The following is a 110,541-nucleotide window of genomic DNA, read 5'->3' on the forward strand; positions in this document are numbered from 1 at the left end:
GCACCCGCCCTGCGCCCCCCACCCCCCCCCGGGGCCGTTGGGGCCCGCGGCACCGGGGGTGGGTGGGGACGCCGTCCCCCCCCCACGCCCGGCGTTCACCGCCGGGCGGCCAGCCAGGCGTCCTCCGCCGCGTAATCGAAGAAGTCCACCCCGTACTTGGCCAGACCGGGAAAGGCCTCCCGCCACTCCCGCCCCGCCAGGTGCCCGGTGAGCCACTCCACCGTCTCCGGCAGCGACCCGGCGTACGACACCACCGGCCGGTACCCCAACTCCCGCTCCGCCGCCGTCATGTCGTAGACCACCGGATGGGGCGACGTCCACGGGGTCAGCCCCACGATGCCCTCCGGTGGCGGCCCCTCGATCAGCACCGTCTCGCTCGCCGCTCCCATGACCCCGTCGATCGCCGCCCCGATCTCCGCCACCGTCGGCGCCTCCGGGTCGGCGCCGTTGAGCACCCGGCTGGCCGGATTAGACGCCGCGAGCCGGACGAGCTCCGCCAGGTTGTCCACGTGGACCGGATGGAACCGTGAGGCGCCGCCGTACGAGAGAAGGCGCACCGGCCGCCCGTCGAGCGCCCGCTTCACGAACCACAGCTCGCGCGGACCGGGGCAGTACGGCCCGTGGACGGCGCCCGCGCGCAGCAGCGTCGTCGGCAGCGCGTCACCGGCCGCGAGCAACTCCCGCTCCAGGGCCACCTTCCGCGTGCTGTACGAGGTGTCGCCCGGCGCGACCGTCGGCCAGTCCTCCGCCACCGGCACCGGATAGGCGGGAATGCCGTCCGGCTGGTCCTGGGTGTCGAAGCTGCGGCCCTTCTCGTCCTCGTAGACGGCGCCGCTCGACACCACCACCGCCGAGCCGATCCGGTCGGAGAGACCGGTCAGCTGCCCGCCGTGCCCGGCGTCGTACGCGACGATGTCGACGAGCACGTCACAGCCCTCGCCGAGCCCCGCCGCGAGCGCCCCCTCCTCGGTGCGGTCGAGCCGCACCGACCGGACCTCGCCGGGCCACCTCTCGTCCCTGACACCGCCCCGCGAGGCGGCCGTCACCTCCCAGCCGTCCGCGACGAGGGCCCGCACGGCCGCCCGTCCCACCTGTCCCGTCGCACCCAGCACGAACGCGTTTCCCTTGGTCATGGCAGGGACGCTACGGCCGCCCGGTGCCCGGGCCCAGGGCGTTGCGCCGTGCGCGGATCCGCCCTCAGCGTTCCGTCCGGGGGAACTTTCGCGGGGCCTCCCCGTCGTCCGTCCCCGCGGCCTTCACCGTCGCCGCGTACTCGTCCACGTACTCCTGACCCGACAGGCGGAGGACCTCGTACATGATCTCGTCGGTCACCGCGCGGACCACCGTCTTCTGGTCCGCCGACCCGGCGAACCGGGAGAAGTCCAGCGGCTCCCCGAACCGGATGGCGACCCGGCGGATCCTCGGCAGGACCTTCCCCGGCGGCTGGATCTCGAACGTGCCGACCATCGCGCAGGGCACCACCGGCACCCCGGCCGTCAGCGCCATCACCGCCACCCCCACCTTCCCCTTGTAGAGCCGCCCGTCGGGCGAGCGCGTCCCCTCCGGATAGATGCCGAGGAGCTCGCCGCGCTCCAGCACACCGAGCCCCTCACGGATCGCCGCCTTCCCGGCCTCCTTGCCCGACCGGTCGACCGGGATCTGACCGGCCGCCCGGAAGAACGCGGCCGTGAGCCGGCCCTTGATCCCCGGCCCGGTGAAGTACTCCTGCTTCGCGAGGAAGGTGATCCGCCGGTCGATCACCGCCGGCATCAGGAAGTGGTCGGAGAAGGAGAGGTGATTGCCCGCGACGATCGCCGCGCCCTCCTCAGGGATGTGTTCGAGCCCCTCGATCCGCGGCCTGAAGAGCAGCTTCAGGAGCGGTCCGAGCATTACGTACTTCATCAGGTGGTAGAACACCCGCAACCCCCGTTCGTCGTCCGTCACGCCACGTTGTATCCGTGTGCGGCCCCGTGGTCCACTGGTGGAGGAGCAGTCACCATGACGGGCGAGCGCGGGGCCAGACGCCCCGGCCGCGTCCTCACCGCGCTGGTGTGCGCGCTGACGGCGGCCGGGCTGTACGGCTGCTCCGACTCCGGCCCTCCCAAACCCACCCCGGTACCGACGCCTTCGCCGGCCACCACGGCGCCGGCGCCCACGACACCGGTACCCACGTCACCGGCGTCCAGCGGTCGGTCGCCGCTCACGGGGCTTCCCGCCCGGCCCGCACCCGTGCTCGCCGTCAAGATCGACAACGTGACAGCGGCCCGCCCCCACACCGGACTCGGCGCGGCCGACGTCGTCTACGTGGAACAGGTCGAGGGCGGGGTCACCCGGCTCCTCGCCGTCTACTCCTCCCGCCTCCCGGAGCTCGCGGGGCCCGTCCGCAGCGCCCGCGAATCCGACATCGAGCTGCTCGGCGCCTTCGGACGGCCGGTCCTCGCCTACTCGGGGGCGCAGTCCGCCCTGAACCCCCTGCTGCGGTCCGCGCCGCTCCACCCCGTCACCGAGGCCACCGCCCCCGGGGCCTTCCGGCGCTCCCCGGACCGGGCGGCCCCGCACAACCTCTACCTGCGGCCCGAACGGGCCCTCGCCACCGACCCCGGGGCCCGGGACGCCTCCGACATCGGCTTCCGCTTCGGGCCGGCCCCGGCCGGCGGTACCCGGGCCGACTCGGAGACCGTCCGCTTCCCCGCCGCCCGCTACACCTTCACCTGGTCCGCCGCCGACCGCGGCTGGCGGGTGGCGATGGACGGCCGCGCGGCCCGCGCCACGGACACCGGACCGCTGAACCCGTCGACGGTCGTCGTCCAGCGCGTCACCGTCCGGCCCTCCGACTTCCAGGACCGCACCGGCGCGGTGTCCCCGTACACCGAGACCGTCGGCAGAGGCACCGCGCTCGTCCTGCGCGACGGACGCGCCCACGAGGCCCGCTGGTCCCGTCCCTCGGCGTCGTCGGGCACCACCTACACCACCCCGGACGGAGCGCCACTGGCCTTCGCACCGGGGCAGACCTGGGTACTCCTGGCCCCCAAGGGCTAGGGACGCACGGGACCCGAGCCGGTCGCGGTGAGCCAGGGACGTACGACTCCCGAGCCGGTCGGTCGCGGTGACTCAGGGACGTACGGGACCCGAGCCGGTCGGCGGTCGGCGGCGGGGTCCTGACAGGCCCGCCGCGCCGTCCGACGCGGCCAGCCCGATCGTGACCATTCCCAGCACCAGCCAGCCGAACCACAGCCAGCCGCTGCTGCCGAGCGCCACGGTGTACGCCGTCGTCAGCACCAGCGCGGCGAAGGTGAGCACCGCCATCGTCTTCGTGGAACCGGACATCAGTCCGCCCTCCTCCCGACCGAGGTCACGGAAGCCGTCCCGACCATCGTGACCCCGGGAGCGGGGCGCGCGCTACTCCCCGGACGCCCCAGCGTGCGCCGAGCGCCTGGGCGGGGTCACCGCCCCCGGGTCTGGAGCGAGGCCAGATACGCGTTGTAGGCCTCCAGCTCCTTGTCCCCGTCCCGGTCGGCCTTGCGGTCCTGGCGTACCGCCTGCCGCTGCTCGGAGTGGTACCACTGGTAGACCAGCGCGATCAGCACGAGCACGGACGGGATCTCGCTGAACGCCCAGGCGATGCCGCCCGCCGCGTTCTGGTCGGCGAGCGCGTCGATCCCCAGCGAGGCCGGCGGACTCGCGTACGCCTGGACCATCGGCTCCGACGCCATCATCAGGGCGATGCCGAAGAAGGCGTGGAACGGCATGCCCGCGAACAGCTCCAGCATCCGCATCACGTAGCCCGGCCGGTGCGGGCCCGGGTCCACGCCCATGATCGGCCAGAAGAAGACCACGCCCACCATCAGGAAGTGGATCATCATCCCGATGTGGCCGGGCTTCGATCCCATCAGGAAGTCGAAGAGCGGCGTGAAGTACAGCCCGTACAGGCTCGCGATGAACATCGGGATCGTGAAGCCCGGGTGCGTGATCACCTTCATGTACCGGCTGTGCAGCAGCTTCAGGAGCAGCTCGCGCGGCCCCGTGGAACCTCGGCCCGCCACCGGCAGCGCCCGCAGCGCGAGTGTCACCGGCGCGCCGAGGAGCAGCAGGATGGGCGACAGCATGGAGATCACCATGTGCTGCACCATGTGCACGCTGAACATGACCATGCCGTAGTCGTTCAGCCTGGTGCACATGACGAGGGCGATGGTCAGCACGCCGACCGCGAAGAACACCGTCCGGCTCACCGGCCACGCGTCCCCGCGCCGCCGCAGCCGCGCCACGCCCCACCCGTACAGACCGAGCGCCGTGAGACAGCCGACCAGGAAGAAGAGGTCGGGAGAGAACTCCAGGCCCCGCCCCAGCGTGAACGGCGGCAGATCCGTGGTCATGCCGTGCCCGCTGTGATCCATCGTGTGCACTCCTGGAGCCCGATTCGTGCTTGTTGTCCGCACCAGACTAGAACCGCCCCCGGCCGCGACTGCGACCGGGGGCGGCTGTCACGCACGGGTGCCGGGTCAGAGCACGCACTCCGCCTCGGCGTAGCGGTCGGCCGGGACCGTCTTGAGCGTCTCCACGGCCTCGGCCAGCGGAACCATCGTGATGTCCGTGCCGCGCAGGGCGGTCAGCATGCCGAACTCGCCGCGGTGCGCCGCCTCGACCGCGTGCCAGCCGAAGCGGGTGGCGAGGACCCGGTCGTACGCGGTCGGGGTCCCGCCGCGCTGGACGTGCCCGAGGATCACCGGGCGGGCCTCCTTGCCCAGCCGCCGCTCCAGCTCGACGGAGAGCTGGTTGGCGACGCCGGTGAACCGCTCGTGGCCGTAGATGTCGGTGCCCGCGGTCTTGAACTCCATCGAGCCCTCGCGCGGCTTCGCGCCCTCCGCGACGACGACGATCGCGAAGCGCTTGCCGTCGGCGAAGCGGGCGCCGACCCGGGCGGTCAGCTCGTCCATGTCGAAGGGGCGCTCGGGGACGACGACGGCGTGGGCGCCGGCGGCCATGCCGGAGTGCAGCGCTATCCAGCCGGTGTGACGGCCCATGACCTCGACGACGAGGACGCGCTGGTGGGACTCGGCGGTGGTCTTCAGCCGGTCGAGAGCCTCGGTCGCGACGGTGACGGCCGTGTCGAAGCCGAAGGTCACGTCGGTGGAGGCGATGTCGTTGTCGATGGTCTTCGGGACGCCCACGATCGGGAGGCCCGCCTCGGAGAGCAGGTTCGCCGCCTTCAGGGTGCCCTCGCCGCCGATCGGGATGATCGCGTCGAGCCCCAGGTCGGCGACGTGGCCGCGGGCGCGCTCGACACCGTCGACCAGGTGCGCGGGCTGGACCCGGGAGGAGCCGAGGATGGTGCCGCCCCGGGCCAGGATGCCGCCCACCGCTTCGAGGTCGAGCTTGCGGTAGTCGGCCTCCAGAAGGCCCTTCCACCCGTCGAGGAAGCCGATGACCTCGTCACCGTGGTCGACGACGGCTCGGTGCACGACGGAACGGATGACAGCGTTCAGACCGGGGCAGTCTCCGCCGGAGGTGAGCACGCCAATGCGCATAGCCCATAAACCTTTGCAACGTGGGCCGACTCCCGGACCACGTCGTCCGGCTGGATCCCCGCCACCCTATAGCCGCAGGGTGACGGGGCCGAACCGGATGTCCGCACAGTGGACAACGTACGTTCGTACGAGGGACCGACGGAGGCCCGCGGGACGGCTCAGGCGGGCTGGGTGGCCGCCGCGATGCGCTCGCCGCGCAGCGCCTCGTACCAGCGGTCGTCGGTCGGCGGCAGCGCGTTCACATCGAGGGCCAGCTTCAGGAGCAGGTCCGCGATCTGCGGGTTGCGGGCCATGACGGGACCGTGCATGTACGTACCGAAGACGGTGTCGTTGTACGCGCCCTCGGTGCCGTCGCCGGTCCCGTTGCCCTTGCCGAGCACCGTCCGGGCGAACGGCCGGGCCGTCGGGCCGAGGTGGGTGATGCCCTGGTGGTTCTCGAAGCCCGTCAGCTGGGGGAGGCCGAGCCGCGGGTCGATGTCCGCGAGGACGTCGCCGACGCACCGCTCGCCCTCGCCGCGGGTCGAGATCACGTCGATGAGACCGAGACCGGTCTCCCGCTCGCCGATGTCGTTGATGAACTCGTGGCCCAGGATCTGGTAGCCGGCGCAGACCGAGAAGATGATCGCGCCGTTGGAGGCGGCCCGGCTCAGACCGCCGTCGCGCCGCAGCCGCTCGGCCGCGAGCCGCTGCGGACGGTCCTCGCCGCCGCCGATCAGGTAGATGTCGCCCGAGGTCGGCACCGGCTGGTCGCTGCGGACGTCGACGCGCTCGACGCTGAGACCGCGCTGCTCGGCGCGGCGCTGGACGACGAGGACGTTGCCCTGGTCGCCGTAGGTGCTGAGCAGGTCCGGGTAGACCCAGACCAGGCGCAGGCTGCTGTCAGTCATGCTGCATGTCCTCTACGGGTCAGTTGCCGACGCGGCGGCGGACGTCCTGGAAGGCGGTGTAGTTGGCGATCAGCTCGATCTGCCCGGGCGGGGCCATGGCGACGGCCTCGTCGAGCGTCTCGCAGACGCGGAAGTCGACGCCCGCGACCTCCAGCCGGACCGCGAGGTCCAGCTTCCGGTCGCCGATCACCATGATCGGGTGGCCGGCGAGCCGCCCGTAGTCCACGTCCCACAGCCAGGAGGTGTCCGTTCCGTCGGCGCCGCGGGCGTTGACGGAGAGGATCACCGGGGCGGGCGGCCCGTCGATGAGCGAGAACGTCTCCAGCCAGCCGGCCGGGTTCTTCGCGAGCAGCAGCCGCAGGTCGCGGCCCTGGAAGGAGACCACGTCGTAGCGTCCGGCGACGGCCTGCACCTGGTACATGCGCTCCAGGGCGACCTGAGGCGGCACCCCGAAGACGGCGGCGACGGCGGCCGAGCTGGTGGCGTTCGCCTTGTTGGCGCGGCCGGGCAGCTGGAGCCGGATCGGCCAGGCCGAACCGTGCGGGTCGAGCACGTGGTCGCCGCTGAGGGCCCAGCTCGGCGCGGGGCGGCGGAAGCCGCACTCGCCGCAGAACCAGTCGTCGCCCGGGCGCTGCATCACACCGCCGCAGGCGGGGCACGACCAGGCGTCGTCCTTCCACTCCTGGCCCGCGGCCACCCACACCACGTTCGGCGAGGAGGAGGCGGCCCACACGATGAGCGGGTCGTCGGCGTTGGCGACGACGACGGCCTTGGTGCCGTTGAGGCCCTCGCGCCACTTCTCGGCGAGCATCCGGGTCTCGGCGGCGCGGTCGAGCTGGTCGCGGGAGAGGTTGAGCAGCGCGATGACCTTCGGCGTGGTGTCGCGGGCGACCCCGGCGAGGTACTTCTCGTCGACCTCGATGACGCCGTACTTGGAGTCCGAGCCGCCGGCCAGCGCCGAGGTGATGCCGGCGGGCATGTTGGCGCCGAGGGCGTTGGAGACGACGGGGCCCGCGGCGCGCAGGGCCTCCGCGATCAGCCGGGTGGTCGTCGTCTTGCCGTTGGTCGCCGACACCAGGACGACGTCCAGATGCTGCGCGAGCCGGCCGAGCAGGTCGGGGTCGAGCTTCAGCGCCACCTTGCCGCCGATCACCGAACCGCTGCCGCGCCCCGCCGCCCGCGACACCGCGGCCGCGGCCCTGCCCGCCGTCACGGCCAGCTTGGCGCGCGGCGACAGCGGCTCTGGATTACCGGGGTGTCCTGACATCGTTCTTGTTCCTCCTTGCGTCGGTCCGGGCTCAGCCTATCGAGATCCGGCCAGCAGCCCGAACAGCGGCACCGCCGAGTGGCCGTGCGAAACAGCCAGGTCACGCGGACCGTACCCTTACCGGCATGCGAAACCGCCCCATCCCCGGCAGTTCCGGCCTCGTCCGGGCGATGACCCTGCTCGGCGAGCCCGTGCTGCACCGGCCCTGTGCGCCCGTCACCGACTTCGGACCCGAACTGGCCCGGCTCGTCGAGGACATGTTCGCCACGATGTACGCGGCGAACGGCGTGGGCCTGGCGGCGAACCAGGTGGGCGTGGGCCTGCGCGTCTTCGTGTACGACTGCCCCGACGACGAGGAGAACCGCCACCTGGGCCATGTGGTGAACCCGCGCCTGGTGGAGGCGGACGGCGAGGTGGTCCGGGGCCCGGAGGGCTGCCTCTCCCTGCCGGGCCTTGAAGCCCCGACGCCCCGTCACGACCGCGCGGTGGTCGAGGGCGTACGGGTGGACGGGACGCCGGTCCGTGTCGAGGGCACGGGCTTCTTCGCCCGCTGCCTCCAGCACGAGACGGACCACCTGGAGGGCGGGGTCTACGCGGACCGGGTCACCGGGTGGCGCAAGTCACGTCTCCTCCGCTCGATCCGCAAGGAGCCGTGGGGGAGCGGGGCGGGAGTGCTGGAGTCCCCGGGGTTCTCGGGGAGCTGAGGGGACTTCCTAGAACCCGGGTCCGTCCGGACGGTCGTCCGCCTGGGCGAGGCGGCCCCACAGGAGGTCGGCGAGGCTGCGGACGAGTTCGGCGCGGGAGCAGGGGCGTTCGCCGAGCCACCAGTCGCCGGCCGCGTGCATCATGCCGACGATGCCGTGGCCCCAGATCCGGGCCTGGACCTCGGCGCCGGGGCCGAGGTCGACGCGTTCGGCGATGACCTGGCCGAGCTCCTCGCCCATGCGACGGAGCAGCGGCGCGGAGTGGCGGCCGACGTCGAAGCCCTGCTCGGTCTGGTGCGACTCCTCCGCCGGGTGCATGAGGAAGCGGTAGACCTGGGGCATCGCCTCGATCGAGGCGAGATAGGTCTCCAGGGTGGCCTCGACCCGGCGGCGGCGGTCGGCGGGGGCGTCGAGCGCGGCCCGCAGGGCGGACAGGAGGGCGTCCGTGTGCCGGATGGCGAGGGCGCGGTACAGACCGCCCTTGTCGCCGAAGTGGCGGTAGAGGATCGGCTTGGTGATACCGGCCTCGGCCGCGATCGCGTTCATGGACGCCTTGGGGCCCTCCCGGAGCACCACCCGGTCCGCCGCCTCCAGCAGTTCGCGTCGCCGCTGCTCGGCGGGCGTCTGCTGGTCGGTGGTCCGGTGTGCGATGTCCATAGCGTGTCTCCCCGCCCGTGCGATTCCGTGAGGCTGTCGCAACGTAACACCCGCCCGGTGCCTGGTGCTGGCCGGGCCGAAGGGCTGCGCGGCTGGTTGACAGCCCATACCCGCCGGTAACAGACTGCTGTTACCGCAAGTAACATACAGCCGGGAGGGAACATGGGCGAGTTCACGCTCGAACTCAACGAGGACCAGAAGCAGGTCCGCGACTGGCTCCACGGCTTCGCCGCCGAGGTGATGCGCCCCGCGGCCGCCGAATGGGACGAGCGTGAGGAGACTCCCTGGCCGATCATCCAGGAAGCGGCCAAGATCGGCATCTACTCGCTCGACTTCTACGCCCAGCAGTTCTTCGACCCCACCGGCCTCGGCATCCCGATGGTGATGGAGGAGCTCTTCTGGGGCGACGCCGGTATCGCCCTCTCCATCGTCGGTACGGGCCTCGCCGCCGTCGGCGTCCTCGCCAACGGCACCGAGGAGCAGATCGGCACCTGGGTCCCGCAGATGTACGGCGACGCGAACGACATCAAGGTCGCCGCGTTCTGCTCCTCGGAGCCCGACGCCGGCTCGGACGTCGCCTCCATGCGGACGCGCGCCGTGTACGACGGGGCCAAGGACGAGTGGGTGCTCAACGGCACCAAGACCTGGGCGACGAACGGCGGCATCGCCAACGTCCACGTCGTCGTCGCCGTCGTCGACGCCGAGCTGGGCTCGAAGGGCCACGCCTCCTTCATCGTCCCGCCGAACACCCCCGGCCTCTCCCAGGGGCAGAAGTTCCAGAAGCACGGCATCCGCGCCTCCCACACCGCCGAGGTCGTCCTCGAGGACGTCCGCGTCCCCGGCCACTGCCTCCTCGGCGGCAAGGAGAAGCTGGACGAGCGCCTCGCCCGCGCCCGTGAGAAGGCGAAGGCGGGAGGCGGCGAGAGGGTGAAGAACGCCGCCATGGCCACCTTCGAGGCCTCCCGCCCGGCGGTCGGCGCCATGGCCGTCGGCACCGCCCGCGCCGCGTACGAGGTGGCCCTGGACTACGCGAAGACCCGGGTGCAGTTCGGCCGTCCGATCATCGAGAACCAGGGCGTCGCCTTCCAGCTCGCCGACATGGCCACCCGGATCGACGCGGCCCGCCTCCTCGTCTGGCGCGCCTCCTGGATGGCCACGGCGGGCAAGCCCTTCACGGCGGCCGAGGGCTCCATGTCGAAGCTCTACGCCAGCGAGGTCGCCAAGCAGGTCACCGCCCAGGCCATCCAGATCCTCGGCGGCAACGGCTACACCCGCGAGTACCCGGTGGAGCGGATGCACCGCGACGCCGCCATCTACACGATCTTCGAGGGCACGAGCGAGATCCAGCGCATGGTGATCAGCCGGGCCATCGCCAAGTAGCGGAGCAGACGAGGACGACATGCCGACGGCCCCGCACCGGCTCGGTGCGGGGCCGTCGGCATGCGCGCCGGAGGGCCGCCGCTCAGGCGGCGAGCTCCTGCCCCGTCTGTACCGCATCGGTCCAGGCGGCCACGAGCACCTGGTAGATCCGCTGCTCGTCCGCCGTCAGCGGGCGACGCTCCTCACCGGCGCGGACCCAGAGGGTGCGGATCGCGTCGTTCAGGGCGGTGGGGCCAGGGGCCCCCGTGTGCGGAGGGGTATCGGACATGACGTCCAGCGTAGGCGCTGGGTACGACAGACCTGGTCTCCGACAGACGTGGGATCCGCCACGCCCCCCGGCCGGAGTGCGGCCGGGGGGCGTGGCGAGCGACCTCACACCAGGCAGAACTCGTTGCCCTCCGGGTCCTGGAGGACCACCGCGTAGTAGTCCATGCCGTTCGGCTCGTCCATCGTGTAGAGGACGGACGCGCCGAGCGCTGTGAGCCGGGACACCTCCCCGTCCACCCGCTCCCGGCGCAGGGCGAGCGGGACGTCACGGCCGCCGCCGACCTTGAGGTCCAGATGGACCCGGTTCTTGACGGTCTTGGGCTCCGGGACCCGCTGGAACCAGACCCGGGGCCCGACGCCCCTCGGGTCGACGATGGACTCCGGCAGCTCCCCGGCGTCGTCGCCCAGCTCCTCCTCGGGCACGCCGATCGCCGCCCAGTACTCCCGCCAGGTGGCGTTCCCGGCGGGCGGCGGATCCGGGACGTACCGCAGGGCCTCCAGCCAGAAGGGCACCAGCCGCTGGGGGTCGGCGCAGTCGATCGTCAGTTGCAGGGTCAGCTCGGGTCGCTCCATGGGACGAGGCTCTCAGACGCCACTGACAACGGCGGAACGGCGGGAGCATGAGGATCGGAACAAGCCAACCGGCCAGATCCGGCCGGGTGTTCGGCTCCTGCTACCTGTGGGTTACTTCACGGGGGGACAATCGCCCCGCAGGCGACGATCGAGGGGGAACCGTCCATGACCATCACCACCGGTACCGAAGCACCCGAACTCGCGGGACTGCCGCTGCTCGGCTCCATGTTCGACCTCAAGAACGACTCCCTCGGCACCTTCCTGCGCGCCCGGCGCGAGCACGGCGACGTCGTGCGGATCACCGCGGGACCGCCCGGCATGCGATCCGTCGTCTACGGAGTCTTCTCCGCCGACGGCGCTCAGCAGGTCCTCGCCGGGGAATCGGCCAACTTCCGCAAGGACAACCACTTCTACCAGGAGGTCCGCGAGTCCTTCGGCAACGGGCTGCTCACCAGCCAGGACGAGGACTACCTCCGCCAGCGCCGGCTCGTCCAGCCGCTCTTCACCCGCCGCCGCGTCGACGGCTACGCCTCCGCCGTCGCCGCCGAGGTCACCACCCTCACCGGCGAGTGGAAGGACGGCGCCGGAACCGTCGACGTCCTCCAGGAGATGGCCCGCCTCGCCCTGCGCGCCGTCGCCCGCATCCTCTTCGGCACGGACGTCGACGCCGCCGTCGAGATCGTCGAGCGCAGCTTCCCCGAACTCGGCGCCTACGTGCTGCGCCGCGGCTACTCCCCGGTGAACGTGCCCCGTGACTGGCCCACTCCCGGCAACCGCAAGGCCGCCGCCGTCCACCAGGCCCTGTACGAGGTCTGCGACCGCATCATCGCCCAGCGCCGGGTCTCCGACCGGGGCCCCGGTGAGGGCGACGACCTCCTCACCCTCCTCGCCGAGGCCGAGAGCGCCGAGGACGGCAGCTTCGACGCGACCGAGCTGCGCGAACAGGTCCTCGTCTTCCTGCTCGCCGGCCACGAGACGACCGCCACCTCGCTCGGCTTCGCCCTGCACCTGCTCGCCCTCCACCCGGAGGCGCAGAAGCGGGCCCACGAGGAGGTGGACCGCGTCCTCGGCGGCCGCGATCCCGGCGCCGCCGACCTGGACGCTCTGCCCTACGTCACCCAGGTCCTCAAGGAGGCCATGCGGCTCTTCCCCGCAGCCCCCGTCATCGGGCGCCGCGCCGTCGCCGCCACCCGGATCGGCGGGGTCACCATCCCGGCGGGCGCGGACGTCATCGTCGCCCCCTGGGTCACCCACCGCCACCCGGACTACTGGGAGGACGCGGAGCGCTTCGACCCGGACCGCTTCACCCCCGAGGCGGAGGCGGCCCGCCCCCGGTACGCGTGGTTCCCCTTCGGCGGCGGCCCCCGCGCCTGCATCGGCCAGCACTTCTCGATGCTGGAGTCGGTGATCGCCCTCGCGATGATCCTCCAGCGGTACGGCTTCGAGGCCGTCGACACCGAGGTGCCCGTCGCCCCCGCGATCACCCTCCAGGCCACGGGCCCGGCCCGCTGCCGCCTCACGCCCAGGACGGCCTGACGTCCTTCGTCGGGGTCGGACCGTGAGCCCGGCATGCTCCGGACGTGATGCCCTAGCCGGCCCGTCCGTCGCCCTGCCGTCGGGTCGCGACGACGACCGTCGCCCACCCATCCTCCGAGGTGATCACCTCGGGGGCGAGCAGGCCGCCCGAGACCTCCGCGAGGGCCTCCACGGCCCCCTCCGCCTGCCGTTCGCCGGTCTCCACGAGGAGGTGTCCGCCGGGCGCCAGCCACTCCGGCGCCCCGGCGGCGACCCGGCGCAGCACGTCGAGACCGTCCCGGCCGCCGTCCAGCGTGACGAGCGGCTCGTGGTCCCGTGCCTCCGCGGGCAGGAGCCCGATCTCGTCGGTCGGTACGTACGGCACGTTGGCGACCAGGATCTCGACCCGGCCCCGCAGCTCCGCGGGCAGCGGAGCGAAGAGATCGCCCTCGTGCACCCGCCCGCCGCGCGGCTCGACGTTCCGCCGGGCGCAGCGCACCGCCGCGGGTTCGATGTCCGCGGCGTGCACCTCCGCGCCCCGGACCCGGTCGAGCAGCACCGCGCCCGCGGCGCCGGAGCCGCAGCACAGGTCGACGCAGACGGCGCCCGGCCGTGCCAGCTCCACCGCGCGCCCGACGAGGAACTCCGTACGCCGCCGGGGGACGAAGACCCCGCCGTCGACCTCGATCCGCAACCCGCCGAACGCGGCCCAGCCGACGACGTGCTCCAGCGGCAGCCCCGCGGCCCGCCGCTCGACCATCAGGTCGAGCTCGTCGGGCCCGGAGGCGGCCGCCAGCAGCATCTCCGCCTCCTCCTCGGCGAAGACACAGCCCGCGGCCCGCAGCCGGTCGACGACGCCCGTCTCAGGCAAGCTGGGCCTCGATCGCGGCGACGACCTCGGGCGCGTCCGGCTCGGTGCGCGGACGGAAGCGGGTGACGTGGCCGTCGCGGCCGATCAGGAACTTCTCGAAGTTCCACTGGACGTCGCCGGCCTCGCCCTCGGCGTCGGCGGTCTTGACCAGCTCCGCGTAGAGCGGGTGGCGGGCCTCACCGTTGACGTCGGTCTTCTCCAGGAGCGGGAAGGACACCCCGTACGTCGCCGAACAGAAGGTCTGGATCTCCTCGGCGCTGCCCGGCTCCTGGCCCGCGAACTGGTTGCAGGGCACCCCGAGCACGGTGAGACCGCGCTCCCCGTACTCCTTCTGCAGCCGCTCGAGACCGGCGTACTGCGGGGTCAGCCCGCACTTGGAGGCCACGTTCACCACCAGGACCGCGCGGTCCCGGTAGTCGGCGAGGGAGACCGGCTCGCCGGTCAGGGACGTCAGCGGAATATCGTACAGACTCATGGACTGCTCCTTGAGGGAAATGGGGTTTGATCTCAACATGGGAGACGAACCGCTGGCAATCGACTTCGATTCCGCGCCGGAGGAGGGGCCGCGCCGGGTGCGCTGCCGCCTCTGCGGCCGGCCCCTCACCGGCGCGGACTCGCGCCGCACCGGTCTCGGCCCGACCTGCGACGCGAAACTCCACCCCCCGGCCCCCGACATCCGCGCCCGCCGCCACGAGGTCGAGCAGGACGCCCTGCCGGGCATCGACCGCGCCCTGTAAGGCAGTCGGGCAGCCGGAACCCGGTGACGCTACCAGTCCGCAAACCGCTGGCCCAGCTGTTTCCCCGGCCAGCAGAGTGGGCGCCGATGAGAGCGAAACCCGAGCTACCGGAGTCCTGAGATGTCCACCCTGCGCGTCACCGCCGAAGTCCTCACCGTCCACCCCCATCCGAACGCCGACGCCCTGGAACTGGCCCAGGTCGGGCTCTACCGGGCCGTCGTCGCCAAGGGCGCCTACCGGACCGGCGACGTCGCCGTCTACATCCCGGAGCAGGCCGTGCTGCCCGCCGCGCTCGTCGACGAGCTCGGGCTCACCGGACGGCTCGCCGGGAAGCAGTCGGACCGGGTGAAGGCGGTGCGGCTGCGAGGGGAGCTCTCGCAGGGGATCGTGTGCAGGCCCGGGGCGCTCGGGGACGTCGACCTGGCACGGGCCGTGGCCGAGGGGACCGACTTCGCGCAGACGCTCGGCATCGTCAAGTGGGCGCCGCCGATACCGCCGACGATGAGCGGCGACGTCGAGGCCGCGCCCGACCTGCTGTCCTGGGTCGACATCGAGAACCTCCAGCGCTACCCCGGCATCTTCGAGCCCGGGGAGCCCGTCGTCCTGACGGAGAAGCTGCACGGCACGGCCTGCCTGCTGACCTACCACGCCGAGGAGGGGCGGGTCCAGGTCTCGTCGAAGGGTTTCGGGGCGAAGGGTCTGGCCCTCACGGAGGACCCGCGCAACCTGTACTGGCGCGCCGTCCACGGCCACGGCCTGCCCGCCGTCGCCGAGCGGCTGGCGAAACGTCTCGGCGCCCGCCGCGTCGGCCTCTTCGGTGAGGTGTACGGCTCCGGGGTTCAGGACCTCGCGTACGGCGCCGACGCCCGGTCCGCGACCGTCGGCTACGCGCTCTTCGACGTCTCGGCCGAGATCGACGGCAGGGTGCACTGGCTGGACCCCGCGGAGGTCCTGGAGGCCGGCGAGGTCCCGCTCGTCCCGCGGCTGTACTCCGGCCCGTACGACCTGGACACCGTCCTCGCCCACGCGACCGGCCGGGAGACCGTCTCCGGGCGGGCGGCGCACCTGCGGGAGGGCGTCGTCATCCGGCCCGCGACCGAGCGCTACAGCCCGGTCGTCGGCGGCCGGGCCATCGCCAAGGCGGTCAGCCCGGCCTACCTCACCCGCAAGGGCGGCACCGAGTACGAGTGAGACAGAGGGCTCAACCGAGCGCGCGGAACAGGCCCTCCTGCACCACCGACACCAGGAGCCGGCCCTCGCGGTCGTAGATCCGGCCCCGCGCGAGTCCCCGGCCGCCCGTGGCGATCGGGGACTCCTGGTCGTAGAGGAACCACTCGTCCGCGCGGAACGGGCGGTGGAACCACATCGCGTGGTCGAGCGAGGCCATGTCGAAGCCGCGCGGGCCCCAGAGCGGCTCGACCGGGATCCGGACCGCGTCCAGGAGCGTCATGTCCGAGGCGTACGTCAGGGCGCAGGTGTGGACCAGCGGGTCGTCGCCCAGCGGACCGACGGCCCGCATCCACACCGCGGAGCGCGGGTCCGCGCCCTTGACCTCCTCCGCGGTCCAGCGCAGCCGGTCCACGTACCGGATGTCGAAGGGCTGACGGCGGGCCATCCGCTCCAAAGCCTCCGGCAGCGCCCCGAGGTGCTCGCGGATCTCGTCCGCGAGGTTCGGCAGGCTGTCCGGGTCGGTCAGGTGCCGCGGCGGCAGCTGATGCTCGAAGGCACCCTCCTCCGGCTGGTGGAAGGAAGCCGTGAGATTGAAGATCGTCCGCCCCTCCTGCACGGCCGTGACCCGGCGGGTCGTGAAGGAGCGCCCGTCCCGCACCCGCTCCACCTGGTACACGATCGGCACCCCCGGCCGGCCCGGCCGCAGGAAGTAGGCGTGCAGCGAGTGCACCGGCCGGTCGCGCTCCGTGGTGCGTCCGGCCGCCACCAGGGCCTGCCCGGCGACCTGCCCGCCGAAGACCCGCTGCAGCGACTCCTCCGGGCTGCGCCCACGGAAGATGTTGACCTCGATCTGCTCCAGGTCGAGCAGGTCCACGAGCCTCTCGGCGGGATTCGTCACGGCTGAACTCCCCTTCTACAGCTGTCCGACGGACGTCACACGGACCACCGCGCGGCCCTCCTCGTCGGAGGCCGCGAGATCCACCTCCGCGCTGATGCCCCAGTCATGGTCGCCGTTCGGGTCGGCGAAGGTCTGCCGGACGCGCCACAGGCCGTGCGCCGCGTCCTCCTCGATGGCGAGCAGCTTCGGGCCGCGCGCGTCCGGGCCCGTACCGAGGTCGTCGTACTCGTCCCAGTACGCGTCCATCGCGTCGCCCCACGCGTCCGCGTCCCAGCCGGACTCGGCGTCCAGCTCCCCGAGCGCGGTCAGGTTGTCGAGGGCGGCCAACTCCACCCGGCGGAACATGGCGTTGCGCACCAGGACCCGGAAGGCGCGGGCGTTGGCCGTGACCGGCTTGACCTGGTCGGCCTTCTCCTGGGCCTCCTCGGCCGTCTGGACCTCCGGGTTGGCGAGCTGCTCCCACTCGTCGAGCAGCGAGGAGTCCACCTGGCGCACCATCTCGCCCAGCCAGGCGATCAGGTCCTCCAGGTCCTCGGTCTTCAGGTCGTCCGGGATGGTGTGGTCGAGCGCCTTGTACGCGCTCGCGAGGTAGCGCAGGACGATGCCCTCGGTCCGCGCCAGCTCGTACCAGGAGGTGAACTCGGTGAAGGTCATCGCCCGTTCGTACATGTCGCGGATCACCGACTTCGGCGACACCGGGTGGTCGCCGACCCACGGGTGCGACGTCCGGTAGACGTTGTACGCGTGCCAGAGCAACTCCTCCAGCGGCTTCGGGTACGAGATGTCCTGGAGCCGCTCCATCCGCTCCTCGTACTCGACGCCGTCCGCCTTCATCTGCCCGACGGCCTCGCCGCGCGCCTTGTTCTGCATGGCGGCGAGGATCTGGCGCGGGTCGTCGAGCGTCGACTCGAGGACGGAGACCATGTCCAGGGCGTACGAGGGGGACTTCGGGTCGAGCAGGTCGAAGGCGGCGAGCGCGAACGTCGACAGCGGCTGGTTGAGCGCGAAGTCCTGCTGGAGGTCGACCGTCAGCCGGATCCTGCGGCCCTCGGCGTCCGGGGTGGGCAGCTGTTCCACGACCCCGCCGTCGAGCAGCGAGCGGTAGATCGCGATGGCCCGGCGGATGTGCCGCAGCTGCGCCTTGCGCGGCTCGTGGTTGTCCTCGAGGAGCTTGCGCATCGCCTCGAAGGCGTCGCCCGGCCGGGCGATCACCGAGAGCAGCATGATGTTGGTGACCTTGAAGCGGGAGGTCAGCGGCTCCGGCTCGGCGCCGATGAGCCGCTCGAAGGTGGTGTCGCTCCAGGCGACGAAGCCCTCGGGGGCCTTCTTGCGGACCACCTTGCGGCGCTTCTTCGGGTCGTCGCCGGCCTTGGCGAGCGCCTTCTCGTTCTCGATGACGTGCTCGGGTGCCTGGGCGACCACGTACCCGGCGGTGTCGAAGCCGGCCCGGCCGGCCCGGCCCGCGATCTGGTGGAACTCACGGGCGCGCAGCGTGCGCACCCGGGTGCCGTCGTACTTGGTGAGGGCGGTGAAGAGCACCGTGCGGATCGGCACGTTCACGCCCACGCCGAGGGTGTCCGTGCCGCAGATCACCTTGAGCAGGCCCGCCTGGGCCAGCTTCTCGACGAGCCGCCGGTACTTCGGCAGCATGCCCGCGTGGTGCACGCCGATGCCGTGGCGGACGTAACGCGAGAGGTTCTGGCCGAACTTGGTGGTGAAGCGGAAGTTGCCGATCAGCTCGGCGATCCTGTCCTTCTCCTCGCGGGTGCACATGTTGATGCTCATCAGCGACTGCGCGCGCTCGACGGCCTGCGCCTGCGTGAAGTGCACGATGTAGACCGGTGCCTGGCGGGTCTCCAGGAGCTCCGTCAGGGTCTCCGTGATCGGGGTGAGCACGTACTCGTAGGAGAGGGGCACCGGGCGGGACGCGGAGCGGACCACGGAGGTCGGCCGGCCCGTGCGCCGGGTCAGGTCCTTCTCGAACATCGACACGTCGCCGAGCGTCGCCGACATGAGGACGAACTGCGCCTGGGGGAGTTCGAGGAGCGGGATCTGCCAGGCCCAGCCGCGGTCCTGCTCGGCGTAGAAGTGGAACTCGTCCATGACGACCTGGCCGATGTCGGCGTACCGGCCGTCCCGCAGCGCGATCGACGCCAGCACCTCGGCGGTGCAGCAGATGATCGGGGCGTCCGCGTTCACGGACGCGTCGCCGGTCAGCATGCCGACGTTCTCGGTGCCGAAGAGCTTGCACAGGTCGAAGAACTTCTCCGACACCAGCGCCTTGATCGGCGCCGTGTAGAACGTCACCTGGTCGTTCGCGAGCGCGGTGAAGTGCGCCGCCGCCGCGACCAGTGACTTTCCCGACCCGGTGGGCGTGGACAAGATCACGTTGGCCCCGGAGACGACCTCGATCAGCGCCTCTTCCTGGGCCGGGTAGAGCGTGATGCCCCGGTCCTCGGCCCAGGAGGAGAAGGCCTCGAAAAGGGCGTCGGGGTCGGCGGTCGGCGGCAGCTGATCGATAAGGGTCACGCCCCCATCTTGCCTGGATTCCGCTCGGATGAGGGAACCGGCCACAGGCAGCCAAGATCACGGACGATAGGCTCGTCCGTCGACCGGTCGTCAACTGAGCGCCGGCAGGGGAGAAACGGGGCGGACCGACCATGATGGGACCGGCGCATTCGCTGTCCGGAGCGGCGGCCTGGCTGGGCGTCGGAGCGCTGGCGGCGGCCTACGACCGGCCGATGCCCTGGCCGGTTCTCGTCGTCGGCGCGCTCATCTGCGCGGGGGCCGCCCTCGCCCCCGACCTCGACCACAAGTCCGCGACCATCTCCCGCGCCTTCGGGCCGGTCTCCAAGCTCCTCTGCGAGATCGTCGACAAGCTGTCGTACGCCGTCTACAAGGCGACCCGCTCCACCGCCGACCCCCGCCGGTCGGGCGGGCACCGGACCCTCACCCACACCTGGCTCTGGGCGGTCCTCATCGGCGGCGGGGCCTCCGCCGCGGCGGTCACCGGCGGCCGGTGGGCGGTGCTCGCCCTCCTCTTCGTCCATCTGGTGCTCGCGGTGGAGGGCCTGCTGTGGCGGGCCGCCCGGATGTCCAGCGACGTCCTGGTCTGGCTGCTCGGCGCGACCAGCGCCTGGATCCTCGCGGGCGTCCTCGACCAGCCCGGCAACGGCGCCGACTGGTTCTTCACCGGCCCCGGCCAGGAATACCTGTGGCTCGGCCTCCCGATCGTCCTCGGCGCCCTCGTCCACGACATCGGGGACGCCCTGACCGTCTCCGGCTGCCCCATCCTGTGGCCCATCCCGGTCGGCCGGAAACGCTGGTACCCGATCGGCCCGCCGAAGGCCATGCGCTTCCGGGCCGGCAGCTGGGTCGAGCTCAAGGTCCTGATGCCCGCCTTCATGCTCCTGGGCGGCGCGGGCGGCGCCTCCGCCCTCGGGTTCATCTGAGGGGTACGGAAGGGGTACGCGGACGGGGGCGTGCGCGACGAGGGGGCCCGCACCGGACGACCGGTGCGGGTCCCCTCCCGTCTCCGCCGGGACGGTCAGCCGTGCCAGGACCGCCACAGCGCCGCGTACGCCCCGTCCGCCTCGACCAGTTCCGCGTGGCTGCCGAGCTCGCTGATCCGCCCGGACTCGACCACCGCGATCAGGTCGGCGTCGTGCGCGGTGTGCAGCCGGTGCGCGATGGCGACGACCGTGCGCCCGTCCAGGACCCGGCCGAGCGAACGCTCCAGGTGCCGGGCCGCCCGCGGGTCGAGCAGCGAGGTCGCCTCGTCGAGGACCAGGGTGTGCGGGTCCGCGAGCACGAGGCGGGCCAGCGCGATCTGCTGGGCCTGCGCCGGGGTGAGGGACCTGCCGCCCGAGCCGACCTCGGTGTCCAGGCCCTCGTCGAGACCCCGGGCCCAGACCTCCGCGTCCACCGCCGTGAGCGCCGCCCACAGCTCGGTGTCGGACGCCCCGGTCCTCGCCAGGAGCAGATTGTCCCGGAGCGTGCCCACGAAGACGTGGTGCTCCTGGTTGACCAGGGCCACGTGCTCACGGACCCGCTCGGCGGGCATCCGCGCCAGTTCCGCGGCGCCGAGGGTGACCGAACCGGTCCGCGGGGCGTAGATGCCCGCGAGCAGCCGCCCGAGGGTGGACTTGCCCGCACCCGACGGGCCCACGAGCGCGAGCCGGGTGCCGGGCGCCACCTTGAGGGTCACCTCGTGCAGCACGTCGACGCCCTCGCGGTAGCCGAACCTGACCTCGTCGGCCCGGACGGCCCGGCCCTCCGGCCGCACCTCCGCGTCGCCCGCCTCCGGCTCGATGTCCCGGACGCCGACGAGCCGCGCCAGGGACACCTGCGCGACCTGGAGCTCGTCGTACCAGCGGAGCACGATCCCGATCGGTTCCACCAGCATCTGCGCCAGCAGGGCGCCCGTCGTCAGCTGGCCGACGTCGATCCAGCCCTGGAGCACGAACACCCCGCCGAACAGGAGCACGGAGCAGAGCACCGTCATATGGGTGAGGTTGACGACGGGGAAGAGCACCGAGCGCAGGAAGAGCGTGTACCTCTCCCACGCGACCCATTCGGAGATGCGCCGGTCCGACAGGGCGATCCGGCGGGCGCCGAGGCGGTGCGCCTCGACCGTGCGGCCCGCGTCGACCGTCTCGGCGAGCGCGGCGGCCACCGCCGCGTAGCCCGCCGACTCCGAGCGGTAGGCCGAGGGCGCCCGCTTGAAGTACCAGCGGCAGCCGACGACCAGCAGCGGCGCCGCGAGCAGCGCGACCAGCGCCAGGGGAGGCGCCGTCACCGCGAGGCCGCCGAGCAGCAGCCCCACCCACACGACGCCGATGGCCAGCTGGGGCACGGCCTCGCGCATCGCGTTGGACAGCCGGTCGACGTCCGTGGTGATCCGGGAGAGGAGATCGCCGGTACCGGCCCGTTCGAGGACGCCCGGCGGCAGACCGACCGCACGCACGAGGAAGTCCTCCCGCAGGTCGGCCAGCATCTCCTCGCCGAGCATCGCCCCGCGCAGCCGGACGAGACGCACGAAGAACGTCTGGACGACCAGGGCGACCGCGAACAGCGCGACCGTACGCTCCAGACGCAGCTCGCGCGCTCCCGAGGCCAGGTCGTCCACCACCGAGCCGAGCAGGTACGGGCCGGCCATCGAGGCGATCACGGCGACCGTGTTCACCCCGATGAGCACGGCGAACGCCCGGCGGTGGCGGTGCAGCAGCTCGCGGACGTAGTCGCGGACGGTCGCGGGGGCGGCGACGGGCAGCGTCGTCGCCGTCGTCGGGGCCGCCGGGTCGTAGTCGGGCGGCGCCAGGCCGATCATGCCGATTCCCCTTCCAGTGCTTCGATCCCGCCGGGGCGGGGGACCGCCGTGCCGAGTTCCTCGTCGGTCTCGCGGGTGACGACCGCGCGGTAGCGGGGCTCCCGCGCCAGCAGCTCCCGATGGGTGCCGACGGCGACCGCCTGGCCCTCGTGGACCAGCACGACCCGGTCGGCGCGGTCCAGGAGCAGCGGCGAGGAGGCGAGGACCACCGTGGTCCTGGCCTCGCGCAGCTCGCTGATGCCGGCGGCGACCCGGGCCTCGGTGTGGGCGTCGACCGCCGACGTGGGCTCGTCGAGGACGAGTACCCCCGGGTCGGTCACCAGGGACCGGGCGAGCGCGAGCCGCTGCCGCTGGCCGCCGGAGAGCGACCGGCCCCGCTCGGTGATCCGGGTGGTCATCGGATCGCCGTCGGTGTCCACGGAGGCCTGCGCCAGCGCGTCGAGGACGTCCTCGCACCGGGCGGCGGCCAGGGCCTGCCCGGGGAGCACCTCGCCGGAGCGGGGCACGTCGAGCAGCTCGTGGAGCGTGCCGGAGAGCAGGACCGGGTCCTTGTCCTGGACGAGGACGGCCGTACGGGCGCTCTCCAGCGGCAGTTCGTCGAGCGGGACCCCGCCGAGCAGGACCGATGTGTGGTCCGTGCCGGGTTCGGCGGGGTGGCCGCCGAGCCGGTCCGCGAGCCGCCCGGCGAGGTCCGGGTCGCCGCAGACGACCGCGGTGAAGCGGCCGGCCGGCGCGAGCAGCCCGGTCAGCGGGTCGTACAGGTCGCCGGTCACCTCGCGGTCCTCGCCGGCGGCGTCGGTGGTGGTGGACGTACGGGTCAGGGCGAGCACCCGGGCGGCGCGCTTGGCGGACGGCCGGGAGAAGGAGAAGGCCATCGCGATCTCCTCGAAGTTGCGCAGCGGGTACAGGGTCAGCGCCACGGTGCTGTAGACGGTGACCAGCTCACCGACCGAGATCCGCCCGTCGAGCGCGAGCCGCGCCCCGTACGCCACCACGACGATGAGCAGGACGCCGGGCAGCACCACCTGGGTCGCGGAGATCAGCGCCCACATGCGCGCGCTGCGCACCGCCGCCCTGCGGACCTCCTGGGAGGCGGCGCGGTAGCGGCCGAGGAACAGCTCCTCGCCGCCGATGCCGCGCAGGACGCGGAGTCCGGCGACGGTGTCGGAGGCCAGTTCGGTGGCCTTGCCCGCCTTCTCGCGCTGGACGTCCGCCCGGCGGGTGGCGCGGGGGAGGAGCGGCAGCACGGACAGGGCGAGGAAGGGGATGCCGATGGCCACGACGACGCCGAGGGACGGCTCGTAGAAGAGCAGGCCGACGCAGATGATGACCAGGACGAGGGCGCCCGCGGCGAACCGGGAGAGGGCCTCGACGAACCAGCCGATCTTCTCGACGTCGCCGGTGGAGACGGTGACGACCTCGCCCGCGGCGACCCGCCGGGTCAGCAGGGAGCCCAGCTCGGCGGTCTTGCGGGAGAGGAGCTGCTGGACGCGGGCGGACGCGGTGATCCAGTTGGTGACGGCGGTGCGGTGCAGCATCGCGTCACCGGCGGCGATCGCCGCGCCCATGACCACGAGCAGCACTCCGGCGAGCGCGAGCCGCCCGCCGTCGCGGTCGACGACGGACTGGACGGCGATGCCGGTGCCGATCGGCAGTCCGGCGATGCCCAGGTGGTGCAGGAGCCCCCAGAGCATGGCCTTCGTCTGCCCGGCGAGTTGGCGGCGGCCGAGCCAGACGAGGAGCCGGGTGCCCGAGCGGACATCGGGGACCCCTGGGTCGGCGTACGGAAGATCTCGAATCTGCATGGCGTCCCAGGGTCTCCGGGTGTGGTCTGGGGAAACGCGCGCCGGGGGTGTGCGACGGCGGGGAGCGGGGATGGAAACCGTGCAAGGTTCGCCTCTTCCCGGCCCGGCGGCAATCGAATTTCCCCCGACGGAACAGATCGCGCCATGCCGGGCAGGACCAGGCAGCGGGGTCGTCACCGGCGGCCCCGACCCGGCACGAGGAGACCGCCCCGCGCACCCCGGTCACCGAGGACGGGCCGGGCGCCGCCGAACACAGCGGTGCCCGGCCCCCGTACGCGGGGCCGGGCACCGTACTCTCAGGCGGGCTTCACCGAGTCCACGCCCGAGCGGGCCGCGGCCCACTCCCCGCGCGTGAAGTCGGGGATCTCCTGCGGCGCGCCCTTGGCCTTGATCGAGGCGTCGCTCAGCGGCAGCGGCGCCGTCCAGACGGCGGCGTCGTACACGTCGAAGTCCGGCGTGAGCCCGAGCCGCATGCACTGCATCAGCCGGTAGACCATCAGGTAGTCCATGCCGCCGTGGGCGCCCGGCGGGTTGGCGTGGTCCTTCCAGAGCCAGTGGTCGAACTCGGCCGCGTACGCCGAGAAGTCGCCCCACCGGTCGTCCTGGTGGTCCGGCTCGATGTAGACCCGGGCGGGGTAGTCCTCGAAGACGCCCCGCGTCCCGCCCAGACTGTTGACCCGGCTGTACGGGTGCGGGGTCGACACGTCGTGTTCGAGGCGGATCACCCGCCCCCTGGCCGTCTGGACCAGACTGATCGTCCGGTCGCTCCCGGTGTACGACTCCTTCCAACTGGGGTCGCCGGAGGCCACGTTCGCCTCGCGGTACTCGGCCAGACCCAGCGCCGGCGTGCCGAAGCTGCTGATGCTCACCGCCCGGTCGCCCCGGTTGACGTCCATGTAGGTGGCCACGGGACCGAAGCCGTGGTTGGGGTAGAGGTCCCCCCTCATCCGCGTGTGCCACAACCGGCGCCAGGGGCCCTCGTAGTACGTCGGGGAGAAGAGCAGACCGCGCAGGTCGTGGTTGTACGCCCCCGCGCCGTGCAGCAGCCGGCCGAACTTGCCGGCGTGCGCCATCCGCAGCACCCGCATCTCGTTCCGGCCGTAGCAGCAGTTCTCCAGCTGCATGCAGTGGCGGCGGGTCTGCTCCGACAGGTCGACCAGGTCCCACAGCTCGTCGAGCCGCATCGCGACCGGACACTCCACACCGACGTGCTTGCCGTTCAGCATCGCCGCGCGGGCGATCGCGAAATGACTGTCCCAGGGCGTGGCCACGTACACGAGGTCGACGTCCGAGCGGGCGCAGAGCTTCTCGTAGTCGTTCTCGCCGTTCGTGTACAGGGCGGGGGCGGGCTGCCCGGCGGCGGTGACCTTGGCGCTCGCCCGCGCCGCCTTGTCCCGTACGGGGTCGCAGACGGCGGTCACGCGGACCCCGGGGAGCGAGAGGAAGTGGCCGATCATGCTGCCGCCACGGTTGCCGAACCCCACGATGCCGACGCGGACCGTGGAGCGCCGCTCGAAGGGGACCCCGGCCATGGTGGCCCCCCGACGGCTCGGCGCGGCCACGGTCCCGGCAGGAGCCGAGGCGGGGGCGGGGACGGCCGCCTCGGCCGTCCCGGCGGACGGACCGCCGAGGGCGCCGGCGCCCAGGCCCGCGCCGACCGCCGCGGCGGCCCCGAGGGCCTGACGGCGGCTCGGGGCGTGGGGCGTCTGCTCGTTCATGGAACCTCCCGGACCGAGTGCACGGCCGTCCCGTCGGATGGTCGGACTGTACTGTTCCGAAGCGGGCGCCGAGCGTCACGGAACACCCACCGTCACCCGAACAGACGAAGGGCCCCTCACCGACGGGGGCGAGGGGCCGACGGGTGCCGTCCTGGCGGGCCGTCAGGGGCGCGTCGCACGCTCCAGGGCGAGGAGCACCGATCCGTAGTCGCGGCCCGTCGCCCGCTCCATCCCGATCTCGCACATCCGGTTGGCCGAGAGGTGCGCGTCGAAGCTCCGCGCCGTGACCTCGGCAGCCTCTCGGGCGGTCGCCGAGGCCGTCAGCTCCGGGTGCAGCATCCCCCGGTCGCCCGCGAAGGCGCAGCAGCCCGCGTCGGCGGGGACGACGACCTCCTCCGCACAGGCCTCGGCGAGCACCGTCAGCTTCTCCTCGTCGCCCAGGTGCCGCATGGAGCACGTGGGGTGCACCACGGCGGAGCCGACACGGCGCCGCACGTCGAGCCGCGGCAGGAGTTCGTCCGCCGCCCACACCAGCGAGTCCACCGCCGTCATCTCCGCGTGCAGCGCCCGGTTGTCCTCCGTCAGGTACGGCACCACCTCGTGCGCGATGCCGAGCGTGCACGAGGAGGCGTCGACCACCAGCGGCAGCGTCCCGCCCGCCGTCCACCCCCAGGCCGCCTCGACGATCCGGTTCGCCATCAGCTCGTTGCCCCGCCGGTACCCCTTGGAGTGCCAGATCGTCGCGCAGCACGTACCGGTCACGTCGTCCGGGATCCACACAGGTCTCCCCGCCCGCGCCGACACCGCCACCACCGCCTCGGGGAGCGAGGGCCCGCGGTCGCCGTCCGTGCCGCCGAAGATCCGGTTCACACAGGCCGGGTAGTAGACGGCGACCGCCGCCGGACGGTGGGTGCGGGGCAGCCGCCGGGCCGCCGCGCCGGGGATCTGCGGCAGCCACTCCGGCACGAGGTCCTTGCTGACCGCCCGGCGGGCCAGGCCCGTCACCGACTCCAGGACCCGGTCGCCGATCCGGTCCGCCGCCGCGACGGCGAGCCGCGCGGAGGTCTCCACGGCGCGGAAGTTCCTCGCCGCGAGGGCGGCCGTCCGCTCCTCGAGCGGCGAGTGCCGCTCGTGCCGGAACTCCTTCATCAGGGCCCCGGTGTCGATCCCCACCGGGCAGGCCAGCGCGCAGGTCGAGTCACCGGCGCAGGTGTCGACGGCGTCGTAGCCGTACGCCTCCAGGAGACGGGTCTCCACGGGGGAGCCCGCGCCCTGCCGCATCATCTCCCGGCGCAGCACGATCCGCTGGCGCGGAGTGGTCGTCACGTCCTGGCTGGGACAGGTCGGCTCGCAGAAGCCGCACTCGATGCAGGGGTCGGCGATCCGCTCCACGGACGGGATCGTCTTCAGACCGCGCAGATGGGCGAGCGGGTCGCGGTCCAGGACGATCCGGGGCGCCAGCACCCCCGCGGGGTCGAGGGCCTCCTTGACGCGCCACATCAGGTCGGTCGCCTTCGTCCCCCACTCCAGTTCGAGGAAGGGCGCGATGTTGCGGCCGGTGGCGTGCTCCGCCTTCAGCGAGCCGTCGAAACGCTCCACGGTCAGTTTGCAGAACTCGTCCATGAAGCGCGCGTACCGCTCGATGTCGGAGGGGTCGGCCGCGTCGAAGGCCAGCAGGAAGTGGAGGTTGCCGTGGGCGGCGTGACCGGCCACGGCCGCGTCGAAGCCGTGCCGGGACTGGAGGTCGAGCAGCTCCGCGCAGGCCTCCGCGAGCCGGGCCGGCGGCACGGCGAAGTCCTCGGTGATCAGGGTCGTGCCGGAGGGGCGGGAGCCGCCGACCGCCGTCACGAAGGCCTTGCGGGCCCTCCAGTACCCGGAGATCCGCCGCGGGTCGCGGGTGAACGCGTTCTCCACGGACGCCACGGGGGCCACCAGGTCGAGCCCGGCGAGCACGTCCCGCGCCGCCCGTTCGTACGCCTCGCGCGTCGCCGCGTCCGGCGCCCGGAACTCGACCAGGAGCGCCGCCGTCTCCCTGGGCAGATCCGCCCAGTCGGCGGGCACGCCCGCCACGCTCACGGACGCCCGCAGGGTGTTGCCGTCCATCAGCTCGACGGCCAGCGCCCCGGCTTCGGTGAAGAGGGGCACGGCGGCGGCCGCCGCCGGCAGGGAGGGGAAGAAGAGCAGCGCCGTGGACACCTCCCGGTCCAGGGGCAGCGTGTCGAAGACGACCTCCGAGATGAAGCCGAAGGTGCCCTCGGAGCCGACCATGAGGCCCCGCAGGATCCGCACCGGGGTGTCGCCGTCGAGGAAGGCGTCGAGCCGGTAGCCGTTGGTGTTCTTGATGGCGTACTTGGCACGGATCCGGGCGGTCAGCTCGGCGTCCGCCTCGATCTCCGCCTTGAGCGCCGTCAGCTCCGCGCACAGCCTCGGCTCGGCGCGCGCCAGCTCCTCGTCGGCGGCCGGGTCGGCCGTGTCGACGACGGTCCCGCTCGGCAGCACGACGGTGAGCGAGGACACGGTCCGGTACGAGTTGCGGGTCGTCCCGGCCGTCATGCCCGAGGCGTTGTTGGCGACGACCCCGCCGATCGTGCAGGCGACGGCGCTGGCCGGATCCGGACCCAGGACCCGCCCGTACGGGGCGAGCGCCGCGTTGGCCCGTACGACGGTGGTGCCGGGACGGATCCGGGCGCGCGCGCCGCCGTCCAGGACCTCGACGCCGACCCAGTGGCGGCGCACGTCGACCAGGATGTCCTCGCCCTGCGCCTGCCCGTTGAGACTGGTCCCGGCGGCCCGGAAGACCACCTCGCGGCTCTTGCCGTGCGCGTAGGACAGCACCGTGGAGATGTCGTCGATGTCCTCGGCGACCACGACGACCTGGGGCACGAAGCGGTACGGGCTGGCGTCCGAGGCGTACCGGACGAGGTCGGAGATCTTCGACAGGACCTTGTCCGCGCCGAGGAGCTCGGTGAGCTCCTCCCGCATCCGCCGTGGGGTACCGCCGGCCCGGAGCTCCGGGACGCGGTCCGGGGCCGGACTCCGCTTCGTGCCGGGGCGAAGGGACTGCGGGTTCGGCTCGAACAGCGGCATGTCAACGGCTTCCCTTCGGCGCGTCCCCGCACCCGAGGGGTCAGCAGCCGCCCTCCGGGCCGGGGTCGACCAGGGCGGTCAGCAGACCTCCGAGCACCTCGCGCTGTGCGGCGGTCAATGGAGCAAGGATGTCCTCTGCGGCCGCCCGGCGCGCGCTGCGCAGCTCCCGCAGCGTGGCGCGGCCCGCGTCGGTGAGCTCGATCCGCACGACCCGCCGGTTGCTCGGGTCGGGCACCCTGCGCACCCGGTCGACGGCCTCCAGGCCGTCGACGAGACTGGTCACCGCGCGGGGGACGACCTCCAGGCGGGTGGCGAGGTCGGCCATCCGCGGCGGCTCCCCGAAGTGCGCGACCGTGCGCAGCAGCCTGGACTGGGCGGGGGTGATGCCGACCGGCTCCAGGTGGCGCTTCTGGATGCGGTGCAGCCGCCGGGTCAGGCGGAGGAGCTGCTCGGCGAGGAGCCCGTCGGCATCGGTCCTGGTCAGCGGGTCGGCAGAGGTCGACGGGTCGGAGGCGGTCATGCGGGAACAATAACAGGACGAGGTTCATTGTGAGTATAGGTAACAATGAGCTAGGGTCCTCGTCGGCTTCCCCACCCACGGTCGACCCCGACACCCACGAAGGAGCCCATGCGCCCCCACGACCAGTCCGACTGGACGCCCCCGCCACGCGACTCCGCACGACCGAAGGAGCCCGCGCAGCTGCGGCGCATCCTGGGACTCTTCCGCCCCTACCGCGCACGCCTGGTCGTCGTCGGCCTCCTGGTCGGCGCCGCCTCGCTCGTCACGGTCGCCACGCCCTTCCTGCTCAAGGAGATCCTGGACACCGCGATCCCCCAGGGCCGCACCGGGCTGCTCAGCCTGCTCGCCCTCGGCATGATCGCCACCGCCGTGCTGACCAGCGTCTTCGGCGTGCTCCAGACCCTGATCTCCACCACGGTCGGCCAGCGCGTCATGCACGACCTGCGCACCGGGGTCTACGAGCAGCTCCAGCGGATGCCCCTCGCCTTCTTCACCCGCACGCGCACGGGCGAGGTCCAGTCCCGCATCGCCAACGACATCGGCGGTATGCAGGCGACCGTGACCTCGACGGCCACCTCCCTCGTCTCCAACCTCACCGCCGTCGTCGCGACCGTCGTCGCCATGCTCGTCCTCGACTGGCGCCTCACGCTGGTCTCGCTGCTCCTGCTGCCGGTCTTCGTCTGGATCAGCCGGCGGGTCGGCCGCGAGCGCAAGCGGATCACCACCCAGCGGCAGAAGCAGATGGCCTCCATGGCCGCCACCGTCACCGAGTCCCTCTCGGTCAGCGGCATCCTGCTCGGTCGCACCATGGGCCGCTCCGACTCCCTGACGAGGTCCTTCGCCGAGGAGTCCGAGCGCCTGGTCGACCTCGAAGTGCGCTCCTCCATGGCCGGACGCTGGCGGATGTCCACCATCGGCATCGTCATGGCCGCGATGCCCGCCCTCATCTACTGGGCCGCCGGGGTCGCGGTCGGCTCGGGCGGCACGGAGATCTCGATCGGCACGCTCGTCGCTTTCGTCTCGCTCCAGCAGGGCCTGTTCCGGCCCGCCGTCAGCCTGCTCTCCACCGGCGTCCAGATGCAGACGTCCCTCGCGCTCTTCCAGCGGATCTTCGAGTACCTCGACCTGCCCGTCGACATCACCGAACCCGCCGAGCCGGTCCGGCTCGCCGAGATCCGCGGGGAGGTCGCCTTCGAGAAGGTCGTGTTCCGCTACGACCCCGAGGGCGAGGGCCGCCCGACCCTGGACTCCATCGACCTGACCGTCCCGGCCGGGGGGACCCTGGCCGTCGTCGGCCCCACCGGCTCCGGGAAGTCGACCCTCAGTTATCTCGTGCCGAGGCTCTACGACGTCACCGGCGGCCGTGTCACCCTCGACGGGGTCGACGTGCGCGACCTGGACTTCGACACCCTCGCCCGCGCGGTCGGCGTCGTCTCCCAGGAGACGTACCTCTTCCACGCCTCCGTCGCCGACAACCTCCGCTTCGCCAAGCCGGACGCCACCGACGAGGAGATCGAGGCCGCCGCCCGCACCGCCCAGATCCACGAGCACATCGCCTCGCTCCCCGAGGGGTACGACACCCTGGTGGGCGAGCGCGGCTACCGCTTCTCGGGCGGCGAGAAGCAGCGCCTGGCCATCGCCCGCACGATCCTTCGCGACCCGCCCGTGCTGATCCTCGACGAGGCGACCAGCGCGCTGGACACCCGTACGGAGCACGCGGTGCAGCAGGCCGTCGACGCCCTCTCGGCGGGCCGCACCACGATCACCATCGCCCACCGGCTCTCCACCGTCCGTGACGCCGACCAGATCGTCGTCCTGGAGGCGGGAAGGATCGCGGAGCGCGGCACGCACGACGAACTGCTCGCGCGCGACGGGCGGTACGCGGCCCTGGTCCGCAGGGACGCCCGGGGCACCCTCGGCGCCGCCGCCGGAGCCGAACAGGCGAACGTGGGAGCGGTTGTTCCCCAGAACGTGTGATCGCGCCGGGAATCGTTGCCCCACTCCCGTGCGGCGCCGGATGATTGCGGTGCGCGATCGACGGGCTGCAGACCGTGACCGCGCACGTCCCATCCATGCGTAGTCCCACCGTTGTACCTGTACGAGGAGAAGCACCACCATGAACGTGATCACCTATCTGCTCGCCGGCGTCCTCCACTTCCTGGGATGGCTCGTCTGACGCTCGCAGTGCCCGGCGCCGTCGGTTCCCCGTCCCAGGGGGCCGGCGGCGCCGCCGCGTGCGCGGGTTCCCGGGATTCCGGTACGGGCCGGGTTAGCGTGCGGCCATGACGTACCGGCCGCCGTCCCCGTACGCACCCGCACGCCGACGCCCCCGACGCCTCTCCCTCCCCCGGCCGCCCCGGCCCGCCCGCCGCCCCCGCCTCACCCGGCGCGGCCGGCTGGCGCTCGTCCTCGGAGCGGTTCTCGTGGTGGCCACCGGGATCGCCGTCCCGCTGCTCCTGACCCGGGACGAACCAGCCGTCGAGCAGCCCCGGATGCTGCTCGTCCCCGAGGGCTGGCGGGCCGGTCAGGTCTACACGGCCGTCGACCGGGCGCTCGGGCTGCCCGAGGGGACCGCGCGGAAGACCGCGACAGCGCCCGCGACCGGCCTGCCACTGCCCCAGGCGGCCGGCGGCAACCCTGAGGGCTATCTCTTCCCCGCCACCTATCCGGTGCTCTCGGCCACCACCCCGGAGGGCCTGCTGCGCTTCATGGTGGACACCGCCGTCAAGCGTCACGGAGCCGGGCGGATCGTCCAGGGGGCGAAGGCGCACGGGCTGAGCGTGTACGAGACGGTCATCGCGGCCAGCATCGTGCAGGCCGAGGCGGACAACCCGGAGGACATGGCGAAGGTCGCCCGGGTCGTCCACAACCGGCTCGCCCGGGGCATGGCCCTGCAGATGGACTCGACCCTCAATTACGCGCTGTCCCGCAGCACCCTGGACACGACGCACGAGGACACGCGGACAAGGAGCCCGTACAACACCTACGAGCACAAGGGCCTGCCGCCGACACCCATCGGCAACCCGGGGGACCAGGCCCTGGACGCGGTGATCCGGCCGGCGGACGGCGACTGGCTCTACTTCGTCACGGTGGGCCCGGGAGACACCCGGTTCACAGCCGACTACGCGGCCCACCAGGTCAACGTGGCCGAGTTCAACGCGCTCCGGGGCGCCGAGAAGGGCTGAGCGCGGTTCACCCCGCCGGTGTGACGGCGGCCGTGGCAACCGGTGGGATGGCGCCGGTGACCCGCGCCGGGGTGGAGGCCGGCGGCGCGCCGCGCAGGAGCCGGCGGATGTCGGATACGGCCGCGCGGCCCGCCCGGTTGGCGCCGATCGTCGAGGCCGAGGGGCCGTAGCCGACGAGGTGGACGCGCTCGTCGCGTACCGCGCGCGTCCCGTCGATCCGGATGCCTCCGCCCGGTTCGCGCAGCCGCAGCGGGGTCAGGTGGTCGATCGCCGCCCGGAAGCCGGTCGCCCAGAGGATCACGTCCACGTCGACACTCCGGCCGTCGTCCCAGGCCACCCCGGTCGGCGTGATCCGGTCGAACATCGGGAGGCGGTCCAGGATCCCGCGCGCGCGTGCCGAGCGGATCGCGTCGCTCAGGGGCAGCCCCGTGACCGAGACGACGCTCTGCGGGGGCAGTCCGCGCCGCACGCGCTCCTCGACGAGTGCGACGGCCGCCCGGCCCTCCGCCTCCCCGAAGGGGCCCTCGCGGAAGACGGGCTCGCGCCGGGTGACCCAGAACGTCCCGGCGGCCACGTCCGCGATCTCCATGAGGTGCTGGGTGCCGGAGGCGCCGCCGCCGACGACGAGGACCCGCTTGCCGGTGAACTCCGCCGGGCCGGGGTATCCGGCGGTGTGCAGCTGGAGCCCCCGGAAGGTCTCCTGGCCGGGGTAGCGGGGCCAGAAGGGACGGTCCCAGGTGCCGGTGGCGTTGATCAGGGCGCGGGGGGCGTACCGGCCCTCGGAGGTCTCGACGAGGAGCCGCCCGTCGTCTCCCTCCCGGACGGCGGTGACGTCGACGGGTCGGTGGATCCGCAGGTCGAAGGTGCGCTCGTAGGTGTCGAAATAGGCGCCGATCACCTCGGACGAGGGTCGCGCGGGGTCGGCGCCGGTCAGCTCCATGCCGGGCAGCGCGTGCATCCCGTGGACCTTCCCGTAAGTGAGGGAGGGCCACCGGAACTGCCAGGCGCCGCCCGGCCCCGGGGCGTGGTCGAGGACGGCGAAGTCCCGGTCCGGTTCGAGCCCGGCGCGGCGCAGATGGAAGGCGGCCGAGAGCCCGGCCTGTCCGGCGCCGATGACGACCACGGCCAGGGGCGTGGGCCGCTGTTCCCGGCCCGTCCCGGCCGCTGCTTCTTCGACCACGAAATCGTTCACGGTTCTACCAACCAGGGCGGGGGCGGAGATCTTCCCGCGCGCCGGGACGGTGTCGTGGCGCAGGAGGGCGAAGTGAGGTGATGCCCGGGAGAGGAGCTTGGCCGGAATGCGCCTTGCGATGCCCGTCCAGGTCCCCCCTTTCGCTCCTTGGTAAGGGTAGGCTAACCTCTGCGACGTGCAAGCAGCTGAACAGACCGCCGCGACCCCCCGTCCCCCCGGTCACGAACTCTCGGCCACGGGCGTCACGGTGGCGTACGAAGGTGTCGACGTCGTCCACGACGCCGCCATGACGCTGCGCCCAGGCGAGGTGACCGTCCTCGTCGGACCCAACGGCAGCGGCAAGTCGACGCTGCTCCGCACGATCGCACGGCTCCAGCAGCCGCGGACCGCCACCCTCGTCCTCGACGGCGCCACCGACTGCCTCGCGCTGAGCCCCCGTCAGTTCTCGCGCCATGTCGCCCTGCTCACCCAGGGACGCCCCACACCCAGCGGACTGACCGTTCGGGACCTCGTCGAGTTCGGCCGCTACCCCCATCGCGGACGCTGGGGCAAGGCCGACCCGGGCGGCCGGGCCGCGGTGGACCGCGCCCTCGCCATGACCGGCGTCGCCGAACTCGCCGGACGCGGAGCAGAGCACCTCTCCGGCGGCCAGCTCCAGCGCGTCTGGCTCGCCGGCTGCCTCGCCCAGGAGACGGGCGTCCTGCTGCTCGACGAACCGACCACCTATCTCGACCTCCGCTACCAGGTCGAACTCCTCGACCTCATGCGTGACCTGGCGGACGACCACGGCATCGCCGTCGGCGCCGTCCTCCACGACCTCGACCAGGCCGCCGCCGTGGCCGACCGGATCGTCCTGCTCGACGCGGGGCGGGTCGTCGCCGACGGCGCCCCGGCGGACGTCCTGACGCCGGAACGCCTGACCGGCACGTACGGCATCCGCATCGAGGTCGACACCGACCCCCTCACCGGCCGGCTCCGCACCCGTGCGATGGGCCGCCACCACTCGCGAAGCGAAAGGCTCAGCACCACCTCATGAGACGCCTCCTCCTCACCGCGGCGGCCGCCACCACCGCGGCCCTCACCCTGACCGCCTGCGGCACCACCGAGCCCGCCGCGGACGACGCGAAGAAGACCACCGAGCGCATCACCCTCACCGACGCCTCGGGCGCCACGGTGGAGCTCGACGGCCCGGCCAAGAAGGTCGTCGGGACCGAGTGGAACGTCGTCGAGAGCCTCGTCTCGCTGGGCGTCGACCCGGTCGGCGTCGCCGACGTCAAGGGCTACAAGACCTGGGACACGGCCGTCCCGCTGAAGAACGAGCCCAAGGACATCGGCACCCGCGGCGAGCCCAGCACGGACACCGTCGCCGCGCTCGCCCCCGACCTCATCGTCGCGACCACCGACCTGCCGCCGGCCGCCGTGAAGCAGCTCCGCAAGATCGCCCCGGTCCTGGAGCTGCGCGCCGCCGACGCCACCGACCCCATCGGGCGGATGACCGAGAACCTCGACCTCATCGCCAAGGCCACCGGCACCACGGAGAAGTCCGCGGAGCTCAAGAAGCAGTTCCAGGCGAAGCTCGACGAGGGCAGCAAGGCACTGGCCGCCGCCGGCCTGGCCGGCGCGAAGTACGCCTTCGCCGACGGCTACGTCGTCTCCAACCAGGTCTCCGTCCGGCCGTTCACCGGCGGTTCGCTCATCGGCGCCGTCAACGAGAAGCTCGGCCTGAAGAACGCCTGGACGGTCAAGGGCGACCCGGCCTACGGCCTCGCCGCCACCGACGTCGAGGGCCTCACCAAGCTCGGCGACGTCCACTTCGCCTACGTCGGCAACGACGGCGACGCGGCCAGCACCCCCTTCACCGGCGTCCTCGCCGAGGACAAGGTCTGGACGTCCCTGCCGTTCGTCAAGAAGGGGAACGTCCACCGCCTGCCCGACGGCATCTGGATGTTCGGCGGCCCCGAGTCGATGAGCACCTACGTCGACTCCGTCGTCGCCGCCCTGACGAAGTAGCACCATGGCCGTCACCGCAACCACCCCCGCCACCCGTCCGCCGACGGCCACGTCCCGGACGGGCGCGGCCCCGGTGACGGCCGCACTCGTCCTCCTCGTCGTCGCCCTCGCGGGCGTGGACATCACCCAGGGCACGGCCGCCGTCGGCGCCCCCGAGGTCTGGAAGGCGCTCACCGGCCGGGCCGACCCGGCCGACGCGTCCGTCGTCATCGCCTCCCGGCTGCCCCGGATGACCGCCGGGCTGCTCGTCGGCGCCGTCCTCGGCATGGCCGGCGCCGCCCTCCAGGCCGTCAGCCGCAACGTCCTCGCCTCACCCGACACCCTCGCCGTCAACGCGGGCTCCTACTTCGCCCTCGGCCTCACCGCCGCCACCGGCGTCTCCCTGCCCCTGCTCGCCTCCTCCGGCGTCGCCTTCGCCGGCGGCCTCGCGGCTGCGGCGGTCGTCCTCGGCCTCTCCGGCCTCGGCACCGGCACCGTCCGGCTCGTCCTCGCGGGCAGCGCCCTCACCCTCGGCCTCACCGCCGTCACCGAAGGCCTGCTCCTGCTGTTCCCCCAGCAGACCGAGGGCATCTACCAGTGGAACCAGGGCAGCATCGCCCAGAACGGTTTCGACGGCGTCCTCCAGACGGCACCCATCGCCGCCGTCGGCGTCGTCGGACTGCTGCTCCTCGCCCGCCGCGTCGACGCCCTCGCCCTCGGCGACGACGCCGCCCGCGGCCTCGGCGTCCCCGTCCGCGCCACCCGCGTCACCGCCGTCGTGCTCGCCGCCCTCCTGTCCACGACCGCGGTCACCCTCGCCGGACCCATCGGCTTCGTCGGACTGTGCGCCCCCGCCCTCGTCCGCCCCCTCGCCCGCCGCTTCCGCGCCTTCACCCGCACCAGGGGCGCCCTGCCCGTCGCCGGGCTCACCGGAGCCGCCCTGGTCCTGGGCGCCGACGTCCTGCTCCGTGCCGTCGTACCGGCCGACGTGGCGGTCGGTGTGCCCACCGGAGTCGTCACCAGCGTCGTGGGCGCCGTCTTCCTGATCGTCATGGCCACCCGGGCCCGCGACACGGCCGGGGCCGCTGCCCCCGACCGGCTGCGCATCAGGAGCCGGTCCGTCTTCCTCGTCACCACCGGCGTCCTCCTCGTCCTCCTCGTCGGCGTCACCGTCGCCGCGGTCCTCCTCGGCGACACCAAGCTGCTGCTCGGCGACGTGCTGAACTGGATCCAGGGAAACGCCGGCCGGACCACCGCCTTCGTCCTCGACACCCGGGTGCCCCGCGTCCTCGCCGCCCTCCTCGCGGGCGCCGCCCTCGCCCTTGCCGGAACGCTCGTCCAGGCCGTGACCCGCAACCCCCTCGCCGAACCCAGCATTCTCGGCGTCTCCGGCGGAGCCGCCCTCGGCGCCGTCCTCCTCGTGACGACGGTGACCACCGCCGGGTCGTGGAGCGTGGCCGGCGCGGCCTTCGCGGGCGCCGCCCTCAGCGCCGTCCTCGTCTTCGGCCTCGCCGCGCGGGGCGGGTTCCAGCAGAACCGGCTCGTCCTCGTCGGATTCGGCGCCGCCACCGGTGCGGCGGCCCTCATCAGCCTCCTCATCATCCTCACCGACCCGTTCAACGCGACGAAGGCCCTCACCTGGCTGTCCGGTTCCACCTACGGACGGACCCTGCCCGACGTCCTGCCCCTCGCCGCGGTCCTCGCCGTGGGCGCGGTCCTCGCGGCCGTCCGTCGCACCGAACTCGACCTGGTCTCGCTCGACGAGGACACCCCGCGGCTGCTCGGACTGCGGCTGGGACGCGGCCGCCTCGGCTTCCTCGTCCTCGCCGTCCTGCTCACGGCCACCGCCGTCGCCGCCGCCGGCACGATCGGCTTCGTGGGACTCGTCGCGCCGCACGCCGCCCGTGCCCTGGTGGGCCGCCCCCACGCGCGCGTGGTGCCCGTCGCGGTGCTCCTCGGCGCGGTCCTCGTCTGCACCGCCGACCTGGTGGGGCGGACGGTGATCGCACCGGCGCAACTCGGGGCGGGCCTGATGACCGCCGTCATCGGCACCCCGTACTTCCTCCATCTCCTGGTCCGCAGCCGGGGCGGCCGTGGCTGACCCTTCGTGTGGGAACGGCGCGGCCTGCACAATACGAGGCGTGACCGATGACGATCCGTACCTGTGGCTGGAAGACATCTCGGGCGAGGCCGCCCTCGCGTGGGTGACCGAGCGGAACGCCGAGACCGCGCGAGCGGTCGCGGGGGACGCCGGGTTCGCGGCGCTGAGGACGCGCCTGCGGGAGGTCCTCGACGCCTCCGACCGGATCCCCTACACCGTGCGGCGCGGGGCGTACCTCTACAACTTCTGGCGGGACGCCGAGCACGTGCGCGGGGTGTGGCGGCGCACGACCCCGGAGCGGTACCGGGAGGAGTCACCCGAGTGGGAGATCCTCCTGGACGTCGACGCCCTGGCCGCCGCCGAGGGCGAGAAGTGGGTGTGGGACGGGGCGCGGGTCCGGCGCCCGGAGTACGACCGGGCTCTCGTACGACTCTCGCGGGACGGCGGGGACGCCGTCGTGGTGCGCGAGTTCGACCTCACGACCGGCGAGTTCGTCGAGGACGGCTTCCGGCTGCCGGAGGCCAAGACGCGCATCGGCTGGGTCGACGCCGACACCGTCCTCGTCGGTACGGACCTCGGACCGGGCTCGCTGACCGACTCCGGCTATCCGCGCACCGTCCGCCGATGGCGGCGCGGAACCCCCGTGGAGGCCGCCGAACTCGTCTACGAGGCCGAGCAGCGCGACGTGGCGGCCTGGGGGTACCGGGACACCACGCCCGGGTACGAGCGGGAGTTCGTCGGACGCTCGCAGGACTTCTTCCGCGGCGAGACGTACCTCCTGCGGCCCGACGGCACCCGCGTACGGATCGACGTGCCCGACGACGCCGACGCCTACGCCCACCGCCGCCACCTGATCGTCACCCTGAAGTCCGCGTGGCTGGGGCGGCCGACGGGCTCGCTCCTCGCGTTCGACTTCGACGCCTTCCTGGCCGGCGACCGCACCCACGAGGTGCTCTTCACGCCCGACCGGCGGACCGCGCTCGCCGGGCACAGCTGGACCCGCAACCACCTGATCCTGGAGACGATGCGGGACGTCAGCGCCCGCATCGAGGTCCTCACCCCCGGCGCCGACGGAACCTGGTCCCGCGAACCGCTCGTCGGCGTCCCGGAACTGTCCGCCGTCAGCGTCGTCGACACCGACCCCGACGTGTCCGACGAGTACGTCCTCGACGTCTCCGGGTTCCTCCAGCCCTCCACCCTTCACGGGGGCCGGATCGGAGCCGGCTCGGAGGTGCTCAAGCAGGCCCCGCACCGCTTCGACCCCACCGGGCTCACGGTCGCCCAGCACTTCGCGACCTCCCGGGACGGCACCCGCGTGCCGTACTTCGTCATCGGCCCCGACCGCACCACCAGCGGCCCCGGCCCCACCCTGCTCTACGGCTACGGCGGCTTCGAGGTCTCCCTCACGCCCTACTACGGCGCCGTGACGGGCCGGGCCTGGCTGGAGCGCGGCGGCACCCACGTCATCGCGAACATCCGCGGCGGCGGCGAGTACGGCCCCGACTGGCACCAGGCCGCACTCGGCGCCGAACGGCCCCGGGCCTTCGAGGACTTCGCGGCCGTCGCCGAGGACCTCGTCACGCGGGGGATCACCACCCCCGCCATGCTGGGCGCGTCGGGCGGCAGCAACGGCGGGCTGCTCATGGGCGCCATGCTCACCCGCCACCCCGAGCTGTTCGGCGCGATCGTCGCCCAGGTGCCGCTCCTCGACATGACCCGCTTCCACAAGCTCCTCGCGGGCGCGTCCTGGATCGCCGAGTACGGCGACCCCGACGACGAGGCCGACCTCCCCCACCTGCGGGCCATCTCCCCGTACCACCGGATCGCGGCGGACCGGGACTACCCCCCGGTCCTCCTGATGACCTCGACCCGCGACGACCGCGTCCACCCCGGCCACGCCCGCAAGACCGCGGCGCGGCTGAGGGAACTCGGCCACCGGGTCCTGTTCCACGAGAACACCGGCGGCGGCCACGCGGGGGCGGGCGACAACGAACAGGCCGCCCACAACAGCGCGCTCGTCCACACCTACCTGTGGCAGCAGCTGACCGGCACCGCGCCGGAGCCCACGGAGGCCCGCGTCGCGGGAACCCACGTCGCGGAGGTCCCGGTCCCGGCCGCCCCCGTCGACGGCGCGCCCGTCACAGCCATCCCGCGCGCTGCGCCTGCAACGCCATCTGGAACCGGCTCGTAGCACCGAGCCGCGCCATCAGGACCTGCACCCGGCGGAAGAGGGTGCGGCGGCTGACCCCGATCTCCCGGGCGATGACGTCGTCGGCCGCCCCGGCCGCGAGCAGCCGGAGCAGCCGGCGGTCCGCCGGCCGCAGACCCGCGGGACGCGGCGAACGGCCGTGGAACGGCAGCGCGTTCTGCCACGCCTGCTCGAACAGCGCCACGAGCGCCGAGAGGAGCCCGCACGGCTGCACGACCAGCATCGTGTTGTACACGTCCGTCTCCCTGATCGACAGGGAGACCAGCGCGTACGCGTCGTCGATGATCACCAGTTTGACCGGCACCGACGGCAGGACCCGCGCCTGTTCGCCCGCCTCGACACACGGCTCGATGGAGTTCTCCAGCTGCCCCGGATGCTCGAGGGACTCCCGCGAGTACACGACCCGCTGCGTCACCCCGCGGGCCAGCGTGGCCAGCGCGTCCTCGGTGGCGCCTTCGAGGGGGAAGTACGGCGGCGAGTCGAACTGCCGGATCTGCTCGCGGGCACTGGCCCAGGCCTGACGCATCCGGAGACCGATCGCGTCCCCGGTGACGACCTCCACGAGACGGTCGTCGTACGCGGCGAGACGCTGCCGCCGGAACGACTCGAACGCGCCGCCGACGGTGATCCGGGACTCGTCGATCTCCGCCGCCCGGTGCCGGCCGAGGATCTCCAGGCCCGCGGCCGGCGGGACCGGCGCCACCACGTCCGCGCCGTCGCCGGCCGCGCTCGCCAGACCCGAGTCGATCAGCTCCCCGTACGCCGCCGAGAACGCCCCGTCCTCCAGGCCGGCCGCCGACCTGATCGCGCCCAGCGGCGCCGGGCCCCGTTCCAGCAGCTCCAGATAGACCCGTACGGCCTCCTCACCGATCCCCAGGACCCGCAGGGCCCGCGTGAGCTTGTGGTTCGCCATGGACCGCATTATCGCCCCGCCCATCCACGGCCGGTGTCCGATCCGTGCCAGTGGCCGATCCGGGCACCCGGCGCGCGCCGGGCGCAGTACCTTCCGGGAGCCGCCGAGGCCGTCGGCGGACGGCGAACTCCGGAACACACCCGGAAAATCACACGGAAGAAGGTGCAGGACGTGGCGAAGGGTCGCAAGAACGGCCTCTACGGAGGCGTGTCCGAGGAACTCTCCGCGCTGATGAGGACGGGATGGGCGGACACCGAGCGGCACGGCCTCGAACCCGACGAGCAGGCCCCCTACGCGGCCCGCCGCCGCGCCGCCCTCTCCGCGCGCTTCCCCGGCGAACGCCTCGTGGTCCCCTCGGGCAACCTCAAGACCCGCTCCAACGACGACACCTACCCGTTCCGCCCGTACTCCGGCTACGTCCACATGACCGGGGACCAGACGCGCGACGGCGCCCTCGTCCTCGAACCCCGCGCCGACGGCGGCCACGACGCCTACTGCTACCAGCTTCCCCGCGACAGCAGGAACGACGACGAGTTCTGGACGGGCAACACGGCGGAGCTGTGGATGGGCAGGCGCCGGTCCCTCGCGGAGGCGGAGCGCGTCCTCGGGCTGCCCTGCCGGGACGTCCGCACCGCCGCCGAGGACCTCGCCGCCGGCTCCGGCGTGCCGACCCGGATCGTCCGCGGCCACGACCCGGCCCTCGAAGCCGCCGTCACCACGGACGAGCGGCGCGACGACGAACTGGAGGAGGCGCTCGGCGAACTCCGGCTCGTCAAGGACGTCTGGGAACTGGGCGAGATGCGCAAGGCCGTCGACTCGACCGTGCGCGGCTTCACCGACTGCGTCGGCGAACTGTCCCGGGCGATCGCCTCGTCCGAGCGGTGGATCGAGGGCACGTTCTTCCGCCGGGCACGCCTGGAGGGCAACGCCGTCGGCTACGGCACCATCTGCGCCGCCGGCGAGCACGCCACGATCATGCACTGGACGGACAACGACGGCCCGGTGCGGCCCGGTGAACTGCTCCTGCTCGACGCCGGCGTGGAGACCCGCTCCCTCTACACCGCCGACGTCACCCGCACCCTCCCCGTCAACGGCGTCTTCACCCCGGTCCAGCGCCGGGTGTACGACGCGGTGTACGAGGCCCAGGAGGCGGGCATGGCCGCGGTCAAGCCCGGCGCGCTCTTCCGCGACTTCCACGAGGCGGCCCAGCGCCACCTGACGGCGCGGCTCGTCGAGTGGGGTCTCATCGAGGGACCCGTCGACCGCGCGTACGACCTCGGCCTCCAGCGCCGCTTCACCATGGCCGGAACCGGGCACATGCTCGGCCTGGACGTCCACGACTGCGCCCACGCGCGCACCGGGGAGCACGTCGACGGCGTCCTCGAAGCGGGCATGGTGCTCACCGTCGAGCCGGGTCTGTACTTCCAGCCCGACGACCTGACCGTGCCGGAGGAGTGGCGTGGCATCGGCGTCCGGATCGAGGACGACCTCGTCGTGACCGACGACGGCCACGAGAACCTGTCTGCGGGCCTGCCCCGCTCCTCGGCCGAGGTCGAGGCGTGGATGGCGCGCGTCGCGGGCTGATCCGGGGGGTCCCGGACACCTCGGGCAGGCGGCCCCCGCGTCTCACCCGTCGCCGCCGAGGTCCCCGTACAGGGCGAAGAGGCGGGGGAGCGGCGGGCCGGAGTCCGGCGCGGGGCGGTGCGCGAGTGACGCCCAGGCGGTGGCGGTGAGTTCACGCGCCCGGCCGCCGGGCCACGGCCGGGGCAGCAGCTCGGGGGGCAGCAGCGGGTCGGGCCGCATGGCGTACGTGAAGGCTGCGGCGAGCTGGACCGCGAGCGTCAGCCGCTCGGCGTCCGTCGGGGCCTCCGGGCGGGCGAGCCGGTCCAGACAGGAGCGGGCGAAGGCGGCCAACTCCTCGTGCCGGGCGGCGATCTCGTCCAGGGGCCAGAGGGCGGCGGCCAGGTCCCGCGGCGCGGCGGCCTCCCCGACCCGCAGGTCCGTGCTGGTGAGGGACGTGACCTGGGCGGCGACGCCGAGGTGGCGGGCGTGCGCCTCGACGAGCGGCTCGATCGGGTTGGCGGCCACGTACAGACCGCCCTGGACGGGGGCCGCGCCGAGCCCGACCAGGGTGTCGCGGAGCGCGTCGCGGGCGGCCCGCGCGGACTCGGGGACGGCGAAGGCGAAGAGGTGCCAGACGCCGTCCCACGGGGCGAGGCCCCGGTCCTGGCGGTAGGCGAAGCGGACGTGGGCGGCGTCGGGGGCGAGGGAGCCGCTGGGGTCGGCGACCGCGCGGAGTACGGCCTTCCGCCCCCGCCCCTCGTGGGTGAAGCGCCCTTCCGCGACGAGCCGCTTGACGCAGAGCCGGACCTGCTGGTCGGTCATCGCGAGCAGCCCGGCGACGGCGTAGAGCTCTCCGGCGTCGACGGTGCCGTCCTCACGGACCAGGGCGTGGACGAGGGTTCGGGTGGGGATCGGGTTCCAAGGGGCAGCGGGGACCTCGGGGGAGTCGGCGGGCTTCACGGGGCCTCCTTGCCGGGACGGGGGTCGGAGCCGGCCGTCGTGGCCGGGCGGTGACCGGGCGTCGTGACGGGGTCGGAGCCGGCCCGTGTGTCGGGGTCGGAGCCGCCCGTCGTGGCGGGGGTGGCGCCGGACGGTGTGAGGGGCCTGTGCATCGTCGTGACGGCGCCGAAGCCCATCAGACCGCGCAGGTAAGGGGTGTGCTCGGTGCGGACGGCGGTGAAGCCGTGCCGCTCGTACAGGGCGCGGGCCCGCGGGTTGACGTCGATGACGTCGAGCCGGACGCGACGGCAGCCCGCCTCGGCGGCGACGGCCGCGACCTCGCCCAGCAGCCGGGCGCCGATGCCCGCCCCCCGGTGCTCGGCGGCGACGGCGATACCGTCCATCACGAGTTCCTCGGCCGCGGGGCGCCGCTCCAGGAGGGCCAGGACGGCGAGGCGGGGCAGCCCGCGCAGCACCCCGTACGCCGCGAGGAGATCCCCCGCACCGCCGCCGGTGAGCCCGCGTCCGCCGAGGTGGTAACCCGCCACTCCCGCCACCTCTCCGTCGACGAGTGCGGTGACGCCCCGGTCGTGGTGGAGGTGGGCCGCGAGGAAGGCCCGTGCCTTGTCGGGCGGGTTCAGGGCGGCGCCGAGCTTCCGCCCGAACGCCTCCCAGTACAGCGCGGCGACCCGCGCCTCGCTTCCCTCGGGCACGCCTCTGCGCACCACGGGCCGCTTGTCCATCGGCACCTCCTTCTCGTGACGGGCCCGCCGCCGTGGCCGGGAATGACACTTGCGCTATCGATACTAGTACGTTCATTCTCGGTACGAGCGTTGTGGTGGCGATAGTTTTTGGGGGGATGGGCATGAAGTACGTCATGAGGCAGGCCGTGCGGCAGGTCGGGAAGCCGCGGGCCGCAGGGGAGCAGGGCCCCCGCGGGCCGGGGGCGGCCCGCGCGGGGGAGCGACTCGCGCACGTCGACGCCCTGCGGGGATTCGCCCTCCTGGGCATCCTCGTCGTCAACATCGGTTTCATGGCGTCGACTTACCACGGCACGGGCCTGGAGGACCCGCGCTTCGACGCGCCCCTCGACGGGGCCGTCCGCTGGGCGGTCGCGGTGTTCTTCGAGGCCAAGTTCTTCCTGCTGTTCTCGTTCCTCTTCGGTTACAGCTTCACCCTCCAGCTCGCCTCCGCCGAGCGGAGCGGCTCCCGCTTCGTCCCGCGTTTCCTGCGGCGCCTCGCGGGCCTGTTCGTCCTCGGCCTCCTGCACGCGGTCCTGCTGTTCACCGGCGACATCCTCACCACGTACGCCGTCCTCGGTCTGGTCCTGCTCGCCGCGCGCCGGATCCGCTCCCGTACCGCCGTCCGTACCGCCGTGATCCTCTTCGCCGTGACCGCGGCCGCGTACCTCCTCCTCGCGGGGGGCGTGCACCTGACGGGCGGCGGGGCGGGAGGGGAACCGGGGGCGGCGGCCGGGGCCGAGCGGGCCGCGGCGGAGCTGCGCGGCGGCCCGGGTTCCGTGATCGGGGAGAACCTGGCACAGCTGCCCGACATGGCGTTCCTGCTCGTCTTCTTCCAGGCCCCGGCCGCCCTCGCCGCCTTCTTCCTGGGTCTCGCCGCGGGGCGGGGGCGGGCGCTCGCGGATCTCGCCCGGCACCGCACGGTCCTCGTCCGGCTCCAGTGGGCGGGCTTCTCGGTCGGGCTCCTCGGTGCCGTCGTGTACGCCCACGCGAACCTGGTGCACCCCGGAGGCTCGTACCAGCTCCTCGCCCTGGGGATCGACGTCGTCACGGCGCCGCTGCTCGCCGCCGCGTACGCCGCCACCGTGCTCCGGCTCGCCCAGGGCCGGTTCGGGCGGAGGACGGTGGCCGTGCTCGGGCCGGTGGGCAGCATGACCCTGACCGGCTACCTCGCCCAGTCCCTCGTCGGCGCCCTGCTGTTCACCGGGTACGGGGCGGCTCTCGTGGGCCGGATGTCGCCGCCGGCGGTCCTGGCCCTCGCGCTCGCGCTGTTCGCCGCCCAGGTGGTGGTGAGCCGGTGGTGGCTCCGGCGCCACCGGTACGGCCCGGCGGAGTGGCTGCTGCGGGCGTGGACGACGCTGACCCTGCCGCCCCTTCGGCGTCCGGCGACGCCCGAGGGGTGAGCGGCGGCGGGGGCGGGGGGCGTGCGCCGACGGACGGGTCGGCGGGTCACTGGACGCGGCGCGGGTGATGCTGTTAGCTGCCCCTGCACCTATTCAACGAGTTGCCTATGGAGCCGTCTCATGCATCCGTTCCGCAAGGCCGTCGAGTCCCGGGACCACGACGCCATCGAGGCGATGCTCGCCGAGGACGTCGTCTTCACCAGCCCGGTCGCCTTCCGGCCGTACCCCGGCAAGGCCATCACCGCCGCGATCCTGCGCGGGGTCCTCCGGGTCTTCACCGACTTCCAGTACGTCCGCGAGATCGCGAGCGCGGACGGCCGGGACCACGCCCTCGTCTTCGTCGCGAAGGTCGGCGACAAGGAGATCAACGGCTGCGACTTCCTCCACTTCGACGAGGAGGGCAGGATCGACGACTTCACCGTCATGGTCCGACCCCTCTCCGCGGCGCAGGCGCTTGCCGCCGCGATGGGCGCCCAGTTCGACCGCATCGAGGCCGAGGCGCGCGCGACGGCCGGGGGAGCGGAGGCCGGGGGAGCGTAGTCCGGAAAAACGGAGCCCGGGAGCGAGCCCGGCCGCGGGAGGTGAGCGTGCGGGTGCCCCGCTCGCCCTCCTGTACGCATCCCGGTCGTACGGGCGAGACCGGCCGGCCCGCGCTTTCACCGATTCAGGTGACAGAGGTCGAGGCGAAACGTCCCTCCCCGCGGCGGGGCGGCCACGCTCGAAGCGACACATGGAGCCACCCTGTGGAGCGCCCGATGCAGCTGATCCCCCGTCATGACCCGTACCTCGTCGTCCGCTCGGTCGGCGGCCGCACCGTCGCCGCCCTCCGGGGCGAGCTCGACCTCGTCCTGGTACGGCATCTCCGGCCCGAGCTCGACGCCCTCGTCCGGGAGTCCGACGCCCTGACCGTGGACATCCGGCGCCTCACCTTCTGCGACGCCACCGGCCTCGGTCTCCTCGCCCACTGCGCCCGGCGCGCAGGGGAGCGGGGCGCGCAGTGGAGGCTCGTCTGCGACCAGCCGAAGATCCTCCGGCTCATCCGCCTGACCGCGCTGGGCGACCTGCTGCGCCCGGAGCCGGGGCGGCCGGACGAGCCGGCCGACGCGTGGCCCGACGAGCCACTCCTCGACGACGTCGCTCCGTCGGCGCCGGCCGGCTTACGGCTGTCCGCATACACTCCCGTCCATGGCATGCCGCATCAGTGAACTGGTCATCGACTGCGCCGACGCCGAGCGGCTCGCCGCGTTCTGGAGCGAGGTCCTCGGCTATGTCGAACTCGGCAGGGAGGACGACGGCAGCATCGAGATCGGGCCGCCCGACGCCGGCTTCGGCGGCCCGCAGCCCACGCTCGTCCTCAGCCCCAGCAGCGACCCGCGGACCGGGAAGCTCCCCCTGCACCTGGACGTCAGTCCCACCGACCGCGACCAGGACGCCGAGCTGGAGCGTCTGCTCGCCCTCGGCGCACGGCCCGCCGACGTCGGCCAGAAGGGCACCGAGAGCTGGCACGTCCTGGCCGACCCCGAGGGCAACGAGTTCTGCCTCCTGCGCACCCGGCTCAAGCCCCTCTGACCGGACGGGGGCGCGTCGGCGGCGGAGCTCGCCGGGTCCGCCGCCCCGCCCGCTCCCTCCCGGGTGACGTAGGCCCGTCTCCACGCGCCGCCTTCCCCGGGCGAAATCCCGTCGCCGTGAGGGCGGTTGACGGTGATGATGGCGGGATGGACCAGCATCGTGGCACCGCCCCGCACGCGCACCCCGTCGACGCCCTCATCGTCGTGGACGTGCAGGCGGCCTTCGTCACCGGGGACGGCGCCGTACCCGGGGCCGCCCGGCTCGTCGACCGTACGGCCGACCTCATCGCGCGGGCCCGGCAGGGCGGAGCGCTCGTCGTCCACCTCCAGAACGACGGACCGCCCGGCGCGGAGGACGAACCCCACACGCCCGGCTGGGAGCTCCACCACCCCGTCCGGCACGGGCCGACGGAGAGGGTCATCCGCAAGCCGTACGACGACGGCTTCCGCGAGACCCCGCTCGGTGACGTGCTCGCCGACGCGGGGGTGCGGGCGGTCGCCGTCTGCGGCGTGATGTCCGAGATGTGCGTCCAGGCGACGGCCCGTACGGCCCTGGACCGCGGCTACCGCGTGGTCGTGCCGCACGACGCCCACGCGACCCAGGACGTCCCGGCCGCGCCCGGGATCTGCGGGGCCGTACCGGCCGCCACGGTCTCCCGGGTCGCGGCCTACGCCCTGGGGAGCGACGCGGAGGTGACGTCGGCGGCCGCCGACGTCAGCTTCACGGCGCCTGACCCGGCGGGCGACATCGCTCTCACGGCGCCTGACGTGGCCCCCGACGTCAGCTTCACGGCGCCCCGGGCGGCCCGCGCCCGCTGAGGCCCTGGCGGGGGGCGCCCGGGGAACACGGCACACCGGTGCGGCACACGTCAGGCGAGCGGCTGCTCATACGGGGTGCTCACCCGACTCCCGCAGCCCCGCCGCGGCCCACGCATCGGTACACATACGGAACATCGATCGGCCGCCATACGCAGCGCCCCCCGTCAGGTACTCGGCTAGGGTGATTCGACAGGGAATGCGCCCCCAGGGGCCGGGCCGATGCGTAGGTCGATGCGTTGGAGACTCACCAGTCGTCGAGCAGGGTTCCGCAGCCGCCCCGGGCGGCCGTCGGGGACGCCGGCGTGCTCCGGGAGCTGCTGCCGATCGCCCTCTGGCGCGAGGACGCCGACGGTCACATCGTCGAGTGGTCGCTCGCCGCGCAGGATCTCCTCGGCCACCGTCCCGAGCACGTCCTCGGACGGCTCGCCACCCCGCTTCTCGTCCCGGACGCCAACCGGGAACTCGCCGACCGGCTCACCCACCGCGTCCAGGCGGGGGAGACCATGGTCGGCACGCTTCCCGTCCGCCACCGCGACGGGCACACGGTCGCCATGGAGATGTGGATCGTGCCCGCGGCCGACCCGGCCGGCCGGGCGGGGGCGATGCTCATCGCGGTCGAGACGTCCGAGGTCCTGCGCATGCGGGAGAACCTGGCGGCGATGGAGAGCCTCTTCACCCAGTCGCCGATCGGTCTCGCCCTGCTCGGTCCCGACCTGCGGTTCCTCCGCGTCAACGACGCCCTCGCCCGGATGAACGGAGTGGCCGCGGCCGAGCACGTGGGCCGTCGCCTCACCGAGGTCGTGCCCGGCGTCAACGCCGACTCGCTGGAGTCCCTGATGCGCCAGGTCCTCCACAGCGGGAACGCCGTCGTCGACGCCCGCCGCGTCGGCCGTACGCCAGCCGACCCCGACCGGGACCACATCTGGTCCTGCTCGTACGCCCCGCTGATCGACCGCACCGACCGCCGGTCCCTGGGGCTGATCGCCTCCCTCGTCGACATCACCGAGCACCAGGAGGCCCACACCGAGGTCGAGCGGGCCCGGCACCGCTTCGCCCTGCTCGCGGAGGCGGGGGCCCGGATCGGCACCACTCTGGACCTCAAGCAGACGGCGGAGGAGGCGGTACGTTTCCTCGTGCCGCAGCTGGCCGACTCGGCGGACGTGCAGATGCTGGAGTCGGTCCTCGAACCGGACGACCCGGCGGCCTCCACGCGCGGGGTGCTGCGGCGGCTCGCGGCCCGCTTCCCCGACCCGACGGCCCCCACGGCGCTGCTCGCCCCGGGGCAGACCTTCCAGATCCCGCTGGACTCCGTGTACGAGCAGGTCGTCGCCCGTGGCCGGCCCACCAACCTCTACACGTCCGACATCCCGGCGCTGTTCACCGACCCGCGTACCGAGGCGCTCCGCACCTACCTCGGCGCCCGCATCGGTTCGGCGCGGCTGGTGCCCCTCGTGGCCAGGGGCCAGGTGCTCGGCGCGGTCACGGTCACCCGGCTGCGGACCCGCGAGCCCTTCGACGCGCAGGACTGCGTCCTCATCGACGAGGTCGTGGCCCGCGCCGCCCTCAACATCGACAACGCCCGTCTCTACACCACCCAGCGCGAGGCGGCCCTCACCCTCCAGCGGAGCCTCACCAACAGCGCGCTCCCCGACGTCACCGGGCTCGAACTCACCGGCCGCTACCTGCCCGCCAGCTCCCATGACGTCGGCGGCGACTGGTACGACGTCATCGCCCTGCCGGGCGGCCGGACGGGGCTGGTCATCGGTGACGTCATGGGGCACGGCATCCACGCGGCGGCCGTCATGGGCCAGTTGCGCACGGCGGTACGGACCCTGGCCCGCCACGACATCCCGCCGGCGCGGATGCTCAGCTCCCTCGACGCCGTCGTCGCCGACATCGGCGAGGACACCATGGCGACCTGTGTGTACGCCGTCCACGACCCGGCCACCGGCGGCTGGGTCATCGCCCGGGCCGGCCATCCGCCGCCGGCCGTGGCGACCCCGGACGGCACCGTCACCTTCCTCGACGGACCGCCGGGAACCCCGCTGGGCACCGGCGCCCACGACTTCGGTACGGAGGAGGTCTCCCTGCCGGCGGGCGGGCTCCTCGTGCTCTACACGGACGGCCTCATCGAGGCGCGCGACCGGGACCTCGACGAGGGGATGCGGCAGCTCGCCCGGGCGCTCGGGCACTTCGACCGCCCCCTGGACACCCTGTGCGACGAGATCCTGGACCAGCTCCTCGAAGGCCCCGCCCAGGACGACGTGGCGATGCTGCTGGCCCGCGTCACCCGCTGAGCGACGCCCGTACGACCCGCTGACAACGCCCGTACGGGACATGCTGGGGCAGGACCCCGTGCGGCCGGACCCCGACGGAAGCCGGTACCCGGGCTCCCAGCCGTACGGCAGACGCCTCCGGCACCCGTACGTCCGCTCACAGCGGTACGACGGTCACCTCGGTCGCCTTCACGCCCGTCCAGACCGGCACCCCGTCCGCGAGGCCCAGTTCGGCGGCCGCCTGCGGGGTGATCTCGGCGACGAGCGAAGGGGCCAGGTCCGAGGTGACGAGGACCCGGAGCCGGCTGCCGCTCGCGGTGATCTCGCGTACGGTCCCCGGCCAGACGTTACGGGGGCTGCCGCCCGGCCGCTCGCGGTGCACGGCCACCGCCTCGGGCGCGATGATCGCGAGGGAGGGCGTGCCCGGCGGCGGCTGCTCGGCGGTGATGAGGGCGCCTCCCCCGTCGAGATCGAGGCCGTCGGCCGTGGCGGTACCGGGCCACGCGTTGCGGCCGAGCATGCGGGCGACCCACGGCGAACGGGGATGACGGGAGACCTCGGCGGGCGAGTCGTCCTGGAGCGGCCGGCCGTCCTGGAGGACGAGGACGCGGTCGGCGAGGGACACGGCTTCGACCGGGTCGTGGGTGACGATCAGACAGACGCCGCCGAAACCGGCGAGGTGGCTGCGCAGGGTGTGCCGGACGTGGGCCCGGGTGGTCTGGTCGAGGGCGGCGAGCGGCTCGTCGAGGAGCAGCAGCCGGGGCCGCGCGGCGAGCGCCCGCGCGAGGGCGACCCGCTGGGCCTGCCCGCCGGACAGCTGCGCGGGGCGACGGTGGGCCAGGTGGCCGACGCCCAGGCGGTCGAGCCAGCGCTGTGCCTCCCGGCGGGCCTCGGCGCGCGGCACTCCGCGCGCCCGCAGCCCGTACGCGGTGTTGGCGAGCGCGGACAGACGGGGGAACAGCGCGCCGTCCTGCGGGACCCACGCCACCTGGCGGCGGTGCGGCGGCAGGTCCGTGACGTCGATGTCGCCGAGGCGCAGCACGGCGTGGGCCCGGGGGGTGAGCCCGAGGAGGGCGCGGAGCAGGGTCGTCTTGCCGGCGCCGTTGGGGCCGACGACGGCGATGGTGGTGCCGGGCTCGGCGGCCAGGACCAGCTCGGTGAAGCCGTCGACCTCCGCGTGCAGCGCCCAGCGTCCGCCCGCGCCGAGGGCCGCGTCCGCCGGGTCGGTCGTGCCCTCCTCCGGGTCGGGGGCCTCATCGACGGGCGGGGCCGCCGGGTCGTGGGCCTCTTCCACCGGCGCGTCGGGCGTGCGGGTACGGCTCGTGGCCGCCGGCGTGCCGGTCCAGTTGCCGCGCAGCGCGAGGAGCACGGCCATGGCGATGGCGAGCAGCAGCAACGAGACGGAGGTGGCGGCCTCCGGTTCCTCCTGGAGCAGCAGGTACACCTGGAGCGGGAGGGTCTGCGTGGTGCCGGGCAGGTTCCCGGCGAAGGTGATCGTGGCACCGAACTCGCCGAGCGCCCGTGCCCAGGTCAGCGCCGCACCGGCGAGCAGCCCGGGCGCGACCATCGGCAGGGTGACGGTGAAGAACACCCGGACGGGTGAGGCGCCGAGCGACGCCGCCGTCTCCTCGTACCCGGGGCGCAGACCGGCCAGCGCGCCCTCCAGGCTGATGACGAGGAACGGCATGGAGACGAAGGTCGCGGCGACCACCGCGCCGGAGGTGTGGAAGGGCAGCGTCACCCCGAAGGTGCTCTCGAGCCAGGGGCCGAGGAGGCCGCGACGCCCGAAGGCGAGCAGCAGCGCCACGCCGCCGACCGTCGGCGGCAGCACCATGGGCAGCAGGACGAGGGATCGGACGACCGCCTTCCCGCGGAACGGCACCCGGGCGAGCAGCCAGGCCAGCGGCACCCCGAGCAGCAGCGAGAGACCGAGCGCCCAGAAGGAGACGACCAGGGACAGGGTGAGGGCCTCGACGGTGGCGGGACCCGTCAGATGCGCGCCGAACGCCCCCCACTCGGTGCGGGCCAGGACCCCGACGAGCGGCAGCAGCAGGAACGCGACGGCGAGCAGCGCGGGCACGGCGAGGAGGAGCGGGGTGCGGGGACCGCGCCGGGGGGGCCGACCGTGGAGGCGTCTCATCGTTCGTTCCCGGTGTCGGAGGAGCGGAGAGGGGGGAGGCCGGGCGTCCGCCGGCCGGTAGGGGGCCACGCGGACGGCCCGCGCGCGTCTTCCCGGAGCTACGGCTTCTGGAAGCCGGCGTCCTGGAAGATCTTCTGTGCCTCGGGCGAGGACAGCCAGGCGACGAAGGCCGCCGCGGCCGCGGCGTTCTTCGAGTCGTTGACCGTGGCGGCCGGGTAGGCGGCGACGGCGTTCTGCGCGTCGGGGATCTCGATGGCGTCGACCTTCTCCTCGGCGCTCTCGGCGTCGGTCCGGTAGACGAGCCCGGCGTCGGCCTCGCCCAGTTCGACCTTGCTCAGGACGGCACGGACGTTGGGCTCCTGGGAGACCGGCCTCACCGTGATCCTCTGCGCCTCGAGGATCTTCGCGCTGTACTTGCCGACCGGGGCCTCGGGGGCGGCGAGGACGACCTTGAGCCTGGTGTCCGCGAGGTCCTTCAGCGCGTCGATCTCGAACGGGTTGCCCTCGGCGGTGGCGATCACGAGCCGGTTCCTGGCGATGACGGTCGGTGTGCCGGTGTCGGCCTTCACCTTGTCCATGCTCGTGGTGTCGGCGGTGACCAGGACGTCGGCGGGGGATCCCTGGGCGACCTGGGCGACGAGTTCCTGCGAGCCGGCGAAGGAGAAGGTGATGCCGGTACCGGGGTGGGTCTTCTCGTACGCGGCTCCCGCTGTCCTGAAGACGTCGGTGAGGGAGGCGGCGGCGAGCACCGTCAGACGGGCCGGGGGCGCCCCGGAGCCCGTGGAACCGGTTCCGGGTCTCGCCGCCGTGCCGTCCTGCGGGCCGTCGGCGCCGCAGGCGGTCAGTGGCAGCAGCAGTCCGGCGGCGGCGACGGCGAGGGCCCGACGGCCGGGGAGAGTGCGGGGGTGGCGCATGAGGGTGGGACTCCTGGGGCGTGGGGACGGCGCTGCCGCCCGGACGGAGGGAGGGGACCCGGACCGGGCGGGATCAGGTCCGGTCGATGTGCACGCTGGTCGACTTCACGCGGGCGGTGGCCTGCATGCCGACCTCCAGGCCCAGCTCCTCCACGGCCTCGCGGGTGAGGAGCGACACGAGCCGGTGCGGACCGGCCTGGATCTCCACCTGCGCGGCCACGTCACCGAGCTTGACCGCCGTGACGATGCCGGGGAAGGCGTTGCGCGCGGAGGTGTACGGCGTTTCCTCGTCGCCCGGTGTGTTCTGGGCGACTTCGACGGCGAAGGCGGCCAGATCGCGGCCGTCCACGAGACGTCGGCCGTTCTCGTCGCGATGGGTCGCCACGCGGCCCGCGTCGGCCCAGCGGCGCGCGGTGTCGGGGCTCACGCCGAGCAGACGCGCCGCCTGTCCGATGGTGTAGGACTGCATGTGCGACACGTTAGGCGGCGTGCGCTCTCATCTGCAAGGAATCGAGGTTCTTCTCATCGCATCTGCCAACCCTGCTGGAGGAACCACCGAAATAGGGGAGGCGATGAGCCCGCGGCCCGTTCCGGTCAATCGTGGCGCAGCACCGGATCCACGTCCCCGTGGGTCGGGGCGCGCAACGCGCTCTCGCCCCGCGACCAGGCGTCCACGAGACGGCCGGCGAACCGGTCGTCCAGCAGACAGGTCGCGGCGATGCCGAAAGTGACCTCGGACGCGAGTTCCGGCTCGTCCTCCAGGAGGCCGCCGACGACCTTCCGGCGTACCACCTGCTCGTGGACGGCGTCCGCCTCCACGTGCTCGTCGTAGAACCGCGCCGCCGCCGGCCCCGCCCCGGACCGGCGCAGAGCGGCGGCGAGCCGCGACGCTGCGGGAGACGAGGTGATCTCCACGACGGCGAGGTGCCCCACGAGGGCCCCGCGCAGCCTCCGGTGCAGACCGAACAGCGACATGAGATTCGAGGCGGCGAGCGTCTCGGCCCCCGCCAGGTCCACGTAGCGCCCGTACGCGGGGTCCAGACCCTGGGCGGCCATGAGGTCGGCGTACAGCCCGGCGTGCATCCGTTCCGCCCGCCCGCAGCCGTACTCGTCGTAGGCGATCGCCATCATGGCCGCCTTGGCGCGCCCCCGCAGCCTGGGCACGACCCAGAGCTGCGGATCGGTCTCCCTGAGCTGGGCGACGGAGCGGAGCACCGCGTGCTCGCGCAGTTGCCACGGCTCGCCCTCGGACACGAGGAAGCGGGCGACCCCGGTGCCCTCGACCGGCTCGACCAGGAGGGCGGCCAGTGCCTCGTCCACGTCCGGACGGTCGCGGCAGTCGTGCCGCAGCGCACTCTCGAACCGGCGCTCCAGGAGGGCCCGCACCGCGAGCAGGTCCGCGTCCCATTCGAGCGTCTCGGGAACCCCCTCGAAGCCCCGGTAGTGCTGCTCGTGACAGAGGTGGAGGGCGAGCTGGAGATCCTCGCCGTACGGGGAGCAGCGGGCGATCTCCGTCTCACCGGGCAGCCGCCCGCCGCCCCCGAGCAGCCGTCGTCGTACGGCGTACGACACGTCCCCGCGCGCTTCCGGCACGGGAGGCGCCGTCCGTGCCGGCGGGGGGACGACAGTCATGGCGTCCTGGCCTCCTCGGTCGGTTCGCCCGGCTCAGTGTCCTCCCGTCCGGACTCGTCCGCGTCGGCGCCGGAGGGGCGCGGCCCGCGCCCCGTCCTCGTCCGGGAACCGCGCTTGAGGCGGGGGCGGTGGCTGGTGTCGCAGAACGGCGCCCGCAGGCTCCGCCGGCAGGTGCACAGGGCCATCATGGGGCGGTCGCAGTGGACCACCGACCCGTCCGGCATGACGATGTCCGCCGGGCCCTCCATCAGGAACGGGCCTTCGGCGAGGGGCTCGACACGCGGGACCGTCGAGCGGCGCCCGGCGGTCCCGTCGGGGGAGACGGACATCACGGCCTCCAGGAGCGGATCACCACGAGTTCCTCCGTGCGCGCGCCCAGCGGGATCAGCCCCTGGGCCGCCAGCCAGCCCGACCGGGACGACAGCACCGGCCCGAAGGACTCCGTACGACGGTCCACGACCCGCGCTTCGAGGCCGCGCCGCCGGAGGGCGTCCAGAGTGGCGTCGACGCCCGAGAGCGACGACTGGACGAGCAGCAGGACCCCGGAGGGGGTCAGGAGCCGGGGGGCCCGGGAACAGATGCGGTCGAGGAGCAGGCGGCCGTCGGTGCCGGCGTCCCAGCTCCTTCGCGCGCCCCGGGTGGGTACCTCGGGGTCCTCGCTGGGCACGTAGGGCGGGTTCACCGTGACCAGGTCGAAGCGTTCGCCCGGCACCGCCGCGTCCAGGTCGCCGCGCAGCACCCGGATGCGGCGGCGGTGCCGCAGGGCGTTGAGCCGCGCGGTGGTGATCGCGGAGCGCGAGATGTCGACGGCCGTGGCCCGGGCGCCGTGCCGGGAGGCGACGAGGGCGAGCGCGCCGGTTCCCGTGCACAGGTCGAGCGAGCGCGCGCCCGGCCGCAGCTCCTCGCGCCGTACGTGCGCCGCGAGCAGGCCGGTGTCCGTCTGGGGGGCGTACACCCCGGGAAGACGCCACACCCGTGGGATGTGCGCGGACGGCGCCGGGCCGTCCACCGGCGCGAGCGCTTCCCCCGCACCCGTCGTCAGTATCTTCATCTCCGGTCTCCTCACTCCTCGGTCCGTCCGCGAGTACCCCTGACCTGCTCTCTCATGCCGAGTCCCGCCCCACGAGCCGACGACGGCCGGGTACGCATGAGGTGCGCTTCGTCGGGTACGCGCCGGTTGATCGTGAAACTGACCGTGACCACTGGAGGAGGAATCACCATGAGCAGGGTCGAGCAGACGATCGATGTGGATGTGCCACTGAGCACCGCGTACAACCAGTGGACGCAGTTCGAGGAGTTCCCGAAGTTCATGGAGGGCGTCGAGGACGTCCGCCAGATCGACGACCGGCACTGTCACTGGCAGACCAAGGTGGCGGGTGTCCGGCGTGAGTTCGACACGGAGATCGTCGACCAGCTCCCGGACGAGCGCATCTCGTGGCGCACGGTCGCGGGCGACACCCAGCAGAAGGGTGTGGTCAGCTTCCAGCCGCTGGACGAGGAGCACACCCGGGTTCGGCTCGCGATGGACGTCGAGGCCGACGGCATGATGGAGAAGGTCGGCGAGGCGGTGGGCGTCCTCGACCGGCGGGTCAAGGGAGACCTGAAGCGGTTCAAGGGCTACATCGAGGAGCACGGCCACGAGTCCGGTGGCTGGCGCGGCCGCGTCCGCCCGGCGGACGCCGGCAAGAGCCCCATGGGCGGCGGCACGATGGACGACGGCCCCGGCCCGGTCCGACGGGAACCCGGACCGATGACCGGCCCCGGAACGACGGGAACCACCGGAGCACCGGGCACGCCGGGATCGATGGGCACCCCCGGAACGACGGGTACGCCGGGCATGAGCGGCGGCACCCGTGACTCCCGGCCGCTCACGCCCCGGCCCGACGACCCGGACTCCATCGACCGCATCTGACCGAACGGCGGCCACGGCCGCTCGAAGGGAACCCCGTACATGGACCGCGTCGCGCTCTTCGACGTCGACGGAACCCTCGTCGACTCCAACGCCCTGCACGTCGTCGCCTGGTGGGAGGCCCTGCGCCAGGGCGGACACCGCGTCCCCACGCACGCCGTCCACCGGGCGATCGGCCTGCCGGGAGAGGACCTCCTGGAGCACCTGCTCGGCCCCGACCGGGACCGCTCGCAGGACGAGCGCCTCAGCGGCGCCCACGACACCCTGTACGGCACGTACTTCGAGCGGCTCGTCGCCTTCGACGGCGCCGCGGACCTGCTGCGGACCCTCGCGGGTAGCGGCTGGAAGGTCGTCCTCGTGACCTCGGCCAAGGACCGGGAGCTCGACGCGCTGCGCGCGGCCCTGGACGCGGACGACGTGATCACGGCCACGGCCACCGCCGACGACGTCGAACAGGGCAAGCCCGCCCCCGACCCGATCGAGCACGCCCTCTCCCTGGTGGGCGGAACCGCGGACAGCGCCGTCTTCGTCGGGGACAGCGTGTGGGACATGAAAGCGGCCCGCAGCGCCGGCGTGGTCAGCGTCGGACTGCTGTGCGGCGGCCTCCCCCGGGAGGACCTGGCGGCGGCGGGCGCCGCCGCCGTGTACGACGACCCCGCCGACCTCCTCTCCCGCCTCGACACCGGACCGCTCGCGACGGAGCGCACCGGCCCCACCGGCCCCCGGTAGAGCCGCCCGGCCGCCCGCCCCCGAGAGGAGCGTCCATGCGTGCAGACCGGAACTCGTACTGGATGGAGTCGGCGCCCCCGGGTGACCCCCATCCCTCCCTCGACCGCGACCTCCGCGCCGACGTCGTCGTCGTGGGTGCCGGGATCGCCGGACTGTGCACCGCGCGGTCACTGGCCCATGCCGGACGTGACGTGGTGGTCCTCGAAGCCGGCCGGATCGCGGCCGGGGTCACCGGCCACACCACCGGCAAGCTGACGTCCCTCCACGGCCTGTGCTACGAACGCCTGCGCGGCCGCCAGGGCGCCGAGGCCGCGGCCCTCTACGCCGACGCGCAGGAGAACGCCCTGCGCGAGGTCGTACGGCTCTGCGGGGAGCTGGGCGTCGACGCGGAGATCGAGCACCGCCCCGCGTACACCTACACCCTCGACGGGGAGCGTGCGGGGAGCATCAGGGCCGAGGCGGAGGCCGCGGCGGCGGCGGGCCTGCCGGCCACCACGGTGACCGACACCGGGCTGCCGTATCCCGTCGCCGCGGCCGTCCGGGTGGAGGACCAACTCCAGTTCCACCCCCGCCGGTTCCTCCTCGCTCTCGCGGACGACCTCGTCGCGCGCGGCGGCCGCGTCCACGAGAACACCCGGGTCACCGGCCTCCACGAAGGCGCCGACTGCCGTCTCACGGTGGAGGGCGGACTCACCGTCCACGCGAGCGACGTCGTCCTCGCCACCCACTTCCCGCTCCGCTGCCACGCCACCTTGCTGACCCGGCTCTCACTGACCCGCGAACTCGTCATCGCCGCCGCCGTCGAGGAGCGCCACGCCCCGTACGGGATGTACCTGACGCCCGAACACGGCACCCGCTCGGTGCGCACCGCGCCCCTGGGCCACGGCCGACGGTTGCTGATCGTCGCCGGCGAGGCGTTCGAGCCGGGCGGCGGAGGGGTACGCGCGCGGTACGAGCGCCTCGAAGCCTGGGCCCGCGCGCGGCTCCCGGGCTTCGCCGAGGCGCCGACGATCCACCGGTGGGCGGCCCAGGACGTCCACACCGACGACGGGATGCCCTGTATCGGCCATGAACACCCCGACACCGAACACGTCTACGTCGCCAGCGGCTTCGGCGGATGGGGGCTCAGCAACGGGGTCGCGGCGGGACGGCTGCTCACCGCGCACCTCACCGGAGCGCCCCGCCCGGCCTGGACCGAGCTCGTCGACCCGCGCCGGCGGCTGCCGGCCCGGGACGTCCCCGGGGTCGCACGACACCAGGCCACCGTGGCGCGCCACTTCGCGGCGGGCCTGCGGGCCGGTCGGCGCTGCACGCACATGGGATGCGAGCTGGGATTCGACGAGGTCGAACAGACCTGGGAGTGCCCCTGCCACGGCTCCCGCTTCGCACACGACGGGCGGGTGCTCCAGGGCCCGGCGACCCGCCCCCTCGACACGTGACCGGCGCCCGGCGGGACCAGGACGGAGAGACACCATGAGCACCGGAGAGAGCGAGTACCGGATCGCCCGGCTGAGGGACCGGCTCGCACGGGAGGAGGTGGCCGAACTCGGGGTGCGGATCGAGGTGCGCGGGGCGGTCCTCCTCCTGACGGGAACCGTCCCCACCGCCGACCGCCGAGACGAGATCCTCCGGATCGCCCAGGAGGAGCTCACCGACATCCCGGTCCGCGCGGACCTCCAGGTCGCCTGCGCGGATCCGCCCGACCGACCCGAGGAGCTGCTGTGACATCGCCCGGCGAGCAGGACGACGTACCGGCCCGGAACGCCGACGCCCCGGCCCGGAACGACGACGGGCCGCCCCATCCCGACGGAGCCGTGGTCCGGGTGGCCGCGGTGGGTGACATCCACCTGGGCCCGGACTGCCGGGGCCTGCTGCGCCCCTCCTTCGAGACCCTCCACCACAGCGCGGACGTCCTCCTCCTCGCCGGGGACCTCACCCGCCACGGGACGGTCGCCGAGGCGGAGGTCGTCGCGGACGAGGTGCGCGACCTGGGCGTCCCCGTCGTCGCCGTGCTCGGCAACCACGACTACCACTCCGAGCAGGAGACGGACGTCGCGCGCGTCCTGACCGACGCCGGGGTCACCGTCCTGGAAGGGGAGAGCGTCGTCCTGCCGGTGGCCGGCGGGAGGGTCGGCATCGCCGGGACGAAGGGCTTCTGCGGCGGCTTCGCGGGGCGCAGCGCCGGCGAGTTCGGCGAACGGGAGATGAAGGAGTTCGTCCGCACCAGCCGCCGGGGCGCCGACAGCCTGCGCCGGGCCCTCGCCGAACTGGACGCCGACGGCTGCGGCGCCCGGATCGCCCTCACCCATTTCGCCCCCGTCCCCGACACCCTCGCGGGTGAACCCGTGGAGATCTACCCCTTCCTCGGCAGCTACCTCCTCGCGGAGGCCATCGACGAGTCAGGGGCCGACCTCGCGGTCCACGGCCACGCCCACCTGGGTACGGAGCACGGCATGACGGCCGCGGGGGTACGCGTCCGGAACGTCGCCCAGCCCGTCATCCGCCGGGCCTTCGCCCTCTACCACCTCCCCCTCGCCCGGACGGCCCCCATGCCCGTGGCCGGGGTGACACGGACGCCGGGCTGAGCCTCCCCGCACATCTGTCCGGGCACGTCCGGTCGGCGTCCGCCATGTTTCCGGTGGCCGCCACGGGCTAGACGCGTGGTGAACCAGAGCGGGCCGCCTCCACTGCCGGGGGCGGCCCCTGACCCGCGCCGTCCGGCACATGGGAGGAACGATGGACCAGTCACGTGTCCCGGCACGGGCGGCCCTGCCGGGGGTCCGGCGCCACAACGACGGGGCGGACGGGCCGTCGCTGCCGGGCGGCGGCTCCGACGACGGCGCGCCGCTCGCCCCGGACGCGGCCCGTACCGCCCTCCGTACGCTCCGTGTCGTGACGTCCCACGGACCGAACGGGTGAGCGCGCCCGGCACCACCTCGACGGGCCGTCCCCTCCTCCCGTGGGATGCTCGTTCCATGACGGCCGAAGGAGCGCGAGCCACCGCCCCCGTGGCGTGCGTCGTCCAGGAACTGCTGGACGGCCTCCCCGGCTCGGTGACCTTCCTCGTCCCGCTCCACGGAGCGGACGGCGAGGTGGAGGACTTCCGGGTCGAGGCGGCCTCGCACGACGCCGTGGACATCGCGGGCCGCAGAGGCAAGGAACTGGTGGGAGTCAGCGTCGTCGAGACGTACCCGACCGTCCGGGGCACCGCCCTGTGGCGCGGATACCTCGAGGCGCTGGAGGGCGGCGCCCGCTACGACGGCGAGCCGTTCGCGTACGAGGAGGTGCTCGCGGGCATTCCCCACCGCTCCCGCTTCACCGTCCGCGCGTCCGCCTTCCGCGGGGGGCTCATCGTCTCCTGGGTACGCCTCGACAGTGGGGAGCGCGAGCAGAGCCGCCTTGAGGTGATGCAGCGCCTGGGGAACATGGGCTGGGCGAACTGGGACCTCGTCCGCTCCACCGTCACCTGGTCGGAACACGTCTACGACATCTTCGACCGGGACCCCTCCCTCGGCCCGCTGACACTGGAGGAGCTGCCACGGCACGTCGTGGCCGGTGACCGGCCAGCCCTCGGCAAGGACATCCGGCGCCTCGTCCGGGACGGCCGGGCCCTCGACCTCACCTTCCGCGTCGGCACGGCCGACGGGGAGGTCCGGCACGTCCGGCTCGTCGCGGAGGCCGACGTCGACGTCCTCGGTTCGCCCGTGGAGGTCCACGGCTTCTTCCTGGACCTCACCGCCAGGACGCGGGCCGAGGAGCGACTCCTCGGGCACGAGCGAACCGCCCTGGCCCAGCAGGGGCGCCTCGCGGCCGAGCGCGCCCTCGCCGCGCGACTCGAGCACGCACTGCTGCCCCTTCCGCAGCAGTCGCTGTGTCTGGCCGGCCTCACCGTCGACGTGGCCTACCAGCCCCACCAGGAGGGCCTGAACGTCGGAGGGGACTGGTACAGCGCCATCGAGCTGCCAGACGGCAGCGCCCTGCTCGTCGTCGGCGACGTCGCCGGGCACGGGCTCGACGCGGTGGCCACCATGGCCCAGCTGCGGTTCACCGCCAAGGGCATGGCGATCACCGGGACGCCCCTCGCCACGATCCTCGCCCGTCTCAACACGCTCCTGTGGCACAGCGCGGAGCGCGCGTTCAACACCGCCACGGTGATCATGGCGCGGTACGAGCCCGATACGGAACTCCTCACCTGGGTGCAGGCAGGCCACCTGCCGCCGCTGCTCCTGCGCCAGGGCGAGGCCCGCTACCTGCCGTCCCCCCACGGCGTCCTCCTGGGCGCCACGACCGGGACGCGCTACGACTCGTCCACCATCCGGCTGGTGCCCGGAGACCATCTGCTCTTCTTCACCGACGGCCTGGTCGAGGCCCCCGGGCAGCTCCTCGACGACGGTCTCGCCCGCCTGGCCCGTACGGCGGTCGAGCACAGCGGAAGCGACCACCTCCTCGACGACGTGCTCGACACCCTCGTCGACCCGGACACCCGGCGCGACGACATCTGCGTCCTGCACATCAGCGTCTGACCGCGAACCCCCGACCCCCACCCCGCTCACGACGCGAGAGGACCCGCATGGACAGGCCCGGCCCCCAGGTCCTCTACGCGAACCTCGTCTCCGATCTGGCGGTGGACCTGGAACAGCGCGAGGTCCTCGGCGCCTGGGCGGAGCAGGCACCCCGCGAGGCGTGGTTGCTGCGCGCGGGAGACATCCTCGTGACCCCGGTGCCGGTCGGGGAGGCGTTCCTGCAGTACGCCTGCGCCCTGACCGGCGTTCCCCGGGGCTCGGTGACGGTCCTCACGCTCCCCGACGGCTTCGTGTCGGCGGGGCGGCCGGCCCCGTACCCCGCGGCCGTCGAGGCGGTGCGCCGGGCAGCCGCCGGCCGCCCCGTGGCAGCCGTCCTCCCCACGGCCCTGGACGCGGCGGCGATCGGTCTCGCCCGCGGCCTCGGGACGACCGTGGCGCCGTACGCCTCCGCCGACGCGGCCGAGACCGCGCTCGACGTGACCAGACTGCTCAACACGAAGGCCGGCTTCCGGCGTACGGCACGGGCCCTCGGCATGCTGCTGCCGGACGGCCGCGTCTGCCGCCGCGACGAGGTGGCGGGGGTCGTCGAGGAGTTGCTGGGCTCGCACGAACGGGTCGTGGTCAAGCCCGACAGGTCCGCCGGGGGGCACGGTCTGCTCTTCCTCTCCTCCGCGGACGGCCCGTGGGCCGCGGACGCCCTCGCCCCGGTCGGCGGGGCGGACGGACTGTGGGTCGTCGAGGAGGAGATCGACGTGGCGCGGTCGGTGAGCGTCCAGTTGGAGACGGGCCCCGACGGACCGAGGTCGCTGTTCAGCGGTGAGATGCGGACCGTGGAGGGCTCTTTCACGGGCTATCTGTCACCCCTGCCCGCCCCCGTGGCACAGTGCGCGCCGACGCTGGAGTCGTGGGGTCGCGCCCTGGGCGGCTTCCTGACGGACCACGGCTACGCGGGGCCGTTCAGCGTCGACGCGATGGTGTCCGCCGACGGCCGGCTCCACGCGGGCGAGAGCAACGTGCGGCGCACGGCCACCACCACCCCGCGGGCCATGGTGGCCCGTCTCGCCGGGACCGCTGACCCGACCTGGGCGACGGGCCGCCTCCGGGCACCGGCGCCGTACTCCTTCGAGGAGGCCGTGGACCGGCTGCGCGCCGGCCGGATCGACTTCGACCGCGCGCGCGGCGAGGGGATCGTGCTGTACGCCGGTGCGCCGGCGGACGGCCTGACCTGGCGTTACGCGGTGGTCGCGGCCGACCCCGACGGCGTGGCGCGGTACGAGGAACTCCTGCGATCCTCCTTGACCCGCACTTCCTGACGCACCGTCACCGACGCGGGGGACACCTGCCGAGCCATCAGATGCGCCGACCGTGCGTGGAGTGGCGCGCGTGGGGCAGGCGGGCCGAAGGGCGTTGTCCAGAGGCCGGGGAGGCGACGGTGGAGATCTCAGGCGTGCTCAGCGCGCTGCTCATCGGAACGGTCGTCGGCGCGCTGGGGCGGTTCCTCGTCCCCGGGCGCCAACACATCGGGGTGCTGTGGACCCTCGTCGTCGGCATCGCCGCCGCGTTGGTGGGTACGGCGATCGCCCGGATGGTGGGGCTCTCCGACACCTCCGGGCCCGACTGGACGGAGTGGCTGGCACAGGTGCTGCTCGCCGTCCTCGGCGTCGCGGCGCTGTCGCAGGTGAAGGCCCTGCGCTGACCTCACCCTACAACTGCCGGACGTTTCAACCTGTTTGGGAACGGAACACCCGGCAACACGAGAAAGGAGAAAGTCATGGCCCATTCATCGGAAAGCGGGACGGACAGCAAGGCCGCGCGGACGGAGGCGGAACGGCCGCCACCGGTGGCCGAGGTCATCCGGACGGCGATGGAGCAGCTCGCGCTTCTCCTGAACCAGCGGGCGGAGGCCGTCAGCTCCTGCGGACGCGGTGAGGACGGCGACTGGCACCTGACGGTCGAGGTCCTCGAACTGGAGCGCGTACCGGACACGATGAGCCTGCTCGCCTCGTACGAGGTCGAAGCCGACCCCAGCGGGCACCTCATCGGCTACCGGCGCACCCGCCGCTACGAGCGGGGGCGGGCGGACCGCCGCTGAGTGACGCGGCTCCGCCCTTCCCGTACCCGTCCGTCCCGAGACGAGAGGGAGACCCAGAGAGATGACTGTCGTTCCTACCCAGACCGCCGCTCCGGCCACCTCCGGAGGTGGCTCCAGCGGTCTGTACGACGTACTGGAACTGGTGCTGGACCGAGGCCTGGTGATCGACGCGTTCGTGCGCGTCTCCCTGGTCGGCATCGAGATCCTGAAGATCGACGTCCGCGTCGTCGTGGCGAGCGTCGACACCTATCTGCGCTTCGCCGAGGCCTGCAACCGCCTCGACCTGGAAGCCGGTCCCCGCAAGAACCCCGGACTGCCCGACCTGGTCGGTGACATGACCGAGTCCGGCGCCCGGGGCAAGACCAAGGGCGCGCTGAGCGGCGCCGCGCAGACCATCTCCGACGCCTTGTCGCGTGACGACGAGCCGGAGGAGAAGGCCACCAGCAGCGGCAGCTCGCGCCGCCGCACCTCGACCCGCCGGGAGGAGAAGGAATGAGCACCTACGTCTACGGCATCGCCCCCGCCGACCGGAAGCTGCCCGAGCCGATCGAGGGCATCGGCAGCCCCCCGCGGCCCGTACGCACCGTCCGGAGCGGCGACCTGGTCGCCCTGTGCAGCGACGCGCCGCCCGAGCTGAAGGCCAAGCGCCGCGATCTGCTGGCGCACCAGCACGTGGTGATCACCGCCGGCAAGGACGGCCCGGTGCTGCCGCTGCGGTTCGGCGGGGTCTCGCCCGACGACGAGACCGTCGCCGCCATCCTCGAGGAGCACCACGACCGCTACGTGGAGCGGCTGAAGAAGCTCGACGGCAAGGAGGAGTTCAACGTCAAGGTCTACCACGACGAGGAGGCCGTCCTCCATGTCGTGCTCGCCGGGGACCCCGCCCTGCTGGCCCGGCACGCCGCCCAGCGCGCGGCGGGCGGTGCCACGCACGAGGAGAAGCTCGCCTTCGGAGAGCTGGTCGCGCGGGCCGTCGCCGAGCGGGAGAAGACCGACGCGGCGCTCGTCGAGCAGGCCCTCACGCCGTACGCGGCGGCCGTGGTGCGCGGACCGGAGGGCAGCGGCTGGCTGGCCAACCTGTCGTTCCTCGTGGACCGCGACCGGCAGGACGAGTTCCTCGGCGCCGTGCGCGCCCTCGCCCAGGAGCACGAGCACCTCAAGGAGCAGGTGACGGGGCCCCTCCCCGTGTACAGCTTCGTCGAGACGGAGTGACTCCATGGGACTGCTCAAGGAGGTCCTCCTGCTGCCGGCCGCGCCGGTGCGGGGCACCGCCTGGGTGCTGCGTCAGGTCGTCGAGGTCGCGGAACGGGAGTACTACGACCCTGAGGTCGTCCACCGCGAACTCGCCGGCCTCGTCGCCGCGTTCGAGGCCGGCGAGATCGACGAGGAGGAGTTCGACCGCCGCGAGGACGACCTCCTGGCCCGACTGGAAACGGCGCGGCGCGACTTCCGATGACCCCCACCCGCGAAGAGACGAGGAGGACACCGTATGACGATGCCGTCCGGGCTTCCGCGTCCGCATGACGACCAGTCGGCCAACCTCGCCGACATCCTGGAACGCGTCCTCGACAAGGGCGTGGTGATCGCCGGGGACATCCGCATCAACCTCCTCGACATCGAACTGCTCACCATCAAGCTGCGGCTCGTCGTGGCGTCGGTCGACCGTGCCAAGGAGATGGGCATCGACTGGTGGGAGCAGGACCCCGCCCTGTCGTCCGGAGCCCGCCGCAACGAACTCGGCAAGGAGAACGAGGAGCTGCGCCGCCGCATCGCCGAACTGGAGGCGAGGCAGGAGTCATGAACGACGAATCACTGCTGTACGTGTACGCCGTCGTCCGGTCCTCCGCCACCACCGGGCCGCCTCCCGGCCCGCCGGCCGACGAGACCCTGGGCGCGGGCCTGACGACCGTCACGCACCGGGGTCTGACGGCCCTCGTCGAAGAGGTCCCGGCGGCCGACTTCGACGAAGCGCCCCTGCGGGCGCGCCTTGAGGACCTGGACTGGCTCGCGGGAGTGGCCAGGGCCCACCACCGGGTGGTCGCCGCCGCGGGCAGCCACGTCACCACCGTGCCACTGCGGCTCGCCACCGTCTGCCGTGGCGAGCCGGGCGTGCGCCGTCTCCTCGACGAGGGCGGCGACCGTCTGTCGGAGACCATCGACCGCCTGACCGGCGCCCACGAGTGGGGCGTCAAGCTGTACGTCGACGAGCCGTCCGTAGGCACCGCGCCGGCGACCACCGCCGACGGCCCCCCGGCGTCCGGAGGGTCCGGTCGCGACTACCTGCGGCGTCGGCTGGGCGACCGGCGGGCCCGCCAGGACGTCGACGACACGGCGGCCAGGACCGCGCGGGAGCTGCACGAGCTCCTCGCGGGCGTGGCGGCGGAGACGGTGCTGCACCCGCCCCAGCAGGCCCGCCTGTCCGAGGGGCCGGGCAGGAACGTCTTCAACGCCGCCTACCTCGTGCCTGACGAGAGGCGGCAGGAGTTCCTGGACTCGGTCACCCGCCCCGAGGACCTCCACGCGGGCCTGCGCGTGCAGATCACCGGCCCCTGGGTGCCCTACTCGTTCACCCGGACCGAGACCGACGTCACAGGGACCGGAGGCGACGCCACCGGGTCCGAGACCGAGGTCACAGGCGCCCAGACCGACGAAGGGCCGGGCCGATGATCGACCAGCGGGAGATCGCCCTGGTCGACCTCCTCGACCGGCTCCTCGCCGGGGGCGTGGTCCTCGCCGGCGACATCACCCTGACGATCGCCGACGTCGACCTCGTCCGCGTCGACCTGAAGGCGCTCATCAGCTCCGTCGGCGACGCCGTGCCCTCCCCGTGGAAGCAGGTGACACCGTGACGACCCAGCCCCGACGGGTGGAACTCGACCCCGACACCGTCGAACGCGACCTCGCCTGCCTGGTCCTGACCGTCATCGAGCTGCTGCGCCAGCTGATGGAGCGCCAGGCCCTGCGGCGGGTCGAGGTGGGCGATCTCACGGAGGAGCAGGAGGAACGGCTCGGCCTGACCCTCATGCTCCTCGAGGACCGGATGGGACTGCTGCGCGACCGGTTCGGCCTCGAACCGGAGGACCTCAATATCGATCTCGGTCCGCTCGGCAAACTCCTGTGAAAGAGGGTTTGTTCCGGCCGAGTGCGGCTACACGAAGTCCATGAGTGCATCGGAGAAGAGCAACGAGACCCCGTCCGGTCGGAACAATTCGCGTGCCGCTTCGGAAAGCACCGGCACGCGCAACGGAACGAGCCGCGCCTCGAACGCGGCCAAGAAGACCGCGCAGACGGCGGAGAAGAGCGGGGCAGCGGCCACCGGGACGCTGACCGCGCTTCCCGCTCCTCTCGCCGAGAAGACCCTGGCGGCCGTTCACGCCGTCCGTGGCACCGGGGGGACGCTGTTGACCGTCGTACGCGCCCGCAAGGCGATCACGAGCAGTGCCGCCGTCAGCGCGGCGGCCGCGATCACCGGCGCGTACGCGCTGGGACGCCGGTCGGGACTCCGTTCCCGCGGCCCGGTCTCCCGGCTCATCGGCGTCCGCCTCTGACACGGGGTGATCCGGGAAAGAGCGATCGAATTTCCCGGCCGCCGAAAAGGAAACGTTTCGCCCGATTGATGTGAGACCCGTTCCCGAGGAATCCCTTTCAAGGGAAGGGAGTGAACGGGAACGGTTGAAGAAGAAATTCCGGAGGTTGTGACACATGGTTCCCCTGCTGTTGGTTCTGCTGCTGGCCCTGATCCTGTTCGGTGCCGGTTTCGCGGTGAAGGCCCTCTGGTGGATCGCCGTGATCGTGCTCGTCCTCTGGCTGCTGGGCTTCGTGGCCCGGCCGAAGGGCGGCAGTGGCCGCTGGTACCGCTGGTAGGCCACCCCGCACCGCCCTCGCGGTAGGACGACCGCGCCCGCAGCCGACACATCGGCGGCGGGCGCGGTCGTCTGCTGTTCGGATGAACCGGACAACGGACGAACCCGGCACGAGCCTCCTTCGAGGGATCGTGCCGGGTTCGACTCTGTCGAGATCAGGCCATCAGGACCGAGTCGTCCTCCGGGCGGGCGCCGGGCAGGCGATGGCGGGCGGCTATCAGTGCGGTGTCCACGTCACGGGTGCCCGTGGAGACGCACAGTGTGTAGGCGAGGTCGTCCATGCGCCGCCGCACCTCGGTGCCGCCGTTCTCCGCGTGCAGCACCCGCAGCGTCTCGTACTGCTCGATCAGATTGCTCAACACCGCGGGATGGGCCATCAACACAGTGCGTCTCCCCTCGCCGTCAGGGCGCCGACCGCCCGGTTCGCAGCGCCGTGTACCCCTCCTCCTCGGATCCATGCGGGTTGACGCGGGGCGGCCTGGGCAGGTACGCCTCCGTGAGGCGAGGGGGGGGGAGGCTCCGGGTGGGGCGGCTCGTTCAGGCCGCTTGATCCCCAGCCGCTCTCCTCGCGCCGATCACAGCGAGGTAGTGTCGTCTTTATTGCCGTACGGCAACGGTCGAGGCCGGAGCCGTACGGGAGGGGCGGCGGTCCGGCACCGTCCGTGACCGTGGTACCCCTCAGCGGGTGCCTGGCGAGCAAACGAGGATGAGGCATGTCTGAGACGATGATCGAGGGCTCCTCGGCCGCGCGGCGGCCGGGGCCGGCCGCTGTGGGGGAGTCCGAGCTGCGGCAGCTCCTGGCCGGTCTCACCGCCGTCCGGGACGGAGACTTCGGCACCCGTCTGCCCGACGAGGCGAACGGGCTGATGGGCGAGATCTCGTCCGTCTTCAACGGCATGGTCGACCAGCTCTCCCTCTTCACCTCCGAGGTGACGCGAGTCGCCCGCGAGGTGGGCACGGAGGGCACCCTGGGCGGACAGGCCGAGGTGCCCGGAGTGTCCGGCACGTGGGCGGATCTGACCGACTCGGTGAACGCGATGGCCGGAAACCTCACCACGCAGGTCCGTGACATCGCCCAGGTCGCCACCGCCGTCGCCAAGGGCGACCTCTCGCAGAAGATCGACGTCGACGCCCGCGGCGAGATCCTGGAGCTCAAGAACACCATCAACACGATGGTCGACCAGCTCTCCTCCTTCGCCGACGAGGTCACGCGCATGGCCCGTGACGTCGGTACGGAGGGAATCCTCGGCGGTCAGGCCGACGTCAAGGGCGTCTCCGGCACCTGGCGCGACCTCACCGACTCCGTCAACTCCATGGCCGGAAACCTCACCGCGCAGGTCCGCGCCATCGCGCACGTCGCCACCGCCGTGGCCACCGGAGACCTCTCCAAGAAGGTCGACGTCGACGCCCGCGGCGAGATCCTGGAGCTGAAGACCACCATCAACACGATGGTGGACCAGCTGTCGGCGTTCGCCGCCGAGGTCACGCGCGTGGCCCGCGAGGTCGGCACGGAGGGCAACCTGGGCGGCCAGGCCACCGTCCGGGGCGCCTCGGGCACCTGGAAGGACCTCACCGACAACGTCAACGTCATGGCGTCCAACCTCACCGGCCAGGTGCGCTCGATCGCGCAGGTCGCGACCGCCGTGGCCCGCGGAGACCTCTCCCGCAGGATCACCGTGGAGGCGAAGGGCGAGGTCGCCGCGCTCGCCGACACCATCAACACCATGGTCGACACCCTGTCGGCCTTCGCCGACGAGGTGACCCGTGTCGCCCGTGAGGTCGGCACCGAGGGCCGCCTCGGAGGCCAGGCGCGGGTGCCGAACGTGGCCGGCACCTGGAAGGACCTCACCGACAACGTCAACTCCATGGCGAACAACCTGACCGGCCAGGTCCGCAACATCGCCCAGGTCACCACCGCCGTCGCCAACGGCGACCTCTCCAAGAAGATCGACGTCGACGCACGCGGCGAGATCCTGGAGCTGAAGACCACCATCAACACGATGGTGGACCAGCTGTCCTCGTTCGCCGCCGAGGTGACCCGTGTCGCCCGTGAGGTCGGCAGCGAGGGCCGCCTCGGCGGCCAGGCCGAGGTCGAGGGCGTCTCCGGCACCTGGAAGCGCCTCACCGAGAACGTCAACGAACTGGCCGGGAACCTCACCCGTCAGGTCCGCGCCATCGCCGAGGTCGCGAGCGCGGTCGCCGAGGGCGACCTCACCCGCTCGATCACCGTCGACGCCTCGGGCGAGGTGGCCGAACTCAAGGACAACATCAACTCGATGGTCGGCTCGCTGCGCGAGACGACCCGCGCCAACCAGGAACAGGACTGGCTCAAGTCCAGCCTGGCCCGGATCTCCGCCCTCATGCAGGGCCACCGCGACCTGGCTGTCGTCGCCGAGCTCGTCATGGACGAGCTGACCCCGCTCGTCTCCGCCCAGTACGGCGCCTTCTACCTCGCGGAGGACGGTGAGACAGGCGTCGAACTGGGACTCGTCGGCTCCTACGGCCGCCCCGTGGACAGCTCCGGCCACGACCGGTTCAAGCTCGGCGAGTCCCTCGTCGGCCAGGCCGCCCGCAGTCGCCGTACCATCGCCGCCGAGGACGTCCCCGACGACTACGTCTCCATCTCCTCCGGACTCGGCCGGACGGCGCGCGGCAGCCTGATCGTGCTGCCGATCGTGGTCGAGGACCAGGTCCTCGGCGTCATCGAGCTGATGTCCTTCACCCCCTTCACCTCCGTGCACCGGGACTTCCTGGAGCAGCTCATGGAGACGGTGGGCGTCAACGTCAGCACGATCGTCGCCAACGCCCGTACCGACGAACTGCTCGGCGAATCCCAGCGGCTCGCCGGCGAGCTGCAGGCCCGCTCCGAGGAACTCCAGGTCCAGCAGGTCGAGCTGCAGCGCTCCAACGCCGAGCTGGAGGACAAGGCGGCCCTGCTCGCCTCGCAGAACCGGGACATCGAGGCCAAGAACCTGGAGATCGAGCAGGCCCGGCAGGAACTCGAGGACCGGGCCCAGCAGCTCTCCCTGGCCTCGAAGTACAAGTCCGAGTTCCTGGCCAACATGAGCCACGAGCTGCGCACCCCGCTCAACAGCCTGCTGATCCTCGCCCAGCTGCTCGCGCAGAACCCGACCCGCAACCTCACGGCCAAGCAGGTCGAGTACGCCGGCATCATCCACTCGGCCGGCTCCGACCTCCTCCAGCTCATCAACGACATCCTCGACCTGTCCAAGGTCGAGGCCGGGAAGATGGACCTCAACCCGGAACGGGTGGAGCTGCGCCGGCTCCTCGACTACGTCGAGGCGACGTTCCGCCCGCTCATCACGCAGAAGAGCCTCGCCTTCACCGTCTCCACCGCCCCGGGCGCCCCCGGCGACCTGGTCACCGACGACACCCGGCTGCGGCAGGTGCTGCGCAACCTGCTCTCCAACGCCGTCAAGTTCACCGAGCGCGGCAGCGTCGAGCTGGTCATCGAGCCCGCGTCCGACGACGAACTGCCCTCGATGGTCCACCGCGGCGGCAGCGTGGTCGCCTTCCGGGTCAAGGACACCGGCATCGGCATCCCGGCCCAGCACCTGGAGGCCATCTTCGGCGCCTTCCAGCAGGCGGACGGCACGACCAACAGGAAGTACGGCGGCACCGGCCTCGGTCTGTCCATCAGCCGTGAGATCGCCCACCTGCTCGGTGGCGCCCTCACGGCCGAGAGCGAGCCCGGCGTCGGCAGCACCTTCACGCTGTACCTGCCCGTCGCCCGTGCCGACCTCAAGGAGCAGTCCGCCCAGGACCAGGCGGCCGTGTCCGAGCAGGACCCGGGCCACGAGGAACTCGGCGAGGGTGCCCCCGCCGCCCGCCCCGCCCTGCCGGCCGCCCCGCAGGCGCGGCAGACCAGGCGCCTCCTCGTGATCGAGGAGCGCCCGCGCGGGCTGCTCTCCCTCGTCGCCGAGAACGCCGTCACGGAGCTGACCGCCGACCGCGCCCACGCCGACCGGGAGGACATCGAGCTGATCGCGGTCGTGGGACCCCAGGAGGCCGCGTCCGCCCTCGCCACCCAGCCGTTCCACTGCGTCGTGCTGGACGTCGACATGGCCCACGGCGAGGCCCTGCGTTTCCTCGACGCCATGACCGGGGACGAGGCCCTGCGCACCGTCCCGGTGCTCGCCCACAACAACCGCAGGCTCGCCGACGAACAGGAGCGGGCTCTCCAGGCGCTGGCCCGCCAGCGTCCCCTCGAACTGCTCTCCAGCCTCGACGAACTGCGCGAGCGGATCGCCCTGCACCTGTCCGCCGACCAGCCGGGCGACGTCGTGCCCCTGATGCGCGGCGAGCACCGGCCGCCGACGCCGCAGAACATCGACACCACCCTGCAGGGCCGCACGGTGCTGGTCGTCGACGACGACGCCCGCAACCTCTACGCCCTCAGCGGCATCCTGGAACTCCACGGCATCAACGTCCTGCACGCCGAGAACGGCCGCGAGGGGATCGAGGCGCTCACCGCGCACCCCGAGATCGACCTCGTCCTGATGGACGTCATGATGCCCGAGATGGACGGCTACACGGCCACCTCCAAGATCAGGCAGATGCCCGCGCACGCCGGACTGCCCCTGATCGCGGTCACCGCGAAGGCCATGCCGGGGGACCGTGAGAAGAGCCTGGCCTCGGGTGCCAGCGACTACGTGACCAAGCCGGTCGACGCCGACGAGCTCATCGCCTGCATCCACCGGTGGCTGAACGAGGGATAGTCCATGGGTCCCTCCACCGGACCGTTCCACGCCGCCCGGCGGGCCCTCCGCCCGCCGGGGCGCACCCCGTCCCCATCCGTCCCGCGGCCCCGGGCCGCCGTATCCGAGGAGTCCCCGTCATGAGCGCTCCCCACGTCCACGGCGCTCCTGCCGCCGGTCCCCCCGGGGCTGCTCCGACGCCGCCCGGGGCCATGCTGCCCGCCGCCCCCTCCCCGCGACGGCCCGGCATCCCGACGGAGGCCCGCCCGCCGGAGGAGGACCACTCCACCGTGGGGCGGCTGGCCGCGACGGTGGAGCGGCTGCGCGAGGAGGTACGCGCGGCGCACGCCGCCGCCGAGGGGCGTGCGCTGATCGAGCTCGCCAAGGGAGTCATCGTCGAGCGGCTCGGGTGCGGGCCCGCCCAGGCGGCGCGGCAGCTCGCCGAGCTGGCCGAGCAGGCCGGGCTCTCGCAGCTGGAACTGGCCGCGGACGTCATCAACCAGGCCGCCCACGACCGGGTCGCCGAGGCCGCCGGCGAATTCGTCCGACGGGCCGTCGGCGAGCCCGGCGAACCCGGTGCGGGCACCGGGCCCGACGCCTCGGTCGCCGTGCGCCTGCGGACGGCCGAGAGCGCCGCGCTCAACGCGGGGGACAGCCAGGCCGTCGCCGAGTCCCTGCTGGAGCACGCTCTCGCGCCCCTGGGCGCCAGCGCCGTCGCCATCTGGACGACCGGCCCCGACGCCTCGCTGACCCTCTGCGGCCACGCGGGCTTCGGTGCCGACGAGCCGGCCCGCTGGCGCTACGTACCGCCCGGCGTGGCCACGGCGGCCCGGCAGGCGCTCACCGAGCGCCGTACCGTCTGGTTCCCCTCGTTCGGAGCCGTCGGCATCCCCTCGATCGGCCGCGCGCGTCATCCCGAGGGGGGCCGGGTGGTGGTCCCCGCCGGAACCGGTGGCCGTATCCACGGCGTCCTGGAGATCTGCTGGCCCCGGCCGCTGGACCCCCAGCCCTCAGCCGTGGAGCGACAGATCGAGGCCCTGGCCGAACTGTGTGCCCACACCATCGAGACCCTTCCCGATCGGTCGGCGCCGGTACGGCCGTTCCCGCCCGACCTCGACCGGTCGGCGGAGCTGGTGGAGATCGCCGACGGGCTCTACGACCCCGCCCTGGTCCTCTCCCCGTATCTGGACGACGACGGCCGTCTACGGGACTTCCGCATCCGCCACGCCAACGCGCACTTCCAGGACCCGGCGGGCCGCTCCCGGAGCGCCGTCGACGGAACCCTGCTCCTGGAGGCGTACCCCGCGACGGCCGGCGAGAGCGAACTCTTCGAACAGATCGAGCGCGTCTACGCCACCGGGGAGCCCTTCCGCGCCCGGCGGACCCGGATGACCGCCCTCGTGGACCAGGTGCCGGTGTCGTCCGTGGCCGACATCAGCATCAGCCGTCACGGTGACAGCGTCCTTCTCATCTGGCGGATCGAGGACGAGTCCGCCCGGCTCGCGAGCCTGCTGCAGCACGCCCAGCGCCTCGGCCGCATCGGCGGTTTCGAGGAGGACGTCCTGACCGGGGAGATCTCCTGGAACGGACAGCTCTTCGAGCTGTTCGGCCGGGACGTCACCGAGCCGCCGGTCGCCCTGCGCGACCTCGCCGCCCACGCCCACCCCGACGACGCGGTCGCCATCGGCCGTTTCCTGCGGGCCGTGCTGCACCAGCGGCGGCCGAGCTCGACGGCCTTCCGCATGCTGCGCCAGGACGGGGTCACCCGCCACATCCGGGTGATCGCCGAACCCGCCCTCGACGCCGCCGAGCAGCTCCTCGCCGTGCGCGGCGCCTACCAGGACATCTCCGCGCAGCACTGGACCGAGGTCGCTCTCGCGGCCACCCGGGACCAACTCGCGGTGACGGAGCAGGAGTCGGCGGAGCGCAACCGCCTCGCCCTCCAGCTGCAGCACGCCATCATGCCGCCGACCAAGCCCCCGCTGGACGCCCCGGGCCTGGACGTCGCCGTGCGCTACCGGCCCGCCGAGACCGAGTCCCTCGTCGGCGGCGACTGGTACGACGCCGTCGTGCTGCCGTCCAAGAAGATACTGCTGTGCGTCGGGGACATCGCGGGCCACGGCATCGAGGCCGCCACCGGGATGGTCGTGCTCCGCAACGCCATGCGCGGCCTCGCCGTGACCGGTGCGGGCCCCGCCCAGCTGCTGTCCTGGCTGAACAACGTGGCGCACCACCTCACCGCGCACGTCACGGCCACCGCCGTCTGCGGCATCTTCGACCCCGAGACCCGCACCCTGCGCTGGGCCAGGGCGGGACATCTCCCGCCGGTCCTGGTCCGGGGCGCGGAGGCGGACAACCTGCCGCTGCTCAGGGGCATGCTGCTCGGGGCCCTCGCCGAGGCCGAGTACGAGGAGGCCGAGGTCCAGCTGGAGGCGGGGGACACGGTGCTGATGTACACCGACGGTCTCGTCGAACGCCGGGACACCTCCGTGAACGACTCCATGGCGCAGCTGCTGGCCACGGCCCAGGCCCCGGCGGCCAGCCTCGAACGCCGCCTCGACCTGCTGCTGACGCACAGCAAGTCCGACACCGACGACGACACGTGCCTGATCGGTGTGCGGGTCAACTGACCCCATGCCCGACCGACCGTCCCCCCCACCGTGGAAAGCAGGGAGCATGCCCGAGCGAGAAGTGAACCTGGATGTCGAAGTGGAGATCCGCGACGCCGGCACGGCGGTGCTGTCCGTGGGCGGCGAACTGGACATAGAGACGGCCACCAAGCTCCACCACCACCTGGCCAACCAGTTCCTGCACGGCCGCCACCACCTGGTCCTGGACCTGTCCCCGCTGGACTTCATGGACTCGTCCGGTCTCAACGTCCTGATCAGGGCGGCGCGGGACGCGCGGCAGGCCGGGGGCGACCTCCACCTCGCCGCGCCGACCCCGGCCGTGCGACGCATTCTGGAAATCACCGGTCTGACGCTGACGACGCCTCTGCACGCCGATGTGGCCGAGGCGCTGGCCGCGGCCGGCAGACCGGCCTAGACGAAGGGCGGGGCGGTCCCGCCGAACGCGGGACCGCACACCGTAGGAAGGACGAGCGGGAACACGTGGACGAGATCACCGGAGTCGAGCAGGCACTGCGCCGGGCCGCTCCGCACCTCCTCGTGAGCGTCGTGGAGGACGCCCTGAGGGAGCACCACGACGCGCGGAGGGTCGAACTCCGGCTGGCCGACTACGGACTGCGGTCGCTCCAGCTCGTCGGGCGCGCGCCCCACGCGCCCCGCCAGGTCCTGATCCACGACAGCCCGCAGGGCCGTGCCTTCGGCGCCCAGGAGCCGTACGTCACACAGGAGGCCGACTCCGTCTCCGTACACCTGCCGGTCACGGTCAGGGGCGACCGGATGGGCGTCCTCACCGTGGGTCTGCCGACGGGCAGCGACCTCGTGCCGCTCCTTCCCGAGCTGCGCCACCTCTGCGAGGCGCTGGGCCACGAGATCCTGGTGGCCGAGCGGGACACGGACCTGTACGTCCTGGCGCGGCGGGCCACCCGGATGACGCTCGCGGCCGAGATGCAGTGGCAGCTCCTTCCGGGCCTGTCCTGCGCCCGCCCCGAGTTCGCCCTCGGCGCGCATCTGGAACCCGCCTACGCCATCTTCGGGGACAACTACGACTGGTCGGCCTCGGACGACCAGCTGACCCTGACGGTCACCAACGGCATGGGGGAGGGCATCGAGGCCGCCCTCCTGACGAACCTCGCGATCAACGCCCTCCGCAACGCCCGCAGGGGCGGCCTCGGGCTCGCGGACCAGGCGGCTCTGGCGGACCAGGCCGTGTACGCGCAGTACCGCGGCAGCGCCTACGTCTCGGTGCTCCTCATGCGCTTCGACCTCGCCACGGGCGAGGTCGAGGCCGTGGACGCCGGCTCGCCGCGCCTGTGGCGCCTGCGGGGCCGTTCCGTCGAGAGGGTCTCGCTGGAGGCGCAACTGCCCCTGGGGATGTTCGAGGAGTCCTCCTACGTCCCCGAGCGGTTCACGGTGCTGCCGGGGGACCGGCTGCTGTTCGGCAGCGACGGCGTGTACGACGCCGCGTCGCCCGAGGGGGAGAGCTACGGGGAACGGGCGCTCGCCCGCGCGCTCACCGCGACCAGGCTGCTGCCGCCCACCCAGGTGCCGGGGGCGGTCCTGCGGGAACTCGCCACGTACCACGGCGGCACCCCACTGGAGGACGACGCGCTGGTCGTCTGCCTGGACTGGCACGGACGGTAGGACAGCCCGTGGCAACAGTTGCCGAATGGCAACTGTATCCTTGGGGCAACACCTGGCTCGTGTCCATGGTGATCACGTCACAGGTGACCAGAGGATGACAAGTGGGGCATGGGGCACGCGGCCGGACGGAGCGGGCGGCGCACGGAGATCAGGCGGACCGGACGTCCTTGAGCGGCGCCACCCCCTCTGAGGGGTGGCCGGGTCTCTCCTCGTCCAGCGCCTCCTGGAACCCCGTGAGCCCGCGCAGGAGCGCCTTGCGGCTCGTCGGCGACATCGCCGAGATCACCGCGAGCAGGGCTTCCTCCCGCTGGACGCGCAGCTCACGGAGATACGTCTTCCCCCGGACGGTCAGATGCAGCTCCAGCTGCCGACGGCTGACGGGGCTGGGCAGCCGCTGCACGAAACCCAGCGCCTCCAGACGGTCGCACATGCGGCTCACCGAGGGGGGCGCGGAGCCGAGCAGCTCTCCCAGGGCGCGGAGGTTGATGCCCTCCTCGCGATCGAGGCTGTACAGAACGCGCAGCTGAGACGCCGACACCGGTGTCGACGACACCATGTCCCGGCCGCGCTCCCACAGCACCTCGAGCAGCTCGATGAGCTCGCGGGCGGCCTGCGTCGTCTGCTGCGGCTCCCGCGAGGACTCGGCGGGGTTGGTGTTCATGGCTGGCGACACTCCTCGGACGTCCGGGGCCGAGGAAGTCGGCCGTGCGACACACCGGTCATCTCCACATCTCTCCAGAAGGCGGTACGCATTCGGTGGATCGACGCGTGACAGTGGAACGCGCGCTGCGCGGGGCGCCGCCACACCGCCTTCTGGACTCCCTCCGTGTCGATCTGGCACAGCAACTCGACGCGCTCTCCGTCGACCTCCTGCTCGTCGACCACGGGCTCACGTGGCTCCGCCCCGTCGAGCCCGCACAGGCTCGGACAGGGGCGCAGCACGGGGCCGCGGGGCCGGGGCCCGAGGGCCGCGCCTTCACCTCACAGCAACCATATCTTTTCGGTGGTGACGGGCCCACGGCGACCGCGTACCTTCCTGTGACGGTTCGTGGCGAGCGTTACGGGGTTCTTGTGGTCGTCCTCCCCTCCGGCCGGGTCACACCGGAGACGACCGAGGACCTCGTCCACGTCGCGGAGGTGCTGGGACACGCCCTGCGTGTCGCCGACCGCCACACCGATCTGTACCGCCGGACCCGCAGGGCGCAGCCCCTCAGCGTCCCCGCGGAGATGCAGTGGGGCGTGCTCCCCGGCCGGGCCTGCGCGGGCCCGGAGTTCGACCTCCACGCCTACTGGGAGCCGTCCTACGGCTCGGGCGGCCACGTCCTGGACTGGTCCGTGACCGAGGAGGAGCTCCAGCTCGTCGTGGCCAACGGCGCCGGCCCCGGCACCCGGTCGGCCCTGGTGAGCACCCTCGCCCTGAACGCGATCCGCAACGCCCGGCGCGCCGGACTCGACCTGGTCGGTCAGGCCAGCCTCACCGACCAGGCGCTCTACGGGCAGCACCGGGGCGACAGGTCCCTCTCCGCCCTGCTGCTGAGCTTCGCCCTCGCCAGCGGTGAGGTGAGGGTGGTCGACGCCGGGTCGCCGACGGTCTGGCGGCGGCGGGGGGCGGTGACCGAGCGGATCGACCTGGAGCGGCAGCTGCCCCTCGGGATGTTCGAGGACACCGTCTACGCCACCCAGCGCCTCCGTGTCCGCCCCGGCGACCGGCTCGTCTTCGTCGCCTGCGACCGCGAGGAACCCTCGCCCGGCGCCACGGGCACGGCCCTGGACCGCTCGGTCGGCCGGGCGATCGACGGGACCCGGCACCTGAGCGGGGCGGACACCCCCCAGGCGGTCGTCCAGGCGCTGCGGGAGGCTCCCGGGGGGCTGCCGGAGGACGTTCTCGTCCTCTGTCTGGACTGGCGCGGGTCCGTAATCCGCGGTGCGGAGGGCATGGAAAGCGTAAAGGGGGGAAGGGCGGAGTACGAGGTGTGTGCGAAGCACGGCACGAAGCCGTGTGAGGAAGGGGGATGCTGATGACGGACGCGATCGCCACCGAGCGTGTGACCCGAGAGCCCGTGCTGTCCGCGAGCGTCGACTACGACGTCGGGGACGCCGACGACGGCATGATCGCGTCCGCTCGCGCCTTCACGGCGGACTTCCTCACCGCCTCACCGGCCGTGGGCCGCCGGCCGGTGCCCCGTGAGCGGATCGACCTGGCCCGTCTGGTGGTCAGCGAGCTGGTGACCAACGCGATACGGCACGCGCCCGGCCCCTGCCGACTGCTGCTCGAACTGTTCGACGAGGTCGTCGAGATCTCCGTGTTCGACCGGGTGGAGACCTCACCCGTCCCGCGGGGCCACGACCCCGGCCGTGTCGGCCAGCACGGCGTCGAGATCGTCGTCGCCATCTGCGAGAGCGTGACGGTGGAGCCGCATCCGGGGGGAAAGCGGGTGAGGGCACGGCTCTCGCTCGTCGCCTCCTGACCCGGGCCGACGGGACGGAACACGGGATTCGAAAATCCCGTGCATGATCCGTGAGAGCCGGGGTAGGCGAGCCGTCCGGGGGAGAATCGGCTTGCGACGAATGAAGGGGTCAGCGGAGTGTCGACTGCAGTGCAGACGGAGACGAAGGACCGTACCGAAGCGACTGTGGGGGGCCTGCCGGTCGTAGAGGCTCCCCGCACGATCGCACCCAGGGACGCGCGTGAACTGTCGAAGGTGTTCTTCGGCAGGATGGCCGTACTGGAGGAGGGAACCCCCGAGTACCAGTACGCGCGCAACACGCTGATAGAGATGAACATGTCGCTCGTGCGCTACGCGGCCGGCCGCTTCCGGGCCCGTGGCGACGAGATGGAGGACATCGTCCAGGTCGGCATCATCGGACTGATCAAGGCCATCGACCGGTTCGACATCTCCCGTGAGGTGGAGTTCACCACCTTCGCCGTCCCGTGCATCGTCGGCGAGATCAAGCGCTTCTTCCGTGACACCTCCTGGGCCGTCCACGTACCGCGCCGGCTCCAGGAAGCCCGCGTCGAGCTGGCGAAGGCGACGGAGGAGCTGAGCTCCCGCCTCGGACGGGCCCCGACCGTGTCGGAGCTGTCGACCCTGATGAACCTCTCCGAGGACGAGGTCATCGAGGCCCGGATCGCCTCCAACGCCTACCGCTCCACCTCGCTGGACGCGGCCATCGGCGGTGACGACGAGGACGGCGCCATGCTCTCCGACCTCATGGGCGAGGAGGACCCGGCGCTCGCGCTCTTCGAGGACTTCCACGCCCTCGCGCCGCTGATCGCCGAACTCGGCGAGCGGGACCGTCTGCTGCTCCACCTGCGCTTCGTCGAGGAGCTGACGCAGTCGGAGATCGGTCAGAGGCTCGGCGTCTCCCAGATGCAGGTGTCGCGCCTCCTCACGCGCAACATCGCCCGCCTCCGCAAGGGGATGCTCGCCCCCATGGAGGCGTGAACCCCGGGGGTGTGACCCCCCCGGGCCACGAACCCTCCACCGGACCGAACGGCCTCACCGGCTTCCCCCCTACCGGTGAGGCCGTTCCCCTGCGTGCGCCGCACGGCGCAACCGCCGCTTCAGGGAACGGCGTTCGTCGTCGTCCAGGCCGCCCCAGACCCCCGTCACCTGGCGGGAGTCGTCCAGGGCCCAGGCGAGGCACTCCTCCCGCACCGGGCAGTGCCGGCAGACGTCCTTGGCCTCCTCGGCCTGGACCAGGGCGGGGGAACCGGTACCCACCGGGAAGAAGAGATCGGGGTCGACGTTCTGGCAGGCCGCGGCCGCGCGCCAGCTGTCCATCGGTCCTCCTGACGTGAGAGCGGACAAGTCGTTGCTACTCGGCTGACCGGTCATCGGCTCTTGAAACACCGATCGCGGCGGATTCGCCGGATTCGGCAGATTCGCCACGTCCCGCTGATCCGGCGGATCCGGCGGATTCGGCGGGGAAAGTGGGGGCACGCGAAGGTTCTGACTCAGGGGAGGAACGGATATGACCACAGTGGGATCGTCGACGTCGGTGGCGAGAAGAGCGGCCCGCGGGGACGTCGTTCGAGCTGCGGCCCGGGCGGGCTTCGTGGCGCGCGGTGTGCTGTACCTGCTCATCGGGGCACTGGCCGTGCGGATCGGTGCGACGGGTTCGGACGAACAGGCCGATCGCGGCGGAGCGCTCACGGACGTCGCCTCGACGTCCTTCGGGTCCGTACTCCTCTGGGCCCTCGGCATCGGTCTCGCCGGGATGGCGTTGTGGCGTCTTTCGGAGGCCCTCTTCGGTCTCGCGGGACCGAAGGGCGACCGGGCCCGCAAGCGCGCGCTGTCCGGCTGCCGCTTCGTCTTCTACGGCGTCACCTCCTTCCTCGTCCTGTCCTTCGCGGCGGGGGACCGGGGCAGCGGCGCCGGTGCGACCGACCGTCAGAGCCAGGACATCACGGGACGCCTGCTCGGCCTGCCGGGCGGACAGTGGTGGGTCGGCGCCGTCGCGGCCGGATTCCTGGGCGCCGGGCTGTGGATCGCGGGCCGGGCCGTGGCGCGGAAGTACCGCAAGCGCCTGATGTGGGGACGGATGCCGAAGCATCAGCGCCGCCTGATGGACGTCACCGGTGTGGCGGGCGGGGTCAGCCGCGGGCTCGTCTTCGCCGCCCTCGGCTTCTCGGGCCTGAAGGCGGCGGTCACGTTCGACGCGGGCCAGGCCAAGGGCATGGACGACGCGATCCGCTCGTTCGCCCAGACCCCGGTGGGACCGTGGCTGCTGATAGCCGTGGCCGTCGGACTCGTGCTCTTCGGCGTCTTCTCCTTCGGCCAGGCGAAGTGGCGCGACGTCTGAACCGCCCACCGGTCCGGCCCGCCGGCGACGGCCGACCGGGATCCGGTACATCGGGGACGGGCCGACGGCCCATCCCGATAACGCTCGGTTGAGCCCTCCGCCCCCCTTCGGGCTATCCTTGGGGCCATCACACACCTTCGGCGCCGCGCAGCGCCGGCCGGCGACGACGCCGGACCGGCCCGCGGTGCCTTCGTCGTGCCCGAGCCCCCACCACCCCCGGGGAGCCTCGCGCCCGGCGAGGAGACAGAACAGGGGGGCGGGAGTGGCCGCCGTGCGGAAGTACTTCATGGCTCCGGACCCGGGACGCGTCCGGCTCCGGGTCTCGCTGCGGGCCGTCCTCGGCATCGCGCTGGCCGTCGCCCTGGCCGAGCTCCTCGGCCTCTCGCTGACCGCCTCCATCACCGCCGGTCTCGCGGCCCTCCTCGCCCTCTTCACCGTCGCCGACCCCACCGTCCGCCGCCAGGCCGTCACCACCGCCCTGCTGCCCGCCGTCGGCTTCCCCGTCCTCGCGCTCGCGACCCTTCTGCACGGCGCGCCCGCGCTGCGGGACACGGCCTGGCTGCTCGTGGTCTTCGCCGGCGTGTACGCCCGCCGCTGGGGGCCGCGCGGGCACGCGCTCGGGATCTTCGCCTTCATGCAGTTCTTCGTGACGCAGTTCCTGCACGCGCTCCCGGCACAGCTCCCCGAGCTGTACGCGGCCGTCGCCCTGGCGCTGCTCGCCGTCGGCGCGGTCCGCTTCGGAGCCTGGTGCGTCGAGCGGCGCGTCCCGCCTCCCGCCGCACCCGCCCCGCTGCCCGGCACCGGCCTCGCCCGCCCCACGACCCGCCAGGCCTTCCAGGCCACGGCGGCCTGCGCCGTCGCCCTCGCCGCCGGTCAGCTGATCTCGCACGAGCGCTGGTACTGGGCCGTCGGCACCGCCTGGTGGATCTTCGTCAACACCGCCTCGCGCGGCGAGACGCTCGTGCGGGGGTTCCGCCGGGTCCTCGGCACCGTCGCCGGCATCGCGGCCGGCCTCCTCATCGCCGTCCCGCTCGGCGGCGCGACCGCCCCCACCGCCCTGCTCGTCGGCGTCTGCGTCCTCGGGATCTTCTACACCGCCCCGCTCTCGTACAGCTGGATGATGTTCTTCGTCACCGTCATGGCGGGACTGCTCTACGGCCTCCTCGGCGTCCTGCACCCCGGCCTTCTGCTCCTCCGCTTCCAGGAGACCGCGGTCGGCGCCATCGGAGCGGTGATCGGGGTGGCCCTGCTCCCGGTGACCACGCACGCCGCCACCAACGCCTGGATCGAGCGGGCCGTGACCTGTGTGCACACGTGCACCACCGCCGCCGCCCGGCGCCTCGCCGGCGACCCGGGCGTGGACCCGGCCCCGCACGCCGCCGAACTGGAGGTCCTGCTCGGCCGGGTCCGGCTCTCCGTCGCGCCCCTGGTGCACCCGCTGAGCCCGCTGCGGGCCCGCAAGGCGCGGGCGCGCCGGGTGCTCGCGCTCCTGGACGACTGCGCCCGTGAGATCCGGGGCCTCGCCGCCGTCGCGGCCGACCCGGACGCCTCGCACGACGCCCGGCTCGTGGCCGCCGCCTGGCGGGTCGAGGCAGCGGTCCACGCCCTCGTACCCCCGGCGCAGCCCGTCCCGGCGTCGCCGTCCGACGCGGCGGGCGTACCGCACCACCACCCCGGCGCGGAGGCGGCACTCGGTCATCTGCACGGTCTGGAACAGGCCCTCGTCGGCCTCGCGGCACCGCTCCGGACCTCGGTCCGGGCCCCGCTGGTCCCGGCCGCCTGACCCACCGCGGCCGTCCCGCCGACCTGGTCTAGACCGCCTGCTACCGTCGGCCGGACGCAGGCCGGTCGACCGCGACCGGCCCGGTACAGGGGAGGCGCCGTGAGCGGCACAGGGACGGTTCGAGGACGGAACGCGGTACGGGCGTACATCGGGTCGTTCACGTCGGCCGGCGGGCGGGGGGTCCTGGCCGCCGACGTGGACGAGGAGACCGGCGCTCTGACCGTCACCGGGGGCAGCGACGCCGTCGCCGACCCCTCCTTCCTCGCCCTCGCGGGCCCCGTGCTCCACGCCGTGTCCGAGACCGGGGCGGGCGCCGTGGCCGCCTTCGACGTCACCGGACCCGCGCCGCGGCCGCTCGGGACGCCCACCCCCGTCGACGGCGAGGCCCCCACCCACCTCGCTCTCGCCGCCGGGCACCTCCTCACCGCCAACTACACCTCCGGCAGCGTCACCGTCCTGCCGCTCGCCGAGGACGGCACCCCGCGCCCCGCCGCGTCCGTCCTGCGCCACGACGGCAGCGGACCCGTCGCCGCGCGCCAGGCCGGCCCGCACGCCCACCAGGTGCTCCCCGACCCCAGCGGCCGGTGGATCGTCAGTGTGGACCTCGGCACCGACTCCGTACGGATCTGCGCCCTCGACCCCGGGACCGGGACGCTCACCCTCCACGGCGAGACGGCGCTACGCCCCGGCACCGGCCCGCGCCACCTCGCCTTCCACCCGGCCGGCACCCACGCGTACGTCCTGAACGAACTGGAGCCCACCCTCACCGTCTGCCGCTGGGACGCGGTCGCGGGCGTCCTCGAACCGCTCGGCGAGACCCCTGTCGTCCCCGAGGGCACCCCCGGCCCCCGCTACCCCTCCGAGATCGTCGTCGCCCCCGACGGCCGCTTCCTCTGGGCCGCGGTCCGGGGCGACGACACCCTCGCCGTGCTCGCTCTCGACCCCGACGGCGCCGAGGCGGCCCTCGTCGCCACCGTGCCCTGCGGCGGCACCTGGCCGCGCGACCTGACCCTCGGCCCCACCGGCCGGTACCTGTACGCGGCCAACGAGCGCTCCGGCGACGTCACGTGGTTCGTCGTCGACCCGGAGACCGGGATCCCCGCGCGCGCGGGCGCGATCGAGGCCCCGGCCGCCTCCTGCGTGGTCTTCGGCTGAGGCACCGGCTCCCGGAGCCCCTGGGATACGCCGAAGGGCCCGCACCGGACGTCCGGTGCGGGCCCTTCGGCGTACGGGCGGGGTGGCGCGGCCGCGAAGGCCTCAGAACGAGGGCGCGCCCTGCGGCTGCTGCGGGATGCCCAGAGCGGCCGTGTACTGCGAGAGCACCAGCTTGCCGATCGCCGGGTAGGCCCCCAGGGGCTCGGCCGCGGCGCATCCGGCCTCCTTCGAGGCCTCGTCGAGCAGACCGTCGGCCAGTTCCGGGCCGATCAGGTACGGGGCGAGGGCCAGCTGCTCCGAGCCGGCGGCGCGCAGCTGCCGGGCGATCGAGGCGATCGAACCCTCCTGGTCGAGCGCGGCGGCCATGACCGGGACGGCGAGGCGCGCGGCGAGCAGCATGCCGGTGATCCCCGCGGCCTGCACGGCCTCCTCGCCGCCGACCGTGGCCAGGATGATGCCGTCGGCGGCCGTGGCGACCGTGAAGAGCCGGGCGCGGTCGGCACGGGCCAGGCCCGCCTCCGAGAGACGCACGTGCAGGGCCTCGGCGAGCAGCGGGTGCGGGCCGAGGACATCGGTCAGCTCGGCGGTGTTGCCCGCGTCCATCACGGCCTGGCGCACCTGGCGCGTCTGGGCGCTGTCGGGGCCCGCGAGCAGCGGCACGACGACCGCGGCGGGGCCCGTCGGGGCGCTGACCTCGCGGCCGGCGGCCACGGCCAGCTCGTACCGCTGGGTGCGCAGCGAGTCGGCGGCCGTGAGCATCGTCGCCAGCGAGGGGTACTCGGTGTCGTCACCGTCCAGGAAGCCGATCAGGGCCTCCAGGCCGGGCAGCTCGGAGCGGGCGATGCTCACGACCTCTTCGGCCAGCGATCGTATGGCGGCGGACGGCACGCCGGGCACAGCGAGAACCAGTGCGGGAGCGCCCTCGGGCGCCGCCGCGGGTTCGGGGCGACGGTGCCGCCCGGACTGACGGGGTCGAGGCATTCGTACAGGCAGGCCGGAAGCAGGCCCAGTGGGGGAGCTCATGGCGCCGCATGCTACTGGTTTCGCCCGGACCGCCGTCGGTTGAGGTGCGATCATGCGCCTTGTGCCCCCGTATGTCCGCCTTGGTCGAGGTCCGGCCCCCGCCACCGCCTCCCACCTGCGCGGATGCCTGCGTGCCTATGACGCCGAGGCTCCGAACAGCCGCAGCAGCGAAGGATCCTCCGGCAGCCGCAGCGTGCCGGTGGCGAGTGCCGCGGCGAGCGCGACCGCTCCGGCCGCCGGATCCCCCGCCGGGTCCACGGTCCGGGCACACGGGATCCGCTCGGCGAGCCCGGCGCGCAGCGGTACGAGCAGCCCGTCGCCCATCCTGAACAGGCCTCCGGTCAGGGCCACGAGGGCCCCGGGGCCGGTGGGGCAGGCCGCCTCGGCGGCGTCGGCGATGTGGCCTGCCGCACGCGCCAGGATGTCCGCCGCCACCGGGTCCGCCGGGGCGCACCGCCCCACCTCGGGGGCGAACGAGGCGAGCACCGCGGGCCGGTCCGTACGCGGGTAGAGCGCGCCCGGCAGCCCGGGCGCCGGCCCGAACATCTCCTCGGCGCGGGCCAGGAGCGCCGCGGAGCCGCCACGCCGCCCGTCGTACGCGCGCATCGCCGCTTCCAGGCCCGCCCGGCCGATCCACGCGCCGCTGCCGCAGTCGCCGAGGAGATGCCCCCAGCCGTCGGCCCGCCGCCAGGACGTGAGGTCCGTGCCGAGGGCGATCATGCCCGTCCCGCCCGCGACGACCACGCCCGGCCGCTGTCCGAGCGCCCCGGCGTACGCGGTGACGGCGTCGGCCGCGAGCGCGAGCCGCCTCGCACCCCACGCCTCGGCGAAGGCGCCCGGCAGCTCGGCCCGCAGCTCGTTCCCGAGCGTCGCCATCCCCGCCGCCCCGACGGCCGCGGCGACGACCGGCCGTCCACCGTGGGGCGCCGTCAGGGCCCGGACGGCGGGCAGGACCTGGGTGAGGAGATGCCGGGCGGAGATCCCGCCGGGACCGGTCGGCACCGGCTCGTCGGAGACATGACGGCCGAGGACGAGACCGCTCGCCGCCTCGGCCAGATGCACCCTGAGCCCCGATCCTCCGGAGTCGACACCGACGACCAGGCCGTCGCGGGAGCCGGGGGACTCGTTCACGGAAACCACGGTGCACCGTCCTCGCTGGGTGGGGCGGGGGAGTGGGCGGAGTCTAGGAGGTCGGCCGGGGAGCCGGTCGGGTCGGGGTGTCACTGTAGGCCGGTAGAGTGACGGACCGTGACAGCGCGACCGTTGAAGGAACTGGTGGAGCCCGGCTGGGCGGAGGCCCTGGGCCCCGTCGCCGGGCGGGTGGCCGAGATGGGCGACTTCCTGCGTGCGGAGATCGCCGCGGGCAGGACGTACCTGCCGGCCGGGCAGCACGTGCTGCGGGTCTTCCAGCAACCGTTCGACGAGGTGCGGGTCCTGATCGTGGGTCAGGACCCGTACCCCACGCCGGGGATGGCGATCGGGCTGAGCTTCGCGGTGGCGCCGGAGGTCCGCTCGCTGCCGGGGAGTCTGGAGAACATCTTCCGGGAGCTGCACACCGATCTCGGGATGCCGAGGCCCTCCAACGGCGACCTGACCCCGTGGAGCCAGCAGGGCGTCCTGCTGCTCAACAGGGCGCTGACCACGGCCCCGCGCAAGCCCGCCGCCCACCGCGGCAAGGGCTGGGAAGAGGTGACCGAGCAGGCCATCCGCGCCCTGGCCGCCCGGGGCAAGCCGCTGGTGTCGATCCTCTGGGGCCGCGACGCCCGCAACGCCCGCCCGCTTCTCGGCGACCTGCCGGCGATCGAGTCCGCGCACCCCTCCCCGATGTCGGCCGACCGCGGCTTCTTCGGCTCCCGCCCCTTCAGCCGCGCCAACGAACTGCTCCTGGAGCAGGGCGCCCAGCCGGTGGACTGGCGCCTGCCCTGAGGGCGGGGGACAGGCGCCGAGCGTCCGGGCACCCGCGCCGTCGTCAGATCACCGCCGCCCGGACGCACAGCACGTCCGGCAGGTGCCCCGCGAGGAGCTGCCAGCTGTCCCCGTCGTCCGCGCTCGCGTACACCTCGCCGTTGCGGTTGCCGAAGTACACGCCCGCCGGGTCCGCGTCGTCCGTGCACAGCGCGTCCCGGAGCACCGTGCCGTAGTGGTCGCTCCCGGGCAGCCCCTTCGTCAGCGGCTCCCAGGTGGCTCCGGCGTCGCTCGTGCGGTAGACCCGGCACCGGCGGCCGGCCGGGACCCGGTCGGAGTCCGCGGTGATGGGGAAGACGTAGGCGGTGTCCGGCCGGTGGGGGTGTGCGGCGACCGCGAAGCCGAAGTCCGAGGGCAGTCCGGTGCCGATGTCGGACCAGCTGGCGCCCGCGTCGTCGCTGCGGAACACGCCCCAGTGGTTCTGGAGGTAGAGCCGGTCCAGGTTGCCCGCGTCCTGGGCGATCTTGTGGACGCACTGCCCGAACTCGGGGTCGGGGTCCGGCAGGAACACCGCCGACACCCCGTGGTTGGAGGGCTCCCAGGCGGCCCCGCCGTCCCGCGAGCGGAACACCCCGGCGGTGGACACCGCGACCGTCAGGGCCTCCGGGTCGCGCCGGTCGGTCACCACGGTGTGCACGGCCTCGCCGCCCCCGCCCGGCACCCACTGGGAGCGGGTCGGGTGCTCCCACAGGGGACGGACGAGCTCGAAGGACTCCCCGCCGTCCGCCGATCTGAAGAGCGCCGCCGGCTCCGTCCCGGCGTACACGACGCCGGGGGAGTGCTCCGGCGCCGGGTGCAGCTGCCAGACGCGCTCCAGGGAGGCCCCGGTGTCCTCGGGGAACTTCACGGCGGGCCGCGCGGGCTCGGTCCAGGTCCTGCCGAGGTCGTCGGAGTGGAAGACCGACGGCCCCCAGTGGGCGCTGTCGCCGCCCACGAGCAGCCGTGGGCTCGCTCCCCGCTTGTCGATGGCCACCGAGTAGACGGCCTGCGCGGGGAAGGCCGGATCGTCGAACTCCCAGCGGCCGTCGTGCCTGCGGCCGATGAAGAGTCCCTTGCGGGTGCCTACGGTGAGGAGTACGTCGGGCATGGATGCCACCTCAGGACGCCGTTGTCGCGGATACGGGCCAGTCTGCACCCGCCCACTGACAACGGCCCCCGGACACTCCCGCACCGGCGCCCGGAGCGCGGCCGGCCGGGATGACGCCTGGCGTCCGGAGCGCGACGGCCCGGCATCCGGAGCGCGGCGAGCCGGGGCCGCGTTCCGGCGTCCGGTGCCGCACCCCGGCAACCGGAGCACGGCGTCCCGAGCGCGGGCGTCAGATCGCCCAGGCGTACGGGGCCGGGGCCTCGGGCTTCGAGGCGCCGAGGTCGCGGGCGGCGCGGCGGGCCCAGGAGGCGTCGCGCAGCAGCTCGCGGCCGAGGAGGACCGCGTCGGCCTCGCCGTTGGCGACGATCTTCTCGGCCTGTCCGCTCTCGGTGATCAGACCGACGGCCGCCACCGGCAGTCCGGTCTCCGCCTTGACACGGGCCGCGAAGGGCACCTGGTAGCCGGGACCCACCGGGATCCGGGCGGGCCCGCCGTTACCGCCGCTGGAGACGTCGAGGAGGTCGACACCGTGCTCGCGGAGGAGTGCGGCGAACCGTACGGTCTCGTCGACCGTCCAGCCCTGCTCCTCCAGCCAGTCGGTGGCCGAGACGCGGAAGAAGACGGGGAGTTCCTCGGGCCACACGGACCGCACGGCGTCGACGACCTCCAGGGCGAGGCGGGTCCGGTTCTCGAAGGAGCCGCCGTACGCGTCCGTGCGGTGGTTGCTGTGCGGGGAGAGGAACTCGCCGATGAGGTAGCCGTGGGCGCCGTGGATCTCGACGACCTGGAAGCCGGCGTCGAGCGCGCGGCGGGCCGAGGCGGCGAACTGGCCGGTGATCTCCTGGATCCGCTCGACGGTCAGCTCGGTCGGCACCGGGTAGCCCTCGGCGAACTCGACGGGGCTGGGCGCGACGGGCTGCCAGCCGGGGCCGCCCTCGGGGACGGGGCCGCGGCCCTCCCACGGCGGCTGGGTCGAGGCCTTCCGGCCGGCGTGCCCGATCTGGATGCCGGGCACCGTTCCGTGCTCCGTGAGGAAGGCGGCGATGCGGCGCAGGCTCTCGGTCTGGGTGTCGTTCCAGAGGCCGAGGTCCGCCGGGCTGATCCGGCCCTCGGGGGCGACGGCGGTCGCCTCGACGAGGATGAGTCCGGTGCCGCCGGTGGCCCGGGATGCGTAGTGGGCGAAGTGCCAGTCGTTGGCGACACCCGCGTTCGGTCCGGTCATCTCGGCCGAGTACTGGCACATGGGCGCCATCCAGACCCGGTTGGGAACGGTGACGGACCGCAGGGTGTAGGGCTCGAACAGGGCGACGCTCATGACGGACTCCGTTTCGGGGTGCCTCGAAGGACGCTAGTACGATAACCCTCGTAGTACGGCGTCTGTCAAACTACGAGGATCCTCGTACTACTCGTACACTGGGCCGTACCCCGGATGAAGTGGAGCCGCCGTCATGACGACCGCCCCCAGCCCTCGCGCCCTCGACCACCCCGCGCGCGACCAGATCCGTCTGGAGGCGGTGCTGCACGCGCTCTCGGACCCGGTGCGGCTGCGCATCGTGCGGGACATGGCGCGCGAGGGCGCCGAGCTGAGCTGCTCGTACTTCGACCTCCCGGTGACCAAGTCCACGACGACGCACCACTTCCGGGTGCTGCGCGAGAGCGGCGTCATCCAGCAGGTGTACCGCGGCACGGCGAAGCTCAACGCCCTGCGCGGGGACGACCTCGACGCCCTCTTCCCCGGCCTCCTCGACACCGTCCTCTCGGCCGCCGCCGCCCAGGCCGCCCGCGTGGGCGGGACGCTGCCCGTGGACGCCTGAGGGGCGCTTGCGGCACGCGGCCCTCGGGGACCTACAGCGACCGCATCCTGTTGATCTCCGAGGTCTGCTGGGCGATCACGTCGTTCGCCATCTCCTCCACGAGGACGTTGTTGCCCTCGCTCAGCACCTCGGCGGCCATCGTCACCGCCCCCTCGTGGTGCGTGATCATCAGCTTCAGGAACAGCGCGTCGAAGGCCTCGCCCCTGGCCTTCCCCAGCTCCTCCAGCTGCTCCGCGGTCGCCATGCCCGGCATCGAGTGATGGTCGTGACCGGGCTGCTCACGCGGTCCGCCGTTGTTCTTCAGCCAGCCCTCCATCGCGCCGATCTCCGGCTGCTGCGCCGCCGCGATCCGCTCGGCCACCTTCCTCACCTGCGTCGATCCCGCCCGCTGGGGGGCCAGCGCCGTCATGGTCAGGGCCTGCCTGTGGTGCACGATCATCATCTGCGCGTAGCGGAAGTCCGCGCTGTTCGGGCTCTCGTCCGGGAGGAGCCGGGCGGCCTCCTCGGGGGATATCCGCCGGGCCGGCTCACCGGGCTTCCCCGGAGCCACCACCGAGTTCCCGGCCGGGGCCCCGGCCTCCGGCGCGCCCTTGTCCGACCCCGGCCCGCAGGCGGCCAGGGCGAGTACGGCGACGGCGGACAGGGTCACGGCGACGACGGCACGCTGACGGCGGATCAACAACGCGACCTCCAGATGTTCTTGCGGGGACAGTGACCGTTCCTAGCACTTTTCGCGGGGCCTTCGAACAAAAACCTTGATTACATCTGTGTTGCCATCTGTTGAGATGTGCACGGCAAGGAAGATACTGCCGGGGTCCAACACCCGTTCAACGCCGAACGGATACCAGGGAGGACGGAGTGACTTCGTTGCGTACCCCGCGTACCACGTCCATCACGCGCGACCCGCGTGCACGGCTCAGACGCCTGGGCGTGGCATCCGCCGCGGCCGGACTGCTCGCCACACTGCTCGCGACCGGCCCCGCGGCCGCCACCCCCGACCCCGGAGACGCCCCCGTACAGGGCAAGGTCTCCGCGGAGCAGGCGGCGGACGCGCGCTCCGCCATCCAGAGCGGCGAGATACCCGGCGTGGACGAGATCGTCCACAGCTCGAACATCGAGCACCTCGCGAACATCCCCAAGGACGCCCTCAAGGGCACCAACTCGGACCTGGCCTTCCAGGGCCGGTACGCCTTCGCCGGCAACTACGACGGCTTCCGGATCTTCGACATCAGCGACCCGAAGGCCCCCAAGACCGTCGCCCAGGTCCTCTGCCCCGGCTCCCAGAACGACATCTCCGTCTCCGGGGACCTGCTGTTCCTCTCGACGGACTCCTCCCGGAGCGACGACAGCTGCGCCAGCACCTCGCAGCCCGCCACGGTCAAGGAATCCTGGGAGGGCATGAAGATCTTCGACATCAGCGACGTCGCCGACCCGAAGTACGTCGCCTCCGTCGAGACCGCCTGCGGCTCGCACACCCACACGCTGGTGCCGGAGCGCAAGGACGTCTACGTCTACGTCTCCTCGTACTCGCCCAACGCCGCGTTCCCGGACTGCCAGCCCCCGCACGACGGCATCTCGGTCATCAAGGTGCCCCGCAAGGCGCCCGAGAAGGCCGCGATCGTCAGTTTCCCCGTCCTCTTCCCGGGCGAGGGCCCGGACGGCGGCGGCAACCCCGGCGGCCCCACCAACCCGGGCGTCTCCAAGACCACCGGCTGCCACGACATCACCGTGCTGCCCGAGAAGGACCTCGCGGCCGGCGCCTGCATGGGTGACGGCATCCTCTTCGACATCAAGGACCCCGAGCACCCCCGGGTGATCGACCAGGTCCAGGACAACGTCAACTTCGCGTTCTGGCACTCCGCGACCTTCAACCAGAAGACGAACAAGGTCGTCTTCACCGACGAGCTCGGCGGCGGCGGCGCGGCCACCTGCAACGCGGCGGTCGGCCCGAACCGGGGTGCCAACGGCATCTACGACATCGTCGGCAAGGGCAAGCACCGCGAACTCGTCTTCCGCAGCTACTTCAAGATCCCGCGCCACCAGGCCGACACCGAGAACTGTGTCGCCCACAACGGCTCGCTGATCCCGGTCAAGGGCAAGGACCTCATGGTCCAGGCCTGGTACCAGGGCGGCGTCTCCGTCTGGGACTTCACCGACTCGGCCAAGCCCAAGGAGATCGCCTACTTCGAGCGCGGCCCCGTGTCCGCCACCACCATCTCCACCGGTGGCTCCTGGTCCGCGTACTACTACAACGGCTACATCTACTCGAACGACATCGCCAAGGGCTTCGACGTCCTGAAGCTCTCCGACCGTCGCACCGACCCCGCGAAGCGCATCCGGATGGACGAGCTCAACGTCCAGACCCAGCCGGACTACTTCGACTTCGACGACTGATCGGCGCCCTGAGGGCCGGCTGACGGCCTGAACGCCGGCGTGCCGTCGGGCGGACCCCCGTCCGGCGGCACGCCCGCCTCCCAGTCGAGGCCGTACCGGTGGAACAGCTCCGACCGCAGCCGCGCCAGCGGCATCCTGGCGCCCGGCAGCAGCACCGCCACCACCGCACCCATCAGCAGGGCGCGCAGCAGCGGATAATCCGTGTCCACGTCGTCGGAGCCGTACCGGGTGACCGTGTCCCGCAGCAGGAACGCCAGCCGCTGCTGCTCCTCGCACTGCACGAACCCCTCGGCCTGCAGGATGCCCGCCATATGGGTCCGCATCAGGGTGGGCCGCTCCGCCGCGAGCCCCAGGACCGCGTCGATCGCGCGGGCCAGCCGCTCGCGGCCGTCCTCCGTGCGCGGCTCGCGCTCCAGTGCCTCCGCCAGGGTGAGGTGCATCAGACGGTGCACCGCCGCCTGCAGGAGCTGCCGCTTGCCCGGGAAGTAGTACGAGATCAGCCCCCGCGCCGTACCCGCCCGCTCCGCGATGTCGCCGAGCGTGGTCGCCTCGTAGCCGCGTGTGTCGACCAGCTCCACCGTGGCCCGCAGAATGCGCTCGCGCGATCTGCGTCGAAGCTCTTCATTGACCGATGGGCTACGCGGGGACATGCTGGACTCCTGCGTTGACTGGCTGTCGGCCAATATACTCGGCGCATCCCGTCGGCATGCCCGTGTGGCATACCGCCGGGGATGCCGTCTGTTCTGGGCGACACGGGGGATCGTCCAGAACAGGCGGCTTCATCGTGTGTCTCCCATTCTGCTCCCGCCGTTCTCCCCGGGACAGGGGTCCGCGGCGGCCCCGCGCCGCTCGCTCCGGCGGTACGTCAGGACCGCGACGGCCACACAGCACCAGCCGAGGAGCCAGCCGGCGAGAACGTCCGAGAACCAGTGCACGCCCAGGTAGACCCGCGTCCAGCCCACGCCGAGCACCGACCCGAGCGCGACGCCCGCGAGGACGCCCCAGCCGCGCCATTCGGGCCTCCAGCGCAGCGCGAGCACCCAGAGCAGCAGCCCGCAGGTGACCGTGGCCGCCATCGCGTGCCCGGACGGGAAGGCGGCGAACCGCGCCGAGTCCACCGGATCCACCCACTGCGGCCGCTCCCGGCCCACCAGCGCCTTCAGTCCCTGCTGGAGCGCCAGGGCCAGCAGGCTGGTCGCCGCCACCCACAGGGCCGTGCGCCGCTCGCCCCACCACCACAGCATGACGACGGTCGCCGCGGCGAGGGCGCGCATCGTCACCGGGTCCCAGACCCAGTCGCTGAGGACGCGGTGGACTCTGGTGAGTCCGGGATGGGCGAGGGCTTCGCGGTGGAGCGACTCGGCGACGGACCGGTCGAAGGAGAGCAGTGGCGTCCACCCCACCGCGACCAGGACGAGCAGCAGGAGGGCCAGGACACCGGAGATCATGGCGGAGGAGCGCATATCCCGATCCTGCCCGACGAACGGCTTCGCATGATCCTCCCCGCGCCACGCGTCCTGCCGGCGCGCTCGGCAAGGGCTCCTACTCCAGCGCGCTGAGGGCCGGGACGAGGGCGACGAGTACGGGGACCACCGGCGCCAGGGCCGCGGCGGCGGTGAGCCGGAGGCGGCGCCCCGCCGTGAGCCGGGGCGCGGCGGCGAGCAGGCGGTTCACCCGCCGGGGAAGGTCCGCGTACGGGGCGGAGCCGGGGCCGAAGACGCCCCGGTCCTCGTTCAGTTCGACCAGCGCGAGGGCGATCGTCAGGCGTCCGAACCGGCGCGAGGCGACGTCGTCGGCGGCCAGCTCCACGAGCCGGTGCATCTCCGCGCGGAAGCCCGCGAAGACCGGGATCCCCGGGAACCCGGCGGCCAGCGCCGCCGAGCAGTGCAGCAGCCAGTCGTGCCGGGCGCGCGCGTGGCCCTGCTCGTGTGCCAGGACCGCGTCCAGCTGACGGCCCTTCAGGCGGCGCAGCGCCGCCGTGGTGATGACCAGCTGGGGCGTGGTCCCCGCGAGCCACGATGCGTGCGCCCGCTCGCCCTCCAGGACCACGAGACGCTCGGTGCCGGGCGGTTCCCCCGGCAGCAGGGGGGCGCGGACGAGCAGCTCGCGGCGGCGCCGGCGGCGCCGGGCGCGTGCCTGGCCGATCTCCCGGCCCAGCATCGCCCCGGACCAGACCCCGCCGGCCGCGAGGACCACCGCGAGGACCGCGGACCAGGGCCCGGTCGTCCCGAGCTCGTACGCGTCGACCACCGCGCGCGGTGCGGGCGCGAAGAGGTGCCCCCGTACGGCCTGCCAGGCGGTCGAGGCGCTGAACGTCATGGACAGCGCGAAGCTCAGCAGCACGGCGGCGACCGCGCACTGCCACACCCAGAGGGCCACCACGGGCTCGCGCTCCACCCAGTCCGCCCGCGCCAGCAGTCGGGGGGCCGCGAGCGCGGTCAGGACGCCGAGCAGGAGCAGCGCGAGGGAGACCCACATGGGCGTCAGCCTATGAGTGCGGTACGGGTCGGGGGTATGGCCCGGGACGGCAAGTGACGTACGCCACGGTGTGGTTGACCGGCCGCCTCACAGGGTCACGAGCATGGCCAGCATGGCGAGCGCCATCGCGAGTCGGCAGACGAGGGCCAGCTCCGGCCGGGTCGTCCAGGCCTGCCCGGGGCCGCCCGTGACGGCGCCCGCTGTCACCGGCACCAGTCCCGCGCCCGCGTGCAGCACGTACGCCATGTAGTAGAGGAGCAGTCCGCCCGTGAGGACGGGTATGCCGCCCGCGGCGCCGACCGTGTGCCCCGTGTGCGCCCCCGTGGCGGGCGCCGCCATCGCGACCGCCATGTAGACCATGGCGAGCGAGCCGACCAGATGGTGCAGATGGTGACCGCCGCGCCGGAGCGCGGGCAGGCCGTGCAGGGTCACGCCGCCGAACACCGCCGCGTACACCGCCCAGCTCCATCCCGGCGGTGTGAGCGCCGCCGCGGGCATCGCCATGGACGCCATCCCGAACCCCATCAGCGCCTCGCCGCCCGCCGCCCGCCGCTCCTCCCCGGCGCAGACGCGCATCCGCACCAGGCAGTACACGCCTGTCGCGGCGCACAGCGCGACCATCAGCCACCCGGACAGGGCCGGTCCGTGCACGGCACACCTCCCCCTCGACGCCGTCCCTTCTCCGGAGCCTTTCCCGCCGCCACCCGGACCCACGCGGGCGCACGGACGCGCACAGGCGTACGCAGGGGAGCGAACGGCGCGCGCGTTAGGCTCGGGCCGATCGCGTACGGCGATCGTCAGCGCCCGAGGGGAGCCCCGTTCACATGGACACCGCCACGTCCCGCCCGGACACCGCCACGCCGCACGGGAACGGCGGGATCAGCTACCGCGATGCGGTCCTGGACGACGTCCCGGCCCTCGTCCCGCTCGTCGAGTCGGCCTACCGCGGTGACGCCGGCCGGGGCGGCTGGACCACCGAGGCGGACATCCTCCAGGGCCAGCGCACCGACCCCGACGGCGTGGCGGCCGTGATCACCGCCCCGGACAGCCGGCTGATGGTCGTCGAGCGCGAGGGCGAGATAGTCGCCTGCTGCCAGCTGGAGCACCGGGGAGAGGCGTCCTACTTCGGGATGTTCGCGGTCCGCCCCGAGCTGCAGGGCGCGGGCCTGGGCAGGCAGATCATCGCGGAGGCCGAGCGCCGGGTGCGTGAGCTCTGGGACGCGCGTGAGATGCACATGACGGTGATCTCCATACGGGAGGAGCTCATCGCCTGGTACGAGCGTCGCGGCTACCGGCGTACCGGCCGGATGTCGCCCTTTCCGTACGGCGACGAGCGCTTCGGTGTGCCCCGGCGCGACGATCTGGAGTTCGAGCTGCTGGTGAAGCCGTTGACCTGACCGTGCGGCGGAAGGGTGGCCTCGGCCCGGTCGGACAGGAAAAACTTCCGTCGACAGGGGGGTCGCACAGGATAATTTCTCTTGCTCCCCTTGTGGTGGAGATCCGTCGATGGTTACGGTGTCTTGACGCCAGGTTCTCCTGTGGAGGAAGAGGAATGACGGAAATTCTTGTGCAGGACGTGACCAGCGAGGGGATATCCCTCGACGCCCGGGTGATCGACCACCCCGCCTGGCCCGAACTCAAGGATGCCGTGGAGGAGATCCGCGCCTGGCAGAGCACGGACGGCTCCATCGACTTCGAGGCCGAGGGCGCACCCGCCCGCTCCCTCGTCGAGCTGACGCTCGACCGCGTCACCGCGGCGGTCGAGCAGCTCTCCCCGCTCGTCCCGCACGACGGCGCCTACCACCGCGCCCTCGTCGCCGACCTGCGCAAGTGGTCCGAGAGCGGCTTCGCCGTCCCGGACTTCCTGGACTCGCTGCTCGCCTTCCAGCCGGCCGCCGACCGCGTCGACGGGCTCCAGCACCTCGTGCTCTTCCCGATGTACACGCAGAACGGCAACCCGCACCGCAACCTCGAAGCCGTCGTGCTCCGCATGGTGTGGCCGGAGTGGCTCGCCGAGCTGGAAGCGACCCGCTACGACAACCCGCTCTTCTGCGGCATCACCTTCGAGGACTTCACCGCCGGGTACGACACCCACTCGGCCGTCCTGTTCCCGGAGACCATCGCCGTCCGTGAGGCCCCCGAGCGCTTCACCTGGGGCGGCATCTTCTGCGACCGCGAGGCCGCGCGCTTCCGCAAGGTCACCGAGGCCGCCGTCGACACGCTGGGCCTCCGGCTGCCCGCCGACATCGCCGCGATGATCGACGACCAGGAGCGCTGCGAGAAGGCCTTCGTGCTCTGGGACATGGTCCACGACCGCACCCACAGCCACGGCGACCTGCCCTTCGACCCCTTCATGATCAAGCAGCGCCAGCCCTTCTGGATGTACGGCCTGGAGGAGCTCCGCTGCGACCTCACCGCCTTCAAGGAGGCCGTGAAGCTGGAGGCCGAGGGCAACGCGCACGGCCGGGACGTGCAGTACGCGGTCCTCTTCGACCGGATGTTCCGCTTCCCGCTCTCCGGCGACCGCAACCGCAACTACGACGGTCTCGGCGGCCAGCTCCTCTTCGCGTACCTGCACAAGCACGACGTGGTGCGCTGGACGGACAACACCCTGAAGATCGACTGGCAGCGGGCCCCCGAGGTCACCAACCAGCTCTGCGCCGAGATCGAGACCCTCTACCGCGACGGCATCGACCGCCCCAAGCTCGTCCACTGGTTCAAGGCGTACGAGCTCGTCTCCACCTACCTCGCCCCCCACCCGGGATCGAAGTGGGCCAAGGGTCCCGACGCCCTCGACCTGTCGCTGCCGCCGCGCAAGCTCGTCGACGACGTGCTTCCGGACGAGTTTCCGCTCAGCATGTTCTTCGAGGCCCTCGCCAAGAAGCTGAAGGGCGTGATCGCCGACACCAAGGGCATCACCGCCGCCGACGTCCCGCGGACCGAGCGGGCCGCGGCGTGAGCGCTCGTACCGAGGACACGGAGGAGGCGTCGCCCATGAACGCCAACGGAAACGGCGGGTCGCTCGAAGGCGCCGTCATCGCTGTCGCGGGCGCGGCGGGCCCCGCGGGCCGGGCCGCCCTGCTGCGGCTCGCCGAGGCCGGCGCGACCGTCGTAGGCTCCGACGCGGACCCGACCCGGCTCGCGGAGGCCGTCGACGCCGCCCGCTACGCACACGGCGGGGCCACCGTCATCGGCGACACGGTCGACCTGCTCGACCTTGACGCCACGCGCGACTGGGCCGCGAAGACCGAGAAGGAGTTCGGCCGGATCGACGGCCTGGTCCACCTCGTCGGCGGCTGGCGCGGCAGCGGTTCCTTCACGGACACCGACCTCAAGGACTGGGACTTCCTGGAGAAGCTCCTGATCCGTACGGTCCAGCACACCTCGCTCGCCTTCCACGACGGACTGCTGCGCGCCGGCGGACGCGGCCGGTACGCCCTGATCAGCCAGGTCGGCGCGCACAAGCCGCTGGCCAACAACGCCGCCTACAACGCCGGCAAGGCCGCCGCGGAGGCCTGGACCCTCGCCATGGCGGACTCGTTCCGCAAGCTGGGGGGCGACGACGGCCCGCAGGCGGCGGCTGCGATCCTGGTGATCAAGGCATTGGTGCACGACGCCATGCGCGCCGAACGCCCCAACGCGAAGTTCGCGGGCTTCACCGACGTCGGCGATCTCGCCGACGAGATCGCCGGTCTGTGGGACAGGCCCGCCCAGGAAGTGAATGGACAGCGTCTGTGGCTGACCCCCAAGCCGTGACCGCGGCCCTCGGCCCCCGGACCGACGCGCGTCGGCATCACGACCCGTCGGTCCGGGGCTTCGCCAGCGACAACTACGCCGGCGCCCACCCCGAGGTGCTCGCGGCCCTCGCCCTCGCCAACGGCGGCCACCAGGTCGCCTACGGGGAGGACCAGTACACCGAGCACCTCCAGCGCGTCATGCACAGCCACTTCGGCCCCCGAGCCGAGGCCTTCCCGGTCTTCAACGGGACCGGGGCGAACGTGACCGCGCTCCAGGCGCTCACGGACCGCTGGGGCGCCGTCATCTGCGCCGAGTCCGCGCACATCAACGTCGACGAGGGCGGGGCGCCGGAGCGGATGGGCGGCCTCAAGCTGCTCACCGTGCCGACCCCGGACGGCAAGCTCACCCCCGAGCTGATCGACCGGCAGGCCTGGGGCTGGGAGGACGAGCACCGGGCGATGCCCCAGGTCGTCTCGATCACCCAGAACACCGAGCTGGGCACCGTCTACACCGTCGACGAGATCCGCGCGATCGTCGAGCACGCCCACGCCAAGGGCATGAAGGTCCACCTCGACGGGGCCCGGATAGCCAACGCCGCCGCCTCGCTCGACGTGCCGATGCGTGCGTTCACCAACGCGGTGGGCGTCGACGTCCTCTCGTACGGGGGCACGAAGAACGGCATGCTCTTCGGCGAGGCCGTGGTCGTCCTCAACCCGGACGCGGTCAGCCACATGAAGCACCTGCGCAAGCTGTCCATGCAGCTCGCGTCGAAGATGCGCTTCGTGTCGGTGCAGCTGGAGGCCCTCCTCGCGAAGGACCTGTGGCTGCGCAACGCCCGGCACGCCAACGCGATGGCGCAGCGCCTCGCGGCAGGAGTGCGCGAGGTGGACGGCGTCGAGATCCTCTACCCGGTCCAGGCCAACGCGGTCTTCGCGCGTCTGCCGCACGAGGTGAGCAGGCGGCTCCAGGAGCGCTTCCGCTTCTACTTCTGGGACGAGACCGCCGGGGACGTGCGCTGGATGTGCGCCTTCGACACCACGGAGGACGACGTGGACGCCTTCCTCCAGGCCCTGAAGGAAGAACTCGCCCGCTGACCGGGGCTGCATGAATATACGGCCGGACGGAAAGTCATTGACTTCCGTCCGGCCGTTTCCCTACGCTCGCCCCGCATGGAACTCGTTCAGCAGAACCCCGACGTCTCCGCCTATCTGGTTGCGAGCGAGGCCGTCGACCACGAGCACCCGGTGGTCCGCGCCGTGGCGGGTGATCTCTCCGACCGGCATCCCGACGCATACGCATACGCGGCAGCGACCTACACCCACGTACGCGACACGGTCCCGCACTCCATGGACGCGGGCGACCTCCGCGTCACCTGGCGCGCATCCGACGTCCTGGAGCAGCGGACCGGCATCTGCTATGCCAAGTCCATCGCGTACGCCGCGCTGCTGCGCGCCCGGGGCATTCCGGCGGCCCTCTGCTATCAGCGGCTGACCGACGACGGCGGCGCGAACCCCGTGATCCACGGTCTCGTCGCGGTCCTGCTGCCCGGCGAGCGGGACTGGGCCCGGCAGGACGTGCGGGGCAACAAGCCCGGCGTGTGCGCCCGGTTCTCCCTGGGGGAGGAGCGGCTGGCCTGGACCGTACGCCCGGAGTTCAATGAAGTGGATTATCCAGTGCTCTACACTGAACCCCATCCGGCCGTCCTGGGCGCGCTGCGCGCCGCCCCCGACCGGCCGGCCCTCTGGCGGACGCTCCCCACGGAGCTCTGACCCCCGTACACCAGCGAACGGCGGACCATGACCCTCACGCTCACCGTCTCCGACGAGGTGCGCACCCTCGTCCCCGGTTTCACCGCGCTCGTGATCGAGGCCCACGGTCTGGTCAACGGGCCCAGCGACGAGACCAGCGCGGCCCTCCTCGACGAGGCCGCCCGCCGGCTCGCCGAACGCCTCGACGGCCGGTCCCCGGACCAGGACCCGCACATCGCCGCCTGGCGCGCCGCGTACACCGCGTTCGGCGCCAAGCCCTCCCGTACCCGCAACTCGGCCGAGGCGCTGGCCCGCAGGGCCCTCGCGGACGGCGGGCTGCCCCGGATCAACCGGCTCGTCGACGCCTACAACGCGATCAGCGTCGCCCACCTCATCCCGGTCGGCGGCGAGGACCTGGGCAGGATCCAGGGCGCCATGCGCCTGGTCCGGGCCACCGGCGACGAGCCCTTCGTCACCGTGGCGGGCGGTACGGAGACGGTGGAGCACCCCGAACCCGGGGAGATCGTCTGGTGCGACGAGGCGGGGGTCACCTGCCGGCGCTGGAACTGGCGGCAGGGCCCCCGCACCCGGATCGACGACGACACGGTCGACGCGGTCTTCCTGCTCGAATCCCTCGCCCCCATGACCCGGGACGAGCTCCTCGCGGCGGGCGCCGAGCTCGCGGAGTCGCTGGAGAAGCTCAGCCCCGGAGCCCGTATCACCGTCAGGGACCCGGAGTGACGGTTCCTCGCCGGAACCTCACGGCACCGGGGTGGACCGGTACGGCGGGGCGGCCCCGTGCCCGCCCCGGAGCCCGGCCCCGCTCCCGTACGACCGTCAGCCCGCGTCCTTGACCTGGGCCGCCGTCGGCGCCGTGCCCCCGAGGTGCGCGGGCACCCACCAGGTGTCACTCGCGTCCTTGGGGCGCACCGGGTAGGCGCGCTGCGCGGCCTCGAGCAGCTCCTGGACGTGCTCCCGCAGCCGCCGGGTGATGGCACCCGCGTACTGGTCGGCGGGAGCTTCGACGGGCTCGCCGACGCGGATCGTCACCGGGATGTGGCTCCGCCTGAAGTTCCGCGGACGGCCCTTCGTCCACAGCCGCTGGGTGCCCCAGAGCGCCATCGGGATCAGCGGGACGCCCGCCTCCTGCGCCAGGCGCGCCGCACCCGTCTTGAAGCCCTTGAGCGTGAACGACTGGGAGATGGTCGCCTCGGGGAAGACTCCGATGATCTCGCCGGCCCGCAGCGACTCCAGCGCGTGCTGGTAGGCGTGCTCGCCCTGCGCGCGGTCCACGGGGATGTGCTTCATGCCGCGCATGAGCGGGCCCCCGATCTTGTGCCGGAAGACCGACTCCTTCGCCATGAAGCGCACCAGGCGCTTCTGCGGCAGGGTCGCGAGACCGGTGAAGATGAAGTCGAGGTAGCTGATGTGGTTGCTCACGAGCACCGCCCCTCCCGTCCGCGGGATGTGCTCGGAACCCTGGGTGTCGATCTTCAGGTCGAGTGCCTTGAACAGGGTGAGCGCGGCACCGACGACCGGTCGATAGACGAGTTCTGCCATCGGAGAGGAACCTCTTCTTCGTGTGCCAGGGGAGGGTCTCCCCGCGAAGTTACGCGGCCGTAGGTTTTCGGCTTCGGGCAGATCGTGCCCCATGCGGGGCGCCGTGACCAGTCCATGTGGCCTCGTACGGGGAGATTTCCGTCACTCGCGGTGGCCGTGGCGGGAATCGAACGCGCCCGTGCGACGCTGCACCGGACGACGTGTCCACAGGAAGGGGAACAGGGATGACCGAGGTGCTCGGACCCGAGGCGCTCGGCGCCGAGCTGGGGGAGCGGGCCACCCTCGTCCAGTTCTCCACGGCCTTCTGCCAGCCCTGCCGGGCCACCCGCCGCATCCTCGCCGAGGTCGCCGTGATGGTGCCGGGCGTGGGACACGTGGAGATCGACGCCGAGGAACGGCTCGATCTGGTACGCGAACTCGGCATCGCGCGGACCCCCACCGTCCTCGTCCTCGACCGGGCGGGCCGCGTCGTCCGGCGGGCCGCGGGGCAGCCGCGCAAGGCGGACGTCATCGCCGCCCTGGGGCGCGCGGTCTGACGCGGTGACACTTCTCCCACATCCCGGTACCCACTTGACTGCACGCGGCAACGATCGTCACCCTGGCGGAGTGCCCCCAGAACTCCTTCTCCACGGCCGGCCCCATGTGGACCTGGCCCGCGACGCGAGCGCGCGCTGTCCGGGTCTCTGACGACCCCGGGACCTCATCCATGCCGCCCTCGCAGAAGGACAACTCCATGACGGTTTCGCCCGAGCTCCGTGCCGTCCCCACCATCGGCGCCCCCCGGCAGGCCTCTCCCGATCTGCTCCGCTCCGTCTTCCGCCGGCACGCGGCCGGTGTCGCGGTCGTCACCGCGTACGGCGAGCGTCCGGTCGGTTTCACCGCGACCTCGCTCAACTCCGTCGCCGCCGACCCTCCCCTGATCTCCTTCGGGGTCGGCACCTCCTCGTCCAGCTGGCCCGTGCTCGCCGAGACCGGGCACATCGGCGTGCACATACTCGGCGAGCACCAGCAGGAGCTCGCCGCCACCTTCGCGCGCAGCGGCGCCGACCGCTTCGGCCACGGGACGCGCTGGAGCGTCGGACCCGAGGGCGTGCCCGTGCTCGACGGCGTCCTGGCCTGGATGGTCTGCCGTGTGGTGGCCCGGGTGCCCGCGGGGGACCACCGCATCGTGATCGCGCAGGCGGTCGCCGGAGACCCCGACGGCGCGGGCCGGCCGCTCCTCTACCACCACGGGCGCTTCAACGCGCTGCGCGACTGAGAGTTCCCGCTCCCGCCGCTTTCCGCGCGTTGGCCAGATCACATGGCTGAGCGCTTGCTTACTCGTAACGAACTGGGTGTACTGGCGAGTAATATCTCGGTGGGGGCGTCCGGCGCCCCGACCGGAGACCCGCCCTTCGGACGCCTATGCTGCGAGCAACAAGGCAGCCCAGTTATGACGATGCAGTAGGAGAGCCGGCGTGAGCTTGAGGATCGTTGTCTGTGTGAAGTACGTGCCCGACGCGACCGGAGACCGCAAGTTCGCGGACGACCTCACGGTCGACCGCGACGACGTCGACGGCCTGCTGTCGGAGCTCGACGAGTACGCGGTCGAGCAGGCCCTGCAGATCGCCGAAGAGGCCGACGACGCCGAGGTCACCGTGCTCACGGTCGGCCCCGAGGACGCCAAGGACGCGCTGCGCAAGGCGCTCTCGATGGGCGCCGACAAGGCCGTCCACGTCGAGGACGACGACCTGCACGGCACCGACGTCATGGGTACCTCGCTGGTGCTCGCCAAGGCCATCGAGAAGACCGGCTACGACGTCGTCATCACCGGCATGGCCTCCACCGACGGCACCATGGGTGTCCTCCCGGCGATCCTCGCCGAGCGTCTGGGCGTCCCGCAGGTCACGCTGCTCTCCGAGGTCACCATCGAGGACGGGGTCGTCAAGGGCCGCCGGGACGGCGACACCGCCTCCGAGCAGCTGGAGGCCTCCCTCCCGGCCGTCGTGTCCGTGACGGACCAGTCGGGCGAGGCGCGCTACCCCTCCTTCAAGGGCATCATGGCCGCCAAGAAGAAGCCGGTGGAGTCCCTGGAGCTGGACGACCTGGACATCGACGCGGACGAGGTCGGCCTCGCCGGCGCCTGGACCGCGGTCGACTCGGCCGCCGAGCGCCCGGCGCGCACCGCGGGCACGATCGTCAAGGACGAGGGCGAGGGCGGCAAGCAGCTGGCCGCCTTCCTTGCGGAGCAGAAGTTCATCTAAGACTCAGCCCGTGAGCCGGAGGTCCGTCCGGCCCGCGCGAGCCCCTCAGACCCGCCCCTTTCCGTTCGCAGGAGATTGAAGTCCCATGGCTGAGATTCTCGTCTACGTCGACCACGTCGACGGAGCCGTCCGCAAGCCCACCCTGGAGCTGCTGACCCTGGCCCGCCGCCTCGGCGAGCCCGTCGCCGTCGCGCTGGGCAACGGCGCCGCCGACACCGCCGCCGCGCTCGCCGAGCACGGCGCCGTGAAGGTCCTGACCGCCGAGGCCCCCGAGTTCGCGGACTACCTGGTCGTCCCGAAGGTCGACGCCCTCCAGGCCGCGTACGAGGCCGTGTCCCCGGCCGCCGTCCTGGTGCCGTCCTCCGCCGAGGGCAAGGAGATCGCGGCCCGTCTCGCGGTTCGCATCGGCTCCGGCATCATCACCGACGCCGTGGACCTGGAGGCCGGTGCCGAGGGCCCGGTCGCGACGCAGTCCGCGTTCGCCGCCTCCTTCACCACCAAGTCCCGTGTCTCCAAGGGCACCCCGGTCATCACGGTCAAGCCGAACTCGGCCCCCGTGGAGGCCGCCCCGGCCGCCGGCGCCGTCGAGGCCCTCACGGTCTCCTTCGGCGCGCTGGCCACCGGCACCAAGGTGACCGCCCGCACCCCGCGCGAGTCGACCGGCCGCCCCGAGCTGACCGAGGCGGCGATCGTGGTCTCCGGCGGCCGCGGTGTCAACGGCGCCGAGAACTTCGGAATCATCGAGGCGCTCGCCGACTCCCTCGGCGCGGCCGTCGGCGCCTCCCGCGCCGCCGTCGACGCCGGCTGGTACCCGCACGCCAACCAGGTCGGCCAGACCGGCAAGTCGGTCTCCCCGCAGCTGTACATCGCCTCCGGCATCTCCGGCGCGATCCAGCACCGCGCGGGCATGCAGACGTCCAAGACGATCGTCGCGATCAACAAGGACGCCGAGGCGCCGATCTTCGACCTCGTCGACTACGGCGTGGTGGGCGACCTCTTCGACGTCGTCCCGCAGCTGACCGACGAGGTCAAGACCCGCAAGGGCTGACCTGCGGTTCTCTCGTGGCCCGGGGCCGCACGGTGATCCCTCACCGTGCGGCCCCGGGCCGTTTCGGACAACCATTGACTCAGGTCCCGACGGACTACTAACTTCGCCATACGGATTGTTGATTCCGTTCAGCGGAAAACAGGAGGATGCGGGATGGGCCAGCAGGAGAAGGTGTCGACAAGCCTCGCGGGCGCGGTCAGCGAGGGCATCAGCGCCTCCCTCGCCACGGTGGACGCCGAGCTGGACCGCCGCTACCCGGGAGACCCCGGCACCCGCCAGCCCGTCCACACCGTCTACGTCCCCGGGAACGTCTTCGACGCCGGCACCATCCGCTCCTGGGGCGACCGGGCCCTCGCCGCGCTCGACGAGCACGCCCCCGACGCCGCCTCCCTCGCCGCCGTCCTCGGCCTCTCCGACGACCTCGCCGAGGACGTCTACGGCCGCGTACGCGCCAAGCTGGAGCGCGAGCCCGTCGAGGACCTCCGGGTCGACTTCGAGGACGGGTACGGAGGCTCCGACGAGGACCAGGACGCCGCCCGCGCCGCCCGGCTGATCTCCGAGGCGTACGGGAACGGTACCGCCGCCCCCTACATGGGCATCCGGATGAAGTGCATGGAGGCCGCCGTGCGCGACCGGGGCATCCGCACCACGGACATCTTCCTCACCGGCCTCCTGGAGAACGGCGGCCTCCCCGACGGCCTCGTCCTCACCCTCCCCAAGGTCACCTACCCCGAGCAGGTCACCGCCTTCGTCCGCCTCCTGGAGGCCTTCGAGAAGGCCCACGGCCTCGACGCCGGCCGCCTCGGCTTCGAGATCCAGATCGAGACCAGCCAGTCCATCCTCGCCGCCGACGGCACCGCCGCCGTCGCCCGCATGATCGGCGCCGCCGAGGGCCGCGCCACCGGACTGCACTACGGCACCTTCGACTACAGCGCCTGCCTCGGCGTCTCCGCCGCCTACCAGGCGAGCGACCACCCGGCCGCCGACCACGCCAAGGCGATCATGCAGGTCGCCGCCGCGGGTACGGGCGTCCGCGTCTCCGACGGCTCCACCAACGTCCTCCCGGTCGGCTCGAAGGAGCACGTCCACGAGGCCTGGCGGCTCCACTACGGCCTCACCCGCCGCGCCCTCGCCCGCGCCTACTACCAGGGCTGGGACATGCACCCGGGCCACATCCCGACCCGCTACGCCGCCGTCTTCGCCTTCTACCGCGAGGGCTTCGAGGCGGCGGCCAAGCGCCTCTCCGCCTACGCCAACCACGCCGGCGGCGACGTCATGGACGAGCCCGCCACCGCCAAGGCCCTCAGCTCCTACCTGCTGCGCGGCATCGACTGCGGTGCCCTCGACACCGCCGAGGTCGACGCGCTCACCGGCATGGACCGCGCCGCCCTCGACCGCTTCGCCGCCCCGCGCCGCGGCGACCTCACGGCCTCCGCCGAGTAGCCGGGCGCGAGCCCGGACGCCGGTCGGCCGGTCCGTCCGGCGGAGCTGACGGGCGTCCGGCGGCCAGCACCAGCGGCCCGCGTACAGCACCAGCGACGGGGAACCTCGCCGCACGGTTGCGCTCCCTGCGGGGCGAGTCCTTCTGCTCTGCGGTTCCGATCAGCCCGTGCGTGCTGGTCGTCCTGCCGCACTCAGTCGGTCGGCGGCCGGATCTCGCCCGATCCACGGGGGATGAGCGTGGTGCCGAGCACCACCCGTCGCGGCGCCTCGGCGGCCCCGTCGAGGCGCCGGAACAGGCGCTCCGCTGCCGTCCGGCCGAGCGCGGCCGCGTCCTGCGCGATGACCGTGACCCCGAGCAGGTCGGCCAGCTCGATGTCGTCGAAGCCGACCAGAGCGACCGGCCGCGCACGCCCGGCGAGGGCCCGGACCGCCGTGACCGTGACCCGGTTGTTCCCCGCGAACAGCGCCGTCACCGGCTCAGGTCCGGCGAGGAGCTCCCGTACGGCCGAGGTCACCCGCTCCGGGTCCGTGGAGCCGGCGGAGACCCAGGCGTCCCGGACCGGCAGACCCGCGTCCTCCATGGCCGCGCGGTAACCGCGCAACCGCTCGGCGGACGTGTGGATCCGGGGACGGTCACCGATGAAGCCGATGCGGCGGTGCCCTTGGGCGATCAGATGGGCCACCCCGTCGCGGGCGCCGCCGAAGCTGTCCGAGAGGACGGCGTCGGCCTCGATCAGCCCTGCCGGGCGGTCGACGAAGACGGTGGCGACCCCCGCCCTCATCTCGGGTTCCAGATACCGGTGGTCGTCACCCGCGGGGATCACGATCAGGCCGTCGACGCGGCGCGCGCACAGGGCGAGCGCCAACTCCTGCTCCCGATCCGGGTCCTCGGCGCTCGAACCGTTGATGAGCAGGGCGCCGTGCGCCCGCGCCACCTCCTCGACCGCCCGGCTGAGCGGCCCGTAGAACGGATCGGCGAGATCCTCGAGGACGAGGCCGACGGTCGCGGTCCTCCCCTTGCGCAGCACGCGCGCGCTGTCGTTGCGGCGGAAGCCGAGGGCCTCGATGGCCTCCTGGACCCGGCGCTCGGTGTCGGGGGTGACCCCCGGCTCCCCGTTCACGACCCGGGACACCGTCTTCAGGCCGACGCCCGCGCGCGCGGCGACGTCCTTCATCGTGGGCCGGTTGCCGTAGCGGTGCTCGGGTCGGCGGGCGGTGTCGGCCACGGTGGGGGGTTCCTCCGTCGAAGATCGGTGGTGCTGCGTCTCTCGGAAGCATAGAGCCTGGACAACGTTGTCACAGCGCGGGAGACTGTACGCGACACCGTTCCGCCCGCGTCGCCGACTGGAGACCCCGCGCCATGCAGACCGATCCCGCCACGGGCCCCGCCGACGGTCTGGTCGTCGCCCTGGACATCGGGGGCACCAAGATCGCCGGCGCCCTGGTCGACGGGGAGGGCCGCGTCCGGGTCCGCTCCCAGCGGCCCACGCCCGCGCGTGAGGACGGCGAGACGGTGATGGGCGCGGTCGAGGGCGTGCTCGCCGACCTCGCGGCCTCGCCGCTGTGGGAGGGCGCAGGGGCCGTCGGCATCGGCAGCGCGGGCCCCGTCGACGCGGGCCGGGGGACGGTGAGCCCGGTCAACGTGCCCGGCTGGCGCGACTTCCCCCTCGTCGAACGGGTTCACCGGGCCACGGGCGGACGACCCGTCACCCTGGTCGGCGACGGCGTCGCCATGACGGCGGCCGAGCACTGGCTCGGCGCCGCCCGGGGCCACGACAACGCTCTCTGCCTCGTCGTCTCCACGGGCGTCGGCGGCGGCCTCGTCCTGGGCGGCCGGGTCCACCCCGGCCCCACGGGCAACGCCGGTCACATCGGCCACATGGTGGTGGACATGGACGGCGAGCCCTGCGCCTGCGGCGGCCGCGGCTGCGTCGAGCGCGTCGCCAGCGGCCCCCACCTTGCCCGCCGCGCCCTGGAGAACGGCTGGCGGCCGGGACCCGACGGCGATGTCTCCGCCGCCGCCGTGGCCGACGCCGCACGCGCGGGCGACCCGGTCGCCATCGCCTCCTACGAGCGGGCGGCCCAGGCCCTCGCGGCGGGCATCGCCGCGACGGCGGCCCTCGTGGAGATCGACATCGCGGTCGTCGGCGGCGGAGTCGCGAGGGCCGGAGAGATCCTCTTCGCCCCGCTCCGCCGCGGCCTCGCCTCGTACGCCACGCTCTCCTTCGTCCGCGGCCTGCGCGTCGTCCCCGCCGTCACGGGAACCGACGCGGGCCTCCTGGGCGCGGCGGCCGCCGCGAGCGCGGGGAGCGTCCTCGACACGGGGAGCCCGAAGGCGTAGGACCCCGGGGGATCCGCCCGCCGTCATTCCCTCCGTACCCGCTCCGGCGCGCGCTGTTCCACGACCACCAGGAACGTGTCGGACTCCAGGTCCATCACGACCCGGGCCGGCACCCCCTCGTCGCGCCGCGCGCCGGCGAACTCCTCCGCCGGCCAACTGCCCCGCGGGCCGCCGGCCGGAAAACGTTCGAGAACCCTACGACTCATCCGCGCACCCCCTCGTGCCTGCCGATCTCAACGACGCGTGTGCGGAAGTGTCACGCACATGCCGAGACCCGCGGTTCGCGGGTTTCCGTGGCAGGGTGTTGCGGGCAAGCCACTGGGGGCTACCGATGAGGGGGAATCGTGATCGTCTGGATCAACGGTGCGTTCGGCGCGGGAAAGTCCAGCACCGCGCGTGAGCTGGTCGAGCTGATCCCGAACAGCACGCTGTACGACCCCGAGCTCACCGGCGGGGGTCTGCGCGGGCTTCTCCCGGCCAAACGGCTCGCCGAGGTCGAGGACTACCAGGACCTGCCGATCTGGCGGCGCCTGGTCGTCGACACCGCCGCCGCCCTGCTCGCCGAGGTGGGAGGCGTCCTCGTCGTCCCCATGACCCTGCTCCGGCAGGAGTACCGGGACGAGATCTTCGGAGGGCTCGCCGCCCGCCGCATCGAGGTGCGCCACGTCCTGCTCGACCCGGAGGAAACGATCCTGCGAGAGCGGATCGACGGCCGGTCGGAGTACGGCGACCCCGAGGTCGACGCCCGTGCGCGCGAGTGGTGCCACGCGCACCTCGGACCCTACCGAGCCGCCCACGACTGGCTGAGCGCCGACGCGTACACCCTCGACACCTCGGCGCTCACCGCGGCCGAGGCCGCCCGGTCGATCGCCGACGCGGTCCGCACCGGACGCGTCCCCTCGTGCGGCATCGTCCAGACCCCCGACCCGACAGGCGAGACCCTCGCCGCCGGCGTCCTGCTCTTCGACGACCAGGACCGCTTCCTCCTGGTCGACCCCACCTACAAGCCCGGCTGGGAGTTCCCCGGCGGCGTCGTCGAACCCGGCGAACCCCCGGCCCGCGCCGGGATGCGCGAGGTGGCCGAGGAGATAGGCCTCGAACTCGACGCCGTGCCCCGTCTCCTCCTCGTCGACTGGGAACGCCCCCAGCCGCCCGGCTACGGAGGACTGCGTCTCCTCTTCGACGGCGGCAGGCTCGGCCCCGAGCACACCGCGCGCCTCCGCCTCCCAGGCGCCGAACTGCGCGACTGGCGCTTCGTCACCGAGGACGAGGCCGCCGAACTCCTCCCGCCCGTCCGCTACCGCCGCCTGCGCTGGGCCC

General features: G+C 72.9%; 108 protein-coding genes and 1 pseudogene (1 of these 109 cut by a window edge). 65 read left to right on the forward strand and 44 right to left on the reverse strand.

What is annotated here, in order from left to right; genetic code table 11:
• Nucleotides 1-95: 95 nt before the first annotated feature.
• Together ACFWV2_RS13865 and ACFWV2_RS13870 are read right to left on the reverse strand one after the other, a co-directional pair.
• Nucleotides 96-1,133 carry an NAD-dependent epimerase/dehydratase family protein gene (locus ACFWV2_RS13865; protein ID WP_384405200.1) on the reverse strand — a complete coding sequence of 346 codons (1,038 nt, stop codon included), beginning with the start codon at nt 1,131-1,133 and terminating at the stop codon, nt 96-98.
• 64 nt (nt 1,134-1,197) lie between these two features.
• Nucleotides 1,198-1,917, reverse strand: coding sequence for a lysophospholipid acyltransferase family protein (locus ACFWV2_RS13870; RefSeq protein ID WP_384405335.1), 720 nt, complete (start codon nt 1,915-1,917; stop codon nt 1,198-1,200).
• Nucleotides 1,918-1,998: 81 nt separating this feature from the next.
• On the opposite strand from ACFWV2_RS13870, the gene ACFWV2_RS13875 reads away from it, so the two are divergent.
• Nucleotides 1,999-3,039, forward strand: a complete 1,041-nt coding sequence (locus ACFWV2_RS13875; protein WP_384405201.1) for a DUF3048 domain-containing protein — start codon at nt 1,999-2,001, stop codon at nt 3,037-3,039.
• A gap of 72 nt (nt 3,040-3,111) precedes the next feature.
• On the opposite strand, the gene ACFWV2_RS13880 is transcribed toward ACFWV2_RS13875, so the two are convergent.
• From ACFWV2_RS13880 to ACFWV2_RS13900, 5 genes are all read right to left on the reverse strand, one after another.
• Complete coding sequence (locus tag ACFWV2_RS13880) at nt 3,112-3,327, reverse strand: hypothetical protein (RefSeq protein ID WP_360791726.1); 216 nt, start codon at nt 3,325-3,327, stop codon at nt 3,112-3,114.
• Between the two features lie 116 nt (nt 3,328-3,443).
• Nucleotides 3,444-4,394 carry a cytochrome c oxidase assembly protein gene (locus tag ACFWV2_RS13885; RefSeq protein ID WP_384405202.1) on the reverse strand — a complete coding sequence of 317 codons (951 nt, stop codon included), beginning with the start codon at nt 4,392-4,394 and terminating at the stop codon, nt 3,444-3,446.
• A 105-nt stretch (nt 4,395-4,499) separates the two neighbouring features.
• Nucleotides 4,500-5,525, reverse strand: coding sequence for a 6-phosphofructokinase (locus ACFWV2_RS13890; RefSeq protein ID WP_360791398.1), 1,026 nt, complete (start codon nt 5,523-5,525; stop codon nt 4,500-4,502).
• 158 nt (nt 5,526-5,683) lie between these two features.
• The gene (locus tag ACFWV2_RS13895) at nt 5,684-6,412 is read right to left on the reverse strand and encodes a type 1 glutamine amidotransferase (protein WP_384405203.1); all 729 of its coding nucleotides are present in this window, start codon (nt 6,410-6,412) and stop codon (nt 5,684-5,686) included.
• A 19-nt stretch (nt 6,413-6,431) separates the two neighbouring features.
• A complete protein-coding gene (locus ACFWV2_RS13900) occupies nt 6,432-7,679 on the reverse strand; it encodes a MurT ligase domain-containing protein (RefSeq protein WP_384405204.1) in 1,248 nt (415 codons plus the stop codon).
• Nucleotides 7,680-7,804: 125 nt separating this feature from the next.
• On the opposite strand from ACFWV2_RS13900, the gene def reads away from it, so the two are divergent.
• Nucleotides 7,805-8,383, forward strand: a complete 579-nt coding sequence (def, locus tag ACFWV2_RS13905; protein WP_384405205.1) for a peptide deformylase — start codon at nt 7,805-7,807, stop codon at nt 8,381-8,383.
• Between the two features lie 9 nt (nt 8,384-8,392).
• On the opposite strand, the gene ACFWV2_RS13910 is transcribed toward def, so the two are convergent.
• Entirely contained in the window at nt 8,393-9,040 is a 648-nt protein-coding gene (locus ACFWV2_RS13910) for a TetR family transcriptional regulator (protein ID WP_384405206.1), read from the reverse strand.
• A gap of 162 nt (nt 9,041-9,202) precedes the next feature.
• On the opposite strand from ACFWV2_RS13910, the gene ACFWV2_RS13915 reads away from it, so the two are divergent.
• Entirely contained in the window at nt 9,203-10,420 is a 1,218-nt protein-coding gene (locus ACFWV2_RS13915; RefSeq protein WP_384405207.1) for an acyl-CoA dehydrogenase family protein, read from the forward strand.
• 82 nt (nt 10,421-10,502) lie between these two features.
• Here the strand turns inward: ACFWV2_RS13915 and ACFWV2_RS13920 are convergent, their stop codons facing one another.
• Together ACFWV2_RS13920 and ACFWV2_RS13925 are read right to left on the reverse strand one after the other, a co-directional pair.
• Nucleotides 10,503-10,688, reverse strand: coding sequence for a hypothetical protein (locus ACFWV2_RS13920; RefSeq protein ID WP_384405208.1), 186 nt, complete (start codon nt 10,686-10,688; stop codon nt 10,503-10,505).
• Nucleotides 10,689-10,792: 104 nt separating this feature from the next.
• The gene (locus ACFWV2_RS13925; RefSeq protein WP_384405209.1) at nt 10,793-11,260 is read right to left on the reverse strand and encodes a VOC family protein; all 468 of its coding nucleotides are present in this window, start codon (nt 11,258-11,260) and stop codon (nt 10,793-10,795) included.
• 165 nt (nt 11,261-11,425) lie between these two features.
• On the opposite strand from ACFWV2_RS13925, the gene ACFWV2_RS13930 reads away from it, so the two are divergent.
• The gene (locus ACFWV2_RS13930; protein ID WP_384405210.1) at nt 11,426-12,796 is read left to right on the forward strand and encodes a cytochrome P450; all 1,371 of its coding nucleotides are present in this window, start codon (nt 11,426-11,428) and stop codon (nt 12,794-12,796) included.
• 52 nt (nt 12,797-12,848) lie between these two features.
• On the opposite strand, the gene ACFWV2_RS13935 is transcribed toward ACFWV2_RS13930, so the two are convergent.
• On the reverse strand, nt 12,849-13,646 hold the full coding sequence (locus ACFWV2_RS13935; RefSeq protein WP_384405211.1) for a putative protein N(5)-glutamine methyltransferase: 798 nt from the start codon (nt 13,644-13,646) through the stop codon (nt 12,849-12,851).
• Complete coding sequence (locus ACFWV2_RS13940) at nt 13,639-14,121, reverse strand: glutathione peroxidase (RefSeq protein ID WP_384405212.1); 483 nt, start codon at nt 14,119-14,121, stop codon at nt 13,639-13,641. Before ACFWV2_RS13940 ends, ACFWV2_RS13935 begins: the two co-directional genes overlap by 8 nt.
• Nucleotides 14,122-14,158: 37 nt before the next feature.
• Between ACFWV2_RS13940 and ACFWV2_RS13945 the strand changes: the two genes are divergently transcribed.
• Both ACFWV2_RS13945 and ACFWV2_RS13950 read left to right on the forward strand, forming a co-directional pair.
• Complete coding sequence (locus tag ACFWV2_RS13945) at nt 14,159-14,383, forward strand: DUF6011 domain-containing protein (protein WP_384405213.1); 225 nt, start codon at nt 14,159-14,161, stop codon at nt 14,381-14,383.
• Between the two features lie 120 nt (nt 14,384-14,503).
• Nucleotides 14,504-15,574, forward strand: coding sequence for an RNA ligase (ATP) (locus tag ACFWV2_RS13950; protein WP_384405214.1), 1,071 nt, complete (start codon nt 14,504-14,506; stop codon nt 15,572-15,574).
• Between the two features lie 10 nt (nt 15,575-15,584).
• Here ACFWV2_RS13950 and ACFWV2_RS13955 read toward each other — a convergent pair whose 3' ends face one another.
• Both ACFWV2_RS13955 and ACFWV2_RS13960 read right to left on the reverse strand, forming a co-directional pair.
• On the reverse strand, nt 15,585-16,451 hold the full coding sequence (locus ACFWV2_RS13955) for an acyl-CoA thioesterase (RefSeq protein ID WP_384405215.1): 867 nt from the start codon (nt 16,449-16,451) through the stop codon (nt 15,585-15,587).
• Nucleotides 16,452-16,466: 15 nt separating this feature from the next.
• Entirely contained in the window at nt 16,467-18,980 is a 2,514-nt protein-coding gene (locus tag ACFWV2_RS13960) for a DEAD/DEAH box helicase (RefSeq protein WP_384405216.1), read from the reverse strand.
• A 131-nt stretch (nt 18,981-19,111) separates the two neighbouring features.
• Between ACFWV2_RS13960 and ACFWV2_RS13965 the strand changes: the two genes are divergently transcribed.
• Complete coding sequence (locus ACFWV2_RS13965; protein WP_384405217.1) at nt 19,112-19,903, forward strand: metal-dependent hydrolase; 792 nt, start codon at nt 19,112-19,114, stop codon at nt 19,901-19,903.
• A 95-nt stretch (nt 19,904-19,998) separates the two neighbouring features.
• On the opposite strand, the gene ACFWV2_RS13970 is transcribed toward ACFWV2_RS13965, so the two are convergent.
• From ACFWV2_RS13970 to ACFWV2_RS13990, 5 genes are all read right to left on the reverse strand, one after another.
• The gene (locus ACFWV2_RS13970; protein WP_384405218.1) at nt 19,999-21,780 is read right to left on the reverse strand and encodes an ABC transporter ATP-binding protein; all 1,782 of its coding nucleotides are present in this window, start codon (nt 21,778-21,780) and stop codon (nt 19,999-20,001) included.
• The gene (locus ACFWV2_RS13975; protein ID WP_384405219.1) at nt 21,777-23,585 is read right to left on the reverse strand and encodes an ABC transporter transmembrane domain-containing protein; all 1,809 of its coding nucleotides are present in this window, start codon (nt 23,583-23,585) and stop codon (nt 21,777-21,779) included. The genes ACFWV2_RS13970 and ACFWV2_RS13975 overlap by 4 nt, the downstream gene beginning before the upstream one ends.
• 296 nt (nt 23,586-23,881) lie before the next feature.
• Nucleotides 23,882-25,303, reverse strand: coding sequence for a Gfo/Idh/MocA family protein (locus tag ACFWV2_RS13980; RefSeq protein ID WP_384405220.1), 1,422 nt, complete (start codon nt 25,301-25,303; stop codon nt 23,882-23,884).
• Nucleotides 25,304-25,465: 162 nt separating this feature from the next.
• Complete coding sequence (locus ACFWV2_RS13985; protein ID WP_384405221.1) at nt 25,466-28,390, reverse strand: FAD-binding and (Fe-S)-binding domain-containing protein; 2,925 nt, start codon at nt 28,388-28,390, stop codon at nt 25,466-25,468.
• A gap of 40 nt (nt 28,391-28,430) precedes the next feature.
• On the reverse strand, nt 28,431-28,910 hold the full coding sequence (locus tag ACFWV2_RS13990; protein ID WP_384405222.1) for a MarR family winged helix-turn-helix transcriptional regulator: 480 nt from the start codon (nt 28,908-28,910) through the stop codon (nt 28,431-28,433).
• Nucleotides 28,911-29,018: 108 nt separating this feature from the next.
• Between ACFWV2_RS13990 and ACFWV2_RS13995 the strand changes: the two genes are divergently transcribed.
• Both ACFWV2_RS13995 and mltG read left to right on the forward strand, forming a co-directional pair.
• The gene (locus tag ACFWV2_RS13995; RefSeq protein WP_384405223.1) at nt 29,019-30,887 is read left to right on the forward strand and encodes an ABC transporter ATP-binding protein; all 1,869 of its coding nucleotides are present in this window, start codon (nt 29,019-29,021) and stop codon (nt 30,885-30,887) included.
• A 305-nt stretch (nt 30,888-31,192) separates the two neighbouring features.
• Entirely contained in the window at nt 31,193-32,095 is a 903-nt protein-coding gene (gene mltG / locus ACFWV2_RS14000) for an endolytic transglycosylase MltG (RefSeq protein WP_384405224.1), read from the forward strand.
• A 7-nt stretch (nt 32,096-32,102) separates the two neighbouring features.
• On the opposite strand, the gene ACFWV2_RS14005 is transcribed toward mltG, so the two are convergent.
• Nucleotides 32,103-33,224, reverse strand: coding sequence for an NAD(P)-binding domain-containing protein (locus tag ACFWV2_RS14005; RefSeq protein WP_384405336.1), 1,122 nt, complete (start codon nt 33,222-33,224; stop codon nt 32,103-32,105).
• Nucleotides 33,225-33,462: 238 nt separating this feature from the next.
• On the opposite strand from ACFWV2_RS14005, the gene ACFWV2_RS14010 reads away from it, so the two are divergent.
• Genes ACFWV2_RS14010 through ACFWV2_RS14025 form a run of 4 tightly spaced genes read left to right on the forward strand, consistent with a single transcriptional unit; the run spans nt 33,463 to nt 39,568 of the window.
• Entirely contained in the window at nt 33,463-34,323 is an 861-nt protein-coding gene (locus ACFWV2_RS14010) for an ABC transporter ATP-binding protein (RefSeq protein WP_384405225.1), read from the forward strand.
• Complete coding sequence (locus ACFWV2_RS14015; protein WP_384405226.1) at nt 34,320-35,297, forward strand: iron-siderophore ABC transporter substrate-binding protein; 978 nt, start codon at nt 34,320-34,322, stop codon at nt 35,295-35,297. Before ACFWV2_RS14010 ends, ACFWV2_RS14015 begins: the two co-directional genes overlap by 4 nt.
• Before the next feature lie 4 nt (nt 35,298-35,301).
• The gene (locus tag ACFWV2_RS14020) at nt 35,302-37,377 is read left to right on the forward strand and encodes an iron ABC transporter permease (RefSeq protein WP_384405227.1); all 2,076 of its coding nucleotides are present in this window, start codon (nt 35,302-35,304) and stop codon (nt 37,375-37,377) included.
• 31 nt (nt 37,378-37,408) lie between these two features.
• Complete coding sequence (locus ACFWV2_RS14025) at nt 37,409-39,568, forward strand: prolyl oligopeptidase family protein (protein ID WP_384405337.1); 2,160 nt, start codon at nt 37,409-37,411, stop codon at nt 39,566-39,568.
• Here ACFWV2_RS14025 and ACFWV2_RS14030 read toward each other — a convergent pair.
• Nucleotides 39,516-40,499, reverse strand: coding sequence for a LuxR family transcriptional regulator (locus ACFWV2_RS14030; RefSeq protein WP_384405228.1), 984 nt, complete (start codon nt 40,497-40,499; stop codon nt 39,516-39,518). The genes ACFWV2_RS14025 and ACFWV2_RS14030 overlap by 53 nt on opposite strands.
• Nucleotides 40,500-40,670: 171 nt before the next feature.
• On the opposite strand from ACFWV2_RS14030, the gene ACFWV2_RS14035 reads away from it, so the two are divergent.
• Nucleotides 40,671-42,083 carry an aminopeptidase P family protein gene (locus tag ACFWV2_RS14035; RefSeq protein WP_384405229.1) on the forward strand — a complete coding sequence of 471 codons (1,413 nt, stop codon included), beginning with the start codon at nt 40,671-40,673 and terminating at the stop codon, nt 42,081-42,083.
• Between the two features lie 42 nt (nt 42,084-42,125).
• On the opposite strand, the gene ACFWV2_RS14040 is transcribed toward ACFWV2_RS14035, so the two are convergent.
• Nucleotides 42,126-43,022 carry a PaaX family transcriptional regulator C-terminal domain-containing protein gene (locus ACFWV2_RS14040; protein ID WP_384405230.1) on the reverse strand — a complete coding sequence of 299 codons (897 nt, stop codon included), beginning with the start codon at nt 43,020-43,022 and terminating at the stop codon, nt 42,126-42,128.
• Nucleotides 43,019-43,744 carry a GNAT family N-acetyltransferase gene (locus ACFWV2_RS14045; RefSeq protein ID WP_384405231.1) on the reverse strand — a complete coding sequence of 242 codons (726 nt, stop codon included), beginning with the start codon at nt 43,742-43,744 and terminating at the stop codon, nt 43,019-43,021. Before ACFWV2_RS14045 ends, ACFWV2_RS14040 begins: the two co-directional genes overlap by 4 nt.
• A gap of 122 nt (nt 43,745-43,866) precedes the next feature.
• Between ACFWV2_RS14045 and ACFWV2_RS14050 the strand changes: the two genes are divergently transcribed.
• The 6 genes from ACFWV2_RS14050 (at nt 43,867) to ACFWV2_RS14075 (ending at nt 49,828) form a co-directional block, all read left to right on the forward strand.
• Entirely contained in the window at nt 43,867-45,144 is a 1,278-nt protein-coding gene (locus tag ACFWV2_RS14050; RefSeq protein WP_384405232.1) for a DUF418 domain-containing protein, read from the forward strand.
• Between the two features lie 120 nt (nt 45,145-45,264).
• Nucleotides 45,265-45,684, forward strand: coding sequence for a nuclear transport factor 2 family protein (locus ACFWV2_RS14055; protein WP_384405233.1), 420 nt, complete (start codon nt 45,265-45,267; stop codon nt 45,682-45,684).
• 215 nt (nt 45,685-45,899) lie between these two features.
• On the forward strand, nt 45,900-46,349 hold the full coding sequence (locus ACFWV2_RS14060) for an STAS domain-containing protein (RefSeq protein ID WP_384405234.1): 450 nt from the start codon (nt 45,900-45,902) through the stop codon (nt 46,347-46,349).
• Nucleotides 46,330-46,713: a VOC family protein gene (locus ACFWV2_RS14065; RefSeq protein WP_384405235.1), complete on the forward strand. Its 384-nt coding sequence runs from the start codon at nt 46,330-46,332 to the stop codon at nt 46,711-46,713. Before ACFWV2_RS14060 ends, ACFWV2_RS14065 begins: the two co-directional genes overlap by 20 nt.
• Before the next feature lie 146 nt (nt 46,714-46,859).
• A complete protein-coding gene (locus tag ACFWV2_RS14070; RefSeq protein ID WP_384405236.1) occupies nt 46,860-47,531 on the forward strand; it encodes an isochorismatase family protein in 672 nt (223 codons plus the stop codon).
• 236 nt (nt 47,532-47,767) lie between these two features.
• Entirely contained in the window at nt 47,768-49,828 is a 2,061-nt protein-coding gene (locus ACFWV2_RS14075) for a SpoIIE family protein phosphatase (protein WP_384405237.1), read from the forward strand.
• Between the two features lie 136 nt (nt 49,829-49,964).
• Here the strand turns inward: ACFWV2_RS14075 and ACFWV2_RS14080 are convergent, their stop codons facing one another.
• The 6 genes from ACFWV2_RS14080 to ACFWV2_RS14105 all read right to left on the reverse strand — a co-directional run bounded on the left by ACFWV2_RS14080 (nt 49,965) and on the right by ACFWV2_RS14105 (nt 55,544).
• Entirely contained in the window at nt 49,965-51,947 is a 1,983-nt protein-coding gene (locus ACFWV2_RS14080) for an ABC transporter permease (RefSeq protein ID WP_384405238.1), read from the reverse strand.
• A 98-nt stretch (nt 51,948-52,045) separates the two neighbouring features.
• Nucleotides 52,046-52,861, reverse strand: a complete 816-nt coding sequence (modA, locus tag ACFWV2_RS14085) for a molybdate ABC transporter substrate-binding protein (RefSeq protein ID WP_384405239.1) — start codon at nt 52,859-52,861, stop codon at nt 52,046-52,048.
• Between the two features lie 73 nt (nt 52,862-52,934).
• On the reverse strand, nt 52,935-53,330 hold the full coding sequence (locus tag ACFWV2_RS14090) for a helix-turn-helix transcriptional regulator (protein ID WP_360791293.1): 396 nt from the start codon (nt 53,328-53,330) through the stop codon (nt 52,935-52,937).
• 125 nt (nt 53,331-53,455) lie between these two features.
• Complete coding sequence (locus ACFWV2_RS14095; protein WP_384405240.1) at nt 53,456-54,493, reverse strand: iron-containing redox enzyme family protein; 1,038 nt, start codon at nt 54,491-54,493, stop codon at nt 53,456-53,458.
• Entirely contained in the window at nt 54,490-54,822 is a 333-nt protein-coding gene (locus ACFWV2_RS14100) for a CDGSH iron-sulfur domain-containing protein (protein WP_384405241.1), read from the reverse strand. Before ACFWV2_RS14100 ends, ACFWV2_RS14095 begins: the two co-directional genes overlap by 4 nt.
• Complete coding sequence (locus ACFWV2_RS14105) at nt 54,822-55,544, reverse strand: HemK2/MTQ2 family protein methyltransferase (protein ID WP_360791284.1); 723 nt, start codon at nt 55,542-55,544, stop codon at nt 54,822-54,824. The genes ACFWV2_RS14100 and ACFWV2_RS14105 overlap by 1 nt, the downstream gene beginning before the upstream one ends.
• Nucleotides 55,545-55,712: 168 nt before the next feature.
• Here ACFWV2_RS14105 and ACFWV2_RS14110 point away from each other — a divergent pair.
• From ACFWV2_RS14110 to ACFWV2_RS14200, 19 genes and pseudogenes are all read left to right on the forward strand, one after another.
• A pseudogene (locus tag ACFWV2_RS14110) lies at nt 55,713-56,171 on the forward strand (SRPBCC family protein); the annotation flags it as partial.
• Between the two features lie 273 nt (nt 56,172-56,444).
• Nucleotides 56,445-57,131 carry an HAD family hydrolase gene (locus ACFWV2_RS14115; RefSeq protein ID WP_384405242.1) on the forward strand — a complete coding sequence of 229 codons (687 nt, stop codon included), beginning with the start codon at nt 56,445-56,447 and terminating at the stop codon, nt 57,129-57,131.
• Nucleotides 57,132-57,166: 35 nt separating this feature from the next.
• Entirely contained in the window at nt 57,167-58,570 is a 1,404-nt protein-coding gene (locus tag ACFWV2_RS14120; protein WP_384405243.1) for an FAD-dependent oxidoreductase, read from the forward strand.
• 34 nt (nt 58,571-58,604) lie between these two features.
• Nucleotides 58,605-58,856 (forward strand): BON domain-containing protein, encoded by a 252-nt coding sequence (locus ACFWV2_RS14125; RefSeq protein ID WP_384405244.1) that lies wholly within the window; start codon nt 58,605-58,607, stop codon nt 58,854-58,856.
• Between the two features lie 89 nt (nt 58,857-58,945).
• The gene (locus tag ACFWV2_RS14130; RefSeq protein ID WP_384405338.1) at nt 58,946-59,716 is read left to right on the forward strand and encodes a metallophosphoesterase; all 771 of its coding nucleotides are present in this window, start codon (nt 58,946-58,948) and stop codon (nt 59,714-59,716) included.
• Between the two features lie 151 nt (nt 59,717-59,867).
• Nucleotides 59,868-60,050, forward strand: coding sequence for a hypothetical protein (locus ACFWV2_RS14135; protein WP_384405245.1), 183 nt, complete (start codon nt 59,868-59,870; stop codon nt 60,048-60,050).
• Nucleotides 60,051-60,106: 56 nt separating this feature from the next.
• Nucleotides 60,107-61,654: a PP2C family protein-serine/threonine phosphatase gene (locus ACFWV2_RS14140; protein WP_384405246.1), complete on the forward strand. Its 1,548-nt coding sequence runs from the start codon at nt 60,107-60,109 to the stop codon at nt 61,652-61,654.
• A gap of 47 nt (nt 61,655-61,701) precedes the next feature.
• Complete coding sequence (locus ACFWV2_RS14145) at nt 61,702-62,967, forward strand: peptide ligase PGM1-related protein (protein ID WP_384405247.1); 1,266 nt, start codon at nt 61,702-61,704, stop codon at nt 62,965-62,967.
• Nucleotides 62,968-63,086: 119 nt separating this feature from the next.
• Entirely contained in the window at nt 63,087-63,350 is a 264-nt protein-coding gene (locus ACFWV2_RS14150; protein WP_384405248.1) for a GlsB/YeaQ/YmgE family stress response membrane protein, read from the forward strand.
• A gap of 75 nt (nt 63,351-63,425) precedes the next feature.
• Nucleotides 63,426-63,746 carry a gas vesicle protein GvpO gene (gene gvpO / locus ACFWV2_RS14155; RefSeq protein ID WP_360791260.1) on the forward strand — a complete coding sequence of 107 codons (321 nt, stop codon included), beginning with the start codon at nt 63,426-63,428 and terminating at the stop codon, nt 63,744-63,746.
• Between the two features lie 61 nt (nt 63,747-63,807).
• Nucleotides 63,808-64,242, forward strand: a complete 435-nt coding sequence (locus ACFWV2_RS14160; protein WP_384405249.1) for a gas vesicle structural protein GvpA — start codon at nt 63,808-63,810, stop codon at nt 64,240-64,242.
• Nucleotides 64,239-64,958 (forward strand): GvpL/GvpF family gas vesicle protein, encoded by a 720-nt coding sequence (locus ACFWV2_RS14165; RefSeq protein ID WP_384405250.1) that lies wholly within the window; start codon nt 64,239-64,241, stop codon nt 64,956-64,958. Before ACFWV2_RS14160 ends, ACFWV2_RS14165 begins: the two co-directional genes overlap by 4 nt.
• 4 nt (nt 64,959-64,962) lie before the next feature.
• Nucleotides 64,963-65,202: a gas vesicle protein GvpG gene (locus tag ACFWV2_RS14170; protein WP_384405251.1), complete on the forward strand. Its 240-nt coding sequence runs from the start codon at nt 64,963-64,965 to the stop codon at nt 65,200-65,202.
• Nucleotides 65,203-65,235: 33 nt separating this feature from the next.
• Nucleotides 65,236-65,547 carry a gas vesicle protein gene (locus ACFWV2_RS14175; RefSeq protein ID WP_360791248.1) on the forward strand — a complete coding sequence of 104 codons (312 nt, stop codon included), beginning with the start codon at nt 65,236-65,238 and terminating at the stop codon, nt 65,545-65,547.
• A complete protein-coding gene (locus ACFWV2_RS14180; protein WP_384405252.1) occupies nt 65,544-66,413 on the forward strand; it encodes a GvpL/GvpF family gas vesicle protein in 870 nt (289 codons plus the stop codon). The genes ACFWV2_RS14175 and ACFWV2_RS14180 overlap by 4 nt, the downstream gene beginning before the upstream one ends.
• Nucleotides 66,410-66,595, forward strand: a complete 186-nt coding sequence (locus ACFWV2_RS14185) for a gas vesicle protein (RefSeq protein ID WP_360791242.1) — start codon at nt 66,410-66,412, stop codon at nt 66,593-66,595. The genes ACFWV2_RS14180 and ACFWV2_RS14185 overlap by 4 nt, the downstream gene beginning before the upstream one ends.
• Complete coding sequence (locus ACFWV2_RS14190; RefSeq protein ID WP_360791239.1) at nt 66,592-66,867, forward strand: gas vesicle protein K; 276 nt, start codon at nt 66,592-66,594, stop codon at nt 66,865-66,867. Before ACFWV2_RS14185 ends, ACFWV2_RS14190 begins: the two co-directional genes overlap by 4 nt.
• Nucleotides 66,868-66,907: 40 nt before the next feature.
• Nucleotides 66,908-67,294 carry a hypothetical protein gene (locus ACFWV2_RS14195; protein WP_384405253.1) on the forward strand — a complete coding sequence of 129 codons (387 nt, stop codon included), beginning with the start codon at nt 66,908-66,910 and terminating at the stop codon, nt 67,292-67,294.
• A 154-nt stretch (nt 67,295-67,448) separates the two neighbouring features.
• On the forward strand, nt 67,449-67,610 hold the full coding sequence (locus ACFWV2_RS14200) for a DUF5670 family protein (RefSeq protein ID WP_073816292.1): 162 nt from the start codon (nt 67,449-67,451) through the stop codon (nt 67,608-67,610).
• 154 nt (nt 67,611-67,764) lie between these two features.
• On the opposite strand, the gene ACFWV2_RS14205 is transcribed toward ACFWV2_RS14200, so the two are convergent.
• Nucleotides 67,765-67,992, reverse strand: a complete 228-nt coding sequence (locus tag ACFWV2_RS14205) for a DUF5133 domain-containing protein (protein ID WP_384405254.1) — start codon at nt 67,990-67,992, stop codon at nt 67,765-67,767.
• A gap of 330 nt (nt 67,993-68,322) precedes the next feature.
• Here ACFWV2_RS14205 and ACFWV2_RS14210 point away from each other — a divergent pair, with 330 nt between their 5' ends.
• The 4 genes from ACFWV2_RS14210 to ACFWV2_RS14225 all read left to right on the forward strand — a co-directional run bounded on the left by ACFWV2_RS14210 (nt 68,323) and on the right by ACFWV2_RS14225 (nt 76,595).
• Nucleotides 68,323-72,348 (forward strand): HAMP domain-containing protein, encoded by a 4,026-nt coding sequence (locus ACFWV2_RS14210; RefSeq protein WP_384405255.1) that lies wholly within the window; start codon nt 68,323-68,325, stop codon nt 72,346-72,348.
• A 119-nt stretch (nt 72,349-72,467) separates the two neighbouring features.
• Nucleotides 72,468-74,957, forward strand: coding sequence for a SpoIIE family protein phosphatase (locus ACFWV2_RS14215; protein WP_384405256.1), 2,490 nt, complete (start codon nt 72,468-72,470; stop codon nt 74,955-74,957).
• A 46-nt stretch (nt 74,958-75,003) separates the two neighbouring features.
• Nucleotides 75,004-75,372 carry an STAS domain-containing protein gene (locus ACFWV2_RS14220; protein ID WP_360791223.1) on the forward strand — a complete coding sequence of 123 codons (369 nt, stop codon included), beginning with the start codon at nt 75,004-75,006 and terminating at the stop codon, nt 75,370-75,372.
• Nucleotides 75,373-75,437: 65 nt separating this feature from the next.
• Nucleotides 75,438-76,595 carry a PP2C family protein-serine/threonine phosphatase gene (locus ACFWV2_RS14225; protein WP_384405257.1) on the forward strand — a complete coding sequence of 386 codons (1,158 nt, stop codon included), beginning with the start codon at nt 75,438-75,440 and terminating at the stop codon, nt 76,593-76,595.
• 148 nt (nt 76,596-76,743) lie between these two features.
• Here the strand turns inward: ACFWV2_RS14225 and ACFWV2_RS14230 are convergent, their stop codons facing one another.
• On the reverse strand, nt 76,744-77,256 hold the full coding sequence (locus tag ACFWV2_RS14230; protein ID WP_384405258.1) for a MarR family winged helix-turn-helix transcriptional regulator: 513 nt from the start codon (nt 77,254-77,256) through the stop codon (nt 76,744-76,746).
• Between the two features lie 107 nt (nt 77,257-77,363).
• On the opposite strand from ACFWV2_RS14230, the gene ACFWV2_RS14235 reads away from it, so the two are divergent.
• The 3 genes from ACFWV2_RS14235 (at nt 77,364) to ACFWV2_RS14245 (ending at nt 80,041) form a co-directional block, all read left to right on the forward strand.
• Nucleotides 77,364-78,614: a PP2C family protein-serine/threonine phosphatase gene (locus tag ACFWV2_RS14235; RefSeq protein WP_384405259.1), complete on the forward strand. Its 1,251-nt coding sequence runs from the start codon at nt 77,364-77,366 to the stop codon at nt 78,612-78,614.
• The gene (locus ACFWV2_RS14240; protein WP_384405260.1) at nt 78,614-79,063 is read left to right on the forward strand and encodes an ATP-binding protein; all 450 of its coding nucleotides are present in this window, start codon (nt 78,614-78,616) and stop codon (nt 79,061-79,063) included. Before ACFWV2_RS14235 ends, ACFWV2_RS14240 begins: the two co-directional genes overlap by 1 nt.
• Before the next feature lie 165 nt (nt 79,064-79,228).
• Nucleotides 79,229-80,041: an RNA polymerase sigma factor SigF gene (locus ACFWV2_RS14245; RefSeq protein ID WP_384405339.1), complete on the forward strand. Its 813-nt coding sequence runs from the start codon at nt 79,229-79,231 to the stop codon at nt 80,039-80,041.
• A 69-nt stretch (nt 80,042-80,110) separates the two neighbouring features.
• Here ACFWV2_RS14245 and ACFWV2_RS14250 read toward each other — a convergent pair whose 3' ends face one another.
• Nucleotides 80,111-80,380 (reverse strand): WhiB family transcriptional regulator, encoded by a 270-nt coding sequence (locus ACFWV2_RS14250; RefSeq protein WP_384405261.1) that lies wholly within the window; start codon nt 80,378-80,380, stop codon nt 80,111-80,113.
• Nucleotides 80,381-80,570: 190 nt separating this feature from the next.
• Between ACFWV2_RS14250 and ACFWV2_RS14255 the strand changes: the two genes are divergently transcribed.
• The 3 genes from ACFWV2_RS14255 (at nt 80,571) to ACFWV2_RS14265 (ending at nt 84,339) form a co-directional block, all read left to right on the forward strand.
• Nucleotides 80,571-81,401, forward strand: coding sequence for a DUF1206 domain-containing protein (locus ACFWV2_RS14255; RefSeq protein WP_384405262.1), 831 nt, complete (start codon nt 80,571-80,573; stop codon nt 81,399-81,401).
• 286 nt (nt 81,402-81,687) lie between these two features.
• Nucleotides 81,688-83,184 (forward strand): FUSC family protein, encoded by a 1,497-nt coding sequence (locus ACFWV2_RS14260; protein ID WP_384405340.1) that lies wholly within the window; start codon nt 81,688-81,690, stop codon nt 83,182-83,184.
• Nucleotides 83,185-83,283: 99 nt separating this feature from the next.
• Nucleotides 83,284-84,339 (forward strand): lactonase family protein, encoded by a 1,056-nt coding sequence (locus ACFWV2_RS14265; protein ID WP_384405263.1) that lies wholly within the window; start codon nt 83,284-83,286, stop codon nt 84,337-84,339.
• A gap of 102 nt (nt 84,340-84,441) precedes the next feature.
• On the opposite strand, the gene ACFWV2_RS14270 is transcribed toward ACFWV2_RS14265, so the two are convergent.
• Together ACFWV2_RS14270 and ACFWV2_RS14275 are read right to left on the reverse strand one after the other, a co-directional pair.
• Nucleotides 84,442-85,362: a sirohydrochlorin chelatase gene (locus ACFWV2_RS14270; RefSeq protein ID WP_384405264.1), complete on the reverse strand. Its 921-nt coding sequence runs from the start codon at nt 85,360-85,362 to the stop codon at nt 84,442-84,444.
• Between the two features lie 135 nt (nt 85,363-85,497).
• Nucleotides 85,498-86,493 carry an N-acetylglucosamine kinase gene (locus tag ACFWV2_RS14275; protein WP_384405265.1) on the reverse strand — a complete coding sequence of 332 codons (996 nt, stop codon included), beginning with the start codon at nt 86,491-86,493 and terminating at the stop codon, nt 85,498-85,500.
• A gap of 117 nt (nt 86,494-86,610) precedes the next feature.
• On the opposite strand from ACFWV2_RS14275, the gene ACFWV2_RS14280 reads away from it, so the two are divergent.
• A complete protein-coding gene (locus ACFWV2_RS14280; protein ID WP_384405266.1) occupies nt 86,611-87,288 on the forward strand; it encodes a uracil-DNA glycosylase in 678 nt (225 codons plus the stop codon).
• A gap of 43 nt (nt 87,289-87,331) precedes the next feature.
• Here the strand turns inward: ACFWV2_RS14280 and ACFWV2_RS14285 are convergent, their stop codons facing one another.
• Together ACFWV2_RS14285 and ACFWV2_RS14290 are read right to left on the reverse strand one after the other, a co-directional pair.
• Nucleotides 87,332-88,414, reverse strand: coding sequence for a WD40/YVTN/BNR-like repeat-containing protein (locus ACFWV2_RS14285; RefSeq protein WP_384405267.1), 1,083 nt, complete (start codon nt 88,412-88,414; stop codon nt 87,332-87,334).
• A 229-nt stretch (nt 88,415-88,643) separates the two neighbouring features.
• Nucleotides 88,644-89,729, reverse strand: coding sequence for an NADH:flavin oxidoreductase/NADH oxidase (locus ACFWV2_RS14290; protein WP_384405268.1), 1,086 nt, complete (start codon nt 89,727-89,729; stop codon nt 88,644-88,646).
• A gap of 133 nt (nt 89,730-89,862) precedes the next feature.
• Between ACFWV2_RS14290 and ACFWV2_RS14295 the strand changes: the two genes are divergently transcribed.
• Nucleotides 89,863-90,228 carry an ArsR/SmtB family transcription factor gene (locus ACFWV2_RS14295; protein ID WP_384405269.1) on the forward strand — a complete coding sequence of 122 codons (366 nt, stop codon included), beginning with the start codon at nt 89,863-89,865 and terminating at the stop codon, nt 90,226-90,228.
• Nucleotides 90,229-90,259: 31 nt separating this feature from the next.
• On the opposite strand, the gene ACFWV2_RS14300 is transcribed toward ACFWV2_RS14295, so the two are convergent.
• A complete protein-coding gene (locus tag ACFWV2_RS14300; protein WP_384405270.1) occupies nt 90,260-90,910 on the reverse strand; it encodes a DUF305 domain-containing protein in 651 nt (216 codons plus the stop codon).
• Between the two features lie 176 nt (nt 90,911-91,086).
• Here ACFWV2_RS14300 and ACFWV2_RS14305 point away from each other — a divergent pair, with 176 nt between their 5' ends.
• Nucleotides 91,087-92,622, forward strand: coding sequence for an LVIVD repeat-containing protein (locus ACFWV2_RS14305; protein ID WP_384405271.1), 1,536 nt, complete (start codon nt 91,087-91,089; stop codon nt 92,620-92,622).
• On the opposite strand, the gene ACFWV2_RS14310 is transcribed toward ACFWV2_RS14305, so the two are convergent.
• The 4 genes from ACFWV2_RS14310 to ACFWV2_RS14325 all read right to left on the reverse strand — a co-directional run bounded on the left by ACFWV2_RS14310 (nt 92,601) and on the right by ACFWV2_RS14325 (nt 95,751).
• Nucleotides 92,601-93,272 (reverse strand): TetR/AcrR family transcriptional regulator, encoded by a 672-nt coding sequence (locus ACFWV2_RS14310; RefSeq protein ID WP_384405272.1) that lies wholly within the window; start codon nt 93,270-93,272, stop codon nt 92,601-92,603. The two genes, ACFWV2_RS14305 and ACFWV2_RS14310, sit on opposite strands and share 22 nt — an antisense overlap.
• Nucleotides 93,273-93,401: 129 nt before the next feature.
• Complete coding sequence (locus tag ACFWV2_RS14315) at nt 93,402-94,085, reverse strand: phosphatase PAP2 family protein (protein WP_384405273.1); 684 nt, start codon at nt 94,083-94,085, stop codon at nt 93,402-93,404.
• Nucleotides 94,086-94,164: 79 nt separating this feature from the next.
• Nucleotides 94,165-95,100 (reverse strand): M56 family metallopeptidase, encoded by a 936-nt coding sequence (locus ACFWV2_RS14320; protein WP_384405274.1) that lies wholly within the window; start codon nt 95,098-95,100, stop codon nt 94,165-94,167.
• An 87-nt stretch (nt 95,101-95,187) separates the two neighbouring features.
• Nucleotides 95,188-95,751: a DUF5134 domain-containing protein gene (locus ACFWV2_RS14325; RefSeq protein WP_384405275.1), complete on the reverse strand. Its 564-nt coding sequence runs from the start codon at nt 95,749-95,751 to the stop codon at nt 95,188-95,190.
• 173 nt (nt 95,752-95,924) lie between these two features.
• Between ACFWV2_RS14325 and ACFWV2_RS14330 the strand changes: the two genes are divergently transcribed.
• From ACFWV2_RS14330 to ACFWV2_RS14355, 6 genes are all read left to right on the forward strand, one after another.
• Nucleotides 95,925-96,497, forward strand: coding sequence for a GNAT family N-acetyltransferase (locus ACFWV2_RS14330; RefSeq protein WP_384405276.1), 573 nt, complete (start codon nt 95,925-95,927; stop codon nt 96,495-96,497).
• A 155-nt stretch (nt 96,498-96,652) separates the two neighbouring features.
• A complete protein-coding gene (locus ACFWV2_RS14335; protein WP_384405277.1) occupies nt 96,653-98,059 on the forward strand; it encodes a DUF6421 family protein in 1,407 nt (468 codons plus the stop codon).
• A 35-nt stretch (nt 98,060-98,094) separates the two neighbouring features.
• Complete coding sequence (locus ACFWV2_RS14340) at nt 98,095-98,856, forward strand: SDR family oxidoreductase (RefSeq protein ID WP_360791161.1); 762 nt, start codon at nt 98,095-98,097, stop codon at nt 98,854-98,856.
• Entirely contained in the window at nt 98,853-99,932 is a 1,080-nt protein-coding gene (locus tag ACFWV2_RS14345; RefSeq protein WP_384405341.1) for a threonine aldolase family protein, read from the forward strand. Before ACFWV2_RS14340 ends, ACFWV2_RS14345 begins: the two co-directional genes overlap by 4 nt.
• A gap of 75 nt (nt 99,933-100,007) precedes the next feature.
• The gene (locus ACFWV2_RS14350) at nt 100,008-100,607 is read left to right on the forward strand and encodes a transglutaminase family protein (protein ID WP_384405278.1); all 600 of its coding nucleotides are present in this window, start codon (nt 100,008-100,010) and stop codon (nt 100,605-100,607) included.
• A gap of 27 nt (nt 100,608-100,634) precedes the next feature.
• Nucleotides 100,635-101,327: a B3/4 domain-containing protein gene (locus ACFWV2_RS14355; RefSeq protein ID WP_384405279.1), complete on the forward strand. Its 693-nt coding sequence runs from the start codon at nt 100,635-100,637 to the stop codon at nt 101,325-101,327.
• A gap of 96 nt (nt 101,328-101,423) precedes the next feature.
• Here ACFWV2_RS14355 and ACFWV2_RS14360 read toward each other — a convergent pair whose 3' ends face one another.
• Complete coding sequence (locus tag ACFWV2_RS14360) at nt 101,424-102,146, reverse strand: lysophospholipid acyltransferase family protein (RefSeq protein WP_384405280.1); 723 nt, start codon at nt 102,144-102,146, stop codon at nt 101,424-101,426.
• 224 nt (nt 102,147-102,370) lie between these two features.
• On the opposite strand from ACFWV2_RS14360, the gene ACFWV2_RS14365 reads away from it, so the two are divergent.
• The 5 genes from ACFWV2_RS14365 to ACFWV2_RS14385 all read left to right on the forward strand — a co-directional run bounded on the left by ACFWV2_RS14365 (nt 102,371) and on the right by ACFWV2_RS14385 (nt 106,880).
• The gene (locus ACFWV2_RS14365; RefSeq protein ID WP_360791149.1) at nt 102,371-102,682 is read left to right on the forward strand and encodes a thioredoxin family protein; all 312 of its coding nucleotides are present in this window, start codon (nt 102,371-102,373) and stop codon (nt 102,680-102,682) included.
• Nucleotides 102,683-102,879: 197 nt separating this feature from the next.
• Nucleotides 102,880-103,404, forward strand: a complete 525-nt coding sequence (locus tag ACFWV2_RS14370; protein WP_384405281.1) for a flavin reductase family protein — start codon at nt 102,880-102,882, stop codon at nt 103,402-103,404.
• Nucleotides 103,405-103,603: 199 nt separating this feature from the next.
• Nucleotides 103,604-104,389, forward strand: coding sequence for an electron transfer flavoprotein subunit beta/FixA family protein (locus ACFWV2_RS14375; protein WP_360791143.1), 786 nt, complete (start codon nt 103,604-103,606; stop codon nt 104,387-104,389).
• Between the two features lie 85 nt (nt 104,390-104,474).
• On the forward strand, nt 104,475-105,437 hold the full coding sequence (locus ACFWV2_RS14380; protein WP_384405282.1) for an electron transfer flavoprotein subunit alpha/FixB family protein: 963 nt from the start codon (nt 104,475-104,477) through the stop codon (nt 105,435-105,437).
• Nucleotides 105,438-105,590: 153 nt separating this feature from the next.
• Complete coding sequence (locus tag ACFWV2_RS14385) at nt 105,591-106,880, forward strand: DUF6986 family protein (RefSeq protein ID WP_384405283.1); 1,290 nt, start codon at nt 105,591-105,593, stop codon at nt 106,878-106,880.
• 191 nt (nt 106,881-107,071) lie between these two features.
• Here ACFWV2_RS14385 and ACFWV2_RS14390 read toward each other — a convergent pair whose 3' ends face one another.
• Nucleotides 107,072-108,106, reverse strand: a complete 1,035-nt coding sequence (locus tag ACFWV2_RS14390; RefSeq protein ID WP_384405284.1) for a LacI family DNA-binding transcriptional regulator — start codon at nt 108,104-108,106, stop codon at nt 107,072-107,074.
• A gap of 134 nt (nt 108,107-108,240) precedes the next feature.
• Between ACFWV2_RS14390 and ACFWV2_RS14395 the strand changes: the two genes are divergently transcribed.
• On the forward strand, nt 108,241-109,221 hold the full coding sequence (locus ACFWV2_RS14395; protein ID WP_384405285.1) for an ROK family protein: 981 nt from the start codon (nt 108,241-108,243) through the stop codon (nt 109,219-109,221).
• A 23-nt stretch (nt 109,222-109,244) separates the two neighbouring features.
• Here the strand turns inward: ACFWV2_RS14395 and ACFWV2_RS14400 are convergent, their stop codons facing one another.
• Entirely contained in the window at nt 109,245-109,427 is a 183-nt protein-coding gene (locus ACFWV2_RS14400) for a hypothetical protein (protein ID WP_384405286.1), read from the reverse strand.
• Between the two features lie 138 nt (nt 109,428-109,565).
• On the opposite strand from ACFWV2_RS14400, the gene ACFWV2_RS14405 reads away from it, so the two are divergent.
• A protein-coding gene (locus ACFWV2_RS14405) for an NUDIX domain-containing protein (protein ID WP_384405287.1) crosses the window boundary here: on the forward strand, nt 109,566-110,541 show its 5' portion. It continues 59 nt past the right edge of the window; 976 of the gene's 1,035 nt are visible here — the first part of the coding sequence; its start codon is at nt 109,566-109,568; its stop codon lies beyond the right edge, outside the window.

This window comes from Streptomyces sp. NPDC058671, assembly GCF_042716475.1.
Lineage (GTDB): Bacteria > Actinomycetota > Actinomycetes > Streptomycetales > Streptomycetaceae > Streptomyces.

What these genes read in the sequence shown, in the direction of transcription:
- ACFWV2_RS13865 (WP_384405200.1), bottom strand. Translation starts at nt 1,133, where the DNA reads ATGACCAAGGGAAACGCGTTCGTGCTGGGTGCGACGGGACAGGTGGGA.
- ACFWV2_RS13875 (WP_384405201.1), top strand. Translation starts at nt 1,999, where the DNA reads ATGACGGGCGAGCGCGGGGCCAGACGCCCCGGCCGCGTCCTCACCGCG.
- ACFWV2_RS13880 (WP_360791726.1), bottom strand. Translation starts at nt 3,327, where the DNA reads ATGTCCGGTTCCACGAAGACGATGGCGGTGCTCACCTTCGCCGCGCTG.
- ACFWV2_RS13885 (WP_384405202.1), bottom strand. Translation starts at nt 4,394, where the DNA reads ATGGATCACAGCGGGCACGGCATGACCACGGATCTGCCGCCGTTCACG.
- ACFWV2_RS13890 (WP_360791398.1), bottom strand. Translation starts at nt 5,525, where the DNA reads ATGCGCATTGGCGTGCTCACCTCCGGCGGAGACTGCCCCGGTCTGAAC.
- ACFWV2_RS13895 (WP_384405203.1), bottom strand. Translation starts at nt 6,412, where the DNA reads ATGACTGACAGCAGCCTGCGCCTGGTCTGGGTCTACCCGGACCTGCTC.
- ACFWV2_RS13900 (WP_384405204.1), bottom strand. Translation starts at nt 7,679, where the DNA reads ATGTCAGGACACCCCGGTAATCCAGAGCCGCTGTCGCCGCGCGCCAAG.
- def (WP_384405205.1), top strand. Translation starts at nt 7,805, where the DNA reads ATGCGAAACCGCCCCATCCCCGGCAGTTCCGGCCTCGTCCGGGCGATG.
- ACFWV2_RS13910 (WP_384405206.1), bottom strand. Translation starts at nt 9,040, where the DNA reads ATGGACATCGCACACCGGACCACCGACCAGCAGACGCCCGCCGAGCAG.
- ACFWV2_RS13915 (WP_384405207.1), top strand. Translation starts at nt 9,203, where the DNA reads ATGGGCGAGTTCACGCTCGAACTCAACGAGGACCAGAAGCAGGTCCGC.
- ACFWV2_RS13920 (WP_384405208.1), bottom strand. Translation starts at nt 10,688, where the DNA reads ATGTCCGATACCCCTCCGCACACGGGGGCCCCTGGCCCCACCGCCCTG.
- ACFWV2_RS13925 (WP_384405209.1), bottom strand. Translation starts at nt 11,260, where the DNA reads ATGGAGCGACCCGAGCTGACCCTGCAACTGACGATCGACTGCGCCGAC.
- ACFWV2_RS13930 (WP_384405210.1), top strand. Translation starts at nt 11,426, where the DNA reads ATGACCATCACCACCGGTACCGAAGCACCCGAACTCGCGGGACTGCCG.
- ACFWV2_RS13940 (WP_384405212.1), bottom strand. Translation starts at nt 14,121, where the DNA reads ATGAGTCTGTACGATATTCCGCTGACGTCCCTGACCGGCGAGCCGGTC.
- ACFWV2_RS13945 (WP_384405213.1), top strand. Translation starts at nt 14,159, where the DNA reads ATGGGAGACGAACCGCTGGCAATCGACTTCGATTCCGCGCCGGAGGAG.
- ACFWV2_RS13950 (WP_384405214.1), top strand. Translation starts at nt 14,504, where the DNA reads ATGTCCACCCTGCGCGTCACCGCCGAAGTCCTCACCGTCCACCCCCAT.
- ACFWV2_RS13965 (WP_384405217.1), top strand. Translation starts at nt 19,112, where the DNA reads ATGATGGGACCGGCGCATTCGCTGTCCGGAGCGGCGGCCTGGCTGGGC.
- ACFWV2_RS13970 (WP_384405218.1), bottom strand. Translation starts at nt 21,780, where the DNA reads ATGATCGGCCTGGCGCCGCCCGACTACGACCCGGCGGCCCCGACGACG.
- ACFWV2_RS13975 (WP_384405219.1), bottom strand. Translation starts at nt 23,585, where the DNA reads ATGCAGATTCGAGATCTTCCGTACGCCGACCCAGGGGTCCCCGATGTC.
- ACFWV2_RS13980 (WP_384405220.1), bottom strand. Translation starts at nt 25,303, where the DNA reads ATGAACGAGCAGACGCCCCACGCCCCGAGCCGCCGTCAGGCCCTCGGG.
- ACFWV2_RS13985 (WP_384405221.1), bottom strand. Translation starts at nt 28,390, where the DNA reads ATGCCGCTGTTCGAGCCGAACCCGCAGTCCCTTCGCCCCGGCACGAAG.
- ACFWV2_RS13990 (WP_384405222.1), bottom strand. Translation starts at nt 28,910, where the DNA reads ATGACCGCCTCCGACCCGTCGACCTCTGCCGACCCGCTGACCAGGACC.
- ACFWV2_RS13995 (WP_384405223.1), top strand. Translation starts at nt 29,019, where the DNA reads ATGCGCCCCCACGACCAGTCCGACTGGACGCCCCCGCCACGCGACTCC.
- mltG (WP_384405224.1), top strand. Translation starts at nt 31,193, where the DNA reads ATGACGTACCGGCCGCCGTCCCCGTACGCACCCGCACGCCGACGCCCC.
- ACFWV2_RS14015 (WP_384405226.1), top strand. Translation starts at nt 34,320, where the DNA reads ATGAGACGCCTCCTCCTCACCGCGGCGGCCGCCACCACCGCGGCCCTC.
- ACFWV2_RS14020 (WP_384405227.1), top strand. Translation starts at nt 35,302, where the DNA reads ATGGCCGTCACCGCAACCACCCCCGCCACCCGTCCGCCGACGGCCACG.
- ACFWV2_RS14030 (WP_384405228.1), bottom strand. Translation starts at nt 40,499, where the DNA reads ATGGCGAACCACAAGCTCACGCGGGCCCTGCGGGTCCTGGGGATCGGT.
- ACFWV2_RS14045 (WP_384405231.1), bottom strand. Translation starts at nt 43,744, where the DNA reads ATGGACAAGCGGCCCGTGGTGCGCAGAGGCGTGCCCGAGGGAAGCGAG.
- ACFWV2_RS14050 (WP_384405232.1), top strand. Translation starts at nt 43,867, where the DNA reads ATGAAGTACGTCATGAGGCAGGCCGTGCGGCAGGTCGGGAAGCCGCGG.
- ACFWV2_RS14055 (WP_384405233.1), top strand. Translation starts at nt 45,265, where the DNA reads ATGCATCCGTTCCGCAAGGCCGTCGAGTCCCGGGACCACGACGCCATC.
- ACFWV2_RS14060 (WP_384405234.1), top strand. Translation starts at nt 45,900, where the DNA reads ATGCAGCTGATCCCCCGTCATGACCCGTACCTCGTCGTCCGCTCGGTC.
- ACFWV2_RS14065 (WP_384405235.1), top strand. Translation starts at nt 46,330, where the DNA reads ATGGCATGCCGCATCAGTGAACTGGTCATCGACTGCGCCGACGCCGAG.
- ACFWV2_RS14070 (WP_384405236.1), top strand. Translation starts at nt 46,860, where the DNA reads ATGGACCAGCATCGTGGCACCGCCCCGCACGCGCACCCCGTCGACGCC.
- ACFWV2_RS14080 (WP_384405238.1), bottom strand. Translation starts at nt 51,947, where the DNA reads ATGAGACGCCTCCACGGTCGGCCCCCCCGGCGCGGTCCCCGCACCCCG.
- modA (WP_384405239.1), bottom strand. Translation starts at nt 52,861, where the DNA reads ATGCGCCACCCCCGCACTCTCCCCGGCCGTCGGGCCCTCGCCGTCGCC.
- ACFWV2_RS14090 (WP_360791293.1), bottom strand. Translation starts at nt 53,330, where the DNA reads ATGCAGTCCTACACCATCGGACAGGCGGCGCGTCTGCTCGGCGTGAGC.
- ACFWV2_RS14095 (WP_384405240.1), bottom strand. Translation starts at nt 54,493, where the DNA reads ATGACTGTCGTCCCCCCGCCGGCACGGACGGCGCCTCCCGTGCCGGAA.
- ACFWV2_RS14100 (WP_384405241.1), bottom strand. Translation starts at nt 54,822, where the DNA reads ATGTCCGTCTCCCCCGACGGGACCGCCGGGCGCCGCTCGACGGTCCCG.
- ACFWV2_RS14105 (WP_360791284.1), bottom strand. Translation starts at nt 55,544, where the DNA reads ATGAAGATACTGACGACGGGTGCGGGGGAAGCGCTCGCGCCGGTGGAC.
- ACFWV2_RS14115 (WP_384405242.1), top strand. Translation starts at nt 56,445, where the DNA reads ATGGACCGCGTCGCGCTCTTCGACGTCGACGGAACCCTCGTCGACTCC.
- ACFWV2_RS14120 (WP_384405243.1), top strand. Translation starts at nt 57,167, where the DNA reads ATGCGTGCAGACCGGAACTCGTACTGGATGGAGTCGGCGCCCCCGGGT.
- ACFWV2_RS14125 (WP_384405244.1), top strand. Translation starts at nt 58,605, where the DNA reads ATGAGCACCGGAGAGAGCGAGTACCGGATCGCCCGGCTGAGGGACCGG.
- ACFWV2_RS14135 (WP_384405245.1), top strand. Translation starts at nt 59,868, where the DNA reads ATGGACCAGTCACGTGTCCCGGCACGGGCGGCCCTGCCGGGGGTCCGG.
- ACFWV2_RS14140 (WP_384405246.1), top strand. Translation starts at nt 60,107, where the DNA reads ATGACGGCCGAAGGAGCGCGAGCCACCGCCCCCGTGGCGTGCGTCGTC.
- ACFWV2_RS14145 (WP_384405247.1), top strand. Translation starts at nt 61,702, where the DNA reads ATGGACAGGCCCGGCCCCCAGGTCCTCTACGCGAACCTCGTCTCCGAT.
- gvpO (WP_360791260.1), top strand. Translation starts at nt 63,426, where the DNA reads ATGGCCCATTCATCGGAAAGCGGGACGGACAGCAAGGCCGCGCGGACG.
- ACFWV2_RS14160 (WP_384405249.1), top strand. Translation starts at nt 63,808, where the DNA reads ATGACTGTCGTTCCTACCCAGACCGCCGCTCCGGCCACCTCCGGAGGT.
- ACFWV2_RS14165 (WP_384405250.1), top strand. Translation starts at nt 64,239, where the DNA reads ATGAGCACCTACGTCTACGGCATCGCCCCCGCCGACCGGAAGCTGCCC.
- ACFWV2_RS14170 (WP_384405251.1), top strand. Translation starts at nt 64,963, where the DNA reads ATGGGACTGCTCAAGGAGGTCCTCCTGCTGCCGGCCGCGCCGGTGCGG.
- ACFWV2_RS14175 (WP_360791248.1), top strand. Translation starts at nt 65,236, where the DNA reads ATGACGATGCCGTCCGGGCTTCCGCGTCCGCATGACGACCAGTCGGCC.
- ACFWV2_RS14180 (WP_384405252.1), top strand. Translation starts at nt 65,544, where the DNA reads ATGAACGACGAATCACTGCTGTACGTGTACGCCGTCGTCCGGTCCTCC.
- ACFWV2_RS14185 (WP_360791242.1), top strand. Translation starts at nt 66,410, where the DNA reads ATGATCGACCAGCGGGAGATCGCCCTGGTCGACCTCCTCGACCGGCTC.
- ACFWV2_RS14195 (WP_384405253.1), top strand. Translation starts at nt 66,908, where the DNA reads ATGAGTGCATCGGAGAAGAGCAACGAGACCCCGTCCGGTCGGAACAAT.
- ACFWV2_RS14200 (WP_073816292.1), top strand. Translation starts at nt 67,449, where the DNA reads ATGGTTCCCCTGCTGTTGGTTCTGCTGCTGGCCCTGATCCTGTTCGGT.
- ACFWV2_RS14210 (WP_384405255.1), top strand. Translation starts at nt 68,323, where the DNA reads ATGTCTGAGACGATGATCGAGGGCTCCTCGGCCGCGCGGCGGCCGGGG.
- ACFWV2_RS14215 (WP_384405256.1), top strand. Translation starts at nt 72,468, where the DNA reads ATGAGCGCTCCCCACGTCCACGGCGCTCCTGCCGCCGGTCCCCCCGGG.
- ACFWV2_RS14220 (WP_360791223.1), top strand. Translation starts at nt 75,004, where the DNA reads ATGCCCGAGCGAGAAGTGAACCTGGATGTCGAAGTGGAGATCCGCGAC.
- ACFWV2_RS14230 (WP_384405258.1), bottom strand. Translation starts at nt 77,256, where the DNA reads ATGAACACCAACCCCGCCGAGTCCTCGCGGGAGCCGCAGCAGACGACG.
- ACFWV2_RS14240 (WP_384405260.1), top strand. Translation starts at nt 78,614, where the DNA reads ATGACGGACGCGATCGCCACCGAGCGTGTGACCCGAGAGCCCGTGCTG.
- ACFWV2_RS14250 (WP_384405261.1), bottom strand. Translation starts at nt 80,380, where the DNA reads ATGGACAGCTGGCGCGCGGCCGCGGCCTGCCAGAACGTCGACCCCGAT.
- ACFWV2_RS14255 (WP_384405262.1), top strand. Translation starts at nt 80,571, where the DNA reads ATGACCACAGTGGGATCGTCGACGTCGGTGGCGAGAAGAGCGGCCCGC.
- ACFWV2_RS14260 (WP_384405340.1), top strand. Translation starts at nt 81,688, where the DNA reads ATGGCTCCGGACCCGGGACGCGTCCGGCTCCGGGTCTCGCTGCGGGCC.
- ACFWV2_RS14270 (WP_384405264.1), bottom strand. Translation starts at nt 85,362, where the DNA reads ATGAGCTCCCCCACTGGGCCTGCTTCCGGCCTGCCTGTACGAATGCCT.
- ACFWV2_RS14285 (WP_384405267.1), bottom strand. Translation starts at nt 88,414, where the DNA reads ATGCCCGACGTACTCCTCACCGTAGGCACCCGCAAGGGACTCTTCATC.
- ACFWV2_RS14290 (WP_384405268.1), bottom strand. Translation starts at nt 89,729, where the DNA reads ATGAGCGTCGCCCTGTTCGAGCCCTACACCCTGCGGTCCGTCACCGTT.
- ACFWV2_RS14295 (WP_384405269.1), top strand. Translation starts at nt 89,863, where the DNA reads ATGACGACCGCCCCCAGCCCTCGCGCCCTCGACCACCCCGCGCGCGAC.
- ACFWV2_RS14310 (WP_384405272.1), bottom strand. Translation starts at nt 93,272, where the DNA reads ATGTCCCCGCGTAGCCCATCGGTCAATGAAGAGCTTCGACGCAGATCG.
- ACFWV2_RS14315 (WP_384405273.1), bottom strand. Translation starts at nt 94,085, where the DNA reads ATGCGCTCCTCCGCCATGATCTCCGGTGTCCTGGCCCTCCTGCTGCTC.
- ACFWV2_RS14320 (WP_384405274.1), bottom strand. Translation starts at nt 95,100, where the DNA reads ATGTGGGTCTCCCTCGCGCTGCTCCTGCTCGGCGTCCTGACCGCGCTC.
- ACFWV2_RS14330 (WP_384405276.1), top strand. Translation starts at nt 95,925, where the DNA reads ATGGACACCGCCACGTCCCGCCCGGACACCGCCACGCCGCACGGGAAC.
- ACFWV2_RS14335 (WP_384405277.1), top strand. Translation starts at nt 96,653, where the DNA reads ATGACGGAAATTCTTGTGCAGGACGTGACCAGCGAGGGGATATCCCTC.
- ACFWV2_RS14340 (WP_360791161.1), top strand. Translation starts at nt 98,095, where the DNA reads ATGAACGCCAACGGAAACGGCGGGTCGCTCGAAGGCGCCGTCATCGCT.
- ACFWV2_RS14350 (WP_384405278.1), top strand. Translation starts at nt 100,008, where the DNA reads ATGGAACTCGTTCAGCAGAACCCCGACGTCTCCGCCTATCTGGTTGCG.
- ACFWV2_RS14355 (WP_384405279.1), top strand. Translation starts at nt 100,635, where the DNA reads ATGACCCTCACGCTCACCGTCTCCGACGAGGTGCGCACCCTCGTCCCC.
- ACFWV2_RS14360 (WP_384405280.1), bottom strand. Translation starts at nt 102,146, where the DNA reads ATGGCAGAACTCGTCTATCGACCGGTCGTCGGTGCCGCGCTCACCCTG.
- ACFWV2_RS14365 (WP_360791149.1), top strand. Translation starts at nt 102,371, where the DNA reads ATGACCGAGGTGCTCGGACCCGAGGCGCTCGGCGCCGAGCTGGGGGAG.
- ACFWV2_RS14370 (WP_384405281.1), top strand. Translation starts at nt 102,880, where the DNA reads ATGACGGTTTCGCCCGAGCTCCGTGCCGTCCCCACCATCGGCGCCCCC.
- ACFWV2_RS14380 (WP_384405282.1), top strand. Translation starts at nt 104,475, where the DNA reads ATGGCTGAGATTCTCGTCTACGTCGACCACGTCGACGGAGCCGTCCGC.
- ACFWV2_RS14385 (WP_384405283.1), top strand. Translation starts at nt 105,591, where the DNA reads ATGGGCCAGCAGGAGAAGGTGTCGACAAGCCTCGCGGGCGCGGTCAGC.
- ACFWV2_RS14395 (WP_384405285.1), top strand. Translation starts at nt 108,241, where the DNA reads ATGCAGACCGATCCCGCCACGGGCCCCGCCGACGGTCTGGTCGTCGCC.
- ACFWV2_RS14400 (WP_384405286.1), bottom strand. Translation starts at nt 109,427, where the DNA reads ATGAGTCGTAGGGTTCTCGAACGTTTTCCGGCCGGCGGCCCGCGGGGC.